This window comes from Bacillus sp. UNC41MFS5 (assembly GCF_000686805.1).
On the sequence record NZ_KK366019.1, the window covers coordinates 178,141 to 293,483 of the forward strand.

Here is a 115,343-nt window from a genome sequence, read left to right on the forward strand (position 1 = left end):
GTGAGTCCGACCATTCAACCGCAAGAGGAAATTAGGAAACGGATTGATTTCTTAAAAAATTACCTGCTAAAAACAAAGGCTAAGGGCTATGTACTAGGAATAAGCGGGGGACAGGACTCTACCCTTGCTGGCCGACTCGCCCAACTAGCGGTGGAAGAGCTGCGTAATGAAGGGTCCGATGCTTTGTTTATCGCTGTTCGTCTCCCATATGGCGTCCAGCAGGATGAGGAAGACGCTAAACGCTCATTAGCCTTTATTCGCGCCGACCGTGAGACGGTCTTTAACGTTAAATCAGCAGTAGATGAAGTCCAAAAAGAATATGACACCAGCTACCAAGGGGCACAGTTAAGCGATTATCAAAAAGGAAATGTCAAGGCGAGAATGAGAATGATAGCTCAATATGCAATCGGCGGCATGGAAGGTCTGCTTGTGATAGGAACAGACCATGCAGCGGAAGCAGTAACAGGTTTCTATACGAAATACGGTGATGGCGGGGCGGATATTCTTCCGCTGAGCGGCTTATCAAAGCGGCAGGGGAAAGTCCTATTAAAAGAACTTGGTGCCGATGAACGATTATATTTAAAAACACCTACTGCAGACCTACTGGATCAAAAGCCTGGTCAGGCTGATGAAACAGAGTTAGGAATTACTTATGATGAACTCGATGATTATTTGGAAGGGAAATCCGTTTCAAAAGAGGTCGCTGAAAAAATAGAAAAGCGCTACCTAATGACAGAACATAAACGCCAACTTCCCACAACGATGTTCGATGAGTGGTGGAAATAATTTAAAGACAGGAGACTGCTAAATCAGCAGTCTCTTTTTATATTCGAAAAATTTATGAGATGTCCGACTAATTCACCACTTTAATACTTTATTAGAATAAAATTTCCATTGACACAATCCTGTACCGGTTCTATATTTATAAAGCAAATTATTATTTATTCAACAAAATACTAAAAACATTATTTTAAAATAAATAACATGGATTGGAGAGAGGGATTACACCATGGGGAACGCTAATAAATTAGGATTTTGGGTATTAACCGCTCTTGTTGTCGGAAACATGGTCGGGTCAGGGATATTTATGCTGCCAAGCTCGCTTTCTGAAGCAGCGAGTCCTGCTGGTGTCATTTCAGCATGGCTTGTAACAGGACTTGGTGTATTAATGACCGCTCTTGTATTTGGTAACCTTGCGATAAGAAAACCAAATATAACTGGCGGTCCACAAATTTATGCTAAGGAACTGTTTAAACCAGGATCACATGCTTCAACTTTATCTGGTTTTATGTCATCTTGGGGTTACTGGATTGGTAATCTCGCAGGGAATGTTGCGATGATTACAACCTTTGCTGGTTATTTATCAACCTTTTTCCCAATTCTAACAAGTCAAGCAGACTGGTTTACAATTGGCGGCTTTACACTTAAGGTCGGTAATGGATTAACTTTTCTTGTCTGTTCCCTACTGCTTTGGGGAACTCACTTCATCATCCTGCGAGGAATGGAAAGTGCCGGAAAGATGAATTTTGTGGCAACAGCCGCTAAAGTTGCCGGATTTATTCTGTTTATTCTTGTCGGGTTATTTGCGTTTGAAAAAAGCAATATTCTTCCGTTAATGGCTGTTAGAATGGACGAGGCCGGCCACTCGGTAGGAATGATGAGTCAAGTGAACAGTGCTGCAGTAAATACATTATGGGCATTTATTGGGGTGGAATCTGCCGTTGTGTTTGCTTCTCGTGTTCGAAAGCAAACCGATGTGAAACGCGCGACCATCCTTGGATTATTTATTGCCCTTGGCATTTACATTGGTATTAGCACCTTGACGATGGGAATGTTAGATCAAAACACGCTTATCCATTCTGATAAGCCGCTAATTGATGCGATTTCATCCTTTTTAGGGCCAATTGCCGGGAAAGTTTTAGCAGGGATTGGGTTGATTAGCTTATTTGGTTCAACAATTGGATGGTTAATGCTAAGTGCGGAAGTCCCTTATCAAGCGGCAAAGCAGGGATTATTCATTCCTGCATTTAAAAAAGAAAACAAAAAAGGTCTGCCATTGTTTTCAATGGTTGTCTCTAATGGTTTAGGTCAACTGTTTATCTTTTCAACGGTTTCCAAATCCATTTCAGATGCCTTTGGATTTGTCATTATCATTGCAACATTATCTTACTTGGTACCTTACTTTATCTCCTCCGTCTATCAGTTGAAACTAGTTGTAACCGGGGAGACCTATAAAGGGGATCGTTCAAGAATTACAGACGGAATAATTGCCTTACTTTCCACTATTTATTCTGTATGGGTGATTATCGCTGGAACAGCAGATATTAAAACATTTACCTATGGAATGATTTTACTGGCGAGCGGCATCCTCTTTTATGGTCCACTGTTTAGAAGAAAAAAGGAAGTAATGGCCGAACGCAAAAAAGCTTTATCAGCATAATATTTATTTAACCTATCAGAACGCCTCTGATAGGTTTTATTTTGTAAATTAAGGGTAAAATAATGATAATTTCGATAAGAACAATCAAAATTAGGGGGTTATATCAGTGAAAAAACTTACCATCATTTTTGCAATTTTATTGAGCTTTATGTTTGTACTGTCAGCTTGCGGCAAGGATAATGCCGATAAAGATACGAACAAAACTGACAACAAGACTTCTGAAAAAGCAGATAATGATTTATTGAAAAAGGTAAAAGATGACGGAACAATATTAATAGGTACAGAAGGTACATATCCACCATTCACTTTCCATGATACAAGTGGCAATCTAACCGGATTTGACGTGGAACTTGCAACAGAGGTAGCTAAACGTATTGGGGTAAAACCTGAATTTAAAGAAACACAGTGGGATGCGATGTTTGCAGGATTAGATGCCAAGCGTTTTGACATGATTGCTAACGAAGTTGGGATTCGTCCAGACCGTCAGGAAAAGTATGATTTCTCTGATCCATATATTACGTCTGCAGGGGTCTTGATTGCTCATAAGGATAACGATAAAGTGAAATCATTTGAAGATATTAAAGGATTAAATGCAGCTCAATCGTTGACAAGTAACTACGGTGATATGGCTAAAAAATATGGGGCTAAACTAGTAGGAGTGGATGGTTTCCAGCAAGCAGTGGAGCTCCTTGCCCAAAAACGTGTGGATGTGACAATTAACGATAAGCTTTCATTTTTAGACTATAAAAAACAAAAGCCAGATGCACCAATCAAGGTTGTGGCAACTGCTAATGATGCCTCTTCAAGCGGGTTCATGTTTAGAAAGAAAAGCGACACACTCGTTGACGAGGTAAATAAGGCGCTAAAAGAAATAATTGACGATGGCACCTACAAAAAAATCTCTGAGAAATGGTTTGGTGAAGATGTACTTAAATAGTATTTTTGCTGACCCAGAAAGAATGGACAGGTTAATTGAGATTGCAAAGACTTCCCTCCAGCCGCTGCTGGAGGGTGCTGTTATGAATACCATTCCATTAACCATTATTTCATTTATTATTGGGATTATTTTGGCTGTGTTAACCGCACTTGCCCGAATTTCTCACGTAAAACTATTTCAAGGAATTGCCAGGGTATATGTTTCAGCCATTCGCGGCACACCATTACTTGTTCAGTTATTCATTATTTTTTATGGACTTCCTAATATAGGAGTTACCTTGAATCCATTTATATCCGCAGTCATTGGTTTTTCCCTAAGCGTTGGGGCATATGCTTCAGAAATCATTCGGGCAGCGATTATCTCCATTCCTAAGGGACAATGGGAAGCAGCGTATTCAATTGGTATGACCTACAACCAGGCATTGAAAAGAATCATCCTGCCGCAGGCAACAAGAGTATCTATACCGCCATTATCGAATTCATTTATTAGTCTTGTAAAAGACACTTCTCTTGCATCCGTTGTCCTTGTAACAGAGATGTTTCGCCGGGCTCAAGAAATTGCTTCAACTACCTATGAATTTTTATTGATATATGTAGAAGCAGCGCTATTTTATTGGGTTATTTGCTTTTTTCTTTCGATCTTGCAAGGATATTTGGAAAAGAGAATGGACCGGTATACGTCTTAATGAGGGAGTTATACGATGATTTCAATTAAAGGATTATATAAGCAATTTGGTCAATTAGAGGTCTTAAAAGGAATTGACCTTCTCGTTGAAAAAGGAAAAGTGGTTGTTGTCATCGGTCCATCCGGTTCAGGTAAGACCACGATGTTGCGTTGTTTAAATGTACTCGAAACGCCGAATCAAGGAGTCATTTCCATTGAGGGACAAAACTTGGACTTCTCGAAAAATGTACCGAAAAAACAAATCTCTTCGTTCCGGCGCTTAACCGGAATGGTTTTTCAAAGCTATAATCTATTCCCGCATAAAACTGCTCTTCAAAACGTTATGGAAGGGCCGATCATTGTCAAAGGGGAGAGTAAGGAGGAAGCACGGAAAAAAGCCCAGGCACTCCTTGAAAAAGTTGGACTAGGTGATAAGCAGGATTACTTTCCCGCTCAGCTTTCAGGCGGTCAGCAGCAACGTGTGGGTATTGCCCGGGCACTTGCCATGGAACCGGAAGTGATGCTCTTTGATGAGCCTACTTCTGCACTTGACCCCGAACTTGTCGGTGAGGTGTTAAAAGTCATGAAAGACCTGGCTAGGGAAGGCATGACAATGATTGTGGTGACCCATGAAATGCGCTTTGCCCGTGAAGCGGCTGATGAAGTTATTTTTATGGATCAAGGTGTGATTGTCGAGAGGAACAAGCCAGAAGAAATCTTTACTAAACCGAAAGAAGAACGAACGAGGAAGTTCTTGAATATGATTCAATAAGGTGTTGTAGCTAAATGCTATGGCACTTTTTTATTTTGAGGACAATGATCTTTTTAGCTTAGCAGGAATTTCGACAAGTGCTATCGAAATAATTAATAAAATAGGTAAATTTTAGTAAAAAATGAAACTTTTTCATTATCCAACCGTATTTTAGGTAGATACATAGGAAGGGATGGATGCATATGGATGAGGAGTGGTGTTACGTAAAATAAGAATTTTATTTGAATATGAAGGATGGGTGCGCATGGAACCTTTCAGCATTCCTTTAGAAACGATTTATTTATATGGGTTAATAATCTCGGGAGTAGTCACAGTTTTATATGTTTTGTTTGCCGATGTTTTTCATTTTCAGGGGGCTGGAGATGGACTTCATTTTTTTAATCCCGTCCTAATCTTTGCATTTGTAACCATTCTGTCAGCAAGCGGTTATCTGTTTGAACGGCTCTCATCTTTTCACTATTTACTTATTTTAGGCATATCTGCCGTGATTGCCTTCATTGTTGTGACGTTATTAAATGTCTTTGTGCTCATCCCGCTTTCGTCTGCCGAGGAATCACTAGTCTATAAAGAATCAGACTTGCGAGGCCGAGTTGGGACGGTCATCACGACTATTCCTGCTGACGGTTTTGGGGAAGTGATGATTGACAGTACAAGCGGGAGGATTGCCAAGCCAGCATCGAGTTTTGATGGAGACCTCATCGAGAGTGGGTCAAAAGTGCTGATTGTGCAGGTAGAAAAGGGCGTCCTGCAAGTGACGGTTCATCATCAACTAGAAAGTTTTTTATAGGGAGGTTTTAAGAGATGGAATTCAATTTTATTTGGATAATCATTGGAATTGTTGTGGTTATTATCTTAGCTTTAATCGGCGTTTTCATCACAAAATACAGAACGGCAGGACCGGATGAGGCCTTGATCGTGACAGGCAGTTTCCTTGGCAATGGAAATGTCCATGTTGACGAGTCCGGGAATAAAGTGAAAATCATCCGCGGCGGCGGTACGTTTATTTTGCCAGTTTTCCAACAGGCAAAGCCGCTTAGCTTACTATCTAGTAAACTAGAAGTAACGACTCCAGAGGTGTATACCGAGCAAGGTGTACCTGTTATGGCTGATGGAGTTGCGATTATTAAAATCGGCGGGTCGATTAGTGAAATTGCCACAGCAGCGGAACAGTTCTTAGGAAAACCAAAAGAAGACCGTGAAAATGAAGCAAGGGAAGTACTAGAAGGACATCTCCGCTCGATTTTAGGTTCGATGACCGTAGAAGAAATCTATAAAAACCGTGATAAATTCTCCCAAGAGGTCCAAAGGGTTGCCTCACAGGATCTCGCCAAAATGGGCTTGGTCATTGTGTCATTTACGATTAAAGACGTCCGAGATAAAAATGGTTACCTCGATTCACTCGGTAAACCGCGAATTGCCCAAGTGAAAAGAGACGCAGATATCGCAACAGCGGAAGCAGAAAAAGAAACACGTATTAAAAAAGCAGAGGCAGCGAAAGAAGCAAAACGGAATGAATTAGAGCGAGCCACCGAAATTGCCGAGGCGGAAAAAGTCAATCAATTAAAAGTGGCTGAGTTTAGACGTGAACAAGATATTGCCAGAGCACGTGCTGACCAAGCCTACGATCTGGAAACAGCTAGGTCCAAACAAGATGTTATGGAACAAGAAATGCAAATTAAAATTATTGAAAGACAAAAACAAATTGAATTAGAAGAAAAAGAAATTCAACGTCGCGAACGGCAATATGATTCGGAAGTGAAGAAAAAGGCAGACGCTGACCGTTACTCCGTCGAACAGTCGGCCGCTGCAAATAAAGCCAAGGAAATAGCCGCAGCTGAGGCCAATAAATATCGAATCGAAGCAATGGCAAAAGCAGAAGCCGAACGGATTCGTTTGGATGGTTTAGCCAAAGCAGAAGCGGAAAAAGCACAAGGGGCGACCGAAGCAGAAATTATTCGCCTCAAAGGTTTAGCTGAAGCCGAGGCGAAAGAAAAAATTGCCGAAGCTTTCGAACAATTCGGTCAAGCGGCTATCCTAGACATGATTATTAAAATGCTGCCAGAATATGCAAAGCAAGTGGCAAGCCCGCTGTCCAATATTGATAAAATTACGGTTGTCGATACGGGCGGATCTGGTGAAAATGGCGGAGCAAACAAAATTACTGGCTATGCAACCAATTTGATGGCGAGTCTTCAGGAGTCACTTAAAGCCTCGAGCGGGATCGACGTGAAAGAATTGATTGAAAACTATTCAGGAAAAGGAAATGTAAGGAAGAGCATTGAAGAATTAACTGATGAATTTAAGAAAAAAGCTGAATAATTATTTCAAAAAACCTTATCAAAATGATGATAAGGTTTTTTTGATGATTTGTTCATATAATTGATTAAATATATTACTAGAATCCGCTAGGTCTATTTACTTAAATTTCGAATTCCGAAACTTTCGTTTTCTGAAGAATTTTTCCGACAACACGAAAAAAAGGTCGAAAGGCATATATTATAACTATTTTTATGGGTTTATATTCCTGTTAAAAATTCTATTTTTACATTTATTAGGTACAATGATGTGCTTGATATAAGTATTTTTTACTAAATTGTGACTATTTACAATTTTCGCGCTAATCTGATAAACTAGCAAAGCATCGCTCTTAAGGAGAACGATGTAACTATATAAAATAGGGGGTTTAAGATTTGAAGAAGAAAACCACTTTAAAGGTCTTATCCAGCCTTGCTGCTAGTACAATGGTAGCTACTACCATGTTCGCAGGCGCATTTGCTGGAAGCACGATCGCACCAAAACCGGTATCGGCAGCAACAACAGTCGCATCAGCTCCAATCGATTTGAATATTGTTGATATCGATCGACTAGGTGCAGCGTTGCAAAAAAGAGGACTTATTGCGAAGAATGCATCTAAAGCAGAGATTACAAAAGCAGCAAAAGCCTACATAAAGAAAAAGCAGGGTGAAAAGCCAGGTAAAACTGACAAAGCTCTAACAAAAGAGCAGCAAGCTTTTGACCAAAAAGCAAAAGATTTTGTTACAAAGCAAAAGGACAAGCTTACCCAGCAGTTGGACAAAGGTCACGAAAACTTTAAAAAAGGTAAACCAACGGGTGCAGTAAAAGTAGACTCTGCGAAACAAGCATCCTATGATGGCGAAGTTCGTGAAGATAAAGTACTTGTACTTTTAGTAGAGTATGCTGACTTAGAACACAATAAAGTAGAACAAGAAGAAGGCTATATGTATGCTGATGACTTCAATAAAGAGCATTATGAGAAGATGTTGTTTGGAGATGAAGATTTCACTCTCTTCAACGGCGAAAAGATCAAAACATTTAAACAATTTTATGAAGAGCAATCTGGCGGCAGTTACACTGTTGACGGTACTGTAACTGATTGGTTGAAAGTGCCAGGAAAAGCTGCTGAGTACGGCAGTGACAGTGAAAGTGGTCATGATAATGCTCCAGGAACAAAAGGTGCGCGCGGTCTTGTTAAAGATGCATTAAATGCAGCGGTTGCTAAGGGAATCAATTTAGCTGATTATGACAAATTTGATCTTTACGATTTTGATGGCGACGGCGATCAAAATGAGCCAGACGGCTTGGTTGACCACTTAATGGTTCTTCATGCTGGAGCTGGCCAAGAAGCTGGCGGCGGAGTTGTTGGAGATGATGCTATTTGGTCACACCGCTGGACATTAAATGGTGTGTATCCAGTAGCTAATACGACAGCTGCGGTAAATTACTGGGGCGGAAAAATGGCTGCTTATGACTATACTATTGAGCCTGAAGACGGCGCAGTTGGCGTATTCGCACACGAATTTGGTCATGACTTAGGTGCTCCGGATGAGTATGACACTCAATACACAGGCAATGGTGATTCGATAGCACAATGGTCGGTCATGAGCGGCGGAAGCTGGAGCGGTCATATTGCTGGTACACAGCCACCAAGCTTCTCACCACAAGTGAAGGAATTCTACCAAAAAACAATCGGCGGGAACTGGGCAAATATTACGGAAGTAAACTATGAAGATATCGATAAAAATGGTCTTGCTGCGGTCATTGACCAGAGCGTTACAAAATCTAAGAACCCTGGTATTGTAAAAGTAAACCTTCCTAAGAAAAAGGTTCCAGGTATTGCTCCTGAGTTTGGTGCAAAATACTACTATAGTACAAAAGGCGATGACCTTGATACTGTACTAGAAACTCCTGTCTTTGACTTAACAAAAGCTTCATCTGCTAAATTTGATTACAAACAATTTTATAAAGTTGAAGCTGGCTATGACTACCTATATGTAACGGCTGTTACTGAGGATGGCCAGAGTGTAAAACTAGATACTATTGGTGATCAAAATACTGAAGGCGGTTACGAGACTTCTCAAGGCAACTGGGAAGATAAATCCCTTGACTTAAGCCAATTTGCTGGCAAGAAAGTAAAACTAGTATTTAATTATGTAACAGATGGCGGACTTGCACCAGACGGTTTCGCACTTGACAACTTACAATTAACGGTTGATGGACAAGTTGCATTCTCTGATGATGCAGAAGGAACTTCAGGTGTATCATTAAACGGTTTCGAAGTATCTGACGGCTGGATTAACAAACCCCATTACTACTACCTAGAGTGGAGAAACTATGCAGGATCTGATACTGCTCTACAATTCTCGCGCGGATCAAAATATAATACTGGTTTAGTAGTTTGGTATGGTGACGATACATTTACAGATAACTGGGGCGGTGAGCACCCTGGTGAAGGTTTCCTAAGTGTAGTTGACTCTCATCCTGAAGCGCTTGTTTTTAAACTAAATGGTGTTGACTCTATCGCTCAAACAACTCGCTACCAAGTAGCAGATGCAGCGTTCTCATTAGACAAGTCACCTGCATGGTATGCTGATTCACCAACTCGTGGAATCTATGATTATAAAGGCCTTTCAGGCGTAACAACTTTTGATTCCACAAAAACTTACATGAACACTGCAATTCCTGATGCTGGTGTTAAAGTTCCAGCACAGTACCCAATCAAGTTCCAAGTCATTGGCGAAGCAAACGACAACTCTGCTGGTGCAGTATGGATTCATAAGTAAAACAGATAAAAGACACCGGGCCTGCCTGGTGTCTTTTATCTGTTATAAAGTAATCTCAAATGAAGTCCCCATATTCGGGTTGCTCGTTACCTTTATCGTACCTCCATGTGCCTCAACTAGTTGTTTAACAATCGCCAGTCCCAGTCCTGTTCCGCCAAGAGCACGTGTCCTAGATTTATCTACGCGATAAAAGCGATCAAAAATTCGCGGTAAATCCTCTTCAGGGATTCCCCTTCCTTCATCTTGAATCTTAATATAAACCTTTCCGCTGCTGTTGCTAACTTCAACCCGGATAGTGGTATGCGGTTCAGAATACTTTCGGGCATTATCAACGAGATTGAGAATGACCTGCTCGAATCGTATGGGATCAAGGGACAGATAAAGGGAATCTGAGCATTCAAGCACAAGTTCCATATGATGTTCTTTAAGAGCAGGAGTTACTTTTTCAAGGATGCTTTGAAGATAAGGACGTAAAAGAACCTCTTCCTTCTCAATCGAAAAAGAATTTTCATCCATTTTTGCGAGATTGAATAACTCCTTCACTAATTTCGATAGCTTGCCAGTTTCCTCAACAATAATTCCTAAATACTTATCTCTGTCCTCATTAATCGTTTCTGGCCGGCGGGCAATGTCCGCATATCCCTTAATATAGGTTAGCGGCGTGCGGAGTTCGTGCGAGATGCTGGCGAGAAATTCATTTCGGTCATTTTTTAAAATTTCTAAATCGCTTGCTAACACTTTAATTGATTCCCCAAGTTCACCGATTTCGTCCTTGCCAATCTTCGGTAAAGACACGGAAAAATCGCCTTTGCTGATTCGTTTGGTGGCTTCACTCATTTGAATCAGAGGGTGGGTGACGTATCTTGTTAAAGTGAAAATGATAATAATCATGAACATTAGAGAAAGTAGACCAGCAATCAGGAAATGCTGGTTTAGTCCGGAAATTAATTCTTTGATTTTTTGGGTGTTTTGAAACATATAGACATATCCGGTAATCGTATTGTCAACCATGACTGGACTGATTGAGGCGATATAGGCTGCATGTTTCCAATCATCTTCTAGAATTAACCCCGCGTGCGGAACTTGTTTTTGCTTAGTACTCATAATCTTTTTCATAGCATCTGTTACTCGATTGGAAGACATATAAATGGATCCATCCGGTTTGGTTAAAATCACCTGTGTATCCGTCCGCGCCTCCATCATGGCAATGTGCCGGATCGTTTCATCCTGAAAAGAAGCCTCAAGGATTTCCCGGTGATTATTTCCACGTGTCTGAAGAGAAGTTAACTCCTCATGCACCCGGGAATGAATGATATTATTATGCAAAAAAACCATCGAAATGCCTTCTAATATAAAAATCGCTAGAAAAAAAAGAACGCCAATCTTAATTGATATTTTATTCATAAAAACGACACCTCACTCCTAAGCATACTATATCGTTCGCCGGATAAGAGCACCATATTGTTTCTAATTTCTTAAAATGTATTTTGTTATAAAGCCGGTTTCCACTAAAAAATCAATGGAGAAGTCAATAAAAGCGGATTATAAAGCCCATTTGCGCTAAAAAATCAATGGAGGGGTCAATAAGAGCGGTTTATAAAGCCCGTTTCGCATTTATAAATCACTGCACGGGTCGATAAGAATATGAGCTCCCAATTGAAAAATGAAATCTACCATGATAATTAACATACCGAATAAAAAAAGGGGGCGTCCCACCGTTGGGACGCCCGAACTATATAAAAAAGAGAGGTTAAATTTGGGATGAGTAAGATGGCTTTGGACCATATACTTCATCAAAGAGGTGACCACTACAAACTTGGGAGTCCTTCTAGTGAACACCTCTTCCTTACTACACCCCCATCTTACCCGGAAAGATTGAAGATGTTATGAAGAACTTGTGGTGAATTTGTGAAGTTACAAACATCACAGACCTGAAATGATATATTTAATATGTGGGGAGTGATAAAAGTGAAAATATTATTAGTAGACGATGAACGTAGAATTATAGAAGTTCTTGAAGCCTATTTAGTAAGAGAAGGTTATGAAATTCATAGCGCCGATAATGGAATAGATGCGTTGAAAAAAGTAAAAACAGTAACCCCCGACTTAATTATATTAGATTTAATGTTGCCGGATATTTCTGGTGAAGAAGTCTGCCGTCTCGTGCGCAAAGAGTCAGATGTGCCCATTCTCATGTTGACAGCCAAATCAGCAGAGGATGACCGGATCAACGGAATTGTGATGGGGGCCGATGATTATTTAACCAAACCGTTTAGTCCGCGCGAAGTCGTCGTACGCGTGCAAGCGATTTTAAGACGTGTAAAAAAGACAGAGAAAGTGGAACGACTTGAATTCAATGGCAAAAAGCTGGTCATCGACTTAATCAAAAAAGATGTTACCGCAAACGGAGACTCCATTACCTTAACACCAATCGAATACAAACTTTTAACCAATATGGCGGTAAATCCAGGCCGGGTATATAGCCGGATGGACTTACTCGAAAAAATTCAGGATGAGGGCATGTATTATGAAGGCTATGAACGCAGTGTCGATACCCATATCAAAAACCTCCGGAAGAAAATCGAACGGGATTCACGACAGCCAGATTTTATCGTAACGGTTTTCGGTATGGGCTACAAATTTGGAGGGGTATTAGATGCTGCAAACGCTCCGGTCTAAGATACTTTTTTATTTGCTACTCATCTCGATGATTGCGATCATCATTGTGAGCTTTTTTATCCAGTATGGATTTGAGGAGAGTTTTAACAGCTACTTGGATCGAAATCGGGAAAAAAAGATTGATCGAATTATTACGGAAGTTGAAAAGGATTATAAAAAAAATGGCCACTTTACGAGCGATCCGGTATTTGGCCTCTTGCACGAACATGCTATGACAGAACAATTGTATTTTCAACTGTATGACCGGTTAGGCCAATTGCAAATGGATTCATCCAACATCCGAGGCATGCTCAACAGCTTCGGGTTAACCGAACCTGCTCCAAATGGGGAAGAGTGGCATTCCAAGACCTATACACTGAGGGTAGATAATCAGGTCATTGGAAAACTTGTCGCCATCTATCCAAAGGGTTTAATTGATGATGAAAATACGTTTATCCAAACGATTCAATTATACATTTATGCAGCCGTTTGTTTGACGATTGTACTAGCGATTATTTTTAGTATGCTGTTTTCAAAAAAGCTCACCTCAGGGTTACAAAAGTTATCGTTTGCAGCGAATGAACTGCAGAATCATAATCTTGAGATTCGGATTCCATTATCGGGATTGCCAACCGAGGTAAAGGATATTGCGATCTCCTTTAATAATCTGGCGATATCTTTAGCAAAAGAAGAAAACCTGCGAAAGCATTTTACCGGTGATTTGGCCCATGAACTTCGTACTCCGCTTGCGACCTTGAGAAGTCAAATCGAAGCCTTTCAGGACGGGATTTGGGAGCCGACTCCGCAGCGTTTGCAGACCACACATGAAGAGTTGATGCGCTTAGTTAGGCTGGTGAATGAATTAGAAAAACTGCTTGCAGCCGAAAATCCGCAGATGAGACTGGAGAAAATTGAATTAGATGCAGGAAGTGTGCTGGCGGCATTATATGAGATGTTCTTGCCCTTGTTTAAAGAAAAGGGTGTCGATCTTCTGATAATCGAACCTGCCGAGGAAGAATTATTTGAAGCAGACAAGGATCGCTTAATGCAAATCTTATCTAACATCCTCAATAATGCTCTAAAATATACTCCGGAAGGAAAAAATGTTACCCTTTCAGTAAAAACGGAAATGGACGGCTATGTCGGCTTCAGGATCCAAGATGAAGGCTCGGGAATGGCAGAAGATGATATTCCGCATATCTTTGAACGTTTCTATCGCGGGGATAAATCGAGGGATCGTAAAACAGGCGGGGTAGGGATTGGTCTCTCGATCGTCAAAGCTTTAATGGATGCGCATAAAGGTATCATTAAAGTAAAAAGCAGGCTGAATAAAGGAACGAGTGTTACTTTGTGGTTTCCGCAGGAAGATTAGCTCAAAATTATTAGGCCACTGCATCGTGCAGCGGCCTTTTGTGGAATTCCAACTAAAAAAGTAGAAATGATTAGTTAACGGGCAACAGGGTAAAACTTTTTCCATTCGTTTAGGAAGGGAGCAGTGGAGGAATTCGGTTGTTCAAGAACGCGCGGAGTCGCTCCTACTTGTTTCACTTCACCATTAACGATGATCGCCAGCCGATTGGTAAGATAGTTAATCTCCATCAAATCATGGCTGACAAACACGGCGGTGGTTTGAGCAGCTTCGATAATCCCCTTAAAATCCTCCATCAATTTAATTTTCGTCGGAAAGTCTAATGCAGAAAAAGGTTCATCTAGAAACAGAATTTCTGGTTCTACAATCATCGCCCTTGCTAAGTTGACCCGTTGTGCCTCGCCGCCTGATAAATAGAGGGCATTTTTTTTTGCAAGATGACTAACTCCAAACAAGTCCATCCATTGTTCCACTTTTTCTTTAATGATAGATTTAGGGACCTTCCGTAGGGTTAAACCAATCGCAATGTTATGAAAAACCGTTCCGTCTAGTAGTAAGGATTGCTGAAGAGCAATCGAAAATTTTCTCCGTAACTCAAGCGGAGCATTTCCCTTCGGAACGGCTTGCCCGCGGTAAAGAAGGTCGCCACTCGTTTGTTGTTCAAGAAAGGCCAGCATCTTTAGCAATGTACTTTTACCAGCCCCATTTGGTCCCATAATGCCAAGGAATTCTCCCGTTCCAATTTGGAAGTTAGGAATATCAAGAATCGTTTTATTTTGCGCTTGATAGGTGAGATTTTTCAACTCGAGTATCGGACTCATGATATTCGCTTCCTTTGCTGTAAGTAGGTTAATACGGCCGTAATCAATAGGGCAACCGATAATAAAATAAACGATAGTGCTAAGGCGATATCAAAGTTCCCTTTTGAGACCTCCATCACAATTGTTGTCGTTAAAATGCGCGTGTCACCTTGGATATTCCCACCGACCATCATCGCGGCACCAACCTCAGCAATGACCCGGCCAAAGCCAGCCATAACCGCTGCCAATATCGCGATTTTTAATTGTTTGATGAGAATCATTAGGGTTTGCAGTTTTGTAGCGCCCAGTGCTTTAATCTGGAGTAGCATTTTTTCACTGATTTGTTGAAAGGCGGAACAGGTCAAACTTGTGACGATTGGCAAGCTAACCAGTATTTGAGCCATAACAATCGCTGTGGGTGAATAGAGCAGGGTGAGGTTGCCTAATGGACCTGATCGCCACAACAGCATTGTAATCCAAAGGCCGGCAACCACAGGTGGCAGCCCTAAACCAATATTGATGAACAACAATAGAACTTTGCGCCCTCTGAATCTAGTTAATCCAAGGAAAATACCTAGCGGCAATCCGATCAAGGTACTAATCAGAATGGAAATAAGACAAACTTTCAGTGTGAGCCATGTAATAGCCAATACTTCGGGATCACCAGAAAGGATCATGTCTATCGCTTTTTTAAGTCCATCAATGAGTAATTCCATCTCAAGTGCCTCCAGGAGTTGCTTTAGCTGAATAAACAGAAGGACCCTTAAAAAAGGGCCTCCATGTCAACTATTCAGTATATTTTTTGAATAAGGATTGGCCAAATTCTTTCTTACCGAATTCTTCAATCACATCTTGTATTTTTGAATCTACCATAAATTCTACAAACTTTTCAGCATCTTTACTATTAATATTATCATGTTTTTCAGGATTTACTTGCATAACATGATAGATGTTCATTAAATCTTTGCCGCCTTCAACGACGATTTGAAGAGTGTTTAAATTTTTCTCTTGTGCCAGCCATGTAGCGCGGTCTGTTAAGACGTAGCCTTTTTTCTCTGCGGCCACTTGTAAGGTTTGACCCATACCTTGTCCTGTAGAGACATACCAATCTCCAGCTGGTTTAATGTTGTCCATTTCCCAGATACCAAGTTCCTTTTTATGTGTACCAGAATCGTCACCGCGTGAAACGAAAGTGGCTTTTGAATCTGCTAATTTTTTGAAAGCAGCCATAATGTCGTTCCCGCTAACGACAGCTGGATTTTCCTTTGGTCCTACTAAAATAAAATCATTGTACATGACACGTTTATAGTTAATCGCATCGCCTGCATCGACTACTGCTTTTTCCGCTGCTGGAGCATGAACTAGAAGGGCATCTGCTTCCCCTTTTGTCCCCATTTCTAATGCCTGCCCTGTACCCACTGCAATCGTTTTAACTTTTACGTTATTTTTTTTTTCGAACATAGGAATTATTTCGTCAAGTAAGCCGCTGTCCTGTGTGCTTGTAGTTGTTGCAAGAATCATTTCCGTTGGTGCTGCTTTAGGTTCTTCTTTTTTAGCTTTTTCTGCGGAATCTTTTGAGTCAGCATTTCCGCAGGCTGCTAAAACTATTAGCATCATCGCGAATAGGAAGGCAAGATAACGATTTTTTAACATGTGGTTGTTTCCTCCGTTTGACTAGTTTGATAGGTGATTTTGCCTAATTCAGAAATATCGTATCCTTCTAGATCCGTTAAACTGTCTTTGAAACTAGCAGATTGTAAATACTGAATAAGGTTTGTTAAGCTTTGTTTATTTTCAGCGGTAAAGCGGAAAACCAAATCAAAATTTTCTTTAGCGACGGGGATGAAATCAAGTCCTAAATGGCTCGCAGCAGACTGAATTCCAAAGGCTACATCTGCCATTCCTCTGCTAAGATAGGAAGCTGCTGATAAATGATTCCATTCTATCGTGTTATAGCCATTTATTTTACTCGGTTCAATTCCATAATTAGAAAGCTTAGAGTCTAGTAAGAAACGTGTTCCTGCCCCTTTTTGGCGATTTACAAATTGAACATCACTTCTCGTTAGATCCGAAAAATCCTGAATGTTTTTCGGATTGTCCTTCGCGACAATAAAGCCTTGCTGTCTTGCTGCCAATCTAAGCACCAGAATCGATTCATAAACAAACAGTTGATGGATAAAAGGTAAGTTATATTCTTGTGAGTTTGGATCCAAAAGATGAATAGCAGCAATATCACATTGACCCCGGTATAACATTATTAACCCTTCTAGGCTGCCTATGTATGATGGCTGAATTTGCAAGTTTAAGGCAGTAGTTGCTTGTTTCACAAAATGTTCGACAAGAAAGTCGTGACTGCCCGATAATTGAATGAAATGGACAGGATTATCCGTGGTCCCTGTTGGTTCTGTTGGCCCTTTTTTGGCAGGAGTTTTTGTATTGTTTTTAAATCTTTCCAGCTCTGCGTGTTCAATTCTCATTTTGTTGCCGATCTTGAATGCCTGGAGTTCACCTCTTTTTATTAGCTCATAAACCGTATGTTTTGAGATTTGAAAGAGTTGGGCCACCTCATCGGGAGTATAAGCTTTTTCTTCCATAAGTCACCCTCCTTTTTCCAGTTTTTATATTAAAATAAGAATAGCATACCGGATGTGACTTTTGTTGAGTATTGTTAAGTTTCGTTAAGTTTTGTTTGGGATTGTCATGAATTGTTCAATTAAGCATGCAGTTTTCACATTAAATTCATAAATTTCACGGATTGTTCATTCGTGAGCAAGGAAGTTTATTGTACTATAGAAATAGAAGAAAATATTGTGAGGTAAGGAAAGGGGATCTATATGTCGAAGCTTCTATATATTACGGCAAATCCAAAGAATGATATAAAACTTTCAAAAGGGATGCAAATCGGGGAAGTATTTTTGGAGGAGTTCAAAAAGGAACAGCCAGATGTGGAAATTGAACATATGCACCTATACAGCATGGATATCCCAGAGATAGATATGGATTTATTATATGCTCGTGCAAAATTATCATTTATGGGCTATACAAAAGAGCAACTTTCCGAAGATGAGCGGACCAAACTTGAAAAAATGCATGCCCTTGCTGACCGATTTATAGATGCGGATTACTATGTGTTCGTCACCCCAATCTGGAACCTTGGTGCACCGGCTATTTTGAAATCCTTCATGGATTGTTTATTTATTGCCGGGAAAACATTTACTTACTCGGAACATGGGGCAGAAGGCCTCCTTACTGGTAGAAAGGCGATTCACATTCAAACGCGCGGAGGCATTTATTCGATTGGTAAAATGGCCGATTTTGAAATGGGCGATCGTTATTTGAGCAAAGCCCTTGAATTCCTGGGTTTTGATTTAATGGAAACGATATTTGCAGAAGGAATGGATCATTTTCCAAAACAAATTCCTGAAATTATGGAAAAAGCGAAAGAACAAGCAGCAGTTGCGGCCAGAGAAATGGCAAAATTGCCTGTTTCATTATAAAAAAGAGCGACTCGAGTGGATCGAGCCGCTTTTTTTAAAATTTACCTGTAAATTGGAAAAATAGTACAAGTACCCCTAATGCCCAAACATAAATAGCAAATGGTTTTAATGAGTGATTCTTTAAGTACCCGATCATCCATTTAATTGCAACATATCCGAACACGGCAGAGGCGGCAATTCCGACGAGCAATGCCGATAGGGATATTTCTTCCCCGTGACCCTCAAGTAAATCCTTCGTTTGCAAGACAATCGCACCTACAATCGCAGGCGTGGATAATAAGAAGGAAAAATATGCAGCCGTTTCACGGTCTAATTTTCGCCAAAGTGCCGCAACAATCGTCATCCCTGAACGAGAGATTGCTGGCATAATTGCGACGGCCTGAAAAGTACCAATGATGAGGGCATCCTTATAACTAATATCATCCATTTTTTTATATCCATTTTTCACGGAATCAGCAAGCCACAAGAAAATACCCGTAATTAAAAACTCCCAGCCAATAGTCACCCCGGTTTTCGAAATTTCATCGATGTAATCTTTAAACGCAAGTCCAAAGATTACCGCTGGGATTGTCCCGACGATCAACAAAAAGGTTAACTTGCTAAACGGATTTTTAATGATTTTAATAAATTCTTCCTTGTAAAAAACAAAAACAGCCAGCAATGTTCCAACATGAAGCATGGTATCAAGCATAAGCCCGGCTTCCTGAAGTCCGAATAAATTTCTTCCTAAATAAAGATGGCCTGTACTGCTAATCGGTAAGAATTCCGTTAACCCTTGAATAATCCCAAGAATGAATGCTTCTAATTTTGTTAACATAAATACCCTCACAATCTAAAGAAATGATAAGCCTGTACCTTTTATAGATATGCTAAAATTATCTATTTAATGAAATTCACCTCTATTTTAGGATTCAATTACCAATTAGGTCAATGAAAATATCGATGGATTAATCAAAATAAGTGCAATTGGAAGGCGTTCTCCCATAAAATAGAAGTATACTCGTTCGAGAGGAGAAACGCATTTGGAAAATTCACATCTACATTTTAATACGTCGATCGGTGTTCAAAAACCTGAGAATATACGAAATAAAGACCAGGCCTGTCCATTTTGCGAAAGAGATCAACTGACCAACTTCATCGCTGTAGACGAACCGATTATTCTTTTGAAGAATAAATATCCCGTTTTAGAACATACCTTTCAAACGGTATTAATTGAAACGGATGATTGTCATGGTGAATTATCCACCTACTCAAAAGAGCATTTACATAAATTAATGAGGTTCGGAATCAAACATTGGTTAGCCATGGAGGAAACAGGCCGCTATCAATCGGTAATCTTTTTCAAAAACCATGGACCATTGTCCGGAGGAACGCTCTCCCATCCGCATATGCAAATCATCGGACTGGATGAAATTGATTATAAAGAAAAGGTAACCCATGAAATGTTTGAAGGGATTGTAATCGCCGAGGAGGACGGGGTTCGGTTGACCTTGTCGACTAAGCCGCGCGTTGGCTTTTATGAATTCAACATTGAAATGGATGATTCCAGCTACCAGAAACGGTTTTCCGATTACCTGCAAATGGCTGTACATTATATTTTGAACAACTTTCCATTCAAAGCAACGAGTTACAATCTGTTTTTTCATCATATTGAAAATAAAATCTATGCCAAGGTGGTGTCACGATTTGTAACCACCCCGCTCTATATTGGCTACGGAATTCCACAGGTGCCAAGTAATCTTGAATGGATGGCAGGAGAGCTGCAGCGGATTTATTTTAAAGAATAGGACTTTCTTATGTAATTTAATCCATTCACGGTTTAGAAGTTGTGATTTGTTGTTATTAAAAATATAATGAAGGAATGTAGTATTTCTTAGTAAGGTGGAACCTATATGACTTCAAATACGAATAAAACTTCAAAACTTGATTATAATCTTGTTTTTATATTAATATTGCTTTTTCTAGCCAGCTGTTTAGCGATTTATAGTGCCCAGGCGAGTGGGCAGTACAAGGAGAATTTCTTAATAAAGCAGATTTTTTGGTATGCGGTGGGCAGTGGGATTATCACTGGTGTTATGACCCTTGATTCGGACCAATTACGAAAGCTAACCTGGTATGCTTATGGATTTGGACTTCTTATGCTTGGATTTTTAATTGTAGCGCCGGAGAGTATTGCGCCTGTCATTAATGGGGCGAAAAACTGGTTTAAAATACCTGGAGTGGGAACAATCCAGCCTTCCGAGTTTGTAAAAATCTTCATTATTCTGGGACTTGCACGCGTAATCGAAGATCATCACCAAAAGAACCAGATGAAAACGATGCAAACGGATTTCTGGCTTTTAGTGAAGATAGGGATTGTCACCATGATCCCATTAGGACTTATTATCAAGCAGGACTTAGGGACAGCGCTTGTGTTTCTTGCTATTATGCTTGGAATGATTTTTATTTCAGGGATCTCGTGGAAGCTGCTTGCTCCACTATTTTCAGCTGGGATTGCACTTGTCGGGACGATTTTTTATTTTGTTCTATGGAAACCGGATTTACTTGAAAAATACCTTGGGGTAGGCGAATACCAACTTCGAAGGATTTACTCATGGCTTGATCCCTATAGCTACCAAGGCTCTGATGCCTATCAGTTGACCAAATCCCTGCTAGCAATCGGCTCAGGACAGACAGGTGGTAAAGGTTTTGGAAACCGCGAAGTCTATTTACCAGAAAGCCAGACCGACTTTATTTTTAGTGTCGTAGGCGAAGAATATGGTTTTATTGGCGCAAGTGTTTTAATCAGTTTGTTCTTTTTATTGGTTTATCATATAACCAAGGTTGGAATGGAAACAAAGAATAATTTTTATACGTATATTTGTGTCGGGGTCATCAGCATGATTACCTTCCACGTCTTCCAGAATATCGGGATGACCATTGGCGTACTGCCGATTACAGGTATTCCATTACCGTTTATCAGCTACGGTGGTAGTGCGTTGATGGGGAACATGTTCGGGCTCGGCTTAATCTTTTCCATCCGTTATCATTATAAAAAATACATGTTCTCGACATCAGCATAAAGATTTGGAAAAAGAGCGGCGAATGAGTCGTTCTTTTTTTATGCATGAAAGTCTAAAAAACTAAACAAAAAGAGCGAGGCCATGGCAAGCCGCGCTCTTTTCTACTATAAAAAAACTGGGAGGTTTTTTATAAAAAGTACTTATTTCTTAAGTAAGATTTTTTCAAGGTCATCGAGCATGATATTGGCTGCGAGAACGCCGCCGGCAGTGTTCCATGTTGCATCGCTGACTTCATACGCATGACCGCTTTTCACCGCATTTAAATTTTTCCAAAGCGGATCATTTGTCCATTCTTTTGCTGTATCTAAAGCAGCTTGATCCCCTTGTGGAGCATAAGTGAAGTAGAAGAGAAGGTCTCCATCCATTTTAGGAATAACTTCCTTGCCAACTTCTACAGCCAGTAAACCTAGCTTATTATCTGGAGTAAATAGTGCTTCCTGCTGGGCAGCACGTTTAAAGCCTAATTTATCAAAAATCACACCTGAAAAAGAATCTGTGTAGTAAATACGGGATTTACCTGCCATAAAGCGAACAACTGAAACCTGTTGATTAACTTGATCACCGAGTTTACCTTTTAAATCTGCAATGTGTTTATCAAAGTCACTTAAAACTTGGTTGCCCTTTTCTTCAAGGTTCAAGGCTTTTGCATATAACTTAAAGTTTTCCTGCCAATCTCCTCTTAGTGTTTCAGAAAATACGGTCGGTGCAATAGCACTTAGTTGGTCATACACTTGTTCTTGACGTAGTTTGTTTCCAATGATCAAATCAGGTTTTAACGAAGCAATTTTCTCTACATTGACTTCACCTTCAACCCCAACAACCTCAACGCCGTCCATTTCGTTTTTAATATGATCGTACCATGGGTCTCCAAGCCAAGACTGAACAGCACCCACGGGCTTCACACCTAAAGCAAGTAGTGCTTCCGTTCCTTCGTTTGTAAGAATAACGACTTTTTTCGGTGTCCCTTTAATGGTAGTCGATCCCATCGCATGCTCTACTGTATAAGATTTTTCTGCAGTAGTTTTCGTTTTATCACTCGTTTTTTCTTCATTGCTGCCGCACGCCGCTAATAAGAAAAGGGTCATGATAGAGAAAAGAGTAAGTATTGTCTTGATTGCCTTCATTGTTTATGTAGCCCCCTTAGCTAATTGTTAATGATAATCATTTTCAATGACAACTTAATCATAAAATGAGAAGTACCCCTATGTCAACGCTTTAATTGAAAATGATTTTCAAAATCACTAACTTTTTTGTGAACACTAAGATCTTTTAAATGAAAATGATTTTCAAAGTCATTGACAATCATTATCAATTGGAGATAGACTTAAATTAAATAATAAGGTAGAAAGGTTACCATGAAATGCTCTTAAAAAGTACTGCATTAAAATGGATAGGATTACTAATTGCTGTAATGATAATGGTGTTAGCCATGTGTGCCAGCATCATATTAGGGTACACCGATACCAGTTGGGAAACAGCAGTTGATGCATTTACCAACAATAACGGATCCAATGAACATATCATTATTCAAACCGTAAGGCTACCGAGATCGTTAATCGCTTCCGCCGTCGGGGCTAGCTTAGCCATTGCCGGTGTCCTGATGCAAACTTTAACCAAGAATCCACTTGCATCCCCTGGTACATTTGGGATCAATGCCGGCGGCGGGTTTGCGGTTGTCGTTGCGATGACTGTGTTTTCCGTGAATAGTTTACAAGCATTTAGTGTTCTTGCTTTTATCGGTGCTGCTGTTGCAGCCATAAGTGTTTATGCATTCGGTTCATTTGGTCGTGAGGGGTTAACACCTATGAAACTAACATTAGCTGGCGCTGCGATGTCAGCGATGTTTGCCTCTTTTACACAAGGCTTACTAGTGTTAGATGAAGTCATGCTTGATCAGGTATTATTTTGGCTGGCGGGCTCTGTCCAGGGGAGAAAATTAGAGACGCTTGTATCTGTTTTACCTTATATTGGAATAGGTTGGATCGGTGCCGTGTTAATTGCGGGAAAAATGAATATCCTGTCCATGGGGGAAGATGTGGCCAAGGGGCTTGGTTTAAACACCGGACTTCTCAAAATCGCGATTGGAGTCATTGTTATTTTATTAGCAGGCGGGTCCGTCGCTGTCGCCGGTCCAATTGGTTTTGTTGGAATTGTTGTCCCACACATTACCCGATCGATCGTAGGAATCGATCATCGTTGGGTCATCCCATTTTCAGGTGTGTTAGGAGCGATTCTCTTAATCGCTGCTGATATTGCTGCAAGATACATGTTCATGCCGTCTGAGGTGCCTGTTGGAGTTATGACAGCCATCATTGGAACTCCATTCTTTATTTATATCGCAAGAAAGGGGTTCAACGGACGATGAGTAAATATAAAAATTTCCGCCTTTTTAATGGCAGACTGTCCTTTTTAATGGATCGAAAAGCAACCGTAACTTTCACGATTCTTCTCATCGTTGCTTTCCTTGTTTTTGTCGTTAGCACGGGAAGCGGTGAAATGAAAATTAACCCGCTTACTGTTGTAAGTGTATTATTCGGCGGCGGTCCTGAGATGGAAAAGCTCATTATTACATCCTTTCGCCTCCCTAGAATTATTGTCGCTTTAATGGTAGGCATCTCTTTAGCGGTTGCAGGCGGTATTTTACAAGGGATGATTCGCAATCCACTTGCTTCTCCAGATGTCTTAGGGATTACCGGTGGAGCAGCAGCTGCCGTTGTTAGTTTTTTAGCGATGTTTAGTGATAAGAATCATTCCTTAACTGTCAGCATCGCCTGGCTGCCCTTAGCTGCTTTTATCGGTGCAACAGTGGTAGGGTTTTTAGTTTATTTCCTTGCGTGGAAAAATGGGGTGTCACCGATCAGGCTCGTGTTGATTGGGATTGGGATTTCCGCTTTAATGCAAGCAATTACCACCTTAACAATGGTCATGGGTCCGATTTATCAAGCGAGTCAAGCGAATATCTGGATTACCGGAACCGTGTACGGCTCTAATTGGAAAAATGTTGCGATTCTGGTTCCTTGGACGGTTATCTTCGTGATTATTGCTTTGGCATTGGCCCAAACCATAAATATTCAAGAGCTCGGTGATGAGGTGGCGACAGGTTTAGGCGGCAAGGTTCAAAAACAACGTTTTCTCTTATTAATGATTAGTACCGCCTTGATTGGTGGTTCGGTTGCCTTTGCCGGCGGAATCGGCTTTGTGGGCTTAATGGCCCCGCATATGGCGAGAAGGTTAGTCGGTTCCTCGTTTGGAGCATTGCTTCCTGCGAGTGCATTAATTGGTGGCATTCTAGTCATGGTCGCCGATTTAATTGGCAGAACCCTATTTTCACCATTAGAAGTGCCAGCAGGCGTGTTCACCGCTGGGATCGGAGCACCGTACTTTATTTACCTGCTTTTTAAAACGAGAAATTCATAAAAGGAGCTGTCAGATGATGAATGCGATTGAAACGAAGAATTTATCACTTTCCTATGGGGATACACTCATTATTGATGAATTAGATTTGAAGATTCCAAAGGGTGAAATCACCGTGTTTATTGGCGGAAATGGCTGCGGAAAATCAACGCTGCTTCGTTCAATCGCTCGTCTCTTGAAGCCCAAATCTGGTGCTGTTTTGCTTGAAGGGAAAGCGATTGCCAAGCTATCCACGAAGGACATTGCTAAAAAAATGGCGATTTTACCACAGTCGCCTACAGCACCGGAAGGATTAACAGTCCTTCAACTCGTTAAACAAGGGCGCTATCCACACCAAACCTGGTTAAAACAATGGTCAGAGGAAGATGAGAAAAAGGTTCATGACGCGCTAAAGGCTACACGATTAGAGGATTTAAAAGAAAGAACCGTTGATTCGCTTTCAGGCGGGCAAAGACAGCGTGCTTGGATCGCGATGACGCTAGCTCAAGATACGGATATTATCCTCCTTGACGAACCAACGACTTACCTGGATATGACTCACCAAATCGAAATCCTCGATTTGTTGTTTGAACTAAATGAAACGAAAAAACGGACGGTTGTCATGGTGCTTCACGATCTTAATCTAGCTTGCCGTTATGCTCATAATGTCGTTGCTATTAAAGATCAGAAGGTATATGACCAAGGGAAACCAGAATACGTCATCAACCGCAGCCTTGTTAAAAATGTGTTTGGCATGGACTGTGAGGTAACGATGGATCCACTATTTGGGACTCCGCTTTGCATTCCTTATGGAAAGGGCAGATGTATTCTTGAGAAGGCGGTAGCGGTCAATGGATAAATTATTCGTGGACAATCAACTGGAAAAATATAGGTTCCATCTAAGCTTAGAGGACTCTTTCAATGTGGCTGATCTCTTGGATGAAACGTATCTCAAGGATTTTTTGAAAAATTTATCCGCTGCAATTGGAGCCCCTTCGGAAAAAATAGCTGCTTCCATTTTTATCAAACGCTATGCCTTTTTGGCCGTGATGTCGCTCTATACGATGACGGCTTTGAATAAAAAGCTCAATGTATCGTTGGATAATATAAAAATGGAATCAGCAGTACAGGGGAAAGATTGGCTGCCGGGGATTTCTCTAAAGGATGCGACCCTACAGGAGTGGGATGGTAACAACCGCTCGAAATGGCGTGAGAGCGTGTTAAAAGATCTGTTTGCGAATAACATTTATCCGCTCATCTCTCAAATGGAAAAAACCGTCGGAATTTCGAAGTTAATCCTGTGGGAAAATATTGCGGTCTACCTATTTTGGCTCTATGAAACCGAACTAAAAGATCAAAATCTAGTTGCAGAGGATTTCCGCTACTTAATTTTAGAAGCGGAAGGGAAATTGTTTGGCCGCTATAACAAAAATCCTTTGCAAAAGTACTTTGCTGAAAAGACGTATTTGGAAGAATGGAGTACAGAGGTAAGAGTAAGAAAGACCTGTTGTTTTACCTACCAACTGCCTGCAGGTAAGCGCTGCAAAACCTGCCCATGTACCCATATTGCTAAGGACAGAAGGTGTCATGATGGAGAAAACATTTGTGAAGCAGTTCGAAGCTTTGCTTGAAAAGTATAGTGAACTAATGGTGGGGGAATCCACCGAGGAAACAAAGGAGAAGGTAAAAATGTGGGCATTGTACACCCATATTGCCAAGTCGATGCCAGCATTGGCTAAGCATTGGAATGGGCTTTATCCGGATGCGAAAGAAGAAATGAAGCAGATTATTAATGAGATTAAAGTCATGAATGAACAGCATCGTTCCTCTTCTCAAAAATAAATACATACAAAAACCGGAAGCAGCCGATGCCTCCGGTTTTTGCTATTATTGAAGGGTACCGCCAGATGGCAATTGGTTCGTATACCCTTGAAACTGCTGATAGGATTGCTGCAGCTTTTGCTGATCAGCTGCTTCAATCGCGTACCAGCCTTTTTTAAACATCAAATCATAAAGGTCGCGCTGACAGTTTTGTGTTTCGGAGAAGATTTTCATAATGTCCTGATACAAGCCTGCGTGGCTTGCTTCATGCAGGGCCATGCTGTACGAACTGGTCATATATTTTTCTGTTGATAGTAAATCATTAATAAAATCACGGTCATTCATTTGCGGGGTCTTAGGTACTTGTGTTTCAGGGTTTTGTATCTTCTGCTGTTGGTTCATTGATAAGCATCCTCCTTTTTTGTCTTTTGGTTATTGCATATTATTAAGCGGCTGCTGCTGGCTGGCGTGTTGACCTAAGTGACCTAGAATTTGTTGATAGTGGCGCTGATGCATTTGAGCCACTTTTTCGGCTTCTGCTTTTATTTCAGGGTCCTGGCATTGCCCGGCAAAAAAGTGCGCTTTCTTCGCAGAAAGCAGGTTCCAAGACATCATATCTGTTAAATAAAGAGCATCCTTTGTTGACACGACTCCGGGAGGCTGTTGCATGGTTGCTTGTTGATTTTGCATATTCATATTGGGCATATTCATATTTTGTTGCTGCATAATAACCCTCCTAATTCATGTAATCTTTACGACTATATGGTCTCTCAAACAGGCACTTTTATGCAAAAAGAGAAACAGGCTGAAACAATCAGCCTGCATTCCTTAGCGCTTATATTGATTATTCTGGCTGTTTTTTTTATCAAGATGAGCCTCTTCATTGCCTGGCCCGCCATTGCCCTTCACACTTGCCGCACTTACCCCTGCTTTAGAAGGTTCCTTTTTCATTTTCGCCATCGTTATCACCTCAGATAATAGGATGCCCTTTTAGGTGAAAATATTTAAAAATTTATTTTTCAAAAAAAATCCAAAATTCCGCGTTTAATGATTGCACAAATTTTCAAAATATTCTATAGTAAGTAGTAACAAGACTCATTCAAATGTGAATTTTTTTTGACTAAAAAATGAATGAGTATTCATTCAAAGTTTGAAGGGGGAGACAATGTTGAACCAAGTAATTAAAAAAGCAGCTGTCCTAGGATCTGGAGTGATGGGGTCTGGAATTGCTGCCCATCTCGCAAATATCGGCATCCCGACACTATTATTAGATATCGTGCCAAGTGAACTTACCAAGGAAGAAGAAGCAAAAGGGCTGACACTAAAAGATAAACAAGTGCGCAATCGTATTAGTGCAACTTCCATCCAAAAATTATTGAAGCAAAAGCCTGCTCCACTCGCAGTGAAAAAGAATTTAGCTTTAATTGAAGCAGGCAATCTTGAGGATGATCTATTCAAACTGAAGGATGTTGACTGGGTCATTGAAGTGGTCGTTGAAAACCTTAGCGTCAAGAAACAAGTATTTGAAAAGGTTGACCAATATCGGAAACCGGGCAGTATTATTAGCTCCAATACATCAGGAATTTCAGTAGAAGCGATGGTCGAAGGCCGTTCTGAAGATTTCCAAAAGCATTTCCTTGGTACGCATTTTTTTAACCCGCCACGCTATTTGAAATTGCTTGAAGTGATTCCTACTCAATATACGTCTCCAGAAGTCCTTTCATTCATGAAAACTTTCGGTGAGGATGTTTTAGGAAAAGGTGTGGTGGTTGCAAAGGATACACCAAACTTTATTGCGAACCGGATTGGAACTTACGGACTTCTCGTAACTGTTCAGGAAATGCTAAAGGCGGGCCTAAGTGTCGGCGAAGTCGATTCGATCACTGGACCACTGATTGGCCGCGCAAAAAGTGCCACCTTCCGCACACTTGATGTAGTAGGCTTAGATACTTTCTATCATGTCGCTAATAACGTTTATGAAAAGGTCGAAGGCAAAGAAAAGGAAGTATTCGAAATCCCAGCCTTTTTGAAAGCGATGGTGGAAAAAGGCTGGCTTGGCAGCAAATCCGGTCAAGGCTTCTTTTTGAAAAAAGGCAAAGAAATTCTTGAGCTTGATCCAAATACATTAGAATATGGTCCGCGTAAAAAGCTGTCCACCCCTGCGGTTGAGTTGGCAAAGCAGGAAAAAGGGACGGCCAATAAATTGAAAGCGCTTGTATACGCCAATGACCGTGCAGGACAATTCTTATGGAATACGTTGGCACAGTCACTTGTATACTCTGCCCAGCTATTAGGCGAGATTGCTGAAGATATTGTTTCCATCGACCGAGCGATGAAATGGGGCTTTGGCTGGGAAACGGGTCCGTTTGAAACATGGGATGCGATCGGAGTTGAAAAGTCAGTTGCGAAAATGAAGGAAGCCGGCATTGAAGTCCCAGTATGGGTCACAGAAATGCTGGGAAAAGGACATTCATCTTTCTATCTAGAAGAGAACGGCGAATTGTTCTTCTATGATAACGGTCAATATCGTCTGGTCGAATTTAATCAGAAGGCACTCGACCTTAAAAAAATCAAGAACCAAAAAGGTGTCATTAAAAAGAACAGCGGAGCAAGTCTGATTGATATCGGTGATGGTGTTGCGCTGTTAGAATTCCATTCGCCTAACAATGCGATTGGACTTGATATCGTCCAAATGATTAACTATGCCGTTGAAGAAGTGGAGAAGAATTATAAGGGCCTTGTCATCGGGAACCAAGGAAAGAACTTCTGTGTCGGTGCCAATTTGGCGATGATGCTCATGGAAGTACAGGATGACAATATTTATGAACTCGATATGATTGTCCGTCATCTCCACAGTGCCCTGCTGAAAGTTAAATACAGCTCGAAGCCAGTAGTCGCTGCACCATTTGGCATGACGCTTGGAGGCGGGGCAGAGGTTTGCCTGCCAGCTGCACATATTCAAGCTTCAGCCGAAACGTATATGGGTCTGGTTGAAGTTGGTGTCGGCTTACTCCCAGGCGGCGGAGGAAACAAAGAGCTTTATATGAAGCACTTAGAAAACCTGCCAAACGGGGTGCCGTTCGATCTGCAAACGATCGCCAATAAAGTGTTTGAAACGATTGCCACTGCAAAAGTTTCTACATCTGCGGAAGAAGCTCGTGAAAATAATTTCTTAAGTAAGTCGGATGGAATCAGCTTCAATAGTGACCATCTGCTCTATGATGCGAAGCAGGCTGTTCTAGCGTTACATGACAAAGGATATAAGCCAAAGGTTCGCCATAAAGTTCCAGTTGTTGGTGAAACAGGCTATGCGACCTTGTTACTTGGTGCTGAAGCGATGCGCCTATCTGGTTATGTTTCAGAGCATGATTTAAAAATTGCTAAGAAAATTGCCTATGTCATTGCTGGCGGCAGGGTACCGTTTGGTACAGAGGTAGATGAGCAATATTTATTGGATCTCGAACGGCAAGCATTCTTAAGCCTCATCGCGGAGCCAAAATCACAGCAGCGCATGCAGCATATGCTTGTGAAGGGTAAACCGTTAAGAAACTAATGATCCAGGGCTCAACCGTCTTGAGCCCCGCTCGAAAAAATAGATTCATATTTTGAAAGAAAGTGAGGGAACTTACATGAGAGAAGCGGTAATCGTTGCCGGAGCAAGGACCCCAGTCGGAAAAGCAAAGAAAGGGTCGCTTGCCCATGTTCGCCCCGATGATTTAGGGGCATTGGTGGTAAAGGAAACATTAAAGCGTGCAGGAAACTATGAAGGAATTATTGATGATTTAATCATTGGCTGTGCCATGCCTGAGGCTGAGCAAGGCAACAATATGGCCCGCAATATCGGAGCCTTAGCTGGACTTCCATACACCGTTCCTGCAATCACAGTTAACCGTTTCTGTTCTTCAGGACTACAAGCAATCGCTTATGCCGCACAAGGAATCATGCTTGGCCATACCGATACGGCCATCGCTGGCGGTGCGGAATCGATGAGTATGATTCCAATGATGGGTCATGTCGTCCGTCCTAATATTAAACTAGCAGAGTCAGCGCCGCAATATTATATGGGCATGGGTCACACGGCCGAGCAAGTAGCGATGAAATATGGCATTTCCCGTGAGGATCAAGACGCTTTTGCAGTAAGAAGCCATCAAAAAGCCGCGAAAGCAATTGCTGAAGGAAAATTCGTCGATGAAATCGTCCCAGTTGACGTGACAATCCGGACCGTTGGCAATGACAACAAAATCGTTGAAAAAACGATTCAATTTTCAATAGATGAAGGTGTTCGTCCTGATACCAATCTAGAAACCTTAGGTAAACTCCGCCCAGCCTTCTCGGTGTCAGGCACCGTAACGGCTGGTAATGCCTCACAGACGAGTGACGGGGCGGCCGCACTGATGGTGATGGATCGTGAAAAAGCAGAGGCTCTTGGTCTTAAGCCTTTAGCAAAATTCAGATCGTTTGCGGTTGGAGGTGTTCCGCCTGAAATCATGGGTGTCGGTCCCGTTGTAGCGATTCCAAAGGCTGTCAAGTTAGCAGGTCTAGAATTATCAGATATTAATTTGTTCGAATTGAATGAAGCCTTTGCATCGCAATCACTGCAAGTCATTCGTGAACTAGGTCTAAACGAAGAAATTGTCAACGTCAATGGCGGTGCGATTGCCCTAGGACATCCACTTGGATGTACAGGTGCAAAATTAACACTCACATTGATTCACGAATTAAAACGACGCAACCAACAATTTGGTGTGGTAACAATGTGTATTGGCGGCGGAATGGGTGCGGCTGGAGTATTTGAATTACTGTAATTGTCCCATGCATATAAATTTTAGAAAGGGTCTGCTATGCTGCCCCTTTCTAATAAATGATTAGGAGGAATAGGTAATGACAAACCAAACAGAAAAAGTCATTAAAGGCGGAAGCTTTCTAATAGAAGATATTTCATATGAGCGACTATTTACACCCGAGGATTTTACTGAAGAGCATTTGATGATTGCGAAAACGGCAGAAGATTTTGTAGAAAAAGAAGTGGTGCCGCAACTGGAACATTTAGAAAATCATGAGTTTGATCGTACGGTAAAACTCCTTAAAAAAGCAGGAGAGCTTGGCCTTTTAGCGGTAGATGTACCTGAGGAATATGAAGGCTTAGCCTTAGATAAAGTTACCTCCTCTCTTCTGACCGAGAAAATGGCTGGAGGCGGCGGCTTCTCCCTTTCACACGGAGCACACGTCGGAATCGGATCCTTGCCAATCGTGTTATTCGGAAACGAGGACCAAAAGCGCAGATACTTACCTGCTCTTGCCTCAGGTGAAAAACTTGCTGCGTATGCCTTAACAGAACCAGGATCAGGTTCGGATGCACTTGGCGCCAGAACAACAGCGAAATTAAATACAGCAGGTACTCATTATATCCTAAACGGGGAAAAACAGTGGATTACCAATGCTGGCTTTGCTGATGTATTCGTTGTGTATGCCAAAATCAATGGCGAGCAATTTACTGCGTTCATCGTTGATAAAGATCTCCCAGGCGTTTCTACTGGGGCAGAAGAAAAGAAAATGGGCATTAAGAGTTCTTCCACTCGGACGCTTATTTTAGAAGATGTTCCTGTTCCTGTTGAAAACTTACTAGGAGAAATTGGTAAGGGTCATGTAATTGCCTTTAATATCTTAAATATTGGTCGTTATAAGTTGGCGGTTGGAAGTGTCGGTGGTTCTAAAAAAGCATTCGAACTAACCGTTAAATATGCAAATGGCCGTCAGCAATTCAAAACACCGATTTCGCAATTCAATTTAACAAAAGAAAAATTCGGTACGCTAGCCTCTGAAATTTATGCGGCTGAAAGCTCGGTTTACCGTACGATTGGTCTCTACGAAGATAATCAAGGAAAACTGACAACTGAGCAAGAAAAGGACATTAAACTAGTCGCGAATTCGATTGCCGAATATGCGATTGAATGTTCTCTTAATAAATTCTTCGCCAGTGAAGTATTAGCCCATGTAACAGATGAAGGCGTTCAAATTCATGGTGGATACGGCTTCATGCAGGAGTATCCAATTGAAAGAGCGTATCGTGACGCACGGATCCAACGTATTTTTGAAGGAACCAATGAAATTAACCGTTTGCTGGTGCCCGGCACCTTATTGAAAAAAGCCTTTAAGGGTGAGCTTCCATTATTCCAAAAAGCGCTGGCCCTGCAAGAGGAATTAATGATGTTAATGCCAGAAGAGCCTGGTGACGAGCCGCTTGCACAAGAAAAATATCTTGTGAGAAATGCGAAGAAAATCGCTCTATTAGCTGCTGGACTAGCGGCCCAAAAATATGGCAAAGCACTAGAAAAAGAGCAAGAAGTGTTAGCCAATATCGCGGACCTTATTTCAAACGTGTATGCAATGGAATCTGTTGTGTTACGAACTGAGAAAGCGATTGCGAAAACTGGTTTAGATAAGAACAAGCAAAAACTTCTGTATACACAAATCTATTGCCAAGAAGCTTTCAATCAACTTGAAGCGATTGCAAAAGAAACATTAGTCGCAGTTGAACAGGGCGATACTCTTCGGATGATGTTATCGTCACTTCGTAAATTTACACGTCATACCCCGATTAATGTGATAGCGAAAAAACGTGAAGCAGCCGATGTTATCATCGAAGCAGAGCGCTATATCGTATAATGAAAATGGGCTCCCTTTCGATTAGAAAGGGAGCCTAAATTTTTATAGTAAAATAGGAAGGAATTTTGAAAAATTAGTCGAATTTTTTTAAGTGGAACATATTTTTTGCATTAGGATTTTGAAAAACGTTATGATAATATTCAAGTGACGTTTAGAAAAGTCAAAGATTTTTACGGGAAAGGGCGGTGAAATGAATGTCACTGACTTTTTATTGGTATCCGAAATGCGGCACCTGTCGAAACGCGAAGAAATGGCTGGATGCCCATCATCTTTCCTATGAAGAAGTACATATTGTGGAACATCCTCCAAGTCGTGAGGTGTTGCAGGATCTTTATCAAAAAAGCGGACTGGAATTAAAGAAATTCTTTAATACAAGTGGTATGAAATACCGTGAATTAGGTATAAAGGATAAAATGAAGTCTGCAACAGAGGAAGAACTGCTCGGATTACTTGCTTCCGATGGCATGTTAATCAAACGCCCAATTTTAACGGATGGCGAGCGTGTCACCGTAGGCTTTAAAGAAGAAGAGTTTGAAAAAATGTGGCGATAAGCCGGCTCTTCATCACAATGGAAATCGATTTATTTCGATGATAGATTTTTTAGAAAAAACAATGGAGGGATTTAGCGATGAGTACACCAAAAGAATTACGTTATTCAGAAGAACATGAATGGGTAAAGGTTGAAGGAGAAAAAGTCCGCGTTGGGATTACTGCTTTTGCACAGCATGAACTAGGAGATATCGTTTTTGTTGAGCTTCCAGAAGTGGGCGATGAAGTAACTGCCGATGAACCATTTGGTAGTGTAGAATCTGTAAAAACTGTTTCTGAGCTTTATGCACCTGTTAGCGGTAAAGTCGTGGAAGTGAATGAAGATTTAAGCGACAGCCCTGAATTTGTTAACGAATCACCATATGAAAAAGCATGGATGATTGTGATTGAACTATCTGACAGCAGCGAACTTGATAAGCTTATGACTGCTGAACAATATGAAGAAATGATCAAAGAAGACTAATTACTAGGGAAAGGCACCTTGTCAAGGTGCTTTTTCTCTTAAATTCCCACTTTTTCTTCTACTATTTTTGGGAAACTTATAATAAATATATTGAAGAGGGTGGGAGCGTGACATTAAAGCAGCAGAGAATAGACGTAACCGATCGGGTCATTGGCAAAATGAAAAATGGAGAAATGGAATTGTTTCTTGATAATACGCCAATTGGAAAAATGAAACTGACAGATCACATGCAAGTGGAATTAGAGCATCATTTTGAAGTGGAACAGCAGAAGATCTATCAACATGTGACGACAACTGAAGGCTTGGATGCTAAGTATACGGATTGTGATGAGGGCGGCTGGTGCTAGCTGAGTAACTTGAGCCTATAGTCACAGGCCTATTTTTTCAAAAGACAATAATGATAAGGTTAACATAGTCAGAAGAAGGCACACGTAATCAATATTTTAGAATATGTTAACATAAAACAACTTCTAATACAGGTGATGGATGATGAATGATTCGTATGTTGACAAAGTTCTTATTGTCGAAGGAAAGTCGGATAAAAATAAGGTAAAAAAAATCGTGAAGGAACCCGTTGAAATCATATGTACAAATGGGACCATCAGTATTACAAAATTAGATGAGTTGATTGATTTCCTTGAAGATAAGGATGTCTATATTCTTGTCGATGCTGACTTCTCTGGTGAGAAACTTCGCAAGCAATTAAAGCGCGAGTTGCCGCAAGCCGAACATTTATATATTGACCGGATGTATCGAGAGGTAGCGACCGCACCAGTTCACCACTTAGCCACCGTACTATTAGGTGCAAATATTGATGTGCATACTGAATTTTTAGAAATGGGTTAAACGATAAATGAACGAATGGAATCGAAGCGAATTAACTGCCTTTCTTGAAAGGGAGGCAAATGGATTAGTGTATTTCTATACACCAATGTGCGGGACCTGTCAGGTAGCTTCAAAAATGCTCCAGGTCATCGAGGCACTAGTAGAGGTAGATATGGGTAAAATGAACCTAAACTTCTATCCGGACCTTGCTAGGGAATATGAAATTGAAAGTGTTCCTTGCCTGTTATTGGTCGAGGCTGGAGAGGTAAAAGAAACACTCTACGCCTTCCACTCCGTACCTTTTTTACTTGATAAAATAAAACAGTATTTACTATAAGAGCAGATGCACGTGTGCATCTGTTTTTAAGTGTTTTGAAATTATGAACGGTCACTGTGAAGAGTCCAGAGTGCCCGTCGAGGTGAAAAAAGAGCAGCAATGGGCACTGTGAAGAGTGCAGAGTGCCCGTCGAGGCGAAAAAAGAGCAGCAATGGGCACTGTGAAGAGTGCAGAGTGCCCGTCGAGGTGAAAAAAGAGTAGCAATGGGCACTGTGAAGAGTCCAGAGTGCCCGTCGAGGTGAAAAAAGAGTAGCAATGGGCACTGTGAAGAGTGCAGAGTGCCCGTCGAGGTGAAAAAAGAGCATCAATGGTCACTGTGAAGAGTGCAGAGTGCCCGTCGAGGTGAAAAAAGAGTAGCAATGGGCACTGTGAAGAGTGCAGAGTGCCCGTCGAGGTGAAAAAAGAGCATCAATGGTCACTGTGAAGAGTGCAGAGTGCCCGTCGAGGTGAAAAAAGAGTAGCAATGGGCACTGTGAAGAGTCCAGAGTGCCCGTCGAGGCGAAAAAAGAGCAGCAATGGGCACTGTGAAGAGTGCAGAGTGCCTGTCAAGGTGAAAAAAGAGCAGCAACAGGCACTGTGAAGAGTGCAGAGTGCCCGTCGAGGTGAAAAAAGAGCATCAATGGGCACTGTGAAGAGTCCAGAGTGCCCGTCGAGGTGAAAAAAGAGCAGCAATGGGCCTGTGGAGCATTCAGAGTGCCCATCAAGGTGAAAAAAGAGCAGCAACAGGCACTGTGAAGAGTGGCACTATTGTTAAAGATGTAGTCCCTAATCCTCCAAACAAATAAAAGCAAATTCCTTCTTACCCTCAACACTATAATTTTGTTTTAAAATCCTTCTAATTGTTTTTTTAGAATCAACTACACTACACCATTCTTGAACTAAAATGGTGGTAATTTTCAGATCAGGAAACAGCAGTTTAATTTCTTGCACACCTCTTAAAACAGCGAAATCGACCAACTCCTCGCACCCACACTCCTTACAAATAACCTTATAACCTTTAACATACAACAAAAACGAATAACATCTTTTACATGAAAGTCCCTTTCTAAGCTGCCCATATGTATAAGGTGGCACCCTATCATAGGGTAATTCAATTTGATGCAATGAAGCCAATTTTTCGGCTAGCTTCATATGCCGATTATTGAGGTTTGAGGAAAGCATGTTCAGGTTTTTCATTAAGCGATTGAGTTGATTTGGATAAATAATGGGTTCATTAAGGGGGGCTTGATAACTCGTAAATTGGGGATTGATAAAGACTACATAGGACTCAATAGGAATGCGGTGCCCAAGGTTTTCTAACAGCTGGCGGAGTAAGGATTCACTTCGTTGTAATTGGAGGAGGGGATTTTTGTATTCCTTTTTGGGTAGTGCGTAGAATCGGTCACCTTCAAAGTAAAAATCTCCTTCGAAATTTTTTACTTCAAATAGGTTAATCTTTTCTTGGAAAATAATCGTAGAATCTAATTGGAATTTACTATTGTTAGCTTCGAGTAACAGATCGTTTAGAATAAAACTTGGACACTGAAGCTTCTCAGTCAATGCATCAAACATAACCTCACCCTCATACCCCTTCACAAGATTATGATAGCGCTGTTTCTCTTTACTTGTTAATTTCATTCGCAAATTTAAAGATCTTAAAATTTTTATTTCATCCGATTCAATCCGAGGTTTAAAACTCATAACACACACATCCTTTTTATCTAGAATAAATTAATTTTACAGAATTCCTCCCCCTTCAATAGCAACCAGTTATGACTAAATTCCAACACTTTCCAAAAAACACCCTCCATCCGACATATTTCTCAGGAAATTTCTTAACCCTGCTCTTCCAGAGTAGATAATTGTCGACCAATTTAAAGAGGATTTCAAGGCTATGTCCTGTATAGTAAATATAAGAGCGAAGACCGGAGTGGTGGAAATGATAGAGGAATTGAAAACCTTTCAATTAGCAATCAAGCAGCAAGGGCATTTACTGCCGTTACTTGAGCATATTCATACAAGAGTGAATTTAATTTGTGAACAAAATACCTATCAAATCTTCATGAAGGATAGGGAAATTTTCATCCTCCATGATAGCAATGAGACTCAAACAATACCTGAGATTCATGGGAACCTTCATGCCATGAAGCAGCTACTTACAGGGAAGGAAAGGTTACGAGCTCTTGAACGTAACGGCCAACTTAGAATATCTGCCCCAGTACGCACTACATTATTGCTAGAATCTATCTTCTATTTGACAAAAGCTCAAGACGATTATGCGAAAATTACAAATTTTTAATCAAACCTATTGACTCGGAATTAAAATTTAGTTACATTGTTATTAGAATATTTATCCAATTAACACAAAATAATCTATACATTCTTATCGAGAGTGGCGGAGGGACTGGCCCTTTGATGCCCAGCAACCGGTTTACTACATAATAACACGGTGCTAAATCCAGCAGAGCAGTCAGCTCTGGAAGATGAGAAGAGTGAACCCCCTCTTCTCTGAAGTGGGGGTTTTTGTATGGTGAGTTGTAAAAAAAGGAGGAAGCAAGATGAGTGAAAATCAAAAGAAATATCGTTTTGAAACATTAAGTGTCCATGGTGGCTTAACTCCAGATCCGGTAACAGGGGCTCGCGCTGTTCCGATTTACCAAAACAATGCTTATCAATTTAAGAATACTGAGCATGCTGCAAACCTCTTTAGCTTAGCTGAAACTGGATACATATACACTCGAATACACAACCCAACGACCACTGTATTTGAAGAAAGAGTCGCATTATTAGAAGGCGGTGTTGGTGCCCTAGCAGTTGCGAGCGGAATGGCCGCTATTACTCTTGCCATTTTAAATATTGCTGAGGCTGGTGATGAAATTGTTTCGGCTTCCAATCTCTATGGCGGCACCTATAATTTATTTGCAGTGACCCTTCCGAAATATGGAATTAACGTGAAATTTGTTGATCCAGAAAATCCAGAAAACTTCCGCAAAGCGATCACTGCCAAAACAAAAGCCGTTTTTGCAGAAACGATTGGTAATCCAAGCCTGCGCATCCTCGATATTGAAAAAGTAGCTGAAATTGCCCATGAATCAGGTGTTCCACTAATCGTTGACAATACCTTTGCCACTCCATACCTTTGCCGGCCAATTGAACATGGGGCCGATATTGTCATTCATTCTGCTACGAAGTGGTTATTAGGGAACGGAACGACGACGGGGGGTATTATTGTTGATGGCGGTAAATTTGATTGGAATTCTCCAAGATTTCCAGGATTTACAACACCAGATGCAAGCTACCATCATCTGGTCTATGCAGAAGCATTAGGCGCAGTCGCTTATATTATTAAAGCTCGTGTCCAATTGCTGCGTGACCTAGGACCGGCATTAAGTCCGCAAAATTCCTTCCAGTTTGTCCTTGGTCTTGAAACACTGCATGTCCGCATGAAAGAGCATGTCGCGAATACTAAAGAAGTGGTAGAATACTTGTCCAACCACCCTGCCGTAGAATGGGTTTCCTATCCTGGCCATCCATCCCATCCCGATCATGAACTCGCTAAAAAGTATTTACCAAAAGGTGCGGGCTCGATGGTGGTATTCGGAATTAAAGGCGGGAAAGAAGCAGGGGCTAAATTAATTGATTCCATCACACTTTGGGCGCATGTGGCCAATGTAGGTGATGCCAAAAGTTTAATTATTCATCCGGCTAGCACCACTCACCAGCAATTAGATGCCGATGGCCTAATAGCTGCTGGTGTAACGGAGGATTTAATACGCCTATCCATCGGGATCGAGAATGTAGAAGATCTTATTGAAGACCTAGAATCTGGGATTGTTTCGGCAACTGGTTTAACTTCATTAAACGTTAATGCCTAAAACTTATTTTTCCGATATGAAGTTATTTTCATTGACACCCCTTTTTATCCGTGATACGATAACTTTTGTAATATAGTTACTTAAATAAATTAACGTTTTAATTGAATATAGGAATTGATACTCTTATCAAGAGAGGTGGAGGGATGTGCCCGATGAAGCCCGGCAACCGTCAATATTTATTATTGAAACGGTGCCAATTCACACAAAGCGTTTGCTTTGGAAGATGGGAGAAAGGATTATTATTTATGATGCCTTTCTGCCTGCGCAGAAAGGCTTTTTATTTTGATAAAATAGAATCTTTTCGTTAAAAAAGTCAAACCCTATATTTGAATAAATGGTATATTACAAGAAAAATCTTTCAGAATTTTAAGATAAATTGGATAAAAAGCAGGTGATACAATGATTTCTATTAAAAGTGTTCAGAAAATTTTTCCTTCTAAACAAGGGCAGCTACGAGCCGTTGATGATGTAAACCTTGAAATTCAAGAGGGTGAAATTTTCGGGGTAATTGGATACAGCGGCGCTGGTAAAAGTACATTGATCAGAATGTTAAATGGGTTGGAACTGCCAACTAGTGGAACTGTAACAGTTGCTGGCCGAGTGGTTTCAAAAATCAAAGGTGCTGAACTTCGAAAAGCTCGGCAAGAGATCAGTATGATTTTTCAGCACTTTAATCTACTGTGGTCAAGAACCGTAAGTGAAAATATTGCTTTCCCCTTAGAAATTGCAGGGATCAAAGGCCCTGAGCGCCAAAAAAGAGTAAGTGAACTAATTAAATTAGTCGGTCTGGAAGGAAGAGAAAATGCTTATCCTTCCCAGTTAAGCGGCGGGCAAAAGCAACGTGTTGGGATTGCCAGGGCGCTTGCCAATAATCCGAAAGTACTTCTTTGTGATGAAGCTACTTCTGCCCTCGACCCACAAACTACAGATTCTATTTTGGAGTTGTTAGTTGATATTAATAAAAGGCTCGGTCTGACCATTGTTCTCATTACCCATGAAATGCATGTAATCCGCAAGATTTGTCACCGGGTTGCCGTCATGGAAAGTGGAAGGGTCGTCGAACTTGGACAAGTATTAGATGTATTCAAAAATCCACAGCAGTCGATTACGAAACGATTTGTCCAGCAGGTGACCGAACCAGAAGAAACGAAAGAGACAGCAGAACATTTAATTGAACGTTATCGTTCCGGTCAAATTGTTCAATTAACTTTTATCGGGGAATCAGTTGAACAGCCGATCATTACAAATGTAATTCGCCATCATAACGTGACCGTTAATATCTTGCAAGGTAAGATTTCCCAAACCCAAAGCGGATCCTATGGAACCCTATTCATTCATATTGATGGGGACGAAGCAGAGGTCAATCAAGCAGTCGACTTTATTCGTTCACAGCAAGTAGGAGTGGAGGTGGTTACAAGTGAATAGTAAACCGTATTTCGAAGATTTTGATTGGCCGGCGATGTGGGAAGCAACTAGACAAACTCTTTATATGACAGGGATTTCCGTTGTTGCCACATTTATTCTGGGTATCCTGCTAGGATTGTTGTTATTCCTTACTTCAAAAGGAAGCCTGTGGAGTAATAAACCCATTAATGTCGTCATTAGCGGCGTGGTGAATATATTCCGTTCCATTCCATTTATTATTTTAATTGTATTATTAATCCCGTTTACAACGATACTTTTTCGAACCATGATTGGCGAAAATGCCGCATTGCCAGCATTGATTATTGGTGCCGCACCATTTTATGCAAGGATGGTGGAAATTGGCCTCCGGGAAATTGATAAAGGCGTTATTGAGGCAGCAAAGTCAATGGGTGCCACAACTGGTACGATCATTTGGAAGGTTCTTTTACCAGAATCGATGCCAGCGCTGGTCTCTGGAATAACCGTAACCGCGATTGCTCTTGTTGGTTACACAGCAATGGCAGGTGTAATTGGAGCAGGAGGATTAGGAAATCTTGCCTACCTCCAAGGATTTCAACGCAACCAGAACGATGTAACCTTAGTCGCAACCATCATCATTTTAATTATTGTGTTTATCATTCAGTTTATCGGTGATTTTATCACTTCAAAATTAGATAAAAGATAAAGGAGAGGTCAAAATGAAAAAATTATTAAGTTTATTATTAGCCTTATCAATCATGTTTGTTGTCGCAGCTTGTGGCAAGTCAGAGGAAAAATCAGAAGGTACAACAACTGGTAAAGAAGCAGAAACTACAAAATTAGTAGTTGGAGCATCTAACGTTCCCCATGCTGAAATCCTTGAAAAAGCAAAACCACTTTTAAAAGAAAAAGGCATTGACTTAGAAATCAAAACATTCCAAGATTATGTATTACCAAACAAAGCATTAGCGTCAAAAGAACTTGATGCAAACTATTTCCAACACATTCCATACCTAGAATCTCAAAATAAAGAAAATGGTTATGGCTTTGTTAATGCTGGCGGTATCCATATCGAGCCAATTGGTGTTTATTCTAAAAAATACAAAAAGCTAAGTGATCTTCCAAAAGGTGCACACTTAATCATGAGTAACTCTGTAGCTGACCACGGCCGTCTTCTTTCTTTACTTGAAAAAGAAGGAGTTATCAAATTAAAAGAAGGCATTGATAAAACAAAAGCAGAATTGAAAGATGTTGTTGAAAATCCTAAAAACATAAAGTTTGATACAAATTATGAAGCAGCTTTACTGCCAAAAATCTATAACAATGGCGAAGGCGATGCTGTACTTATCAATTCTAACTATGCGATTGATGCTGGCTTAAACCCTGTTAAAGATTCCATTGCCATTGAAGACAAAGAATCACCATATGTAAACGTGATTGCTGTCCGTAAAGGTGATGAAAATAAAGAATCAATTAAAGCATTAGTTGAAGTTCTGCATTCAAAAGAAATTCAAGACTTCATTCTTGAACAATACAAAGGTGCCGTTGTACCGGTTTCTGAGTAATTTATAATTAGGAAGAAAGTCAGTGTGGAAACACTGGCTTTTTCTATGCCGTTGTCTAAAGCGTTATACATTTATACGGTTTCATTGGGTAAAAATAGAAAGACCATTAGAACCGAATTCCATTGGCAAAAAGTAAAAAAATGAGGTATGATTTTACTCGAGTCTATTTTCCTTATATAGGATTAATCAGAATTTTCATTAAAAACACCTTTTCATTCTCATTTGGTACTAGCTTAATGAAAATAGATGCTATGTTTTTACTGTTTTAGAGTTGCTAATACATTTCATTTGTTATAAGATTGGAATGAGAATAAAATGAGAATAGGGTTATCAAATTACCCAATTACATGATACAACACTTTCTCTTTGGAGGTATAGATATGGCTGGATCAACGTTAACGATCAAAGATTTACATGTAGCAATTGATGGGAAAGAAATTTTAAAAGGTGTGAACCTTGAAATAAAGGGTGGAGAAATTCACGCTATCATGGGTCCAAATGGAACGGGTAAATCTACTTTATCTTCTGCCATTATGGGCCATCCAAAATATGAAGTAACAAGCGGATCTATCACTCTAGATGGACAAAATGTTCTTGAAATGGAAGTAGATGAGCGCGCACGAGCTGGACTATTCCTTGCTATGCAATATCCAAGTGAAATCAACGGCGTGACTAATGCCGATTTTTTACGTTCAGCACTGAATAGCCGCCTTGGTGAAGGAAATGAAATTTCATTGATGAAGTTTATCCGTAAAATGGATAAGCAAATGGAATTCCTTGAAATGGACCTTGATATGGCGCAACGTTATTTAAACGAAGGTTTCTCCGGCGGTGAGAAAAAACGTAACGAGATTTTGCAATTAATGATGTTAGAACCAAAAATTGCAATCCTAGATGAAATTGACTCCGGACTTGATATCGATGCCCTAAAAGTAGTATCAAAAGGAATCAATGAAATGCGCGGCGAAGATTTCGGCTGCTTAGTGATTACACACTATCAACGTCTTTTAAACTATATCACTCCAGACCATGTGCATGTAATGATGCAGGGCCGTGTTGTAAAATCAGGCGGACCTGAACTAGCACAACGCTTAGAAGCTGAAGGATATGACTGGATCAAACAAGAACTTGGAATTGAAGATGAAACAGTTGGGCAAGAAGCGTAAGAGAGGGTTAGGAGGATTACAATGACAACAGAAATCAAATTATCATTTGATCAGGAAAATGTTCGCTCTTTTTCAAAAGAAACAAGCGAGCCTGCTTGGTTCGAGGAGCTCCGTCTTAAGGCATTAGCTGATTTTGAGCAGCTTCCAATGCCAAGACCTGATAAAACAAAGATTGATAAATGGAACTTCACTCAGTTCACTCAACATACAGTATCAAGTGCTCCCATCACTTCTCTTGCTGAATTACCAGAAGAAGTAAAAGCATTAATTGACATGGAAGCCGAAAATAAAAATTTATATATTCAACGAAATCAAACTCCGGCTTTTTTATCTTTATCTGAAGAACTAAAAAGCCAAGGTGTTATTTTTACAGATATTTTTACCGCTGCTAAAGAACATGGTGACGTCCTGAAAAAGTATTATCTTACTCAGGCAATCAATGCCGATGAACATCGCTTAACAGCCCTAAATGCGGCCCTAGTTAATGGAGGAGTTTTCGTATACATTCCGAAAAATGTAGTAGTCTCTGAACCCATTCAAGCAGTGTTTGTTCAGGATGATGCCGAGGCGAATTTGTTTAACCATGTAATTGTTGTTGCTGAGGATAATAGTGCGGTGACATATGTTGAAAACTACATTTCCACAGTGGAAACATCTAATGCATTAGTTAATATTTTGACTGAAGTAATTGCGAATGTTAACGCAAGCGTACGTTACGGTGCTGTTGATACTTTGGCTAAGGGTATTACTACGTATGTAAATCGTCGCGGCGTTGCTGGCAGAGATTCTAAAATTGAATGGGCCCTTGGTTTAATGAATGAAGGGAATACCATTTCAGAAAATACAACAAACCTTCTAGGCGATGGTTCGACTGGCGATACAAAAACGGTGGTTGTCGGACGTGGTGATCAAACGCAGAACTTTACCACAAAGGTAGTTCACTTCGGAAAACATACCGTAGGAAATATCTTAAATCATGGTGTTGTGAAGGAAAGTGCTACAACGATTTTTAATGGAATCGGCAAAATTGAGCATGGTGCATCTAAATCGGATGCAGAACAAACATCACGTGTGCTTATGTTAAGCGAAAAAGCACGTGGCGACGCCAACCCAATTCTTTTAATTGATGAAGATGATGTCGTGGCTGGTCACGCAGCATCCGTAGGCCGTGTAGACCCACTTCAACTGTACTACATGATGAGCCGCGGAATTCGTAAAGAAGAAGCAGAGCGCTTAGTCATTCATGGATTCTTGGCACCAGTTGTCAATCAGCTTCCAGTTGAAGGAGTAAAGAAACAATTAACTGAAGTAATTGAAAGGAAAGTACGCTAATGAATATCGGGGATATTCGCGCACAATTTCCAATCTTAAATCAAGAAGTCAATGGGAAGCCATTAGTATACTTGGATAGTTCTGCCACATCTCAAAAACCCATCCAAGTAATCGAGGCGATTGAAAAATATTATCGTGAAATCAATTCCAATGTCCATCGTGGTGTGCATACACTAGGAACAAGAGCAACTGATGCTTACGAAGGTGCCAGGGAAAAGGTTCGTAAGTTTATCAATGCCAAGTCTATTCAAGAAGTGATTTTTACAAGAGGAACAACAACCTCTCTTAATACCGTAGCTGCAAGTTATGCGGGGGCGAATTTAAAAGCAGGCGATGAAATCGTCATTACGTATATGGAGCACCACAGTAATATCATTCCGTGGCAGCAAGTGGCGAGACGGACCGGTGCTCAGTTGAAATACATTCCATTACAAGAAGATGGAACCATTTCACTTGATGACGTTCGTGCAACGATTACTACAAACACGAAAGTCGTTTCTGTTATGCAAGTATCCAACGTCCTTGGCGTCATTAATCCTGTGAAAGAGATTGCGCAAATTGCCCATGAAAACGGAGCAATTATGGTAGTCGACGGGGCGCAAAGCGCGCCGCATATGAAGATTGATGTTCAAGATTTAGATTGTGATTTTCTTGCTTTTTCAGGACATAAAATGTGCGGTCCTACCGGCATTGGTGTACTTTATGGAAAAAAACATCTGCTCGAAAACATGGAACCCATCGAATTCGGCGGCGAAATGATTGATTTCGTGCAATTGTACGAATCAACATGGAAAGAACTGCCGTGGAAGTTCGAAGGCGGTACACCAATCATTGCTGGGGCCATTGGTCTTGGTGCAGCCATCGACTTTTTAAATGAAGTGGGCTTAGACCAGATTGCCGAGCATGAACATAAACTTGCGGCTTATGCTTTAGAAAAAATGGCAACAGTTGAGGGAATGACCATTTATGGTCCACTTGACCCAGCGAAGCGGGCAGGACTAGTCACCTTTAATATCAGTGATGTTCATCCTCATGATGTGGCAACTGTTCTAGATGCAGAAGGAATTGCGGTTCGTGCTGGACATCATTGCGCCCAGCCGCTAATGAGATGGCTAAAAGCCTCTGCAACTGCTCGTGCCAGTTTTTACCTGTATAATACAGAAGATGATATAGATAAACTTGTTGAAGGACTTGTTAAAACAAAGGAGTATTTCAGCGATGTCTTCTAATTTAGATAATCTTTACCGTCGGGTGATAATGGACCATTATAAAAATCCACGTAATCGTGGCGTTTTAGATGATGGCAGTCTGACGATTAATATGAATAACCCTACATGTGGGGACCGGATTCAATTGACCCTTAAAGTGGTTGATGGAATCGTGGTTGACGCAAAGCAAGAAGGCGAAGGCTGTTCTATTTCCATGTCATCCGCTTCAATGATGACTCAGGCGATTAAGGGGAAAACGATTGAAGAAGCGTTAAAGCTATCAACAATCTTTTCTGACATGATGCAAGGCAAAGAGTATGACGAAGATATCGATTTAGGTGATATCGAGGCACTTCAAGGGGTTGCCAAATTCCCGGCCCGCATCAAATGTGCGACATTAGCTTGGAAAGCCATGGAAAAGGGATTGAAAGAAGAGGAAAAAGAATAGGATGAAATAGGGCGTTTTTAGGCCTTATTCGTTTAAGAAATGGAGGAACACGACGATGGCGAAAAAAATGCCGGAAATCGGTGATTATAAATATGGTTTTGCCGATAAAGACGTTTCCATATTCCGATCTAAGCGTGGTTTAACATCTGAAATAGTTGAAGAAATTTCTAAATTGAAGAATGAACCACAATGGATGTTAGACTTCCGTTTGAAGTCGCTTGAGCATTTTTACAAAATGCCAATGCCACAATGGGGCGGCGATTTAAATGCATTAAACTTTGATGAAATTACTTACTATGTAAAACCATCTGAGAAATCTGAGAAGTCCTGGGATGAAGTACCTGAAGAAATCAAGGCTACTTTCGATAAACTAGGGATTCCTGAAGCGGAGCAAAAGTACCTTGCTGGGGTATCTGCTCAGTATGAATCTGAAGTAGTTTATCACAATATGAAGGAAGAACTTGAAGATCTAGGTATCGTCTTTAAAGATACGGATTCAGCCTTAAGGGAAAATGAAGATATTTTCCGCGAACACTGGGCAAAGGTTATCCCGCCAACAGATAACAAGTTTTCAGCCCTTAACTCGGCTGTTTGGTCTGGCGGCTCGTTCATCTATGTACCACCAGGTGTGAAAGTGGATACGCCGTTACAGGCTTATTTCCGAATTAACTCTGAAAATATGGGTCAATTTGAACGTACGTTAATCATTGTTGATGAAGGCGCTCATGTGCATTACGTTGAGGGTTGTACTGCACCAGTCTATACAACCAACTCCCTGCACAGTGCCGTAGTTGAGATTGTGATTAAAAAGGATGCTTACTGCCGTTATACAACGATTCAAAACTGGGCGAACAACGTCTTCAACCTTGTTACTAAGCGTGCTGTATGTGAAGCTAACGCGACAATGGAATGGATTGATGGCAACATCGGTTCGAAATTAACGATGAAGTACCCAGCCGTTATTTTAAAAGGCGAAGGCGCACGTGGAATGACTTTATCGATTGCAATTGCTGGTAAAGGTCAGCACCAAGATGCGGGTGCGAAAATGATTCATTTAGCACCAAATACATCATCAACGATCGTTTCTAAATCCATTTCTAAGCATGGCGGGAAAGTAACCTACCGCGGAATCGTTCACTTCGGTCGTAAGGCAGACGGTGCCCGTTCTAATATCGAATGTGATACTTTAATCATGGATAACAAGTCAACATCAGATACGATTCCATACAATGAGATTTTAAACGATAACATCTCACTTGAGCATGAAGCGAAGGTATCTAAGGTTTCTGAAGAGCAGCTCTTCTACTTGATGAGCCGTGGTATTTCTGAACAGGAAGCAACTGAAATGATCGTTATGGGCTTTATCGAGCCGTTTACGAAAGAATTGCCAATGGAATACGCCGTTGAAATGAACCGATTAATCAAGTTCGAAATGGAAGGTTCTATTGGATAAAAAATAAAAAACCTTTAATATCAAGGGTTTGAGAGGATTTCATACCGTGCCAAATTGGTGTCGTGCCAAATTCGTGCCAAGTTGAAATTATCTTTTAGTGTAGGAGGCGAACTTTTGAAGTTCGTCTTCTTCTATTTTTTCGGTGATATCAAGATATGTATCAGCCGTTGTTTTGATGGTTTTATGCCCCAAGCGATTTGAGACATATTTAAGGCTTGCGCCTGATTCAAGCAGCAGAACCGCATGAGTATGTCTAAAGCCGTGGGTGCCTTTATAATCAACACCAGATTTTTTGCAGTAGCCCTGCATGGTATCACGAATAGTCGAAGGTGTTAAATAATGACCGTGACAATTTTGAAAAATGATACCATCTTCATTTTTGTGAAATCTTTCATTTCCTAAAATTAATTCATTTTGCTTCAATTTGAACTTCTTTAATTCACGGACTAAATCAGGGTCTATTTTGATAGTACGATAGGAAGAAGAATTTTTTAATGTTGTCAATTTTACATTATTATTATCATCACGGCTTGTTTGTTTATCTATGGTTACTTTATCTCCATCAATATCTTCCCATCTTAAAGCTAATGCTTCAGATATCCTTAAACCTGTTTTGCTTAAAAAGTATATAAGTACATAGTACAGCTGATAATCAGGGAATCGCTGATGCTTATATGTTTTCATAAAATCCAATAGCTTGTTTAACTCTTCAAGGCTGAAATATTTCACTTTTTCCTTCTTTATAGCAACAGAATCTTGAACAGGTACTCTTAATTTATCAGCAGGATTTTTTTCAAGCACTTCAAGTTCATGAACCGCATAATGTAATATGCTTTTCAAAACTGAAAGATATTTTAATCTTGAACCAAATGAATATTTTTCTTTTCCATTTTCATCTAGTTCACCGAATGTAGCAATCCATCTTTTTATTTCAGGTCTATGAATTGTCATGATTTTTTTATGCGCAAAAGTAGGCAAAATATGATTCCTTATAATTACTTCAATTTGTGTAAAAGTTGATTCCTTTACATTAGCTTTTTTATGTTCAAGCCAATCTTTCACAACATCTTCAAATAACATATTTCTATCGTTTATTGTTTGCCCATAATATTTTCTTTCTTCAACTTTTGCTGCTTCAATTTCTGCTTCCTTTTTTGTTCTGAATGTGCCAAGGCTGACTAATTTTCCATCCTTGTGAACACGGGCCTGCCATTTTCCACTAGCTAACTTTCTGAAGTTTGCCATCTTTTCTTTACTCCCTTCAATCCTTTAAAACGATTTCGATAACGCTTCTTATTTTTGTTTTTTCTTCTTTAGTCAGTAGCCTGTCCTGAAAAAATATCTGATGATTGGAATCTAATAAAGAATCAAGTTTAAATTGTTCTTGTTCTTCTTGTGGCACTGACTGAGTTTCAATATTTTCACGTTCTTGTGAAATCGTTTCTCGCAATTCTTCTATAAAATCCTCTACTTCCATAGTTCTAGATCCTATATATCCTGCTGCTTCCATTAATTCCTCGTTTGGCACTTCTAAGCTTTTTGAAAGCTTGTGTAATACCTCAATTGAGGGATTATTTCGTTTCCCACTTTCAAGCTGTGAAATATACATTGCAGTAATTCCTACCAATTCCCCAAGTTTATTCATTGAAAGATTTTTTTCTTCTCTTTTCACTTTAAGATATTTTCCAAAACTCATTAATAACTCCTCCTCTTTAATAAGAATATAAGCTAAAAAGTTCAATTTGCAAACTGTCAGTTTGTATAAAACTGTTGGTTTGTGTTTATAATATTTTATATAAACTGACAGTTTATAAAGGGTTTTATGAAATGTTTTTAAAAAATTCACCAAGGAGGAATAAGTAAATGCTTAACATTTCTTTAGACGAAAACGAATTAAAAAAATTATATTTAGAAGAAGTCCGTAAACGTGTGGATGAAATTGGGGAACAAATGATGCTCATTGATACCAAGGAGCTTTGTAAAATGCTTTCGTTAAGCAGACCAACGGTAGAAAAATTATTTATTTACAATCAGGATTTTCCTTCTATGCGAGTGGGTAAGAAGTGGCTATTTCCTCGTAAAGAAGTAGAGGAATATATCAAACGTTGGTCAATCGATGTTAGAAAAAAAGGCGGTAATGTAGAGTGTGATTAAATCTGAAAAAAAGAAAAGGAGAACTTTTATTATGACAGCAATGCTTGACGAAAAGCTATTCGGTTGTCGAAATTAAAGGAAATTCATTTCTTGACAGTTTGAAAGGGGGTGAAATTGCAATGGATTTGAAAACAAGAATCGTTTGTTTCATTAATGATAGACTTTTCATGTTTAAAATAAAGCAGATAGATAAGCAAAGACAGAAAGGAAAATCAACATGAATTACAAAATAGTAAGTTCAGGCAGCAAGGGGGCGAAGGAGGAATACCAATGTACACTTTTAAATGTCATTTTTGCAATGATGAATATTCACTTAACCTTGACGACCACGAATATTATTCGATTGATGAATTAATTGAAATGGCATTACGAGTATCAGCAGTGGAACGGGAAATAGCATGGGTTCAAAAAAATGGATTACTTTATTGTGGTTCTTGCAAGCATAAAGGCGCTAAGATATATGAATTTAAGCTGCCTACACAATATTAATCCATAGTTGGACAAAAGAAAAACCCACAGATTCCCCACTGTGAGTTTTTTTCGAAAGCAGTTTCCCAGACTGCTGTCTAACTCCCTTTTTGTCACCAACTAACCTATTGCCAAGGTGTTAAATAGATACAATAAAGGAGGTCGTATACAATTCTGTCAATATTATATCAAAAATAGACATGATGAAAACTCCTTTACTTGTAATTTCTTTTCCGATGGGAAGAAGAATTGATTGAAGCAAAGGAGCTTTTTGTTTTGGAACCTATCGAACAAGAAAATATAAAAACATCAAATTTTCAACACTATGCGGCTATTCATCATAAAAAGTGCTATGTACAGCCTAAAGAAAAAGATATGGCAATTATCACAAACAATTTTAAAGAAACTGGATGCACTAAAAGATACACTCCACAAGAATTATTACATGCTTTAGGCAATGGACGCTGTGTTATGCTATCCAATTTTGAGATAGACAATCAAAACAATTTCCGTTTTATCTCTACCACCGCTTTTGCGATTGATGTAGACGATGAAGAAAAAGTAACAAATCCCAAGGAAATTTTAAATATGCTTTACCTAAAAGACATTTGTATGGGGTTATTTTACACGTTTAGTCATGGTAAAAAGGGCAAGGGCAATCGTTACCGATTATTTTTCCAGCTTGATCAACCGATTACAAACTTAGAGGATTATATGGCGTTGGTCGAATATGTGATGGAGTATTTGAAACAAAGAGATTTACCGATTGATGAATCGGGAGCGTTAAAATATCCGACTCAGATTATAAGACCTGGAATTTTAGGATATGAGGTAAATGATTTTTCCGTTATGCTGCCAGTTAAGGAATGGCTCCCAGAAGCAAAAGTAGAGGCGAAATTACAAAAAGCAAAAAGAGAAAGAGAACGAAAAGCCAAAGCAGAAAAATTCAAGGATAGATTGTTTAAACCTATAACCTACGAAGAATTGAAAGAAATGTGCAAAGCGATTGGATACATACCGAGCGGTGGAACTAAAGAAAAATGGCTTCAAATTGTCTATGCCTTGAAATATGAAGTGACATTAGGGAATTTGACCGATGAACAGGGGTATGAACTATTTTGTATTGTAAGTGGCAAGGAAGCAAGCGAACGACAATGGAAAAGTATGAAACCCCGTGGTAAAGATAATCCCAAGGACGAAGGGGCAACGGTTGGTAGTATCATCAAACATGCTGAAGCTGCAGGATATAAACGTAAACATGCATACAATTATGCCTTGCAAGAGACCTTTGAAGCCATTCCTACTGAGGTTATAAAGGTAGATGGGCATTTGTCTGTGGATATTCTAAAAGAGCTAATAGGAAGGAAAGAATCCCTTATATTACATAGTCCCACGGGGAGTTGGAAAACCACTTGTTCTATTAATGCTTGTAAGGAATTAGCCTATGGAGCGTATGAAGAAAACCAAAATTTGAGTAATCAAAATTCACGTTGTCCAGATTGGCATTATTATGTATTTTGTTGTCCTACTATTCCGTTAACGGAACAGGTTGCAAAAGATCATAATCTTCCATGTACTAAAGGTGGGATGAAATGGCTTGAAAATAAAATGACTGGTAAAGCTGTATTCGGTTGCCGTGTGTTTGTAGCCACTTATGATAAAGCAGCGGAACTTGTCAGGCATTTGATTGAAGGGATTGATTATGAAGGTAGAAAACCCCACTTTACGCTTGTTGTTGATGAAATTCACAAATTTACCGATGCTTACAATTATCGTTATAAAGTCATAGACAAGATAAAAGGTCTTGCAGATAATGCAGCATCTTTCATTGGGTTGTCTGGAACACCAGAAGATATACTCAAAGACGATTTTGACAAGCTTATCAAGATTGATACAGGGAATGATAGCAGTCCTTGTACGGATTACCGAGTTTTCACGTACGAAAAAATGAAAGATGCAGACATCATGCTTATACCAGTAATCCGAGGGTTGTTGCAGGAAACAAGGGTCTTGTTATTCATCAACAATAAAGATCGGATTAAGAGGATAAGGGACTTACTACGTAAGGAAGGGATAAAAACGCAAATCGTCTCTAGCGACAATAAGCAAAGCCCAACTTACTTGAATATTGTTGAGAATGGAACGATTGCCGAGGATGTAAACGTTGTAATTGCTACATCGGTATTAGCTGATGGGATTAGTATCAAAAATGATCCTAATTGGAGTTGCTTAGTGGTTTGTGATAAAGCATCACAGTTCTTTAATCCTTCCACTGTAAAGCAAATATCCAATCGTTTTAGGGGGCAATATCGATGTTTTGGATTGTATATGATGCAGCCCAATCCGCACTTTATTGAAACAAATCGGTTTAACATAGAGAGTGATTTCCAGTATAGAAAAAGGATTGTAAGCGGTTATGTAGAGGAATTAAATGAGGAATTTAAAGAAGATGGATACAAGGAATTCATCCCTTTCAATGTTGAAAGGGATAATGGGATTTTTTATAGGAGTCAGGATCAACAGGCGATCATTGAATTCAATCCTCTGTTCGTCAGGCATCAATCCATGAAGAGGAAAGAGAAGTATTATGGATTGTTCCGAAATGCGTATATAGAAGAAGTCGGTAAGCAATTAGGCGTTAATTGTACTGGAGTTATCAATGTAAATTTGGAAGTCGAAAAGAACGGATTTGATTTAACTGGATTGCTTCAGAATATGGAAGCCCAACAGGAGCAAGAAAAAAAGGAAAATGCCGAGCTTAGAGAAGCCTTCAGTAGGTACTTTGATAAGTCCGTATATAAGTCCTTCTTGAATGATGAGGAAGAAATGTTGGAAGTTTTCAAAAAACAAGTCCATCCTGAACAGTTTGCAGCTACTAGAAGAAATGTGACCATTGCAGATTATGAAACATGTAAAACGGTTGGAGAGAAAATCAAGAGAAAAGCAGATACCAACAAATATTATAATCATATCAAAGGATTAGCAAATATTGCGGCTTTAGATTTTATTAAGGGAACTACTGTTACGAAAAAGGTGTTTAAGGAGTTGTTGAAAATGACGAATGAAAAATATTCGTCTAATGAATTTAAAGATATTATTCAAAACAAACTGCGTAAAACGTTGAATGTACAAGCTAGTGATGTAAAAGCAGGGTTAGAGTTGTTTCACGAATATCATCCCAGGTCTGCAAAAGCACGATTTACACAAATAAAACCATTAACCGTAAAAATTGTTGCTAATATACATGGTCTTAGTGAAACTGCTGTGAAAAATAGTGTACTTAAATATGTATGGCAACGGAACGGGCACCAACAAAAAATTTTATTACAAGCTATTTTCGAAAAATGGGGAATTGAAAAGTATCAAAATTGAAGTAACAAATGACGTTTATTAAGGCATTTTGTATTAAGTTCTTTATATACAAATTATTTCAATAAACGTCATTCTACTTTAAATGCATACAAAAGTATATAGTATGCATAAAAATCACAAAAATTATGCAAAATAAAATAAACAAAAATGACAAGAAGTGCGGTGAAAAAAGTGAAAAAAGATCTCGAGATTCAAGGACTCATTGACCAAGGCAGGCGGGCATATTATCGCCGATATAGGGAGAAACCAGAAAACAAGGCAAAGGCTCGGAAGTACCAGGACAACTTTTTTCTTAAACGGGGCTTGGAACAATTAAAATCCAAAGGAGATAAAGCAAGTGAAAATAAATAATCTAAATGTTGCAGAACAACGTAAAACTCGATACACTATTCCACCAGAAGAAAACTTGCTTCCATTATTTTTAGGAGCTGAAGATGTCCAGGCTTTAGGCAGATTAAGAAGCCGCTGGAATCTGGTTACTCATGAAGACACGATTAAACGAGCAATAGAAGAAAGGCACATCCTTAAAGAATTGACATTGTCAAAGACGGGCAGGCATGTTAATAAAGGCACTGTGTGGCTTGAAAAAGGTTTAAGGAAAGAAGTAATAAAAGAAGCTGCTGAAGAAGGACATGATGTAGCTGATTATGTTCGGGGTATCCTTTATAGCCTTGATCAAAAATTAATGCTTGATGCTATCGCAGAACGTGAACGCCAAAATAAAATCAGGCATGACAACCGAGTCCTTTCTTTTAGAACATTTGTGCAGCCAGAGATTCGAGAAAAGCTTTATAAGAAATATGGACGTCTTAGTGATCGTGATTTGATGGCAGCGGTCCAACAGGATGCAATGGAATGGCTAGCAACCGTTTAAAATAACCCCCCTAGGTCTTTAATAAAATTAAGTTCATGGGACAATCGGCGCAAAGGGAACCATTTCTAAATACGTAGCACTTCTCAAAAGAAGTTGGAGGTGAAATTTTGTGCAAGATTGCAAACCAGACCAAAGCAAATATGCAACGACTGGGCATCTACAGACCAGAATTTGACCAGACCATTCAAATTTATTCGGGCTTAATCGAGCAATATAATGACCTCTTAAGAGAACTAAAAAAATTGAAATTTAAAGTGATTGAACCAACAACAAGGAACAATGACAGCATGAAAAAAAGTCCTCTCATAGGTGTCTTAGAAACCCTACGAAAGGACATTTTGACTTATTCAAATTGCCTGGGGTTAACTCCTGCTGGGTTTAAAAAGATCACTGATGATATGAAGAATGAAAATAAGAAATTAAGCAAATTGGAAGAGGCACTATGTAATCTTCAGTGAAGGAGGTGTACAAAATGGTTTCATATCGAGTACATCGTTCAGCCGAATATCTGGATCAACGAGAATTACAATTAAAGGGCTTTGAGAAAAAGAAAGGTATCTTGCAAAAACGGTTGCAAAAGTTAAAAGGTCAGGCTTAAAAATCTGTTGTTTTATTTCAAGTGCTTTTTGCTATTTTTAATTGCAAACAAACCCTCCAATCTTTTAGCAGCTACTATATAATGTAGCTGCTCTTTTCATTGAATTAACGTGGCGGTATTAGTTAATAGTTATTCTTATTGGGCTAAAAGTAGCATTATTAGTGTATATTTTGTAAAATTTATCTATGTACAAATCATAGCAGAGACGATATTTAATAATGGAGATTTAGTGGGAGTGCCAGATGAATTTGCTGAATTAGGTAGTAAAGTTGGTGCTATTGATATATCCGAGGTGGACATTTGTTAAGAAGGTATAGTTTAGTTAGGGGGTAATTAATATCATTTCATTTGCTAATGTATCAATAGCAGCTTCATATAGAATAATGAGTCAAACTATGGATTTTAGAGATTTAACCCAACGCCATTTAAATGTTCTTATGGAGCAAATAAAGGCTTTAAATTTTGATATTTCTTCTGTTAAAAGTGCTAAATTAATTGTTCATGAAGCATCGCATTATTTTGATCATCTGGTCACTCTTTCTGGACAGGAAATGCTAGTTAAAATTTATAATGCATTAAATGAATATGAAATTATAAATGAAGCACTAATTAAAAATGAAGCAAAACCTGAAGCACATAATATTATTAATTTTTTAAATACCTTAAAAAACTGGAGTCATAGCAAGTTTGCAATTGAACTGAACAATGGTTGTCATACTACTGACTTTAGCAATTGGTCATACTCTTTTGAGACTACTGGAGATTTAGATATTTTCAATAAGCCAAATGGTGAAGAGCTTTTAACTGTTACCTTTAAGCATCATGGCACACCTTATGCAAGAGTTCCTTTTACGATAGAATCACTATGGGAAACAAATGCAATGTGGGCAGAGATAATCTATCAATTCAATTTAGTTCGTACCATAGAAGAAGGTGCGAGGGCAGTGGAAGCTAATGATATGCAAAAAAAATACGAACAATATCTTTATGACCCTAGGCTATTTGTATATTCAGTAGCAGCTCACCTAATTTCTTCTTTTACTAAATTAGGTGATATACCAAGGGCATTTCACTTAAGTAAGGCACTTTCTAGCATTAGCTTGAATTTACCGTTTCGATACTATCAACAAATAAAAAAGACAAAAGGTACTTTATTTAATGGACTGGTAAACCGTTTAATAAAAAATACAATTCATCTAAATCCAACTTTTATTTTTCTTGCTCTACTAGAGAATATAGTAGAATCAGGTTTAGATATTAACGACCTCTCTAGTGAAGATGGACTAGATATAAACAAAATCCTTGCTATTAATAATCTTCCTGATAAATTAGTTTTAAACGAAGAAATACTTTCTGAAATGAATAAATTATCCCTTAATGTTGACGGTCCACATACAGAACTGTATACATATCATAAGAATATTGGTCTAGAATATTTTAATTTTTCTGGTATTGAGGGAGGTCTAAATCAGCACCCAGTATTCTTGATCGCTATAGCTAGTAAATCACAATCTTGTGTATTTCAAGGATGGGATGAAGAAGCTTTTGAAGAGGGAGAATCTGAAGCATTTAAGAGACAAGAGCTCTTCGAGGAACTCTTTAAGTGGATGATTACTTAATGAAGTATATAAGGGAATTGGTATGATAAAGACCGCTGTAAAGGTGGTCTTTAAATTTATTCACATGCAGAACGTTAGTTCGTATATAATGGTATCAAAGGAGATGATTCAAAATGACAATACGTGACCGTGGTAAAATGAAATGGCAGTCGGCTTCTTTCATACCGCTAGCATTCGAAATGACCAGCGAAATGTTCAAGGATCAATCTCGAACGGCTAAGCCAATATTAGACGAACACCAATCGGAGGAGTTCGACCTGCGTCTAGCATACGCCACAGAATACAACCATGCGGTAGTGCTTACCGTATGGGATGAGGGATTTACTCACAACATTACAGGCCGTGTTCATTACGTCGATCCTATTACGCATGAACTGCGTATTGAAGTAAAGGATGGGAAGTTTGAACGAGTAGGATTTGATAGTGTGGTCGCAGTGAAGATTGCGAATTAGGCAACCATAAAATATAGCGTCAGACCTTGGTGGGTTGGCGTTATTGTTTTTTCTCATTCAACTAACAGGCAGGTTTATTAAAGAAGAATTAACAACTCTAAAAGGGGACCTTAAACAAAGCGGTAGAAGAATTCGATGTGTTTTAAACTACAAATGGGTTATGATGGATTAAAAACATTAAGGAGAAAAAAATGTCTGGGATTGGGAGAAATGAATTGTGCCCCTGTGGGAGCGGGAAAAAATATAAAAAGTGTCATTTAAATACAAGTGGGATATTTGAATTATCGAAGGATTCTTCCTTAAAATGTATATGCGGGAGCGGATTAAATCCTACTGATTGCTGTGGTTCCTTTCTTTCATCAACCAGGAGGATAAAACCCTCTGTACGGCAAAGCGAATTTTCTGTAGATAATTGGTATCAAGATCAATACTCTGGTAAAGTATATTTTGCTTTGTTATCGACTTCAAGAAGAGAATGGAATGCTTTCCAGAACTTCTATATATACGGCATTGAAGTAAATGGGCGTTTTTTTAGACCTAAAACTTTAGATTTCGTTTCCGAATTTCAAACTGAAGAAATCTGTCAATGGAATGTGCGTTGCAACCTTGACTACCAAACGGGAGCTATAATCAAAGTTCGAACCAAAAATAATATTGAAAAAAATAAATTTCATTTTGCTGATTGTACTATTTCCGTTTCGAAGCCACTTAATCAAATCGAAGTGCCAAATGTAAGTATCCTAGACAATCGTTATCTAAGACTGTTTCACCATACTTCGGTTTTTGGTTATGAAGGGATAATAAATAGTAAATCCATATGGTCATCACCTTATGACCTTCAAGGGAGTACGAGAGAGTTAAAGAAAACCCGTTTTACATATTTTACTGACCTACCTGAACTCAAATATGAAAGTGATTTGTTTGCGGTAGCAATGCGTGATAAATCTCAAGCAGCTTTTAGAACCGATGATGAAACACAGTTGTCCTTTGTTGAGATATATAAGCAACCAGTAAACAAACGGGAAAAACGATTAGTTTTTTATCTTGATATTAATTTGATAGCTCCTGTTCCTTCTATTTTCCACAACCAAGCAGGAACTAAATATATAGAATTTTTTCACCCCCATATTTTCAGAATAGGAAGCAATCCTGAAATAACCATTCCAATTGAACAATTTGAAGATGGCTGGAAAATTAATACCGCTTCTATCACTCCTAAAATGATAGATGTTTTTCCTATTGCAAATGGTAACAGCCTCAGTGATCTTTCAAAAATATATCAGGACAGAGATATTGAGCCATAGTTCACTTCTTCTTCAACTAACTGGAGAGGATAGTTGAAGAAGAAAGGTTCGTAACATAAACTAAATATGTACATAAATTTGGAAGGATTGCTAGAAAAGAAACCTACATCTGGTTCAATAATCAAGAGACAGAAGGTATGGTATGAAAGGAAATTAATATGGGTGAAACAATGCAGCGGATTAATCAATTTAGAGATGAGCGCAACTGGCGGCAATTTCATAATGAAAAAGATCTGGCCATTTCCATTTCTTTAGAAGCAAATGAATTATTGGAATTATTTCAATGGAAAACACCAGAGGAATCCAAGAGAAATCCTGAGCGACTTAAAGAAGAACTGGCAGATGTGCTGATTTACTCTTATATGATGGCTGATAATCTAGGATTTGATATTGATGAAATCATCGCCGAAAAATTAATTAAAAATGCCCGAAAATATCCAGTTCCTAAAAGCTTTGGTCAAAAAAAGAAATATAATGAACTGGATGAGGTGGATTAAGCAATGGCTAAGTACAAATGTATAACATTGAAAGTGAAAAATGGAGAATTGGATGGTTTCGATAGACTTCGCCAGCCTGAACAAAATATTCTTAAAAATGGCAATGTCGTTTATATCTATAAAGGGTCGAAGTCGAAAAAGATTTACATTGGACAAACGAAACAATTTACTGTGCGGAATAAGCAACACTACAATGGTAAAGATGAAAGATTTAATAATGCAGATTTTGACCAAGTAATGATTCTTTGTTCAGTCTATTTAGATGGTGGTGCAGCCTTATATGATGTCGAAAGCCAGCTAATAACCTACTTTATGGCAGAGAATTCAAACTCTAGAAAGCAACTGGTTCATTATGACAATGATGACATTACTAATGGAAATAAGGGTATCAGCGTCAATGCCTACCGAGACCAAGAAAGGGTTGCTACAGAAGTCATTTTGCCTTTTTGGGAAAAAGAATTATACCCTAATGGATGGGTAAGCACACCGACTTTAAAGAAGTTGCGCAATGAAGCACTGGTCAAATATAGCCCAATTAAAGTAATAACAGAACAGCAAATGGACATTCTTGATGAGATTGAATCAAATCCTGATATAAGCTTTGTGATTAATGGCGATGCAGGTACTGGCAAAACCGTGCTGCTGACTCATTTGGTCGCTAAGCTGTTGAATGATAAACCTAATCATAGAATAGCAGTCGTTTTGCAGCCTAACTGGATTAAAACGGCAAAGCAAATCTTTAGAGTATATGGAATGAACAACAGTAACCTGACACTTGCTACTTCGACAAAGTTGATTAATGACGATAAAAATTATGATGTTGTAATTGTTGACGAATCTCATAAGCTTTCCAGAAAATTTTCAAAGCAAATGGCATCTTTTAATAGTGTGTATAAAGGAAGATTTGCACAGTATGAGGACCACTTAGAGTGTTTAAAAAAATTAGGTCGTCAAATTGTGTTAATGTATGATGTATTGCAAGCTATTCGCCCTGCCAATATGACACGTGCGCAATTTAAGGAAGCAACCACAGATTTTGAAAAGAGATACTTAACAACGCAATTTAGAATTCAAGCTCCAAAAGGCAAGAACTATACATCAGAGGATTTCGTAAATGGGATAAAATACCTTTTGTATAAGGATACAGGTCTATTAGAACAAGAAGAAACGAATTTTAACCCGAATTTTAACAGAGCGGTTTTTCATGATAATGATGCGGATGCTTATTTTGGATATTTTGAAGCAGAACCTTTAAAGAATTTGATTGATTGGGTAGAAGAAGACAGAAACTTCCACCCTGAACATATAAACCGAGTGCTAGGTGGATTAGTTGAACCTTGGAAGCAGGCTGATGGTAAAAACCCGTTAATCACTCATTGGCATGAAGGGGATATCAAACGAAGATGGAATTCCACTCAAGAAAATTGGATTTTTTCAGAGGATGCCGATGCTGAAGATCAGATTGGCTCTGTCTTCGCAGTTCAGGGAATCGATTTGAATAAAGTCGGTGTTTTAATCGGCAATGATCTGCAAGTCGACTCAAAGGGTAGGTTATTCGGCAATCCAGAGAATTTTCATAATGTAAACGGCAAGTTCTCAAAAGACGATGAAAGCCCTAAAAATGCACAAGAGTTTACCTTATTTGTATTGAATATATACTATATTCTGATGACTAGAGGAATTGACGGGATTCGGTTGGGATTCTGGAAAAATGATGCATTTAAAAAGTATATGAAGGAAATATTGGAGATTAAATAAGTACCTGAAACGGGGTATGCAACTAACCGTGTAATATAATTCAAATTATTGAATGAACAGGGGGTTTTACTTCATAAATAGGAGTAAAGCTTTTTTCTTCTTCAAGTAACGGGTGCTTTAATAGAACAGAAAAAAATTTTAGACCACGAGGAGTGGTCTTTTTTAGTCATAAAAAAAGCAAAGAGCAACCCCTTTGCCTAGAATGACATGAATTTTATACAAGGTCAGTAAAGTCTCTCTTTTTTAGGTTTCAATCGTGCGAGATAGGCAGACCTTAACATTTTATGAAGATCGTCACCTGCTTTTCCTTTTAAAACAGATTTTGCATAAGCTTGGTCAAGAGTCATTCCTTTGGCATTTGCCCTTTTAACAACTTCTGTAATGCTGTTTGTGTAAGCATACTCCTTGATAATCCATTTTTCCAGGGTATCTGCTTGATATTCCTCTACCAAAGTTATGTATTGTTGCAGCCGCTTTATTTCTGCTTCCGCTCTTGGAACAGTAATCAGTTTTGTTCCCATAAATTCACCTCCTTAATAGAGGGATTTCGACAAGTTTCTATTTGTTCCTTTCGACAACTTTATGAACGAATAGCTGCTTAAATAGAACAGATATTGGAAAAGAAACTGATTACAAATTCAACTTTAATAAGGATAATTACTGAAGAAGTTTTTCAAATAATCTTTAATTCTTTGGAGGAAGCAGAAGAATGGTGGAGGTTATATCCAAACTGGTGGAACAATTAAAGCGAATAAGAGAAGCGATAGCGGACCTTATGTTATAAACTCAAACAGGCATCATCGACGCTGTAAAGGAAGAAGAAAAACTGCCTATCAATTTAAATGGATGTACGAAGATGATTATTATTACAAAAAGCCAACTGAAAAGTTGGCTTGTTTCTTGTAATTTTCTCACTGCCTTCAAAGCAGCTTTTTATATCCATCGAAAATCGACTTCCTTAATTGCAGAAAATTCTCTTTTCAATTCTTTTTCAATATGCGGTTTGCTATGTGTTAAAACAAACAGATCCTGCGGGATCTCGATGACAAGTCGCTCATCTTCCATACCAAGGACCGTAATGCGGTCCTTGATTGAAGGACCAACTATTGAAGCCACGATGGCTGAAACCTTTTTTAAATCGACCTCTTCCGCCACCTCGAATTTGGATAAATCGACGGATTGAATAAGGGTTTTTGAGAAATGGTCTTCTTTATCCAAATGTTCCAAGATGAAAGGCTTCGTAGCTGAAATGATGTCACGGCGCAGTTGTTCAGCACTCATGGCGCTAGTGTAACGAATACGTATGAGTGGTATGCCAGATAGTTGGAATATGAGATTTTTCATATTATCCTTGCGTACCACGTCAGGATGGTTATGGTAATCGCTGTCTTTTTCGATGACAATCATCGGGAAATAGCTGAAGCTGTTGACGATGGCGAAATCAACATGTGTCATGAGATAATACTGGAATGTTTCATTATTCACCAAAGGTTTTAGTTTTTCATAATCGATGATGGTCTGTAAACTCATATTCGGGAACACATAGCTTTGCGGAAAGAGGTCGCAGAGCACTCGATATAAATCCAGTTCCGACCCATGAAAAAAGACTTGCTTGTATAATTTGTTACTACTCGCTTTTATGACCTGTGCCTCAAGTTTCGGATCAGCTACTTTCTCAACTAGTTCTGCGATCATCGGATCCATTGAGAACAATGTATTTCCGTCAGAATGTACCATGCCGTGTTGAATCAGTTTGTTGACATGCTGCATAAGGAAGCGGTTCTGATTTTCTTTCCAGCGAAGGACATTCATTATCTGTTCTGGACGGACTTTATCGTCATTCTTGAGCAGTTCATAGATGATAATTAAGATTTTCCTTGTCAGTTTGTCGAGGCCAAAATAGGCGTTTTTCAGCTTCGCTGACCCTTCCGCAGCAGCTTTTTTATTCTTTTCGTCCTCTATTACCTTCACTTCACTGATTTCATTAATTAAATCGTCTACTTCAATGCCGTCTTCTTTTGCATCTTGGAGGATAATAAGGATATCCTCATATTGTTTCACCGCTTTATATACATCAGCAATTAGCCTGTATACCTCTTCATCCTTTTCCTCGATTTCAAAAAGGAAATCGGCTGCTTGCTGATATTTCCTCTCAGACAGATACAACGAGGTAGCAATACGGAAAAAAGAATATTTGGACCAATCCTTTTTCGATAATTCATCGAGAATCCGTTTTTTATTTTTCTCTAAGTATTCGGGTGCCCATTTGTCACGGGGGTAAGAAAGACTACAGGAATGCATGTTCCTGAATGTATCCCAATATTTCTCTGATTCAAAGGCAATTCCTTTCAAAAGATCTATTTTCCATTTCGTCGTGGAACTGCTGGATTTCATTTCATATGAAGAAACAAGGAAACTTTCTAAGAAATTGTCCCTATACAAATTGATAAAAAATAGTATGGTATCCTTGTTTTCCTCGAAACCTGCCAAATTCATTTTTTGCATGATTTTTTTTAATGAACATTGAGAATCCTGCACTTCATCTTTTTCAGTTCCTACCAGTTCAAAATATTCGTTCTTAATGCTCTGGATAAATTGATAGCGAAGGCTGTCCGAGTCCACCATCTCCAACATTTGATCTAAGTAATCACCCGCACGTTTAATTACTTGGGATTCTGGTTCTAGCAGAAAAAAACAACCGATATTATTGGCGATCAAAGAAACGAGGGAATCGAAAAAGTCCCATTTTTGAGCTTCGTCCAATGATGGGATGGCTTCCAAGAGAAATTTTACGAATTCTTCCACTGGATATGACGGAGTAAAATAACTGTCGTCTACTTTCAAATAATCAAGAAAGACAGGAGTCAATTTCTGTAACACAGAGATGGCTTCATCTGATTTTCCCGTTTGAAACATGCTCACGAGAATCGTTGCGATTAACGGTTCATCCGATCTTCCGAACGTATAATCGCCACGGTTAATGTATTCGATGATTTCCTTGCCGCTTATTTTTTCATGCATTGAGTATTTCACATAATAATAGTTGAGTTCCGAAATCAGAAGAATTAAATGCCAATACACATTTTTGTTCTCCATTTTCTTTTCGATTTCAAAGAATTCTTTGCGTTTTTTTTCTGCAAATTCCAATCGTTTCAATCGTTCTTCATCGTCAATCTTTCTTTCGGAAACATATCTATATAAATGATAAAGTGTGTCCAATTCCTTTACCTCACTCATTTTGTTCACCTCATTATAATTACTTCTACCATCATAATATAAATGCTGCATTTCCCATGTTTCCTGTAAGTCATTTTCTAGATCATGCACTTCAAAAAATAAATCTCTAAATCCATGTCCTAAGCCAAGCCATTGCATTTTAAAATGTATCTTTAAGTGTAAATACACGTGCATTGGGCTTTTATAGCCATGCGGTTTTCTCCTCCTCTTTTAAAAGATAAATGAATATTAGCACGGAAACCAAATCTTGAAAATATGTGCTCTGGGCGTGTATAATATTGCAATTTGTGAACAGTTCGACAAGAGGTTTTTGCCCGTTATTATGCAGTTATTTCGATATAACCTTATACACAATGGGCAGTCAACGAGCAGGCATTCGACAAAAGTTTTGTCGAAATATTTTTGTAAAGAAATGAGTAAGAAATAAAAAAATAATAGAAGAATTGGAAGAATTTAAGGCTACACCTAACGAAGAAGAGCTAGCGGATATATTAGAAGTAATTGACGGTATCGTACACGCCTTTAACTTAGATATGGACAAGGTATTAAAGGTAAAAGCTGATAAGTTAGAAAAACGAGGCGGATTTAATGAACGAATTATTTTAGAAAAGGTAATAGAGTAATTAAAAAAGCAGCCAAAAAAGGCTGCTTCCATTTGCAAAACTGAAAAGCTGAAGCTAATCTTACATTGAATCGGTGTTTGTTCAATTGTTTCTTCTCATCATACAAGCTGCTGCTTGGTTTGGCTTCTTGACCATTTATTAATCTTGGCATGGGTTTAATATTTATGAGCAAAACCCTGATTTTATGCTGCTTCAGCCTATGCCAACACCGTGCCAAATTCGTGCCAAGTTGAAATTATAACCCATTTTACGCCATTTTTAAAAATGGCTTTATATCAAGGGTTTGACTAGCTTTTTTATAAATAATTTCGTGCCATTTTGAGCAGATTTAATCAAGTTCGAGATGGAAGGCTCTATTGGGTAACAAATAAATAATCTCGATTTGATTTTATCTTTTAGTGTAGGAGGCGAACTTTTGAAGTTCGTCTTCTTTTATTTTTTCAGTAATATCAAGACAAACAGGTGGACCTAAGCATATGAAATAAAAACTAAAAAAGCATGATAATTCACATACGAGTATTATCATGCTTTAAGTATTTACAAGGCGTTTTTATTTTGGTGAAATGAATATTTTTTAAAGAGCTTTAAGAGAAGATACTACGGTTGGAAGTAGTATCTTTTTTGCGATTTTGAGAGAAGAACTAAACGGTTTTATTCGATAGGAATAGCGAATAAATGAAAATAAATATTCCCTTTTTATAAAAATGATTTACTTATATTCATTTTTCTGATATTATCTGCTTAACGGATAATTCAGAATATTATCTAATTAAAAATTCCGGAAAATGTGGAGCCTTCCGTTATATTTTTCGAAGTTATTTGTAGGCATTCTATTTTAATAACCATTTATGAGGAGGATAAATATGTATAAACCATTTGGAATGATCGCAGCTTTACCTACACCTATGAAGGAGGATAACAGTATTGACTATAAGGGGCTTGAACAAGTAATAGAACATTTGATAGATGGAGGAATGCACTGCCTTCTAGTGGGAGGAAGTACTGGAGAATACTCACTTATGAGCATGGAAGAACGAAAAGCAGTTATTAAATTTGTGTGTGAAACATCAAACGGTAGATTACCTGTAATGGCGGGTACAGGATGTCATCGGACAGAAGATACAATTGCCCTTACGGGCTACGCAGCTGAAGTTGGTGCAGATTGTGCTTTGGTCATTACCCCGTATTATATGACAACTAGCAGACAAGGAATTATTGATCATTATAAGGCAGTGGCAGAAAGCGCTAACATTGGAATTGTCATCTATCATTATCCAGATGCTACAGGTGTTGAACTTGATCCGGAACTAATTAATGAAATAAGTCAAATAGATGGAATTGTTGGTATTAAAAATACTGCTGATGGGATTCATACTTCTAAACTCATTGCATTAACAAAAGACAATCCAAACTTCGCGGTACTTACTGGATTTGAACATTTAATCGTACCTACATTAGCAATAGGGGGACATGGTGCTGTTGGATTAGTCCACAACTTGGTTCCGAAAAAAATAGCGAAATTATATGATTTAATCGTAAATGAAAACAACTTAAAAGAAGCGACTAAATTAAATCAGGAATTGCTAGATTTATATAATGCTATTGAAGAAGAAACAATTCCAGGAACATTAAAGGCAGGCTTGGAAGTACTAGGATTATCAGGTGGACCAAGTAGATTACCGCTAGTACCTGCTTCAGAAAAGTTCAAATCAAAGATTGAAGCGATATTAAATGAATTAGGGGAATTAAAAGTGAAACAACTTTAATTGAATTTGGAAAATCATAAATAAGGGTTGGGAAGAGATCCAATGATGGATGCAATTATACTAAGCGGTGGACTTGTCGGTTTGTCTGCTGCCTATATAATGCTATTGATGAAGAAACTACATCGGGAACAGTAAAGGCAGGCGGCTTGGAAGCACTAGGATTATCAGGAGGACCAAGCAGATTACCACTAGTGCCTGCATCCGAAAAAGTTCAAATCAAAGATTGAAACAGTATTAATTGAACTAGGGGAACTAAGAGTAAAACAACTGTAATTGAATTTGGAAAATTATCAATAAAAAAGGGATGGGAGAAAATCCAATGAAAGATGTAATTATTATAGGTGGTGGACTTGCAGGTTTGTCTGCTGCCTGGCAGCTTAAACACCATGATACTTTACTTTTAGAATCCGATGATCGTATAGGCGGGCGTGTACGATCTGAACGTCGAGGAGATTATTGGTTAAATTGGGGCGGACATCTATATGCTGGACCTGGTTCGGCTACAGATGAATTATTTAAATCTGTAGGAATAACTGCAGCACCTGTACCTGGAATTTTAGCTGCAATGTCTTTGAATGGGAAGTTGCTTAAAGATGGTCCGGTTGAACTGTATCCATTTAGGGCCCCTATGTCATGGAAAGCTAGATTTGCTATGATACGTGCAGGTGCTAAAGTGCGTGCAGCTGTTATCAAATATGGCAAAATGGCAAAAAAACGTCCGGGTGAGGACTATAGAGTTCAGCAACAACGAATTTTAGAATTTATGGATGATCGAACTTTTGCCGAATTTACTGGTAAATTACCACCAGATGCAGATGCCATTTTTAGACCTACCGTTAGCCGTTCGACTGGCAGTCCTGAGACCATGACTGCGGGATCTGGTGTAGGATATTTCCACACTGTATGGAACAAAGATGATGGGTTAGGGAATAACATTGTTGGGGGGCCATCAACGCTTACGAACACGATTGCAACAACATTAGGTGACCGGGTTCAACTAAATGCAAACGTTTTAGAAGTTCTTCAGAAAGAAGACCGTGTTGTCGTACACTATATTCAAGATGGCGTGAAGCATGTGGTGGAAGCACGTTATGCAGTACTCGCGACTCCTGCCACAATTACAAAAAATATAGCGAAAAACATTGACCCAGAAATCGCAGACGCTCTTGGTCAGATTAAATATGGTCCACATGTTAGTGCAGCATTTTTAACAAATGAAACAGGTCCTCAAGTTTGGGATGATGTATATTCTTTTGCTACGCCTAAAAGGTCATTTGACATTATTCTTCATCAATCAAATCTAGTCCGTTCTTGGGAAACTGAGAGGAAACAAGGAAGTAGTTTTATGACATTTTCACCTGGGGAAAGCGGGCGACGGCTAATTGATAAATCTGATGATGAAATTATTCGAATGAAATTGAAGGATTTAAATGAAATATTTCCTGGTTTTAGTGATCATGTAGTGGAAGCTCACGTAATGAAATTTCCATTTGGATCAGCTTATATTTTCCCAGGTCGTGCAGAACTACAGCCAATTTTAACAAAATCTGCTGGTCGATTGTTCTTAGCAGGTGATTATTTAGGCTCCAAATATACTGAAACAGCCATTCAGACGGGACTCACTGCAGCACAAAATATTAATAGCTTCCTGGAATTCAGAGTTCATGAATCTCAAAAAGAGAAGAAATTTAAGGCTGTGTCTGGTGATTAATTACCAAGATTTTATTGAGAGAACTAGTTAAACTCATTGTGAAATTATACTAATCTTTTATAGATTGAAAAGCCCTCATTAAACCTAGTTATTTACAATCAATGATGTGGGTTTATGAGGGAAATCCCAAAACCTTTTAGATGATAGAATACGAAAACTCCTCAGTCTATCTAAAATACAGTCTTACATTATTTAATCTATTACCTTTCTGCAACTTAAGTGAACATAATACAGGAGAGAAGAAATTCCATCAATGACGAAAATGCAAACGTTTACTTTACACTTTTCGGAAGGGATCACTTGAAATAAAAAAATTATTTCAATAACAGGAGGGAAATCATGAATAAAGTCCGTACAATGGAAGAAATGCCCTTAAGTCGATTTCATTTTAAAATGTTTACCTATTCCGCTGGGAGTGCATTCCTCGATGGGTATATTATAGGAATTATTGGGGTAGCCCTTTCTATCATAAAGACTCAATTCGATATGTCTTTAACCATGATGGGACTGCTTGGAACGGCCACTCTTGTGGGTATGTTTTTTGGTGGATTAATAGGAGGGTATCTTACAGACATTATTGGCCGGAAGAAGATGTTTCTCATCGATATGATTGTCATGCTTGTTGTGTCAGTCCTTCAATTTTTTGCCAATGATCCTATACAGTTGGTCATTTTGCGAATTATTTTAGGTATTGCAGTAGGGGCAGATTACCCCATTGCAGGAGCTTTAATGGCGGAATTTTCACCGAAAAAAAATCGTGGTGGCTTACTTGGAGGGATTAATTCACTCTGGTATGTCGGATATGCTAGTTCCTTTTTGGTCGGATACTTTATGCTGTCTATCGGTGATACGAGCTGGAGATGGATGCTTGCAAGCAGTGCGGTCCCAGTATTTCTTTTGCTTATTGCACGTTTAAATATGCCAGAATCCCCTCAATGGCTGGCTACTAAAGGCAGGGAAAAAGAAGCTAACGCTATTATTCAGAAAATATTCGGGGATAATGTGGTCATATCGGCTGCACCATTGTCTAAAGTGAAAACCAGCTTTCTTGATATATTTCGAAATGGTAATGGGAAATGGACCATTTTCGTATCGGTTTTCTGGTCGCTTCAACTTATACCTACTTTTGGAATAGGAACCTATATCCCAGAGATCCTTGCACAATTAGGTTTTGCTAATGGAAAGGTGGAATATCTTGGGTCAGCGATCCTTAATATAATCTATCTTGTTGGCTTGATTCCTTTTCTTTATTAGGTTGAAAAATGGGGAAGAAGACCGACAATTATTTGGCCGTTTTTTATATCTTCCATCTCTTTATTCATACTGGGAGCAACCTCTGGATTAAAAATGTCATTTGTTTTTGTCTTAGCTCTTTTTGTTATCTATGGAATTTTTAATAATGCGATGGGAATGCATGAATGGATCTATCCGAATGAGCTTTTCCCAACCCATATTCGGGGTACGGCAGTGGGATTTGCCACAGCAATAACCCGTGCCGCCTCCGCCACTAGCACGTTTCTCTTCCCAACCATTATGGCGAACTATGGTTTGGCAGTAACATTGTATATTTGTGGGGGGCTGTTTTTCATTGGATTCCTACTCTGTTTATTCATGGCTCCGGAAACAAAGAATATGAGTTTAACGGAATCGAGCTCTATACGGAAAGTCTCGTAATGAGGAAAAACGGTTAAATAGAAAGAGTTAGGGTTTATGGAACAGCAGAAACAATTAAGTTTCTGGGGAAGGAATGACCCGATTAGCGGCAAAGTGATTAATCGGGTTATTCCCTTTATGGAAATATGAGGTGCATAAAATGGAAAAACTGGCGAGCTTAAGAGTTTACATCATTACAATTGCTGGTGCGGTATGTTGGGGGCTTATTGGTTTATTTATTGCTCCGTTGTATGCCCGCGGCTTCACGGCTTGGGACGTAGTTGCTATTCGGGGGATTTTTACCTTTGTTATCTTACTTCTGATAATGACAGTATTTTATCGAGATCAGCTGCGTACCAGATTAAAAGATCATATTTTTTTCGCTTGTGCGGGAATTTTTAGTATCGCTTTATTTAATTTTTTTTATTTTGAAGTTTTTTCTCAATCGAGTTTATCCCTTGCAGTAACACTTTTATATACAGGTCCACTGTTTGTAACCATCCTGTCCCGCCTCTTTTTTAAAGAGCCCTTGACTATTCGTAAAGGCTGGGCACTGGCTCTTGCTATTACAGGTTGTGCATTTGTTGTTGGCCTGCTGCCGCTCGGCCAAGCAGGAATAAATATGAAAACTTTGCTAATGGGGATTCTATCAGGATTTTGTTATGCGTTGTATAGTATTTTTAGTAAACCTGTAACCCAAAGGTATTCTGCTTTGACAATTACAACGTACACATTTCTTTATACGAGTTTATTCATGTTATTGACAAGTGACATAATAAAAAAGACGGATCAATTTCAATATGCCGATGTTTGGATGTCAGCGGTGCTGTTAGCGTTAGTAGGAACAGTTGCAGCTTTTGTTTTGTACACTTCAGGACTAAAGCATTTAGAAGCTAGTAAGGCCTCCATTTTAGCAACGATTGAACCTATCATTGCAGTAGTAACTGGAGTACTTTTTCTAGGGGAACATCTACGGGGATGGCAGGTGTTAGGAATCGGATTGGTTTTATATTCCGCCATTCTTGTCGCAGATGGAAGGTCTAAGGCTAAGAAAAGCGAGAGGAGGAAAGCACAATATGATACTACTAGAGCAGGAAAAAAGTGTATATGACGTTTTAGAGCAACTAAACATTTCCTTTAAAAGGTATGAACATGTACCTGTTTTCACAGTTGAAGAAATTCGTAATTTGGATATCACAATTCCCGGGGGACATACTAAAAATTTATTTTTAAGAAATCGAAAAGGGGATAAACATTTTTTAGTGATTGTATCAGAAGATAAGGATGTAGATTTGAAGAGTTTATCTAAGCTTATTGATAGTACTCCGTTGAGTTTTGGTTCACCGGAAAGACTGAATAAATATTTAAAAGTATATCCTGGAGCAGTCGGCGCTTTCGGATTGATAAATGACACGAATAACGATGTACAGGTTGTATTAGATAGTGATTTACTTGATAAAGACACAATTAACTTTCATCCCAATGTAAACACAGCAACAGTAAACCTTTCAGTTCAAGACTTTAGAAGATACCTTGATTTAATCAATAATTCTGTTTCAATAATATCCTTATAATCCGAACGGGCGCCATTCAGAAGGCGTCCTTTTTGAATTGAGCCTTTTCTCGAATATGAGATATAATGGACTCAAGGTGAATATTGTTGATTGATATTTATAAATTGAAGGTAAAAAGAGGGATATATATGAGTTTAGAAAATCCAAAAACAATAATTAAAAAAATAGTTGATATTAAAGATTCTTTTCCCAAAAAACAAAGAAAGTTATGCGATTATATTCTAAAGAATTATCAGTCAATAGGATTGATAACAATTAAAGAGCTTGCCAATAATGCCGAAGTTGGAATTTCAACTGTGATGCGTACGATAAATGCCTTAGGGTATGAAAATTTTAATGACTTACGAAAAGATATCTACGATGAATCGTTTCCTTCCGAATCAAGGTGGGCATTAAAGAAGTCTATTACAGATACTAATAACGAAGAAGCGAGCGTTTCAACTTTGGTACAAGTTTGGAAAGAATCAGTTGATTTATTAGACAAATCTTTAGATTCCGATTTGATGAAAAATTTCGAAATTGCTATTGATTTCATTGAAAAATCAAGTTTTATCAATGTTTTGGGTACTCGGCCGTACAAAGCAACTGCATTATATTTTGAACAGTTGCTTGGAGAATTCTACTCTAGGATAAGGCAACTAGGCCATGATACGGAAGTGATTTTTGATAGGATTTTACAATTTGAAAAGGATGAAATTTTAGTGGTTTTTGCATTCGAGCCTTACACTAATCGAGTTATCGAAGCAGTTAAGCTGGCGTATGAACTAGGCAATAGCATTATACTGATAACGGACTATATCTCATGTCCAATTATTTCATATGCGTCCGTAACGTTGAAAGTAGAAGTTAGTAAAGAACAATTTTCAGTTGTACCTATTATAGCATTGATAGACGCATTGGTAATTGAACTTGGTAAAAGATCATCAGAAGAATCGATAAAAAAATTGAAAAGACTTGAAAAAACACTTAAAGAAAAGAATGTATTGTTTTCTTATTAACCTATGTATGGAAGACTCCATCGGAACGGTTAATAGTTTTGAAAAAATTACCCGCTTGCCTTGGATGGCAGGCGTTTTTTTTGTAGAAAAGGGTGTAACTATCGGATAGCATCGGATTACTCATGGATAACTCCGGAATACTCTCGGTTGGGGATGCATAATACTCTCGGATAAGGTGAATTTACTCTCGACAGCTACTTTACTGGCGGATGGCGCCACAAAACTGGCGGATGCGCCACAAAACTGGCGGATAACGCCAAATTACTGGCGCCGCCACCCCAACCCCCAACTCCCTTTTCCTCCATTCAAAAATTACCACTATCCAAAAATGGTTATGCTATTATTAATAGTTGGAGGTGAGTTTTTTGATCTATATCGGCGTAACAGGCTGGGGCGATCATGACAGCTTGTATCCAGGTCAGATATCCTCACGGGATAAGTTAAAAGCCTATTCAGGCCATTTTCCAATCGTTGAAGTAGATTCGGCCTTTTATGCGATTCAGCCGAAAAGAAATGCTGAAAAGTGGGTTAATGAAACACCGACTGGCTTCCAGTTTATCGTCAAAGCCTACCAAGGAATGACCGGACATATGCGCGGAGAAATTCCGTTTGAAAATAAACAAGCGATGTTTAGAGCTTTCAAAGAATCGCTCGAGCCATACATAGAAACAAATAAATTGGCAATGACACTCTTTCAATTTCCACCTTGGTTTACCTGTACGAGAGAAAATGTCCAATACTTAAGATGGTGCAAGCAGGAAATGGGGGATATTCCATCTGCATTAGAATTCAGACACCAATCCTGGTTTGCACCCTTGTATCGTCAAAAAACCATTGAGTTTATGACGGAAGGAAAATGGATTCATAGTATTTGCGATGAACCACAATCAGGAGAAGGGTCCATCCCAACGGTATTGCACTCTACCACGCCTGAGAAGGTCCTCGTCCGTTTTCATGGCCGTAATTTCCATGGCTGGCAAAAACGAGTCGGAGTCGATTGGCGCGAGGTTCGTTATCTTTACCGCTATAACCATCAAGAGTTAGAAGAATGGGCAAACTCGATTCAAGAATTAGTTAAAGGCTCGAAAGATATCTATCTCCTTTTTAACAACAATTCTGGCGGAGATGCTGCTGATAATGCAAAGGAAATGATTGATCTTTTGCATCTCGAATACAAGGGGCTTGCTCCACGCCAGTTGGATCTACTATAAAAAGTTAGGAGAAGAAATAACATGGAATGGATTTTAATCGTATTTATTGGTATACTCGGAAGCTCTTTAGGCTCGCTCATTGGTTTAGGAGGCGGGATTGTTATTGTTCCCTCATTACTTTATTTATCAACACTGTCAGCCTTTGGGCATATAACACCTCAGGTGGCGGTGGGAACCTCCCTTTTTACGATGATTTTTACAGGACTTTCCTCCACCTTAGCGTATATGAAACATAAGACCATTGATTATAAGAGCGGCTTGATTTTTCTGATTGGCAGCGGTCCCGGAAGTATCTTGGGGGCATGGGTAACAGAAGGCTTACATATGAAGACCTTCAATATCTTTTTCGGGCTATTTATTATTTTTGTTTCAATTATATTATTACTAAAGGACAAATTAAAGCCACTGCCATATAAGAAGGACCGGGGAATCGTCCGCACGTTTACCGATAATCGAGGGAATATCTCAGAATATGGATATAATCCAGTTATGGCCATTCTGATTGCCTTTGTTGTGGGTTTTATATCGGGGATTTTTGGGGTGGGCGGCGGCTCCTTACTGGTTCCAACAATGATTTTGATTTTCTTTTTTCCACCCCATGTGGCTACGGCTACATCGATGTTTATGATTTTACCAACTTCATTACTGAGCTCGATTACGCACATTACCTTAGGAAATGTTGACTGGATATACGCACTGGCATTAGTTCCAGGGGCATGGATTGGAGCCCAAATAGGGGTTTATTTAAACACTAAGCTTAAGAGTAAAACGATTGTCTTAATTTTACGAACGATTCTCATCATTGTCGGGATTCGTTTAATTTATCAAGGAATTCTTGGGTAGGTACAGAATGGAAACAATACATATTTATCATACAAATGATGTCCACAGTCACATAGAAAATTGGCCGCGAATTAAGCAATTCTTATCTAATAAACATGAAGACCATCAGAAAAAGGATGAGGATGTGTTTCTCTTTGACATAGGTGATTTTATTGACCGCTGGCACCCCTTCACAGAGGCTACCAAAGGAAAGGGAAACATCGACCTTTTAAATGAAAGTCATTATACAGCGGTAACCATCGGCAACAATGAAGGTGTTAACCTTCCCTATGACGACTTAAATACGCTTTATGAACATGCACAGTTTGATGTATTATTAGCTAACCTTTATCAGATAAATGATGGATATCCTACCTGGTTAAAGCCATATAAGATATATCAAACGAAAAAGGGAACTAGGGTAGGTGTCATCGGTCTTACCGCACACTTTACCCATCTATATGGATTATTAGGCTGGAAGGTAACTGAACCAATCAACGAACTAAAGAAATGGCTGGAAACATTAAAAGCCGAATCGGATATAATCATTTTACTTTCCCATCTCGGTCTACCTGAGGATGAATCAATTGCAGCTGAATTTCCTGATATTGATGTCATCTTAGGCTCACACACCCATCACTTTCTTGAAAAAGGAAAGTTTGTAGGTAATACAATCCTTGGTGCTGCAGGGAAGTATGGACATTATGTCGGGCAAGTTACACTCAACCTGAACGAACAAAAAACGATTATAAATAAGGAAGCTCTTCTTTATGACACGAAAGAACTACCTATGGTTCACAATGAGCAGGATCTAATAGATGGATATTTTTCAAAAGGAAAATCCTTATTGAATCAAAAAGTAACCACTTTAAAACCCCCCCTAAAAACCGACCTGTTTCAGGAAACGGAGTTTTCTCGAATGCTTTGCAGCGCGTTAAGGGAATGGTGTCAAACCGATTGTGCGATGATTAATGCGGGACTCCTCTTAGGCTCTTTAGAGGATGATGTAACGGTATACGATTTGCTAAAAATCTGCCCGCATCCTATCAATCCCTGTGTAGTAGAACTGACCGGTATTGAATTAGAAAAGGTATTGCGGGAAACTAAAAACGAAGCGTTATTCCATAGAGAGATAAAAGGTCTTGGATTCAGGGGGACCTTATTAGGGGTATTTGTCTACGACCAAATTAGCTTCCAGGATGAAAACATCCTCGTAAATGGGATGCATTTGGATTATGAACGCAAATACAGTTTGGCTCTTCCGGATATGTTTACGTTTGGTCACTTTTTCAAAGAGGTACTGCCACACAAAGAAAAGAATTATTTCTTACCGGAATTTCTTCGCGATATCTTAAGGTGGAAATTACAAAAGCAATCATAGCTCCTAAACACGCTTTTTCCTCTCTAATCATAATGTGATAGAGAGGAAAGGAGTGTGGGGAATCTGTGGTTGATCTTTTACCCATTAATATAAATGGACATACGTTTATAGCTGTTTCAGTCTTACTTCCGAAAACAACCTTGCTATCGGTCTCGAATGATAAAGGGTATATCATGTGCGGTGCTTTAGACGTGGGGTTGTTAAACGAAAAGCTTAAGGACCGCAAAATAATTGCCGGCCGTGCCGTCGGAGTAAGGACCATCGAACAGCTTCTGAATGCTCCGTTAGAGTCGGTTACTGCGGAGGCAGAGGAACTAGGCATTCACCCTGGAATGATTGGCAGAGACGCATTATTAAAAATGATCTAAAAAGCTTGCTAAAGACAGCAAGCTTTTTTCTATGAATGCGGATGCCCATGACCCAATATTCATTATGAATATTTTTAACCACATTTTTAGGCTAGTTCCTCTTTTTAAAGCATACATATAGCTTGAAGGGGTGATTTTCTTGGCGAAGTTTCGCAGACGGCGACCTAAAAAGGGACCGTTGCCTTTCCGTTATGTCATGCTATTGACGTTTGTCTTTTTTCTATTCTCTACAGCAACTGGATTATGGCTTGTAAATAAGGGGATTGAACCTACCTTAATGCGAATTGCTACCTCGGAAACCCGAAATATTGCTTCATTAGTCATCAATAAGGCGATTACGAAACGGACAACTGATACGGGGGATGACAATGAGGTCATTGTGATTCTGCCTAGTGAGAATGGTAAGGCCTCAAATGTGAAGCTCAATACAGTTTATATAAACCGAGTCTTAGCGGAAACAACCGCACAAATTCAAAAGAACCTGAAAGCAGCCAAAAAAGGTGATCTCTCCTCACTTGAGCAATTAACCGATGTAGAAATAGAAACGCAAAATTCGAATAAGGAAGACGGAATTATTTGGTACGTCCCGCTCGGCCAAGCAACCAATATTTCATTATTAGGAAATATAGGACCGAAAATTCCAGTCAAGTTTCATGCTATTGGAGAAGTGGAACCAGATGTAAAAATTGAAACGAAAGAGGTAGGGATTAACAATACCTGGGTTGATGTTTCGATACATATCGAAGTCTCAGTCCAAATCATTACTCCCTTTGCTACTAAGATCACAAAGCTGACGCAAAGTATCCCTGTTGATGGATCGCTCATCCAAGGGGATGTTCCGCAATTCTATAATGGCAGCGGTGGTATTACCCCATCGATTCAACTTCCTGATAAACAAGCAGACACGAAGAAATCAGATACGAAAAAATAGGACGATCCGCGGTGGAAAGTCCTATTTTTTGCGTGCATTCATCCGCTCCATCCGCTTCCATTTCGCTAAATGTGGGTAAGGATCAAAAGACCATTCGGTGACACCGTTGTCTTTATACATCCCATAATGTAAATGAGGAGGGAATTTTCCTGAGGTTCCCGGCGGTCCGTAACCGGAACTTCCTACACCGCCAATTAGCATGCCCGGCTCAACCACTTGACCGATTTTTAAATCCTTAGCAAAACCGCTTAAATGGGCGAAATAATGATACGTATTATTAATATCGCGAATACCGATTCTCCAGCCGCCAAACTTATTCCAGCCTTTCATTTCAATAATGCCATAGTTTGTTGCCCGAACTGGAACACCGTAATCAGCAAAGATATCGGTGCCTTCGTGTATCCTGCGGCCGCCCCAGCCACGGGCTGACCCCCACGTACTCCGGTAACTGTGATTGCTGCGGATTGGGACAGGGAATACTTGATTATCCAAATCAATCCGGCCGAAATGCCGATATATTTTTGCTTTTCCAGCAATGATACTAACCGTTTTATCGCGATGATAGTAATTCCATAAGCCGATTTTTATATTATCATGATCGACACCGTATGATAGGAGATAATTTGCAAACGCATAAAGGACATCCTCATCCTTTTTAGCACTTGCCTTCCCATCCCCATCCCCATCTACACCTTTTCCATCAAAAAATTGAATCGTGGCTGGGTTTTCTTCCAAAGGATTTGGATTGGTTAATCCAGACCATTCTTCTGGACGAAAATAGATGCCAATCACACTTTCTGGTTTAGGTAAGTCTCTGCGGACCTGGCGGATGCTTCTTTCGTATTGATCAATGGCCGCTAAATAGTACCAAGGAATTTGTGTAACGGTTTCCACCTTCTTATACAGCTTCATTCGTTCTTGGTATGGATTCGGTTCATTTGCCGCGGCATGAACATCCGTAACAGCCAATGAAGTGCTAAAGAATAAAAGAAAGGTTCCTAATAATAGAACAGCCCGCACAAGAATCCTCCTTCCAATTAATGTACAAGGTTAGTTTATGTTTTCTAAACCATTTCATTATGGTTAATAAATGGTAAACTATATTTTTGGCTGATGGAAACGGTTCATTTCGATAATATAGCCCGATATGCTTGTCGTTATTTTTTCAGTATGTTAAAGTGACAATGAGAATCCATTTCTAGCTTCAAGGGGTGTAGCGTTTAATGAGTAAGAAAGAAGATATTTTACGAAAACCGGATTGGTTAAAAATAAAACTAAACACAAATGAGTCCTATACAGGCTTGAAGAAAATGATGCGGGAAAAAAATCTTCACACGGTTTGTGAAGAAGCACGCTGCCCTAATATTCATGAATGCTGGGCAGAAAGACGTACGGCTACCTTCATGATTCTTGGTGATACCTGTACACGTGCATGCCGTTTCTGTGCGGTTAAAACCGGATTACCAACCGAGTTGGATTGGCAAGAACCTGAAAGAGTGGCAGACTCCGTTCAATTGATGAACTTAAAACACGTCGTGGTCACCGCAGTAGCCCGTGATGATCTTAGGGATGGCGGGGCAGCTGTTTTTGCTGAAACAGTCCGCGCGATTCGCCGCAAAAATCCATTTACAAGCATTGAAGTTCTTCCGTCTGATATGGGAGGGAAAGAAGAAAATTTACGTCAGTTAATGGATGCAAAACCTGATATCTTAAATCACAATATCGAGACGGTTAAACGGATGACCCCTAGAGTAAGGGCTAGGGCGAAATACGATCGGTCCCTTGAATTCCTCCGTCGTGCTAAAGAAATGCAGCCGAATATTCCAACAAAGTCGAGCCTTATGGTTGGACTAGGAGAGACAAAGGAAGAAATACTTGAAGTGATGGATGATTTAAGAGCAAATCACGTTGATATTATGACCATAGGTCAATACCTACAGCCAACAAAAAGTCATCTCAAGGTTGAAAAATATTATAGCCCAGATGAATTTAAAGAATTACAGCAAATTGCCTTAAGTAAAGGCTTTAGTCATTGTGAAGCAGGCCCGCTAGTCCGGTCCTCCTATCATGCTGACGAGCAAGTGAACGCAGCAGCGAAACACAAGCAAATGCTTGGGGAAGAAAAAGCACAAGAAGCCTAAAACAAAGAGTTCAGTCAAGTTGACTGAACTCTTCTTTTATTGATTGTTTCTGCCGATATTATCATCCGCAGTTCGTCCATTTTCATCTTCACTGGCATTTATTCGCTGCCCTTGTGGTGATTTTTTCATCTGTGTGATAAGCCCATTGACCAAATTACGGGCATTTCGGCTGGTTGAATCAAGGTTTGCCAAATTTTCTACGTCTCTCCTTAACACTTTATTGTCAGTGACGTAGACATGGTAATACCTTGGAACGACGGACATCGCTGTTTTTTTCACTTGATCAGCAGTCAAATTGCGATCTTTTGAATCAGTATTATAAGCAATTAACACTTCTTGGTCAGTAACAAGTGTGGATACATCATTTACATTGGGAATATCTGCACTTAATTTACTAATAATATTGGCCGCCTGTTCACGGTCTAATGCAGAATAATGGTCATTAGCCGTATTATCGTTCATTAGCGGACTTTTTTGATGACGAACGAAGCCGTAGTTGTTACTAACATTACGGTTTCCACGGCTCGCTCCTTCATTGTAGAGGTCATGCCTTTTATTGTTGACATTAATGGTATTACCGCTTTCTTCATAGACATCTCGGTTGCTCATATCCTTAGTACAGCCTGTTAGAGCCGTTACCGTGCATAATCCCAAGATGATGACTAATTTTTTCAATGTAAACACCTCCTTTTCTTAGAATGGCCAATAAGGTGATTTTTTTTCTTAGTAATTGATGGGGAATCGGTTATAATGGGTAGTAGGAATTAGCTGGCAAATGAGGTGAAATATCTTGATAATAATGAACAACACCGTTTATGAAATCGTCCAAGAACATCGAAATGGATTTAATGAAGAAGCCCTTAAAGCGAGATTTAGTGATATTTTAACAAGATATGATTATGTAGTGGGTGATTGGGGTTATGGACAACTCCGATTAAAGGGTTTTTTCGATGACCAAAACCAAAAAGCTACATTCGATACAAAAATTAGCACACTAAGTGAATATCTGTATGAATACTGTAATTTTGGCTGTGCCTATTTTGTGTTGAAAAAAGTGAAAAAATAAAAGAAGGGCCAAGCTTGCTGGCCCTTCTTTATGTTGATTCACTATATGGCGGCTGCTGATCTTCTTCGAGGTCATCATGGGTTGGATGGGCCCCGTCCATTTGCCGAGGAAGATTTTGATGAAGGGTTTTATTTTCATAATTAAAGGCACTGTACGGCCGTTGCCCTTCTTCCCATGGTGTGCTTTTGTTCTCAACAGGTTCGTCTTGACGAATGGAAGAACCAAAAGGACCTTCTGGAAACTCTTCAGCTGTAAGAAAGTTTCTTTGTTTATCCACATTGGAGAAATCGGTGTAATTTTCATTCTCATTTTCTGTCATGCGTACGCCCCCTTAAGCACTAGTATTTTCAAATGGGGTGTAATTCATGACTAACCATTACACTAATTCCATTAAAAAGGATCTTAATTCCTCCGCATCTTCCTCATTTAACTGAAAAGCGTACTCTAAATATCCTTCCTCTTGCAAATCATCTAAGCCGATAATGGCAAACCGGCTTCCTTGCATATCAAGAACAAGTTGCTTTCCATAATGTCGGTCACTTTGAACAATCGCTAAATCAAAGCGCTGATTTTCACCAACGAAGCTGACAAATCTTGTTTTTGTATCTTCTGTATCATCGTATAAGAAAAAGCGTTCTTTCATTTAAAGGTCTCCTTTAATAAAAATAGATATTTTTAGACATCTTCTATATAGTAACAAATAAAACCAATCAAGGGGAGTAAAGATTTTTACACAATTTTCAAAGTTTTTATCCATCGAAAAACGCGAAGGTTGTCAAATTATGTTACAATAAAGGTGAAATCTCGAAAGTTCTATGCCTGACCGTATGCACTTGCAAAGATATACCATCATAGAGAAATGGAGAAGGTGCTCATATGTATTTTGTTGATCGAGAAAAAATTGAAGAGATATTGAAATTTTTAGAAATGCAAATTCAACTGTTCTTAAGTAAAAAAGAGTGGTCCGATCCACTTGAAAAGGCAGCGCTAGAGCGTGTAAACCATATGATGATTGAGTCTGTTTTGGACGTCGGAAATGCAATGATTGATGGGTTTATTATGCGTGACCCAGGCAGTTACGATGACATCATTGATATTTTAATGGATGAAAGAGTTATCTCGTCTGAAACGGGAAATAGTTTGAAAGTTCTGATTCAATATCGGAAAATGCTTGTCCAATCTTATACAGATGTCAATCATCAAGAACTTCAAGAGACATTTACAAAGCATTTACATGAGTTGGTGAATTTTGCGTCCAATGTTCGCGAATATCTTGCCAACGAGTTAGGACCTGTTTCTGCGTTTAAAAAATAATAAAATATTAAGACCGATAAGCGCGGTCTTTTTTGTTATATATGGAAAAAAACTTTTGGGAGTGAGACATATGAAAAATTACAAAGGTTATTTAATTGATTTAGATGGAACAATGTATAAAGGTTCAGATCGGATTGAAGCCGCATCTGACTTTGTGAAGAAACTCCGGGACCAACAAATACCATATCTTTTTGTTACAAACAATTCCTCAAGGACACCTGCACAGGTTGCTGATAAGCTGACCCAGTTTGACATCCCAGCGGAAGAAAAGCAGGTATTCACTACCAGCCAAGCAACAGCCAATTACATCTATGAACGAAAGAAGGATGCGCGCATTTATGTGATTGGGGAAGAGGGAATTCGAACAGCAATAGAAGAAAAAGGGTTAAAATTTGCCGGGGAAGATGCTGAATTTGTGGTGGTAGGAATTGACCGGGACATCAGCTATGAGAAATTGACGGTAGCTTGTTTGGCCGTTCGTAATGGTGCGACGTTCATTTCTACAAATGGAGATATCGCAATCCCTACAGAAAGAGGATTGGTTCCAGGGAATGGCTCCTTAACATCCGTCATTACTGTTTCTACACAAACTAACCCGATTTTTATTGGCAAACCGGAAGCAATCATCATGGAACAGGCATTAAAGGTACTTGGAACACCGAAAGAAGAGACATTGATGGTCGGAGATTATTATGATACCGATATTTTAGCGGGCATGAATGCGGGGATGGATACATTATTAGTACATACAGGGGTAACGACGAAAGAATTGCTTTCCGGATATGACCGGATGCCAACCTACACTGTTGATTCCTTAGATCAATGGAAAATTTAAAAGCGGAAGCGCCCGTTTAGCGGCGTATGGCCTGGAGCACTTTGACTGAGATAAAGGAAACACGGAGAGCGATAGCGCATTCGTGCTTGACTTATCGCAGGGAAAAGAGCGAAGGACACTAGCCGTTGGGTGCTGGAGCTAGACAGTAATCTAAGTTAAGAAAATTATACTTTCCTTTAACTTAAAAAGGATGGGGGAAACCCATCCTTTTTCTGCTTATTTCTTTTCACTCTCAGCTCTAGCAGCCCGGTGTGCGAGTCGGCTTGATGCGGCAGCTGCAATCGCCCCAACGATATCATCTAAAAAAGTATGGCACTCTCCAGTTGATTTATCATTTAAATGCGCTAATATTCCAGGTTTTAATTTATCGATATACCCGTAATTGGTAAAACCGATCGAACCATATACATTTACAATCGAAAAGGCTAGAATTTCATCGACTCCGTAAAGACTTTCATCTGTTCCGATAATTGATTGGAGCGGCTCCTCAAGCATTCCTTTTTCAGCAAGTACATCCAACTGTATTCCTGTTAAAATTGCGTTCTGAACCTCACGTTTGGAGAGAACGCGTTCCACGTTTGCTAAACAGTCTTCCATTTTCAAGTTCTCATGATATTTTTCCTGCAAAAAGAAAACTAAATCAGCGATATCCTGTACTTTGACGCCTCTTTCATTCAGCCATCTGCGTGCAGTTACTTCGGTTAGATTTACGTTTTTGTCTTCTGCCATTCCTTTGATCACCTTTTCTATGGATTTTCACTATATATATACTGTATTATTCTAACTTATGCAAAAGAATCCTAAAAAAGATCATGGTTAAAACCTTATATTCTCCTTCATTTTTCTAAGCTATTCAGGAACAAGTTTTCTTAAGCTAAAACATATATATGATGTAAGAGAAGGGAAAGAAATGAGGTGGACTAAAAATGCTTCAAAAAATGCTGGAAAATCAATATGGCATTACGGTCGATGAATATGTAAAACTGGATAGGTTTGATGCATTAAGAGGAAATGGCTGGCTCTATTTAATCTCTAAACCAGCGGGCAAGGAAGAAGAAGATATTGCCGAACTTGAGAAAATCGCGGAGCATTTACGAAATTATGGTGATCATAATGTTCCCGCCATTTTGCCTTCTAAAGAAGGGCATTTAATTACGGAATGGGAAAGAAATAAATATTGTGTCCTTGCAAATCGGCAACTAGAAGAACAGAAAAAAGTTAAATTGGGCAGGAAATTGGCAAAATTTCATGAGCGCGGCAGGAGAGTTCCCTTTCAAATAGAGAGGTCTAGCAGGATTGGACAATGGAAGTCCTTATGGGAAAAACGGCTCGAGCAGATGGAAAAGGTGTGGAATGGTCTTCTTTTTCAAACACCTGAAGATGAATTTCAGCGGATGTTTATTGATTCCTTCCCCTATTATCTGGGTTTAACGGAAAACGCTATTCAATATCTAGTGGATACCGAAATTGATGATGAACCACTTGAAACGGATAGCGGCACGGTTTGTCATGAACGTTTTACGCAAAAGACTTGGGGGCCGCTCAATAATTATATGATTAAAAATCCGTTTGACTGGGTATTTGACCATCGCAGCCGGGACATAGGTGAATGGACAAGGGAAAGATATCTTCATAATTCCCAAACCTATGATGTGGAATTAAAGCGCTTTTTTGAAGAGTATCAAAGTATTGCCCCTTTGTCGCCATTTTCCTGGCGATTATTGTATTCACGGTTAATTTTCCCGCTCCATTACTTTGAATGTATAGAAAGTTATTATATTACCACATCAGAACAGGACAAAAAGGTATTAGAAGAAAAGTTAATGAGAATTTTACGTCAGTCCGGTGAATATGAACAATTTTTGGCGGGTTTTTATCAACTTACGGATGCTCCAATTAAGACTTTAAAGCTACCTTTGTTAGAATGGCTTTACTAATCGTATTATGATGACAAAAAAGCGACTGCCGCTATTGGCAATCGCTTTTTTGCTATACTTCATTATTAGAAAACTTGCTCTACTTCAACAATTCCTGGTACTTCTTCTAAAAGTGCTCTTTCGATACCAGCTTTAAGTGTGATGGTTGAACTTGGGCAGCTGCCGCATGCACCTAACAGGCGAAGCTTGACAATGCCTTCTTCAACATCTACTAATTCACAATCTCCGCCGTCGCGAAGAAGAAATGGACGTAATTTATCTAATACTTCTTGAACTTGTTCAAAAATTTCTTGTTCTGCCAAATTAATCGACTCCCTTCCTATACTTATATTATAATGTCATCATCGTGAAAAATCCATTATCAGAAATTAGGAAAACACACATTTATAGACATTATCGTGGTTTTTATCGTAAAAATGAGGTAACCTGAAATAAAAAGGCGGGAATGAATAAATGAATAGCTCTGAAGTAGAAATTGTTGTTTATGGTGCGGAACAATTGTGCCCGAGTTGTGTCAATTTACCATCTTCCAAAGAAACGTTTGAATGGCTGGAAGCAGCGATTGCGAGAAAATTTCCAAACCAACCGTTTAAAATGACCTATGTGGATATCTATCAGCCAATTGGGGAGAATGAAAAAATTACGTTTGCAGAAAAAGTGGTCGAAGAAGATATGTTTTATCCAGTGGTTGTCATCAAAGACAAAATCGTTGGCGAAGGGAACCCACGTTTAAAAACCATTTTCACAGAACTAGAAAAATATGGATATAATGCTATTTAAAAATGAAGAAGCATTCCAGATTGGAATGCTTCTTTGTTTTAATCTAGCTCCAGCGCCTGTTCAAGGCGCTGGAGCATTTTAATATTAACCATTATGAAATTTATACATCCACAGAATACCAGATTTAAGCAAACGGGCGACACGTCCTGTAATGGCGCGGTCTGCCATCATCCCAAACCCGTGCTTTTTCCCAAGAGAACCAAGGATCCCCTTTAATTTTATTTGTGGGAATGATGTTGGAGGCTCTTCACCCTTCCAACGTCTCTTTAATACTTCAACAATTTGTTCCGCCTGACCTTCGGCTAATTGAGCACTAGGAGCATGGGGAAGACTTGCGCAATCACCGAGAATAAAGACATGTTCATCATGCGGTAGATGGTGGAGCGGGGTAATAACAAGTCTTCCCATTCCATCTTTTTCTCCGTCCATATTACGGACAATTTCATTGGCTTGAATTCCTGCTGTCCAAACAATGACATCACAATGGATCGGCTCGTCGTGATTGTATAATAAATTTTCTTCCACTTTGGTAATATTCGAGTTGTTAATAATTTCGACATTGTTTTTTACAAACCAATTTTCTACATATTTGCTTAAACGTTCCGGGAATGCAGAGAGAATATGTTTTCCCCGATCAAATAATTTGATGTTTATATCTTCGCGACTTTCACTCAATTCACTTGCTAGCTCCACACCGCTAAGACCAGCGCCCACGATACCAACAACTGAGCCAGGTCCCAGATTATTTAAGACAGAGTAGGTAAGTCGAGATTTTTCAATAGACTGGATACTGTAGGTAAACTGATTGGCTCCAGGAACATCATGATACTTGTCCTCACAGCCTAGACCAATGATTACCTCATCATAGTCGAGAGGCTCCGCATCCTTTAGTGTGACCTTTTTTTCAGTTGTTTGAATCCCGATTACCTCACCATACACTACTTTTAATCGTGGGTGCTCCGGAAAATCAACTCTTACTTCTTTGTCAGAAATCGTTCCTGCTGCTAATGCATAGTACTCCGTCTTTAAGCAGTGGTAAGGTACACGGTCCACTAGTGTAATCGTCATGTCCTCTGGTAAATGGTTAGGGAGAATTTCATTTAGAATTTTCATCCCGCCGTAGCCGCCACCAAGAATTACAAGGTTTTTCATTTTTATTTCCCCTTTGAATATCCCATTTCATATTTAAAGTTGCCTAAAATGTCATAAAAAAAAGTAGTAAAATAATTCCGTTCCTTTAACACATACGAGTATAGCGGAATTATGTCAAAATAACAACAATTTTCATGATTTTCTTGACATCGATATAGTATACATGGTAATTGACGGAGTGAACGAAATGGAGTAGGATAATTAGTTGTGGAGAGGTGAAAAGCAATGATTCAACCCATCATCGAATTTTGTATAAGCAATCTTGCAAATGGTGCACAAAAGGCACTTGAGAAATTAGAAAAAGATCCTAATTTGGATATTATTGAATATGGATGTCTTGGATATTGCGGTAAATGTGCGACTACGTTATATGCTCTCGTTAATGGAGAAGTAGTCACAGGAAAAACACCTGACGAATTGGTCGATAACATTTATCAATACTTGGAAGATAATCCAATGTTTTAAAATAGGGAGCGCTGCCGCTCCCTTATTTATATATATTTCATATGATAATACGAAGGAACCGTATTATTTGAGTAGTTAACAATACGTGTATATAATAAATTTAAAAGCCTCATATAGGGAGGGTATCACAATGAGTGATAATGTGGTTATTTTAACAGAAGCGGCGTCGCTGCATATTAAAGAAATGATGAAGCATAACGAAGAAGAAGGTGCATTGTTACGTGTCAGCGTAAAAGGCGGTGGATGCAGCGGTTTATCCTATGGGATGGGCTTTGAACGTACAGTAAATGAAGATGATTTGAGACTAGAACAATTTGGAATTCAAATCTTAGTCGATAAAGAGAGTGCAGCGATTTTACAAGGAACCAAGATTGATTATAAAGAATCAATGATGGGCGGCGGCTTTACCATTGAAAATCCGAATGCGATCGCATCATGCGGATGTGGATCATCGTTTAGAACGGCTACTGCTACTGGTACTCCGGAAGAATGCTAGGCGTCATATCAACGTTTTGAGCCGTTTTGAGGTCCGGGATATTAGTCCGGTAATCGAATCGGAAACTAGGGCGCAGGGTTGCGGATAACGTCGAAAATCGGAACAAATACAACCCCAGAATTGAACAAACTTAACCCTAAAAGTAACGAATCAGGGTTGTAAATAACGGCCTTCTTAGCGGTGGGATGTCTAATCAATCATCGTTAGGGAGGCTTTTTATTATGGCGTTACAGAAGCGCGCTAGACGCAAGCCAGTGCGCGAACTGGCAAATATAAGAAGGAATATCCGAATTTAACGTTAGAGCAGGCGCTAGATTTAGTTATGCCGGCAAGAAGGCGGAGGGAGAGGGCTTTAATAATTTGCTCGGAGATTACCGTGTTGGAACGAATGTAAATTGGAGTTTGTGGTCAAACGGGTTATCTGATACCGCAGCAATGGTTAATGGTGTCATCACTTGTACTCCGAACTTTAATTACGGGGAAGTTGGTTTTCGCTTCAATAACGTTCAGAATTATGTAGGTAAAACTTTGATGTTCACATTACGGGTGTCGACAGCGAAAACTGGAGGAAATGATTCCTTAAAAGGAAGAATGTATTTGTACAACGGAAGCACACAGGTAAACGCGAGAAACGGGTCAACGGTGACATTCCGGAAGGACAGTACACGAGACTCACGATGACCCAGACCATCGAATCCGGATACGACAATATCCGTTTCGGTGCGTATGAGACGAATACAGAATTCTTCAAGGTCAGCGTGAAGGATTTGATGGTGATTGATGTTACAACAAATGTAAGTTTCAATCCCGATGCATATGGCGATGGCTGGTGGATCTCTAATCCCCCTCCTGTTGGTTTCGGTTCTTCAAGTAAGTTTAAAGGAAAAGCGGGGTTAGCAATAGGGGATAGTTTGACTTCCGTTTTGAAATGGCAAGAAACTGTTAAGACCACACATCAATTCACGATTGATACACATGCTTTAAATGGTGTTGGATTTATCTCTATGGTGGATGGCGGAACTACAAGTGTCGGAACAATAGCTGCATTAACAGTAGCACAGGTGACAAGTAAGGATTTCATTGTTATATATGGTGGGATGAATGAACGTAATTCAGCTTATGGGGTTAAAGGCGATTTATATCCTGCACAAACTACGATTTGGGGAAGGTTCAGTATGTGGTTAACAAACTGTATGATTTGTTAACCCAAGCGAACAACCTTAAGTGCAAGATTTTGTTTGTCACACCTCATTGTGCAGGCAAGTATGAGTATATTGATGTGGATGGGTATGGGGAATATCCTACATCATCCGGACAATCATTAGAAAAGTTGAGTGATACAATTAAGGCTATTGCTCAATATAATAACATTTCTGTAGTAGACTTGTGGCAGGATTCAGGGATTGGCAAATTCACTTGGTCGATTTATACTGCCAGCCCTACAGCAACAAGAGGGACACCGGCAACCGGTACACCATTTCCGAACAATGCGGATCAACTACATTTAAGTGATTTAGGTTATGCAAAAATAGGTGACATGATTGCGAGTAAAATGAATCTGCTATAACATCGCACTTGGAACCAAGTGTGACACAAGTAGATGAAGTTCATTTTACTGATGCCGGATATAATATCGTAGCCAATCTTGTATATAAAAAGGGCAAAGAATTAGGTTATTGGTGATTTGTCCTGGAAAAAGGGTAAGGTGAGTGGTACAAAAAGCCACTCTTTTTTTTTTCTAAACATTTGTACCTTTCAAAATGCGATGGACATGCATTAAATAATCGTAGTTCCAAAAGATTTCCCCACAATGCAAGCTGCAGATTATGTTGAATCGAGGGCGGTATTTAAGAAATTTGGAGCAATTAGATTATAAGGAAGGGATTAATAAATGGTAACGACTTATGGATGGGCTGATGTTTTTGGTGTTACAGGCGGTGAAGGTGGAAGAACGGTTCTAGTGACTAATGCAACAGACTTTCTTAATTACGCAAAAAGTACAAGCCATTATGTCATTAAGGTAAGCGGAACAATTACACTAGCAGCCGGAATGCATAGTTTACAATCGAACAAGACCATCATCGGTGTTGGAAAAACTGCTAAAATCACAGGCGGTGGATTGTACTTTAACGGAAAGACAAACGTTATCATCAAGAATATTACATTCACAGGAGTAAATGACGACTGTATCGCTCTTTCTAACAGTATTAATTTCTTAATCATGAATAACGATTTTTCAAATGCAGGAGATGGATTATTAGACATCAATCTAGGGTCTAACAATATCACTGTATGCTGGAATAGATTTAGCAGCCATGATCTAACAACACTGGTTGGGCATTCCGATACTCAAACATCGGATAGAGGTAAGTTAAAAGTTACTTATCATCATAATTGGTTTGATAGGGTAGATCAACGACAACCAAGGGTTCGATATGGAGAGGTACACGTATATAACAACTACTATAGAGGGAATAACAGTCTGTATGCGTTAGGTATAGGTGTTGAAGCAAAAATCTATTCGGAAAACAACTATTTTGAAAACATCCCTGCTACCTACTACCTAGACAATGCTTCCCAACCGGGTTATGCGAAAGATACAGGAAGTTACTTTGTAGGTACGGGAAGTTCAACGACTTGGAAACCTAGTGGAGTAACATGGAATCCGAGCAATCATTACACATATTCTTTGGATAATGCAATTGATGTAAAATCAATCGTTATGAGCAAAGCAGGTATTATTTAATAGATACCACCATCCAAACCGTTTATCTTTGGAAGTGATTTTTACTTTACGGGTCAGAATGGAGTGCTAAGAGAAATATCTGAATTAAATAAAAAGTTGATTAGCGTTCCATCATCAAGTACTGCTTCAGGTAAAAAGGTGATTTCGCTGCTGATGCGAATTACTTTTATGTTTGCTACGACACTAATCTTTGGATTCGCATACCTAAAGATTCAACTCATGGTAATGTCATTCTTGGATGATAATGCGCATTACTCAACGATTGGCCGGTCCTTCGTGGGCCGGTCTTTTTTTTCGATTATTGACGCAAACTGACGAAATATACACGCTAGAATATTTTTCCAAATCAAACTATTCCGCTGTAAATTGCAGTAGAATAGTACTAGGATGCGATAGGGGATGAAAACGGAAGGTATTCTCGGACTTATTGGCGGCATTTTCGGATTATTAGGCGGAATGGTAGTTTTTGTATTCATCGGTTTTGTTGATCCATCGATTGCTTGGAAGGGGATGGTCGGCATTTTATGCGGGGGCTGTCGGAATAGTTGGCGCAGTGATGTGTAAAAAGAATGAGCATACTGGCGGTGCTCTGATGATACTTTCTGCGATTGCTGGTACGTATTTTACCGTGTGGGCTTACTTTATCGCTGACGTTTTATTGATTATCGGAGGAGTAATAGCTATAAAGAAAGGCAATAAATTAGTCGATGAAGAGACGCTCGAGCAATAGCCGGTCTTTTTTTTCGTTTCATAATATTAGGTACGTGGTTGAATAATGTCGAAAGTTAGGGTACTATGTAGTTAACGACATCCACCGCTAGGGTACGTCGTACAACACAATCCTATTCGCGAAAAACAACCCATATATAATTGAAGAAACGTTGATATTAGTGCGTTTAATCGACCGTAAACTAGGACGAATAATTTACCATTGACAATCCGAATGCGATCGCATCATGCGGATGTGGGTCATCGTTTAGAACGGCTACTGCTACTGGTACTCCGGAAGAATGCTAAAATAAATAAGAAAGAGCGTCCTATCAAAGGGACGCTTTTTCTTATTTATTAAACATGGAAGAACTGTGTAATGGCTGGATTTTTGCCTTTGGATCAATGAAGGCTTTTGCGTTGTTTACAGCAGTGGGTGCTTCACCAAAACCACAGGCAATTAATTTCACTTTTCCTTCATAGGTACAAATGTCTCCAGCGGCATAAATTCCAGGAATGTTGGTTTCCATTTTCGAATTGACGACAATCGAATTCTTCTCGATGTCTAATCCCCATTCCTTAATTGGTCCAAGTGAAGAAACAAATCCATAGTTACAAATGACTGCGTCGACATCTACTGCAACTTTCTCTTCACCATTAACGGTTTCAAGAACAATCTGTTTAATTCCACTTTCATCACCAACTAATTCAGCAGGAACATATGGTGTTTTCACATCTACTTTTGAATTATATAAGTTTTCTACGCTATGCTCGTGGGCACGGAACTTATCTCTGCGGTGGACAATCGAAACTTGCTCAGCAATAGGCTCAAGCATTAAGGCCCAGTCAACTGCAGAATCGCCGCCGCCAAAAACAACTACTTTTTGATCTGCAAACTGATTTAAATCCTCTATGAAGTAGTAAAGATTTTTACGCTCATATTGAGCAGCACTTTCGAGTTCTAAACGACGTGGTTGGAAGGCACCATTTCCGGCTGTAATAATAATCGTTTTAGAATAATGGATATCTTTGTTCGTTGTTAATTTAAACGTTCCATCTTCTTGTTTCTCTAACTTTTCAACCGATTGCTCTAGTGCAACCGTAGGATTGAATTTGCCCATTTGTTCTTTAAGATTATTTATTAATTCTTGTGCACGGATTTTTGGAAAACCAGCAACATCATAAATATACTTTTCCGGATAAAGTGCTGACAGTTGGCCTCCTAGTTGTGGCAAGCTCTCTATAATTTTCACTGAAGCTTGTCTCATGCCTCCATAAAAAGCAGTAAATAAACCGGTAGGACCCCCGCCAATGATGGTAATGTCATAAACTTCTTGCTTCTCTTGCACTCCGCATCCCCCCAACCCTGTAGTAACAGACTCCACTCCTTATAATATCATAAATTAAAAAATTCTCCCATAATTATGGGCAATATTCACAACTTAGGCAATTTTTAAAATATTGTTTATTAGTCTAATCAATCCCATTCAATTATCTCCAAAACTTAGATAAAAATTTATGAAAATCACTTGATAATCGTGTGAAAGTAGCATAAGATGTATTGAGGATAGATTGTTAATTTTTTGTGACATAAAAAGCACGATTTTATGTCAAGTAGTAAAATATAGCATTCTTAGTAATTACCTTGCTTGACCTATATGGATACCAGGAAACTCGTTTTTTTTGGCCTTATTCGTGAATTATATCACATACATTTTTTTATTATATAAAATAAAAATGGTCGAAGCAGTGGAAACTAAGAAAAAACGGATATTTAAAAAAATTAAAGGGTGGAAGTGATCACTTTGAGAAAGCCTAAAATTGTTATTCTCGGTGCTGGTTACGGTGGACTAATGACAACAGTTCGCTTACAGAAGTTAATCGGCGTGAATGAAGCTGACATTGTTTTAGTAAATAAAAATGACTATCATTATGAAACCACATGGCTGCATGAGGCTTCTGCAGGCACATTGCATCATGACCGTGTACGTTATGATATCCGTGATGTAATTGACCGCAGTAAAGTGGATTTTGTTCAAGATACTGTCGTAGAAATTAATAAAGATGACAAGAAGGTTATTTTGGAAAAAGGGGAAGTCAACTATGACTACCTCGTTATTGCCCTTGGTGGTGAACCAGAAACATTTGGGATCAAAGGATTAAAAGAATATGCTTTTGGAATCTCAAATGTAAACTCCTCTCGTCAATTGCGTGAACATATTGAATACCAATTTGCGACATACAATATGGAAGAAGTGAAAAACGACAATCGTTTGACTATTGTTGTCGGTGGTGCTGGCTTTACGGGAATTGAATTCCTTGGGGAATTAACAAATAGAATTCCGGAATTATGTCATGAGTATGATGTGGATTCACATAAAGTAAAAATTATTTGTGTCGAGGCTGCTCCAACAGTACTTCCAGGTTTTGACCCTGAACTAGTGAATTATGCAGTGGCACAATTAGAACGAAAAGGTGTTGAATTCTTAATCGGAACAGCGATTAAGGAATGTACGGAAGAAGGCATCTTTGTCGCTAAAGGTGAAGAGGAACCACGTGAAATCAAGGCGGGTACTGTAGTGTGGGCCGCAGGAATTCGCGGGAATTCTATTGTTGAAAAATCAGGCTTTGAAGCAATGAGAGGCCGGGTCAAAGTTCAGCCAGATCTTCGCGTTCCAGGTTTCGATGATACTTTCATGATCGGTGACAGTTCATTGATGATTAATGAAGAAATCAACCGTCCATATCCACCGACTGCACAGATTGCCATGCAGCAAGGGGAAGTTTGTGCCCGTAATATCGCGGCTTTAGTTCGTAATAAATCGGAGCTAGAAACCTTCACGTTCGATAATAAAGGGACCGTTTGCTCCCTAGGCGAAGATGATGCGATCGGTATGGTTTTTGGTAAAAAACTAACTGGTGCAAAAGCATCATTCATGAAAAAAGTAGTCGATAATCGCTCACTTTACATGATTGGCGGCGCCGGACTTGTATTGAAAAAAGGAAAATTTAACGTATTCTAAAAAATTGTTTCCAAAGGGACAGAGAAATCTGTCCCTTTTTGATATGATTAAAATAATGAATCGTTTGAGGGGGAGTTTGGTGAGTAATCGTGAAAAACGGGGGAAGGTATGGTTAGCTGTTGCAGGGGTTGTAAGGTCAAATGAGGGGAAATGGCTCGTTGTAAAGAAACGATATGGCGGCTTGAAGGGCCAATGGTCGCTGCCTGCAGGCTTTGTTGAAATGGGAGAAACAGCGGATGAAGCTGTTATTAGGGAAGTATTAGAAGAAACTGGTATCCGGTGTCGGGTGAAGGGACTTATTGGCCTAAGAACTGGTGTGATAAAAGGGGAAATAAGCGATAATTTACTCCATTTTCTACTTGAACCGGTAAATGAACAGGTAGTGAGTCATCAGGATAACGAACTATTTGAGGCGAGATTTATGGCACCAGAAGAACTACTTCACGAAAAAGATGCATCCATCATACTCCAATATTTAATTAGAAATGATATTACCTTCTCGAAACAAGCTATTGATGATTTAAACCCAGGAGACCAGTTTGGATATACAGCTTATAAATTATTTTTGTAATTTTTAGATAATTTAAGTTACAACAAGTAATTGTAAGAAAACTTGACATGTATCCGCTTTCTCGATTAAATTTGCCAGATTTCCGTCCTTTCTTTTTTAGGAAATCCTTGATATATTATCAGAAAATTAAGTTAATTATTAAGGAGATGACTTAGAATGACAGTAAAGATCGTGGATTCAAAAACGTGTGATTATTGTTCAGGGAAAGGCTATTTTCAATTAGTTCTAGGGGGATCGGAAACTTGTAGCTGCTGCGAAGGAACTGGCAAGAAAAAAGAATAAAATTTATCGTATCGATTAATATGCTTCTTCGAATCTTTTTCGAAGGGCTTTTTTCTTGTATTTTTATTGACTCCTTTTTCGACATTCAGTACACTAAATGTTGATGTATAAGGGGGAATCTCGGATGCAAATGAGCATTGTTGTCTTAATCATATCGATTTTACTTTTCTTTGTTTTATTTTTTGGAATTGGGTTTATTCTCAATATGCTGCTTCGCATGTCATGGGTTATGGCTGTAGTTTATCCTATTGTGGCCATTTTTATTGTAGATAAAGTGAGTTTTAGTGAGTATTTTACAAATAGTAAAATGGCATTTAGTGAATTGGGCCACAGGTTTACTTCATTAGCCACTGCTGATATTCTCATTTTAATTAGTGGACTTGCTGGTGCGATTGCGGCTGGTTTCACGATCAAACTATTACGAAAAAATGGATACCAAATGTTTTAAGACTCTTACCAAGGGGAAAAGACGAACTTTTCCCCCTTGGTAAGAGTCTTTTTTTATGATTTCTATAATACATGCAAAATTTCCCTTTTCCTTTTTTGAATATTTTCCTTCAGCTTGGGAATGAATATTTTGGGAGGAGTGAAAATTTTGATGAATAAAATGATACATTGGAGTAGGCGTTTAGCCATGGTTTGTCTCTTCTTAATGGCAGTCTTTGCGACCTTCCAATCAATCTCTGGAGTAAATGCACAAATGTTTTTAAACCAATTTGCGTCTATTCTTGCGTCGACTGAACCCGTTTCAGGAACCCAAAGGTCCTTGGAAAACGAAATTGATTGGTCAAAATATCCTAAACAAACAGTTACCGCCACTGGGTATACAGCAGGAGTAGAATCAACAGGAAAAAGTGTAGGCCACCCTGAATATGGGATAACTTACTCCGGTGTAAAAGTAAAACGTGATTTGTTTTCTACGATTGCAGCAGACCTAAACGTATTTCCCATTGGAACCATTCTCTTTATCCCTGGCTATGGATATGGTGTAGTTGCCGATAAAGGCGGGGCTATCAAAGGGAATGAACTAGACCTTTATTATGAAACAGTTGAGGATGTTTATAATAAGTGGGGGAAAAAGAAACTCGATATTTATGTGGTACAAAAAGGTAATGGGAAACTAACAGAGCAAACACTTAAGTCATTAAATGAAGATAAATCGATGCAAGTCTTCCGCGGACAGTATATTAGTTCTGAGAAGAGATAAAGGCAGGCTGATGGCCTGTTTTTTACTTTTTAAAATAATTAGTTGCTCGAAATAAATAAGGTTATTCGCTATAATTAAAAACGAATAATGTGGAGGTGAAGTAATTTGTTTTATGTAAAAAAAGAACTTGAACTATCAACAGTGCACGAAGGTTTAGTAATTGGCCTCTTTGATAAACCAGAAAAATTCTCAGGAGTCTTAGCATTGCTCGATGATGCATTCAATGGCCAATTAAGAGAGCTTGTAAAATCAAGTGACATTTCAGCAAAGTTTAAAAGTATTAATAAAGTACATAGTTTAGGGAAAATCGGCTCAAAACGAATTTGGTTTGTTGGCCTGGGGAAGGAAAAGGAATTTACCTTTGATAAACTAAAATCTGCGTTTGGAAGGATCTTTAAGGAAGTGAAGGCAAATAGACTTGAAGAAGCAGCCGTTTATTTAGATTCCTTTACGACTGAACAAGTTGATGGTTTAGACGCTGCCCATGCACTGAGCGAAGCATTTGCCCTCTCAACTTATCAATTTGAAGGGTACAAGCATAAATCGAACGAACCGGAGAAAAAGCTGGATCATCTAACGATTTATTGTGACAGCATTGATGAAGAAGAAGTCCAAGCCTCGTTAACGGTAGGACATGCGTTTGGTAAAGGAACGAATTCAGCACGAACACTCGTTAACATCCCTGGCAATATGCTAACAGCAACAGATATGGCTAATTATGCACAGGAACTTGCAAGTAAATATGCTTTCGAGTTGGAAATCCTGGATAAAGCTGAAATAGAGAAGCTTGGAATGGGAGCGTTCCTTGCCGTGAACCAGGGTTCAACAGAGCCTCCTAAAATGATTGTCCTAAAATATCAAGGAAAAGATGAGTGGAAAGATGTTATCGGCTTAGTTGGAAAAGGCATAACCTTTGATACGGGCGGGTACTCCATTAAAACGAAATCAGGGATCGTTGGGATGAAAACTGACATGGGCGGAGCAGCAGCAGTCCTTGGTGCAATGGAAATCATCGGTGAGATTCAGCCCGAGCAAAACGTGGTCGCTGTTATTCCTTCTACGGATAATATGATTAGCGGCAATGCCTTCAAGCCTGATGACGTGATTACATCGATGAGCGGTAAGACCATCGAGGTTTTAAATACTGATGCCGAAGGACGGCTTGTTCTAGCAGATGCGGTAACCTATGCAAAACAGCATGGTGCAGGCTATCTTGTAGATGTCGCAACTTTAACAGGTGGAGTAATAACAGCACTTGGTCTCCATACGACGGGGGCAATGACTAATCATGGTCCATTATATAATCAAGTCTTGGAAGCTTCCCTGGAAGCTGGCGAGCAAATGTGGCAGCTGCCATTGTTTGAAACGGAGATTGAACGGGTAAGAAACAGTAAAGTCGCCGATTTAAATAATTCCCCCGGCAGTGAAGGTCATGCGTTGGTTGCTGGGGCTTTTATCGGTGAATTTGCCGAAGGTACACCATGGGTGCACTTAGATATCGCCGGGACAGCCACCACCGCAAAATCCCATGATTTAGGACCTGCAGGTGCAACCGGAGTGATGACCCGGACACTTGCCTTATTTGTAGAACGGTTTGAACCCATCGAGAAATAGTGATTTGAAAAATCCTTCGAGATATTCGGAGGATTTTTTGTGGTATTGGAGCGCATCAGTCCATACGCCGCTAACCGGGCGCTTCCGCCTTTTGTTTTTGCCCACTCAAAACTCCTTCCATTCGCATATGAAATAGTGTAGGCAAGTATAGAACAAAAGGAGGTATGGTTATATGTACCCTTATCGAAGTCCCTACCCAGTACAAGATCAAAGGTTTATAGGTTTTGGATTGCCGTTGGCAATAGGAGGGCTTAGCTTTTTAGGAGGTTTAATTGGAGGCGGACTAGGTGCTTCATTTGCAACACGTCCATTTTACGGAGGATTCGGTTACCCTGGATATCCTGCATTTGGACCTCCCGGTTTCGGACCTCCCGGTTTCGGAGCCCCCGGTTTTGGAGCACCAGGTTTCGGAGCCCCGTATTACTATTAATGAATGAGAAACAGCTCTAGTGGGGGCTGTTTTTTCTATAAAAGAATTAATTGCAAAAAAGGAAAATTAGTAAATAAAGCGAATAGATTAAATAGACATCACTACATATTGGAGGAATAAATATGATTGAAAACACGTTATTGAAATCTCTGGGAATTGAAATTACCCTTTTAGAAGAAGGAAAGGTCATTGCAACAATGCCTGTAGATGAGCGGACTCGCCAGCCATTTGGATTACTGCACGGTGGTGCATCTGTTGCTTTGGCTGAAACGGTTGCCAGTGTAGGAGCATATGAATTGGTAGATAAAGAAACGGAGGCTGTCGCGGGTCTAGAGATTAATGCCAATCATGTTCGGCCAAAAACAGACGGTGAGGTAACAGCAATTGCAACTGTCCTATATCAAGGGAAATCAACACAAGTATGGGATATTAAAATTATCGACGAGCAAGACCGCATGATTTGCGTGTCAAGATGTACGATGGCTGTCATTAAGTTAAAAAAATAATCGTGAAAATATATGTTTAAAGTAGAATGGAAATCTGGGCATTCTTTTTAACAGTATTATTGATTAAAAATTTAAAAAATTAACTTTAGTTTCGTGTTATAATAAATTAAAAAATAGAAAAAAAGCACAATTTTTTGTACATGTTTCTTTATATAATGTAGTAAGAGTAAACGTAAAGGTGGTGAAATTGATGCGGGCAAGGCGGCAACATTTATTTATCGATTTTGAGTTTACAATGCCTGAACGGAATGTTCGCATGAAGGATTTTTATGCGGAAATTATCGAAGTTGGAATTGTTGCAGTCGTTGATGAACAAGTAACAGAACAGTTTTCATCCTTTGTTACTCCACTTAAATTCCCAAAACTAACTGAACGCTGTAAATCCTTTTTACATATTTCTCAGCAGCAGGTAGACAAGGGTTTATCTATTTTTGAACTTGTTAAAAAATTGGAGGAGTTCAATAAGCATAATTATGAAACAACCATTGTTACTTGGGGAAATATGGATATGAAGGTACTTCGTCATAATTGTTTAAAGGCAGGGGTTGCTTTTCCACTAAAAGCTGCGGAACTGGATCTTTCCATGGAATATAAACGATTCTTTGGTGATCAAAATCAAACGGGACTTTGGAAGGCGGTTCAGGAATACGGGAAAGAAGGGACAGGCAAACATCATCGTGCACTCGATGATGCGATGACTACCTTTAATATATTCAAACTCGTTGAAAAGGATAAACGATATCTAGAAAAACCAGAACCAACGACAATTGGGGATCGGATTGATTTCTCAAAGTTATTAAATGAATTCGCATAAAAGGCCAAATCATTCAAACTGATTTGGCCTTTAGCATTTTTATATTTAATAATCCTTTTCGAGAGATTCCAATGCTCTAAGACTCATTTCAGCCCATTCTGATGGTTTTTCTGCTAATTCCTGTTTCATTTTGGCTAACGCCTCTTTTAACGACTCCTTATAATCTGGAACCTCATTCTCAAAGGGCTTAACCATTTTGAGGGGAATATTCGCTTGCTCTCGATAGCTGAGTGCTTTTCTCTCATGAAAAAAAAGTACATCTGCGTCTTTAGGGCTATGTAAATCTCCTTGCATAGGATGTTTAAGCACAGCAAGAACTCGTACTAAATAATGCTGCGGGCGTACCTCTGTTATTTCTCCGATATATTTCCCTGTTTTATAAATGGCTGTTACAATCTTACCAATTTGTAATTCCGACACAAAAAACACCCCCTTCACTTTTCCTCTTTTATTTTAATATGAAACATAGTAAATTAAAAACAATGTGTAGAATAATTTTATTTCGGTTAAAGTGAAAAAATTGGAGGAATGATATATGAGGAAGAATCTGCATTTCTTACTAACATTATTTACAATTGTTCTAGTTTTGGCAGCATGTGGGACAAGCACAAAGAAAGAAGAGGCAACAACCCAAAAGACCACGCCAACAACGGAACAGAAGGAAGGGGACAAAACTGTGTCAAATGCCGTCTATCCTCAGCTTTCAACAGAGGTGCTCGATAATGAACAACTCATTGAAATGGAGACGTCCATGGGAAACATAAAAATTAAATTGTTTCCTAAGTATGCTCCGAAAGCAGTTGAAAACTTTGTAAAACATGGTAAAGAAGGTTACTATGATGGACTAATTTTTCATAGGGTTATTAAAGATTTCATGATCCAGGGCGGTGACCCGAATGGTAACGGTACAGGTGGGGAGAGCATTTACGGACAGCCTTTTGAAGATGAATTCTCAAAAAACCTTTATAATCTCCGCGGTGCTTTATCAATGGCTAATTCAGGCAGCAACACAAACGGAAGTCAGTTTTTTATTGTGCAAAGCTCGTCATTGGATCCAGCCATGAAAGAACAAATGGAAAAAGCAGGCTATCCGAAAGAAATTATTGAAGCATATGATAAAAACGGTGGTACACCATGGCTTGATCATCGTCATACGGTTTTTGGCCAAGTGGTTGAGGGAATGGATATCGTGGATAAAATTGCTAACACGCCTGTTGGTGCTCAGGATAAACCTGAAAAAGATGTGATCATTAAGAAAATCCAGGTGTTAGAAGAGTAGCGATTAATCGTAGATTGAGAAAGTGGTATGAAATGTTTTTTGTTGCTATAATAAATTATTAGAGCAGTTCCTTTAGAGAAAGGGAGAAGAAAAATGTTTCATCCATCGGTACTTTCATTGTTTTTATACTTTCCGGAAGATAAATCGGAATATATACCTGCTGCGATCACCTTAGTGATTTTCATAATTGGAGCCTTTCTAACGATGCGCGTCATCATTTTGGTCTCCAAACGCGAGGCTAAAAAGGCAAAAGAATTAGAAGAACAATTGAAAAATCAAGAGCACTCTCCAAGGAACAGTTAACCCAATACTGTTCCTTTTTGATTGGATAAAGGAACGGGGGATTGTTCATACTAAAGGCAAATTGTCTAGTGTGGGGGTATACATATGAAGAAAAGCTGGATGATCATTCCACTGCTCATTCTAACAGGATGTACGGAAAAGAATATCAGAAAGATTGATGTGGAGATGTATAATGCAGTCGGGGATTCCCTTGGCAAAGTAAAGGTAGCCGAGCAAGCTAGCGGCGTAAAATTATCAGTAGATTTAAAAGGCCTGCCAGCAGGGGAGCATGCGATTCATATCCATGACAAGGGAAAGTGCAAAGCTCCAGATTTTAAATCAGCAGGAAACCATTTTAATCCCGATAAAAAGGAACATGGACTTCTTCATCCAAAAGGTGCACATGCAGGCGATCTGCCTAATTTAATCGTTGGAGATGATGGGTCTGTAAAAGTAGATTTAAATGCACCCAATGTCACCTTAAAAGATGGAAAGAAATCGTTGTTTACAAAAGATGGTACTACAATCGTCATTGATGAAGGAAAAGATGATGGTATGACACAACCTTCAGGAGATTCTGGAAAACGGATTGCCTGTGGTGAAATTACAAAAGATAAAAAAGCGGGTCAATAGAAGGACAGAATGAGAAATAATATTATTTGGAGGGCTATCAGTTAAGTGTGATAGCCTTTAACATTGAATTTTTTCTTGTAAATAGGTAGAAATCTAAAGCTTTTCCTAAAAGTGGACATACACTAGCATGGAGACTGTTTAGGAGGCGATTATATTGGAAAAAAGACAATTCTTTGGCGGATTTCCGGGACAACCTGGATCCCAACAAATGGGTTACCCGCAAATGGGGGGCTATCCGCAAATGGGAGGCTATCCGCAAATGGGAGGCTATCCGCAAATGGGAGGCTATCCGCAAATGGGAGGTTACCCGCAAATGGGAGGCTATCCGCAAATGGGAGGTCACCCGCAAATGGGAGGCTACCCGCAAATGGGAGGTCACCCGCAAATGGGAGGTCACCCACAAATGGGCGGCCAGCAAACAGGAATTCCTCAAGGCATGGGAGGTTTTCCGCAAATGATGGGCGGCCAGCAAACAGGATTTCCTCAAGGCATGGGAGGTTTTCCACAAATGATGGGCGGCCAGCAAACAGGATTTCCTCAAGGCATGAGTGGATTCCCGCAAATGATGGGTGGACAACAGCAAACTGGACAAAAACCGCCAACTAAACCTACTTCTTTTGGACAGCGTAAAGAAAAGAAGTAATTAATTACCCTAAAGTTAGAAATAAACTGTTCCTCAATTAAGGAGGAGCAGTTTTCTGTTTTCTTGCTTTATTTTCCTTTTTTTCAGACAATGAGTTTATCAATATATATTGGAGTGACCACAAACATGGAGAACAAACTGTATTATCAAGATTCATACATACGAACTTTCAAAGCAAAAGTGGTAAAACAAGAACAAGACCCAACAGGCAGCTGGTATCTTGTATTAAATCAAACGGCCTTTTATCCAACCGGCGGTGGGCAGCCGCACGACCTTGGAACACTTGCTGATAAAAAGATATTAAACGTGGAAGAAATCGATGGAGAAATTCGTCATTACATGGATGGGCCATTAGATGAGATAGGAAAGGAAGTCAAGGGGAATATCGATTGGGAAAGACGCTTGGATTATATGCAGCAACATGCCGGGCAGCATCTATTATCTGCGGCATTTGATCACTTATTTGGATACAAAACAATCGGGTTTCATTTAGGTGCAGAAATACTCACCATCGATTTAGAGACGGAGCATCTTAGCCAGCACCAAGTACAGGAAGCTGAGGCGCTTGCAAATCAGGTCATACTAGAAAACAGACCGATTGAGACGAAATGGGTTACAGAAGAAGAATTGTCTCAATATAATCTGCGAAAAGAGACCAAAGTGAAAGAGGATATCCGCCTGGTTATTATTCCTGATTTTGATGATAACGGGTGCGGTGGGACACATCCAAGAGCGACTGGTGAGGTTCGAGCGGTAAAAGTATTGGATTGGGAACGACAAAAGAAGAAGGTGCGGGTCCAATTTGTTTGTGGGAACCGATTAGTTACCCAGCTTGGACAAAAACAAAGGGTGCTCCTAGAATTAACTAAAATCCTCAATGCCCCTGAAAAGGAGATGGAACAGGCAGTTCTTCGTCTCCTTGAAACGAACAAAACATTAGAAAAAGAGCTTGAACAAACTCAGGGAAGTCTCCTCCATTTTGAGGCGAAGGACTTACTTGGAAAAAGAAGTCATAGTGAGAAGCTCTTCGTCAGTGAAGTATTTCAAAATCGCTCCATTCAAGAATTGCAGAATTTAGCACGAATCATAACTACTGAAGAAGAAACAGCTATTGTTTACTTTGTATCGGAAAATGATAAGCGATTGCAGGTAGTTTGTGCACGTGGACAAGCTAGAACGGAAAGTATGAAAAAAGTAATCGCTAATGCCCTCCCGCTAATTGACGGAAAGGGTGGAGGGAATGATTCGTTTGCTCAGGGTGGTGGCGAGGCGAAAATCTCGGGAGAGCAAATGCTTCAGTATATTTTGGAAATAAAAGGATAGTTGGTTGGTTAAATGGTCGGCTTCAATATTTTTACACCGCACTCTTTAAGAAGTATACTGGAGTCACACTAGGGCAAAATACAAGTGCTCAAGTTAAGCTAAAATTTGGGAGTTAAAAACAATGAGAAAAGAACTGCAAACAAATTTACAATATGTGGATCTATTAAATGAGTGGAATCCCTTCAACTTAAATAATGGAGGATATGACACAGAAATCGCTGATACCATCCAGGCCATCCATGAACTAGATGATTGTATTGAGTTGGCCAAAAGAATACAAAGCATTTATGATTTTTCCTTTGAAAAAATGATTCCGTTGGAAGAGTGCTTGAAAATATCCAAAGAATTATTAGTCATTAAAGCAAAGGATGCTTGTTCCATTTAAGGCTTCAAGGCAAAAAAAAAGGACATACCATGATGGATGTCCACTTCAAAAAGGGGGGAATACTAGAAAGCCTTATGATATAAGGTTATCCAGTATTCCCTTTTTTATACATTTGCGAAAGAAAAAACTTTGCTGTTATTCATATTATTGTTTTATTAATTCTGTAGCAGGAAGATCTAAAACAGTTGATAACTTTAATAAGGTTTGTGTGCTTGGAATTTGTTCCCCAGATTCGTATTTCTCAATTGTGTGAATTCCAACTCTTACTTTTTGTGCCAGCTCTTCCTGAGACATATGGAGCATTTCGCGGGCATTTTTAATGGTTTGACCGATGGTATTCAAACTGGTTCACCTTCCCTTTAATAATAGATTTCCTCACTATTAGTTTATCACGTTTGGTAAATATTTCTTTCCGCATCCTTGAACATTATGTTAAGAATTTTCGACAATCCCAATAAGGTAAGCTTTAATTGCAGTTTATTTTTCAATCTTTTTTGATTTAAGGCGTTCTTTGTGGTATAATATTATAATGCGTATATATAGGATAAAATAATTAATTACTTAGGAGTGTTTTCATGTCAGAAAAGATCGAAACTGGAAGTATTTTAACAGGTAAAGTAACAGGAATTCAACCATATGGAGCGTTTGTTGCGCTTGACGATAATACTCAAGGCCTTGTCCATATTTCTGAAATTACACATGGTTACGTGAAAGATATTAATGACCACCTTAAAGTAGGGGACGAAATTAAGGTGAAAGTATTATCAGTGGATGAAGGCGCAGGCAAAATTGGTCTTTCTATCCGTGCTACGGAAGAAGCTCCTGTTGAACAGGCTGCTCCAAAAGCAAAGAAACCTCGTAAACGTCCAGTTGCTGCGATTATTCCAGAAGTGGAAGGCCAGCAAGGATTTAACACATTAAAAGATAAACTGCAAGATTGGATTGACCAGTCACAACGTGAAGATTTAATAAAAAAATAAATTCAAGAAAAGCCTAGACCCAATGCTATGATTAGCATGGTGCTAGGCTTTTTTTACATAAAAAGAGCTTTTTCATTGATAAAGTTTTAATGGGGTGTTCATTCTTTTTTCATGCTCGGCTACAATAGTACTATATGTACATAATATTACAATGAAACGGGGGTTTATTATGACAGCAAATGTAAATACGAATGAATTAATTGCTAAAACAGTGAAATATGGAGCTAATAACTATCATCCGCTCCCAATTGTCATTACAAAGGCAGAAGGTGTTTGGGTAGAGGACCCAGAAGGCAATAAATATATGGATATGCTTAGTGCCTATTCAGCTGTGAACCAAGGGCATCGTCACCCAAAAATTATTCAAGCGTTAAAGGATCAGGCCGATAAGGTTACATTAACTTCCCGTGCATTTCACAATGACCAACTTGGTCCTTGGTATGAAAAAGTATGTCAATTAACCAAAAAAGAGATGGTGCTGCCCATGAATACCGGGGCGGAAGCAGTGGAGACAGCTGTAAAAACGGCACGACGCTGGAGCTATGATGTAAAAGGTGTGGCTGAGAACCAAGCGGAAATTATTGCTTGTATAGGGAATTTTCACGGCAGAACCATGACGGCTGTTTCCCTCTCATCCGATGACGAGTATAAACGCGGGTTTGGACCCATGCTCCCAGGGATCAAGCTAATCCCTTATGGTGACTTAGAGGCATTAAAAGCTGCGATTACGCCTAATACAGCGGCATTCTTAATTGAACCGATTCAGGGAGAGGCTGGGATTGTCATTCCGCCTGAAGGCTTTATGAAGGCTGCCTATGATTTATGTAACGAAAACAATATTTTGTTTATTGCTGATGAAATTCAAGCTGGTTTGGCCCGGACAGGTAAAATGTTTGCCTGTGAGTGGGAAGGGATCGAACCTGATATGTATATTCTTGGTAAAGCACTGGGCGGCGGTGTGTTCCCAATTTCATGTGTTGTCGCTGACAAAGATATTTTAGGGGTATTTAACCCGGGATCACACGGCTCTACCTTCGGGGGAAATCCCATGGCATGTGCGGTATCAATTGCGGCTCTGGATGTGCTTGTGGATGAAAAACTTGCTGAAAAATCGTTAGAACTTGGCGAGTATTTTCTTAACAAATTAAAAGAAATAAAAAATCCAATCATAAAAGATATTCGCGGCCGTGGCTTATTTATCGGTGTAGAACTATCTCAGCCGGCACGCAAATATTGTGAGCAATTAAAAGAGCAAGGACTATTGTGTAAGGAAACCCATGACACGGTGATTCGCTTTGCACCGCCGCTGATCATTAGTAAAGATGAATTGAATTGGGCTTTGGAGAGGATTAACAACGTACTTGGATAAAAGGTAAAAAATACTAGGGGTGCAAAAATGGGGATATATGATGTAACAAATAGTGGCGGTGATAAGGATATAGAGACATTAGACCTGCTCACATCAACACAGATTGTTATTCATGATGCATTAAAAAAGATGGGCTACAACGAGGAAATGTTCGAATTATTGAAAGAACCATTAAGAATGTCAGATGTTAGAATTCCCGTTCGGATGGACGATGGTTCTACCAAAATATTTAACGGGTTTAGGGCCCAGCATAATGATGCAATTGGACCGACCATGGGTGGGATTCGCTTTCACCCTAAGGTCACAGCAAATGAAGTGAAGGCATTATCAATGTGGATGAGTTTGAAGTGTGGAATCGCTGACTTACCATTTGGCGGGGGAAAAGGAGCGATTCTTTGTAACCCGCGGACGATGTCCTTCGGTGAACTTGAACGATTAAGCCGTGGATACGTTCGTGCAATCAGCCAAATTGTTGGTCCAACGAAGGATATCCCCGCACCCGATATGTACACTAATTCTCAGATTATGGCATGGATGATGGATGAATACAGTCGTCTTCGCCAATTTGATTCTTCTGGTTTTATTACCGGCAAACCCCTTGTACTTGGAGGCTCTGAGGGCCGGGAAAAGGCAGGAGCAAAGGGCGTAACCATTTGTATTGAGGAGGCAGCCAAGAAACGCGGTATTCGCATTAAGGGATCCCGTGTCATTGTTCAAGGGTTTGGGAATGCAGGCAGTTATGTGGCAAAGTTTATGCATGAAGCAGGAGCGATTGTAGTTGGGATTTCTGATGTTTATGGAGCACTTTATAATCCTGATGGATTGAATATTAATTACTTGTTGGATCGTCGGGACAGCTTTGGTACAATTAGTACTCTTTTCGAATGGACCATCACCAATAAAGAACTGCTAGAGAAGGAATGTGATGTATTAGTACCAGCAGCAATATCTAATCAGATTACCGCTGAAAATGCATACAACATCAAGGCTAAAATTGTCGTAGAAGCTGCAAACGGGCCGACCTCGCTTGAAGCAACCAATATTCTTACTGAACGTGGAATATTGCTTGTACCAGATGTTTTGGCTGGAGCAGGTGGTGTTACCGTCTCCTATTTTGAATGGGTTCAAAATAAGCAAGGTTTTTATTGGAGTGAAGAGGAAGTAGAAGAGAAATTACGCCATAAACTGGTCAAATCGTTCGAGGATATTTATCAACTTGCCCAAACAAGCAATGTGGATATGCGCTTGGCGGCGTATATGATCGGCGTAAGAAAAATGGCAGATGCCTCCTTGTATAGGGGATGGGTATAAAAAACTTCCTTGCATCATGGATGGTGCGAGGAAGTTTTTTTTGCAAAAAGAATCATAATAACTAATAATGAAAAAGGAAAAGGAAGGTGTATGATGATGGAAAATTTTACTTTTTTAAATCCAACGAAATTGATTTTTGGAAAAGGTGAATTGGAGCAATTAAGAACAGAAGTACCTCGTTACGGTAAAAAGGTTTTGCTCGTCTATGGTGGGGGCAGTATTAAACAGAGCGGCTTGTATGAAAATGTGATAAATTTATTAACAGAAATCGGAGTGGAGGTTTTTGAACTCCCTGGAGTGGAACCAAACCCACGGATTACCACCGCTCGAAAAGGGGTAGAAATTTGTAAACAAGAGGGAATTGAATTCTTGCTGGCGGTCGGGGGCGGAAGTGTCATTGATTGTTCCAAACTTATTGCTGCCGGTGCGAAATATGAGGGGGATGCTTGGGATCTTGTCATTAAAAAGGCAATTGCACAAGATGCACTTCCATTTGGGACGGTGTTAACGCTCGCAGCAACGGGCTCAGAAATGAATTCAGGTTCGGTCATTACAAATTGGGAAACAAATGAAAAGTATGGCTGGGGAAGTGCAGTTACCTATCCAAAATTCTCGATCTTAGACCCCGTTAACACGTTTACGGTGCCAAGGAATCAAACCATTTATGGCATAGTTGATATGATGTCACATGTGCTTGAACATTATTTTCATTTAGAAGAAAATACAGATTTTCAAGACCGCATGTGTGAATCTTTATTGATTACTGTGATGGAAACGGCGCCTAAGTTGCTTGCGGACCTAGAAAATTACCAGCACAGGGCAACCATTCTTTACAGTGGCACGATGGCTCTCAATGGAATTTTAAATATGGGCTATCGCGGTGATTGGGCTACACATAATCTAGAGCACGCTGTATCGGCCGTATATGACATTCCGCATGGCGGCGGTCTGGCGATCCTGTTCCCACATTGGATGAGGCATAATCTAGCGGTGAAGCCTGAACGCTTTAAGCAACTTGCCGTTCGGGTGTTTGGGGTAAATGAAGCAGACAAGAGTGCAGAACAAATAGGACTCGAAGGAATTCAAAAATTACGTGAGTTCTGGAATAGTATTGAAGCACCATCAAGGTTAGTTGATTATGATATTGATGATTCCAAACTAGACTTAATGGCAGACAGAGCAATGGAAAACGGTGAGTTTGGGAATTTTAAAAAGTTAAACCGTGAGGATGTTTTAGCTATTTATCGTGCATCACTATAAAATAACGATTGGTAAGAAATTTGTCGAAATTGGGTGCGCTTTCAAAAAGGGACCTGCCTTGATAATCATCGCATCATTCGTTAAAGTGATTATGTAAATAAAATTATGGAGGATCATGCATGACACACGTTCGTTTTGATTACTCAAAAGCTTTAACCTTTTTTGGAGAACATGAACTTACATATTTACGTGATGCCGTAAAAGTTGCTCATCATTCACTACATGAGCAAACCGGTGCAGGTAATGACTTTCTAGGGTGGATTGACCTCCCGACCAACTATGATAAAGAAGAGTTTTCACGCATTCAAAAATCAGCTGAGAAAATCAAAGCTGATTCTGATGTTCTCCTTGTTATTGGAATTGGAGGATCTTATCTTGGGGCAAGAGCAGCGATTGAAATGCTCCAGCATAGCTTCTATAACGTCCTTCCAAAAGATAAGCGAAAAACACCTCAAGTGATTTTTGTTGGAAATAATATCAGCTCCACTTATATGAGAGATTTGATGGATCTCCTTGACGGAAAAGATTTCTCTATTAATGTCATTTCCAAATCAGGAACTACAACTGAACCAGCGATTGCTTTCCGCATTTTCCGTAAGCTTCTCGAGGAAAAATACGGTCAAGATGAGGCGCGCAAACGGATTTATGCCACAACGGATAAAGCAAGAGGAGCTCTAAAGACCTTAGCAACAGAAGAAGGTTATGAAACGTTCGTAATCGCTGATGACATTGGCGGACGTTATTCTGTTCTAACAGCCGTTGGTTTGCTTCCAATCGCAGTAAGCGGGGCAAACATCGAGAAAATCATGGAAGGTGCTGCAGTGGCACAAACAGACTTCGGTCATTCCGAACTCGAAGATAATGCCGCTTACCAATATGCTGCCGTTAGAAATGTGCTGTACAATAAAGGCAAAACCATTGAAATGCTGATCAATTATGAGCCAGGCTTGCAATATTTTTCAGAGTGGTGGAAACAGTTATTTGGTGAAAGTGAAGGAAAAGATCAAAAAGGGATTTATCCTTCCTCAGCCAATTTTTCAACCGATCTCCACTCACTTGGACAATATGTTCAAGAAGGGCGTCGTGATTTGTTTGAAACAATCATTAAAGTGGAAACACCTCGTCACGAGCTGAAAATTGAAGCGGAAGAAAATGATTTAGATGGCTTGAATTACCTTGCTGGTCAAACAGTAGACTTTGTCAATAATAAGGCATTTCAAGGCACGATGCTTGCCCATACCGATGGCGGCGTGCCGAACTTAATTGTGACAATTCCAGCCATGGATGAGTATACATTAGGGTACCTTGTCTATTTCTTTGAAAAAGCTTGTGCCATGAGCGGCTACTTACTTGGAGTAAATCCTTTCGATCAGCCAGGTGTTGAAGCTTACAAAGTAAATATGTTTGCCCTTTTAGGTAAACCAGGATACGAAGAGAAAAAAGCAGAATTAGAAAAACGTTTATAAATTATAGAAAAGAGAACTGATAAATACATTCAGTTCTCTTTTTTTTAGGCTGTGTTAAAGGTTAATTTGTTTTTGGCACTCTGTTGATTGGAATGGAAGGCACGAAGACTCCTGCGGGAGTACGGGGCAGGGGAGACCCCGCAGGAGCGCAGCGACGAGGAGGCTCGCCGGCACGCCCGCGGAAAGCGAAGTGCCTGGAACGGAAATCAACAGACAAGTTTAACACAGCCATTTATTAAAATGATTTGATTTGGAGAAACTAATTGTATCGAAAATTAGGGGGTAAATGTTGATGATTGAGTTACCATCAAAGGTGGAAGGAAAACAGTTTGACTTATATGAACTAGAACAAAAATTAAAACCAATCGGCTATTCGATTGGCGGAAACTGGGATTATGACCATGGTGCTTTTGACTATAAGCTCGATGATGAGGATGGCTATCAATTCGTGCGACTGCCATTTCAAGCCGTTGATGGGCAACTAGATGATAACAATTGTACAGTTAGGCTTGGAAGACCATTCCTCTTGTCCCATAAATATGAAGCAGGGCTTGATGACGAAGGGAGCACAGGAACCTTCTCAGGTACCTTAAATCAATTTCAAGAACCTGTCGATAAGGATGCGAGCATTCCAGAGAAGTATAGAGATTCTGGAACAGCATTGGTACAGGAATTGGAAATGCTTCTCCTTCAGGATTAACCTATTTGAAAATTAATAATTGGTCATTTTCTTCAATAGGCAAGGAGTGGGATGGATTCAGTAATGTTTCCTCCCCTCTTTGAATGCCAATCAGGAGAAATCCCTTTTTCAATAATAAAAGACATACATCGCTAAAGGGCTTACCAATTTCAGGTTCTTCAACTGGGTATGAAGACAATCTGCTTTCCTGTAACTCATGGACAACGTTTGACAACAGTCCATCCCCATTCGAGTGCAGACTATTTACCATAAAGACGCTTGTCAATTTATTTGATTGAATGACTTCATCAGCACCGGCTCGATAGGCATTAATTACTTGCTCTCTCGTTAAAATTTCAACGATACATTTAACTTGTGCACATATTCCTTTAATAGTAAGCAGGGTAAGAATGCTATTCATATCCGCTTGCAGTTCATCATTTCCTCGATCTGCAGTAATTAACACCTTCTCCGCATTCTTGATATCACTTTTGACGATAGTTTCATCTACATGACCTTTCCCTTGAATAAAGTGCACAAATCTTGATTTTACTGGGTTTGCTTCAAGCGTTTCGTCAATTAATACTATCATTTGTTGATATTTTGCGGTGGTAAGCTTACTAATTAACTCTTTCGATCGTTCATTCCAGCCAATAATGATGATATGTCCCTCACCTTTATAAGGAATTCTCCCTTCAGACAGGGCATCTTGTTTTGTGACGGCAGCTGCGGCCAATGTTCCAAAATAGGAAGAAACAAAGGCAACACCGAATAGGATTAGGATTAATGCGGTTAGTCTGCCTAAGAAGGAGTGTGGGACATAATCGCCATACCCTACCGTTGATGCAGTAATAATGGCCCACCAGATGCCATCAAAAATAGTGGGGAAAGTGGTTGGTTCTAAAAAGTGAATAGATATTCCAAATGAGAGAAACACAAGCAGTGCCATTAATAGAATTCGCACGAGGAGCGGCAAACGTAAGAAACTGATATACACTCTGTTCGGCATGATCGTCACCTCTTTCTTGTGTCTTTAGCTCCCCCACTTTGAGTAGGTGCTGAACCAGTTATTTTTATTATTAACGAAAGGCTACACAAAAAAACCTTCCGATAATCCGGAAGGTTTTTTTGTCCATATTCCTCTAAGATGGGAACTAACACTTTTATTGTGAATCTTCTATGCGATAGCTTAACATGATATAGGCATATTTTGATTTTTTATAGAGTTCTTCTTCCGTAAGATTTGGAAGACTGGAATCCTTGAAACTTTCCTCTTGATCCGTTTCTTCCCGAATTGCCTTCATCATTCGTCCATGAGATGTTTCCCACTCTTTTCCGGTCAACGTCGGTAAACTAATCATTAAATTTACTTGCTTTTCAAAGTCCGGCTTGCCTTTTTTTAGCTCCGATTCAAGCAATTTTAAACCAGGTTGAAGTAGTTTCATGATTTCTTCCATGACGGTCCCGTGATGTTCTTTGAGCAAGGATTCAGCTAACTCAAACCGAAGCCCGGCAGTTTCAGTCCGTTTATAGTATTTTTCGATTAAATTTCCATGCTGGCGCGTTTCCACCAACTCTAAAAGTCCAGCTTCTTCTAGTTTTTTCACATGGTAATACAGACGCGATTGTTTTTCATTCAGTTCTTCTGCCATTTTGCCTACGGTAACAGGTTCTTTGGCAATGTCTAAAATACTACGCTTTCTTACATCGAGCATCATTTTAGCAATTTCAATATCATCAATCTTTTTCACAATACGTTCCTCCAGAGTTAATTAGCTGCTACAGGCTGCTTTGATTCATTTTCAAGTTTCGTGCTGTTGTGGTCTGATAGACTCCGATAACCCTTCAGCAATGGCATTAATAGGGCAACGATGGTAAGTAGAGTTCCAGAAATGGCAGTCCCATATAAAACACCAATTTCTTTTGATAACCAGCCTCCAACTAATATTCCAATCATAGAAGCAGCGCTAGCTGTAATTCCTAATAATGAGGAGCCTCTCCCCCTAAAGGCTGCAGGCGTTACTTTTAAAAATAAACTGTTTAGCGGAACATTTAAGAAGGCGTTTAGGATTCCTACCATTATACTCCAAATATAGACAGGTAGGATGCCATAAAGAATATGAAAACTATACAAAGGGATGATTAGGATCATCCAAAGTCCAATCGCTGCAGTCCCTGTGAGGAATATCGTACTTGGCTTAACCTTCTTCATAGCAAAAGGTGCGGCTAAACTAGCCCCGACAATCATACCAATTGCCGTTGCAGCTTCAATAAAGCCAAAGTGAAAGGCTGAAACTTTAAATTCATTGGTTAAAACGGCGATAAGATTTGTGTTGAGGATCCCGCAAACTAGAGTAATTGGAACCAGGAGAATTAATAAAAATCGTAATGCTGGCATTCCAATGACTTCTTTTACACCTGATTGAATGGAATTGAAATAGGATTCGGTAGAAACATCTTTTGCAACCTTAATTTTACCGAGGTTCCGCAGCGAGAGGATGAAAAATGCAGAGAAGGCAAAGGTCACAGCATCAATGGCAAAAATGACCTTATAATTATTCGCCATCATTAATAAAGCACCGACAGAAGGAGCGATGATATCCATTGCGGCTCTAGTAGATTGCGAGAGGGAAATGGCAGGCTGGATATTGTCTTCACCAACAAGGTCTGGTATCGAGGATGAGCGGGCCGGGTCGAAAAGGGCAGAACCTAGGCCTTGAAAGGTAATTAAAATAATTAAGGCAGTAGCGGAATGATGGAAGGGAATCATCAAGCCGACTATGAACATTCGGTAAAAATCAGCTCCGACCATTAACCATTTTCGATTATATTTATCGGCAAGCGGGCCAAAAAAAATCCCGAAAAAGGCAGTTGGAAGAAGTTGAGCAAATATGACTAAACCAATCGTTAGGGGATCCTTTGTTAAAGTAGCAACCAAGTAAACAATCGCAATACGTGTGAACCCATCACCTAGATGGGAGATGACTTGCCCTAACCAAAAGTGGAAAAAGTCACGGTTACGAAGAATCTTAAACATGGGTATCGACCTCCTAAAAATTAATTTTATCGTTAAAAATAATTTTAATGATTAAATTAATTTTAACAGAGGGTTTCAATAATGTAAATAATGGAAATTGTCTATTTTTGACGATACAAAATCTTTAGATACCAATGGTCAAGAGTGATAATTAGCCATTCTAAAAACCTCTATTAAAAAATAAATGAGAGAATATATTTCCTGTAAATGCAAAATTTATAACGGAATTGCCCATTTTTAAGTCTTGATCTAAGAGGTGAAGAAAGTGCTAATTAAAACTAAAAAAGAGCAAAGATTCATCCTCTTTGCTTTGCTTGTTATAGCGGTCTATCTTTCTCCACTTTTTCTTCTACAGGAAAATGCGCATATAAGAGTCCATGATAATCTGGATTCGAACCTTGCTTGGTATAAGGTTTTAGCGAGAAGTGGAGAAATGTTCGGCACAGTTAATGCGACCATTCCTCAAATAATAAATGGGCGATTATCAAGAAATGCCTTTGGAACCGAATACAGTATCATTGTCTGGCTCTACGCCCTTTTCCCAACGATGATCGCGTATGGATTAAGCCAAGCCCTGACAAGAATAGTAGCTTTTTTTGGAATGTATTGGCTCTTAAAAAAACACTTTTTACCTGGTGAAAAGTGGCTGTTTTTACAAATTACAACCGCGCTCTCCTTTGCTCTTACTCCGTTTTGGCCGTCAGGGATGCTGAGTACAATGGGGATGCCGCTTGCACTTTGGGCATTCCTTAACATTCGCAACGGTGAGGGGGTTTGGAAGGAATATTTGGTGCTCGCCCTATTACCTTTTTATGCAAGTATTGTTTTAGGATTTTTCTTTTTCTTAACGGCTATGGGGATCTTATGGTTAACGGATTGTTTTAGAGGGAAAGGATGGAACCCGCTCTTTTTCATCGCAATAGTTTATATGACAGTGATTTTTATGTTGGTTGAATATCGGCTCATTTTTTCATTTCTAGTAATTGATGAACCGAATAGTCGGGATGAAAATATTTATGCAGACCTGCCTTTTTGGAGATCGTTAAGACTTGTTTTAAAAAATTATCTGCTTGGCCACACCCATGTGATGACGGTTCATACTCTATTTGTTTTACCCCCAACCTTTATTGCGCTTTTTCTTGTCTACTTGAAAAAGCTTTGGAAGCAGGAAAAGCTTTTTGTATTTTTATTCATTTTAAATATTTTGTTATCGATTGGGTATGCCTTTTGGTTTTATGAAGGATGGATGCCTTTGGTGAGGCGGTTCCATTTTCTGGGTACATTTAATTTCGCCCGGTATCACTTTTTACGACCGATGGTGATCTATGCAGGCTTTGCTCTTGCATTAAAAGTCCTTTCGCTTCAAGGAAAGGATTGGGCAAGAACGGCTAAGTGGTATCTCGTCCTGCAGATTCTCTTATTGGGGCTGTTTAATGATGAAGTCATTTATCGAAAAAAGCCCACTGTCAAAGAATTTTTTGCTGTGGAATTGTTTC

Annotated in this window: 126 protein-coding genes, 2 pseudogenes and 2 riboswitches (2 of these 130 only partly in view); of the genes and pseudogenes, 100 read left to right on the plus strand and 28 right to left on the minus strand. The window is 39.3% G+C overall.

Annotated elements, in window-relative coordinates:
- The 8 genes from nadE to BR30_RS0127470 all read left to right on the plus strand — a co-directional run.
- Window positions 1-786 carry the 3' portion of an ammonia-dependent NAD(+) synthetase gene (nadE, locus tag BR30_RS0127435; protein ID WP_026567825.1) on the plus strand. It extends 36 nt beyond the left edge of the window, so 786 of the gene's 822 nt are visible here — the last part of the coding sequence; its start codon lies off the left edge, out of view; the stop codon is at window positions 784-786.
- Window positions 787-1,009: 223 nt separating this feature from the next.
- On the plus strand, window positions 1,010-2,440 hold the full coding sequence (locus tag BR30_RS0127440) for an amino acid permease (protein WP_026567826.1): 1,431 nt from the start codon (window positions 1,010-1,012) through the stop codon (window positions 2,438-2,440).
- Between the two features lie 106 nt (window positions 2,441-2,546).
- The gene (locus BR30_RS0127445) at window positions 2,547-3,377 is read left to right on the plus strand and encodes an amino acid ABC transporter substrate-binding protein (RefSeq protein WP_026567827.1); all 831 of its coding nucleotides are present in this window, start codon (window positions 2,547-2,549) and stop codon (window positions 3,375-3,377) included.
- Window positions 3,364-4,062 carry an amino acid ABC transporter permease gene (locus BR30_RS0127450; RefSeq protein WP_026567828.1) on the plus strand — a complete coding sequence of 233 codons (699 nt, stop codon included), beginning with the start codon at window positions 3,364-3,366 and terminating at the stop codon, window positions 4,060-4,062. Before BR30_RS0127445 ends, BR30_RS0127450 begins: the two co-directional genes overlap by 14 nt.
- Window positions 4,063-4,077: 15 nt before the next feature.
- Entirely contained in the window at window positions 4,078-4,812 is a 735-nt protein-coding gene (locus BR30_RS0127455) for an amino acid ABC transporter ATP-binding protein (RefSeq protein ID WP_026567829.1), read from the plus strand.
- Between the two features lie 244 nt (window positions 4,813-5,056).
- Window positions 5,057-5,599, plus strand: coding sequence for an NfeD family protein (locus BR30_RS0127460; RefSeq protein WP_026567830.1), 543 nt, complete (start codon window positions 5,057-5,059; stop codon window positions 5,597-5,599).
- A gap of 14 nt (window positions 5,600-5,613) precedes the next feature.
- Window positions 5,614-7,131: a flotillin family protein gene (locus tag BR30_RS0127465; protein ID WP_026567831.1), complete on the plus strand. Its 1,518-nt coding sequence runs from the start codon at window positions 5,614-5,616 to the stop codon at window positions 7,129-7,131.
- A 371-nt stretch (window positions 7,132-7,502) separates the two neighbouring features.
- The gene (locus tag BR30_RS0127470) at window positions 7,503-9,893 is read left to right on the plus strand and encodes an immune inhibitor A domain-containing protein (protein ID WP_026567832.1); all 2,391 of its coding nucleotides are present in this window, start codon (window positions 7,503-7,505) and stop codon (window positions 9,891-9,893) included.
- A gap of 42 nt (window positions 9,894-9,935) precedes the next feature.
- Here the strand turns inward: BR30_RS0127470 and BR30_RS0127475 are convergent, their stop codons facing one another.
- On the minus strand, window positions 9,936-11,297 hold the full coding sequence (locus BR30_RS0127475) for a sensor histidine kinase (protein WP_026567833.1): 1,362 nt from the start codon (window positions 11,295-11,297) through the stop codon (window positions 9,936-9,938).
- 546 nt (window positions 11,298-11,843) lie between these two features.
- On the opposite strand from BR30_RS0127475, the gene BR30_RS0127480 reads away from it, so the two are divergent.
- Window positions 11,844-12,572: a response regulator transcription factor gene (locus BR30_RS0127480; RefSeq protein ID WP_035446266.1), complete on the plus strand. Its 729-nt coding sequence runs from the start codon at window positions 11,844-11,846 to the stop codon at window positions 12,570-12,572.
- Window positions 12,550-13,923 carry a sensor histidine kinase gene (locus tag BR30_RS0127485; protein ID WP_026567835.1) on the plus strand — a complete coding sequence of 458 codons (1,374 nt, stop codon included), beginning with the start codon at window positions 12,550-12,552 and terminating at the stop codon, window positions 13,921-13,923. The genes BR30_RS0127480 and BR30_RS0127485 overlap by 23 nt, the downstream gene beginning before the upstream one ends.
- Before the next feature lie 74 nt (window positions 13,924-13,997).
- Here the strand turns inward: BR30_RS0127485 and BR30_RS0127490 are convergent, their stop codons facing one another.
- The 4 genes from BR30_RS0127490 to BR30_RS0127505 form a co-directional block, all read right to left on the minus strand.
- Complete coding sequence (locus tag BR30_RS0127490) at window positions 13,998-14,741, minus strand: ABC transporter ATP-binding protein (protein WP_026567836.1); 744 nt, start codon at window positions 14,739-14,741, stop codon at window positions 13,998-14,000.
- Window positions 14,738-15,436 carry an ABC transporter permease gene (locus BR30_RS0127495; protein ID WP_026567837.1) on the minus strand — a complete coding sequence of 233 codons (699 nt, stop codon included), beginning with the start codon at window positions 15,434-15,436 and terminating at the stop codon, window positions 14,738-14,740. Before BR30_RS0127495 ends, BR30_RS0127490 begins: the two co-directional genes overlap by 4 nt.
- Before the next feature lie 70 nt (window positions 15,437-15,506).
- Window positions 15,507-16,373 carry an ABC transporter substrate-binding protein gene (locus tag BR30_RS0127500; protein WP_026567838.1) on the minus strand — a complete coding sequence of 289 codons (867 nt, stop codon included), beginning with the start codon at window positions 16,371-16,373 and terminating at the stop codon, window positions 15,507-15,509.
- Window positions 16,367-17,314 carry a substrate-binding domain-containing protein gene (locus BR30_RS0127505; RefSeq protein ID WP_026567839.1) on the minus strand — a complete coding sequence of 316 codons (948 nt, stop codon included), beginning with the start codon at window positions 17,312-17,314 and terminating at the stop codon, window positions 16,367-16,369. Before BR30_RS0127505 ends, BR30_RS0127500 begins: the two co-directional genes overlap by 7 nt.
- A 240-nt stretch (window positions 17,315-17,554) precedes the next feature.
- Between BR30_RS0127505 and BR30_RS0127510 the strand changes: the two genes are divergently transcribed.
- Entirely contained in the window at window positions 17,555-18,217 is a 663-nt protein-coding gene (locus BR30_RS0127510) for an FMN-dependent NADH-azoreductase (protein WP_026567840.1), read from the plus strand.
- A gap of 34 nt (window positions 18,218-18,251) precedes the next feature.
- On the opposite strand, the gene BR30_RS0127515 is transcribed toward BR30_RS0127510, so the two are convergent.
- Entirely contained in the window at window positions 18,252-19,034 is a 783-nt protein-coding gene (locus BR30_RS0127515; RefSeq protein WP_026567841.1) for an undecaprenyl-diphosphate phosphatase, read from the minus strand.
- Between the two features lie 205 nt (window positions 19,035-19,239).
- Between BR30_RS0127515 and BR30_RS0127520 the strand changes: the two genes are divergently transcribed.
- Both BR30_RS0127520 and BR30_RS0127525 read left to right on the plus strand, forming a co-directional pair.
- Window positions 19,240-20,004, plus strand: coding sequence for a DUF4931 domain-containing protein (locus BR30_RS0127520; RefSeq protein WP_026567842.1), 765 nt, complete (start codon window positions 19,240-19,242; stop codon window positions 20,002-20,004).
- Between the two features lie 105 nt (window positions 20,005-20,109).
- Window positions 20,110-21,279, plus strand: coding sequence for an FtsW/RodA/SpoVE family cell cycle protein (locus BR30_RS0127525; RefSeq protein WP_026567843.1), 1,170 nt, complete (start codon window positions 20,110-20,112; stop codon window positions 21,277-21,279).
- A 140-nt stretch (window positions 21,280-21,419) separates the two neighbouring features.
- Here the strand turns inward: BR30_RS0127525 and BR30_RS0127530 are convergent, their stop codons facing one another.
- On the minus strand, window positions 21,420-22,403 hold the full coding sequence (locus tag BR30_RS0127530; RefSeq protein WP_026567844.1) for an ABC transporter substrate-binding protein: 984 nt from the start codon (window positions 22,401-22,403) through the stop codon (window positions 21,420-21,422).
- Between the two features lie 236 nt (window positions 22,404-22,639).
- Here BR30_RS0127530 and BR30_RS0127535 point away from each other — a divergent pair, with 236 nt between their 5' ends.
- The 5 genes from BR30_RS0127535 to BR30_RS0127555 are packed head-to-tail and all read left to right on the plus strand — an operon-like array spanning window position 22,640 to window position 26,514.
- Window positions 22,640-23,644, plus strand: coding sequence for a FecCD family ABC transporter permease (locus tag BR30_RS0127535; protein WP_026567845.1), 1,005 nt, complete (start codon window positions 22,640-22,642; stop codon window positions 23,642-23,644).
- Complete coding sequence (locus BR30_RS0127540) at window positions 23,641-24,696, plus strand: FecCD family ABC transporter permease (RefSeq protein ID WP_026567846.1); 1,056 nt, start codon at window positions 23,641-23,643, stop codon at window positions 24,694-24,696. Before BR30_RS0127535 ends, BR30_RS0127540 begins: the two co-directional genes overlap by 4 nt.
- Before the next feature lie 16 nt (window positions 24,697-24,712).
- Window positions 24,713-25,531, plus strand: a complete 819-nt coding sequence (locus BR30_RS0127545; RefSeq protein WP_026567847.1) for an ABC transporter ATP-binding protein — start codon at window positions 24,713-24,715, stop codon at window positions 25,529-25,531.
- Window positions 25,524-26,303: a siderophore-iron reductase FhuF gene (gene fhuF / locus BR30_RS34725; protein ID WP_051633814.1), complete on the plus strand. Its 780-nt coding sequence runs from the start codon at window positions 25,524-25,526 to the stop codon at window positions 26,301-26,303. The genes BR30_RS0127545 and fhuF overlap by 8 nt, the downstream gene beginning before the upstream one ends.
- Window positions 26,263-26,514 carry a DUF2573 family protein gene (locus BR30_RS0127555; RefSeq protein ID WP_026567848.1) on the plus strand — a complete coding sequence of 84 codons (252 nt, stop codon included), beginning with the start codon at window positions 26,263-26,265 and terminating at the stop codon, window positions 26,512-26,514. Before fhuF ends, BR30_RS0127555 begins: the two co-directional genes overlap by 41 nt.
- 45 nt (window positions 26,515-26,559) lie before the next feature.
- Here the strand turns inward: BR30_RS0127555 and BR30_RS0127560 are convergent, their stop codons facing one another.
- From BR30_RS0127560 to BR30_RS36270, 3 genes are all read right to left on the minus strand, one after another.
- On the minus strand, window positions 26,560-26,895 hold the full coding sequence (locus BR30_RS0127560) for a spore coat protein (protein WP_026567849.1): 336 nt from the start codon (window positions 26,893-26,895) through the stop codon (window positions 26,560-26,562).
- A 30-nt stretch (window positions 26,896-26,925) separates the two neighbouring features.
- Complete coding sequence (locus BR30_RS0127565; protein WP_026567850.1) at window positions 26,926-27,219, minus strand: hypothetical protein; 294 nt, start codon at window positions 27,217-27,219, stop codon at window positions 26,926-26,928.
- 102 nt (window positions 27,220-27,321) lie between these two features.
- Window positions 27,322-27,453, minus strand: a complete 132-nt coding sequence (locus BR30_RS36270; protein ID WP_081825604.1) for a YuzL family protein — start codon at window positions 27,451-27,453, stop codon at window positions 27,322-27,324.
- A 205-nt stretch (window positions 27,454-27,658) separates the two neighbouring features.
- Between BR30_RS36270 and BR30_RS0127575 the strand changes: the two genes are divergently transcribed.
- The 8 genes from BR30_RS0127575 (at window position 27,659) to BR30_RS0127610 (ending at window position 35,333) form a co-directional block, all read left to right on the plus strand.
- Complete coding sequence (locus BR30_RS0127575; RefSeq protein WP_035446269.1) at window positions 27,659-30,046, plus strand: 3-hydroxyacyl-CoA dehydrogenase/enoyl-CoA hydratase family protein; 2,388 nt, start codon at window positions 27,659-27,661, stop codon at window positions 30,044-30,046.
- Between the two features lie 76 nt (window positions 30,047-30,122).
- Window positions 30,123-31,298 carry an acetyl-CoA C-acetyltransferase gene (locus BR30_RS0127580; RefSeq protein ID WP_026567852.1) on the plus strand — a complete coding sequence of 392 codons (1,176 nt, stop codon included), beginning with the start codon at window positions 30,123-30,125 and terminating at the stop codon, window positions 31,296-31,298.
- A 76-nt stretch (window positions 31,299-31,374) separates the two neighbouring features.
- A complete protein-coding gene (locus BR30_RS0127585) occupies window positions 31,375-33,159 on the plus strand; it encodes an acyl-CoA dehydrogenase family protein (RefSeq protein ID WP_026567853.1) in 1,785 nt (594 codons plus the stop codon).
- A gap of 194 nt (window positions 33,160-33,353) precedes the next feature.
- The gene (locus tag BR30_RS0127590; RefSeq protein WP_026567854.1) at window positions 33,354-33,710 is read left to right on the plus strand and encodes an arsenate reductase family protein; all 357 of its coding nucleotides are present in this window, start codon (window positions 33,354-33,356) and stop codon (window positions 33,708-33,710) included.
- A 77-nt stretch (window positions 33,711-33,787) separates the two neighbouring features.
- Window positions 33,788-34,171, plus strand: a complete 384-nt coding sequence (gcvH, locus tag BR30_RS0127595; RefSeq protein WP_026567855.1) for a glycine cleavage system protein GcvH — start codon at window positions 33,788-33,790, stop codon at window positions 34,169-34,171.
- A 107-nt stretch (window positions 34,172-34,278) separates the two neighbouring features.
- A complete protein-coding gene (locus tag BR30_RS0127600) occupies window positions 34,279-34,518 on the plus strand; it encodes a YusG family protein (RefSeq protein WP_026567856.1) in 240 nt (79 codons plus the stop codon).
- Window positions 34,519-34,660: 142 nt separating this feature from the next.
- The gene (locus BR30_RS0127605) at window positions 34,661-35,017 is read left to right on the plus strand and encodes a toprim domain-containing protein (protein ID WP_026567857.1); all 357 of its coding nucleotides are present in this window, start codon (window positions 34,661-34,663) and stop codon (window positions 35,015-35,017) included.
- Window positions 35,018-35,024: 7 nt separating this feature from the next.
- Window positions 35,025-35,333, plus strand: coding sequence for a thioredoxin family protein (locus BR30_RS0127610; protein WP_026567858.1), 309 nt, complete (start codon window positions 35,025-35,027; stop codon window positions 35,331-35,333).
- 765 nt (window positions 35,334-36,098) lie between these two features.
- Here the strand turns inward: BR30_RS0127610 and BR30_RS0127615 are convergent.
- Window positions 36,099-37,013: a nuclease-related domain-containing protein gene (locus BR30_RS0127615; RefSeq protein WP_026567859.1), complete on the minus strand. Its 915-nt coding sequence runs from the start codon at window positions 37,011-37,013 to the stop codon at window positions 36,099-36,101.
- A gap of 193 nt (window positions 37,014-37,206) precedes the next feature.
- Here BR30_RS0127615 and BR30_RS0127620 point away from each other — a divergent pair, with 193 nt between their 5' ends.
- The 10 genes from BR30_RS0127620 (at window position 37,207) to sufB (ending at window position 47,742) form a co-directional block, all read left to right on the plus strand.
- A complete protein-coding gene (locus BR30_RS0127620; protein ID WP_026567860.1) occupies window positions 37,207-37,611 on the plus strand; it encodes a hypothetical protein in 405 nt (134 codons plus the stop codon).
- 81 nt (window positions 37,612-37,692) lie between these two features.
- Window positions 37,693-37,802: riboswitch (SAM riboswitch) on the plus strand.
- Between the two features lie 68 nt (window positions 37,803-37,870).
- Window positions 37,871-39,187 (plus strand): O-acetylhomoserine aminocarboxypropyltransferase/cysteine synthase family protein, encoded by a 1,317-nt coding sequence (locus BR30_RS0127625; RefSeq protein WP_026567861.1) that lies wholly within the window; start codon window positions 37,871-37,873, stop codon window positions 39,185-39,187.
- Between the two features lie 120 nt (window positions 39,188-39,307).
- Window positions 39,308-39,417: riboswitch (SAM riboswitch) on the plus strand.
- 169 nt (window positions 39,418-39,586) lie between these two features.
- Window positions 39,587-40,612 carry a methionine ABC transporter ATP-binding protein gene (locus BR30_RS0127635; RefSeq protein WP_026567862.1) on the plus strand — a complete coding sequence of 342 codons (1,026 nt, stop codon included), beginning with the start codon at window positions 39,587-39,589 and terminating at the stop codon, window positions 40,610-40,612.
- A gap of 34 nt (window positions 40,613-40,646) precedes the next feature.
- Window positions 40,647-41,276, plus strand: a complete 630-nt coding sequence (locus BR30_RS0127640) for a methionine ABC transporter permease (RefSeq protein WP_051633834.1) — start codon at window positions 40,647-40,649, stop codon at window positions 41,274-41,276.
- Between the two features lie 13 nt (window positions 41,277-41,289).
- Window positions 41,290-42,135, plus strand: a complete 846-nt coding sequence (gene metQ, locus BR30_RS0127645) for a methionine ABC transporter substrate-binding lipoprotein MetQ (protein WP_026567864.1) — start codon at window positions 41,290-41,292, stop codon at window positions 42,133-42,135.
- 380 nt (window positions 42,136-42,515) lie between these two features.
- A complete protein-coding gene (sufC, locus tag BR30_RS0127650) occupies window positions 42,516-43,301 on the plus strand; it encodes a Fe-S cluster assembly ATPase SufC (protein WP_026567865.1) in 786 nt (261 codons plus the stop codon).
- A gap of 21 nt (window positions 43,302-43,322) precedes the next feature.
- Window positions 43,323-44,633 carry a Fe-S cluster assembly protein SufD gene (gene sufD / locus BR30_RS0127655; protein WP_026567866.1) on the plus strand — a complete coding sequence of 437 codons (1,311 nt, stop codon included), beginning with the start codon at window positions 43,323-43,325 and terminating at the stop codon, window positions 44,631-44,633.
- Entirely contained in the window at window positions 44,633-45,862 is a 1,230-nt protein-coding gene (locus BR30_RS0127660; protein WP_026567867.1) for a cysteine desulfurase, read from the plus strand. The genes sufD and BR30_RS0127660 overlap by 1 nt, the downstream gene beginning before the upstream one ends.
- Window positions 45,852-46,289, plus strand: a complete 438-nt coding sequence (gene sufU, locus BR30_RS0127665) for a Fe-S cluster assembly sulfur transfer protein SufU (RefSeq protein WP_026567868.1) — start codon at window positions 45,852-45,854, stop codon at window positions 46,287-46,289. Before BR30_RS0127660 ends, sufU begins: the two co-directional genes overlap by 11 nt.
- 55 nt (window positions 46,290-46,344) lie before the next feature.
- The gene (gene sufB / locus BR30_RS0127670; protein ID WP_026567869.1) at window positions 46,345-47,742 is read left to right on the plus strand and encodes a Fe-S cluster assembly protein SufB; all 1,398 of its coding nucleotides are present in this window, start codon (window positions 46,345-46,347) and stop codon (window positions 47,740-47,742) included.
- 87 nt (window positions 47,743-47,829) lie between these two features.
- Here the strand turns inward: sufB and BR30_RS0127675 are convergent, their stop codons facing one another.
- Entirely contained in the window at window positions 47,830-48,987 is a 1,158-nt protein-coding gene (locus BR30_RS0127675; RefSeq protein ID WP_026567870.1) for a tyrosine-type recombinase/integrase, read from the minus strand.
- 16 nt (window positions 48,988-49,003) lie between these two features.
- Window positions 49,004-49,438 carry a helix-turn-helix domain-containing protein gene (locus BR30_RS36275; RefSeq protein ID WP_081825605.1) on the minus strand — a complete coding sequence of 145 codons (435 nt, stop codon included), beginning with the start codon at window positions 49,436-49,438 and terminating at the stop codon, window positions 49,004-49,006.
- Window positions 49,439-49,605: 167 nt separating this feature from the next.
- Here BR30_RS36275 and BR30_RS0127685 point away from each other — a divergent pair, with 167 nt between their 5' ends.
- From BR30_RS0127685 to BR30_RS0127745, 13 genes are all read left to right on the plus strand, one after another.
- The gene (locus BR30_RS0127685) at window positions 49,606-49,896 is read left to right on the plus strand and encodes a helix-turn-helix domain-containing protein (protein ID WP_026567871.1); all 291 of its coding nucleotides are present in this window, start codon (window positions 49,606-49,608) and stop codon (window positions 49,894-49,896) included.
- 270 nt (window positions 49,897-50,166) lie between these two features.
- Window positions 50,167-50,385, plus strand: a complete 219-nt coding sequence (locus BR30_RS0127695) for a hypothetical protein (protein WP_026567872.1) — start codon at window positions 50,167-50,169, stop codon at window positions 50,383-50,385.
- Window positions 50,386-50,640: 255 nt separating this feature from the next.
- Window positions 50,641-53,736 (plus strand): DEAD/DEAH box helicase family protein, encoded by a 3,096-nt coding sequence (locus tag BR30_RS0127700; protein ID WP_155928881.1) that lies wholly within the window; start codon window positions 50,641-50,643, stop codon window positions 53,734-53,736.
- A gap of 147 nt (window positions 53,737-53,883) precedes the next feature.
- The gene (locus BR30_RS0127705; protein WP_155928883.1) at window positions 53,884-54,087 is read left to right on the plus strand and encodes a hypothetical protein; all 204 of its coding nucleotides are present in this window, start codon (window positions 53,884-53,886) and stop codon (window positions 54,085-54,087) included.
- Window positions 54,074-54,610, plus strand: coding sequence for a hypothetical protein (locus BR30_RS0127710; RefSeq protein ID WP_026567875.1), 537 nt, complete (start codon window positions 54,074-54,076; stop codon window positions 54,608-54,610). Before BR30_RS0127705 ends, BR30_RS0127710 begins: the two co-directional genes overlap by 14 nt.
- Before the next feature lie 107 nt (window positions 54,611-54,717).
- Complete coding sequence (locus tag BR30_RS34735) at window positions 54,718-55,068, plus strand: P27 family phage terminase small subunit (RefSeq protein WP_051633815.1); 351 nt, start codon at window positions 54,718-54,720, stop codon at window positions 55,066-55,068.
- Between the two features lie 14 nt (window positions 55,069-55,082).
- The gene (locus tag BR30_RS38585) at window positions 55,083-55,208 is read left to right on the plus strand and encodes a hypothetical protein (protein ID WP_269320657.1); all 126 of its coding nucleotides are present in this window, start codon (window positions 55,083-55,085) and stop codon (window positions 55,206-55,208) included.
- A 109-nt stretch (window positions 55,209-55,317) separates the two neighbouring features.
- On the plus strand, window positions 55,318-55,515 hold the full coding sequence (locus BR30_RS38230) for a hypothetical protein (RefSeq protein ID WP_155928885.1): 198 nt from the start codon (window positions 55,318-55,320) through the stop codon (window positions 55,513-55,515).
- A 76-nt stretch (window positions 55,516-55,591) separates the two neighbouring features.
- Window positions 55,592-56,827 carry a hypothetical protein gene (locus BR30_RS0127725; protein WP_155928887.1) on the plus strand — a complete coding sequence of 412 codons (1,236 nt, stop codon included), beginning with the start codon at window positions 55,592-55,594 and terminating at the stop codon, window positions 56,825-56,827.
- 113 nt (window positions 56,828-56,940) lie between these two features.
- The gene (locus tag BR30_RS0127730; protein WP_026567877.1) at window positions 56,941-57,279 is read left to right on the plus strand and encodes a YolD-like family protein; all 339 of its coding nucleotides are present in this window, start codon (window positions 56,941-56,943) and stop codon (window positions 57,277-57,279) included.
- Between the two features lie 191 nt (window positions 57,280-57,470).
- Entirely contained in the window at window positions 57,471-58,583 is a 1,113-nt protein-coding gene (locus BR30_RS37500; RefSeq protein ID WP_026567878.1) for a YecA family protein, read from the plus strand.
- Between the two features lie 158 nt (window positions 58,584-58,741).
- Window positions 58,742-59,080, plus strand: coding sequence for a nucleotide pyrophosphohydrolase (locus BR30_RS0127740; RefSeq protein WP_026567879.1), 339 nt, complete (start codon window positions 58,742-58,744; stop codon window positions 59,078-59,080).
- Between the two features lie 3 nt (window positions 59,081-59,083).
- Window positions 59,084-60,838 (plus strand): DUF2075 domain-containing protein, encoded by a 1,755-nt coding sequence (locus BR30_RS0127745; protein ID WP_026567880.1) that lies wholly within the window; start codon window positions 59,084-59,086, stop codon window positions 60,836-60,838.
- A gap of 224 nt (window positions 60,839-61,062) precedes the next feature.
- Here the strand turns inward: BR30_RS0127745 and BR30_RS0127750 are convergent, their stop codons facing one another.
- The gene (locus tag BR30_RS0127750) at window positions 61,063-61,359 is read right to left on the minus strand and encodes a hypothetical protein (RefSeq protein ID WP_026567881.1); all 297 of its coding nucleotides are present in this window, start codon (window positions 61,357-61,359) and stop codon (window positions 61,063-61,065) included.
- Between the two features lie 412 nt (window positions 61,360-61,771).
- A complete protein-coding gene (locus tag BR30_RS0127755; protein WP_026567882.1) occupies window positions 61,772-64,249 on the minus strand; it encodes a DUF2726 domain-containing protein in 2,478 nt (825 codons plus the stop codon).
- Between the two features lie 269 nt (window positions 64,250-64,518).
- Between BR30_RS0127755 and BR30_RS34740 the strand changes: the two genes are divergently transcribed.
- From BR30_RS34740 to yunB, 12 genes and pseudogenes are all read left to right on the plus strand, one after another.
- On the plus strand, window positions 64,519-64,698 hold the full coding sequence (locus tag BR30_RS34740) for a nucleoside triphosphate pyrophosphohydrolase family protein (protein ID WP_231507833.1): 180 nt from the start codon (window positions 64,519-64,521) through the stop codon (window positions 64,696-64,698).
- Between the two features lie 863 nt (window positions 64,699-65,561).
- Window positions 65,562-66,464, plus strand: a complete 903-nt coding sequence (gene dapA, locus BR30_RS0127765) for a 4-hydroxy-tetrahydrodipicolinate synthase (RefSeq protein WP_026567883.1) — start codon at window positions 65,562-65,564, stop codon at window positions 66,462-66,464.
- A gap of 319 nt (window positions 66,465-66,783) precedes the next feature.
- Window positions 66,784-68,175: a protoporphyrinogen/coproporphyrinogen oxidase gene (locus BR30_RS0127775; protein ID WP_026567884.1), complete on the plus strand. Its 1,392-nt coding sequence runs from the start codon at window positions 66,784-66,786 to the stop codon at window positions 68,173-68,175.
- A gap of 393 nt (window positions 68,176-68,568) precedes the next feature.
- A pseudogene (locus BR30_RS34745) lies at window positions 68,569-69,849 on the plus strand (MFS transporter).
- Window positions 69,850-69,988: 139 nt separating this feature from the next.
- Entirely contained in the window at window positions 69,989-70,939 is a 951-nt protein-coding gene (locus BR30_RS0127785; protein ID WP_026567885.1) for a DMT family transporter, read from the plus strand.
- Window positions 70,905-71,402, plus strand: a complete 498-nt coding sequence (locus tag BR30_RS0127790; protein WP_035446274.1) for a prolyl-tRNA synthetase associated domain-containing protein — start codon at window positions 70,905-70,907, stop codon at window positions 71,400-71,402. Before BR30_RS0127785 ends, BR30_RS0127790 begins: the two co-directional genes overlap by 35 nt.
- A 128-nt stretch (window positions 71,403-71,530) precedes the next feature.
- The gene (locus tag BR30_RS0127795) at window positions 71,531-72,400 is read left to right on the plus strand and encodes a MurR/RpiR family transcriptional regulator (RefSeq protein ID WP_026567887.1); all 870 of its coding nucleotides are present in this window, start codon (window positions 71,531-71,533) and stop codon (window positions 72,398-72,400) included.
- A 365-nt stretch (window positions 72,401-72,765) separates the two neighbouring features.
- Window positions 72,766-73,611 (plus strand): DUF72 domain-containing protein, encoded by an 846-nt coding sequence (locus BR30_RS0127800; RefSeq protein ID WP_026567888.1) that lies wholly within the window; start codon window positions 72,766-72,768, stop codon window positions 73,609-73,611.
- A gap of 21 nt (window positions 73,612-73,632) precedes the next feature.
- Complete coding sequence (locus tag BR30_RS0127805) at window positions 73,633-74,454, plus strand: sulfite exporter TauE/SafE family protein (RefSeq protein WP_026567889.1); 822 nt, start codon at window positions 73,633-73,635, stop codon at window positions 74,452-74,454.
- Between the two features lie 7 nt (window positions 74,455-74,461).
- Window positions 74,462-75,814: a bifunctional metallophosphatase/5'-nucleotidase gene (locus BR30_RS0127810; RefSeq protein ID WP_026567890.1), complete on the plus strand. Its 1,353-nt coding sequence runs from the start codon at window positions 74,462-74,464 to the stop codon at window positions 75,812-75,814.
- Window positions 75,815-75,879: 65 nt separating this feature from the next.
- Window positions 75,880-76,182: a YunC family protein gene (locus tag BR30_RS0127815; protein WP_026567891.1), complete on the plus strand. Its 303-nt coding sequence runs from the start codon at window positions 75,880-75,882 to the stop codon at window positions 76,180-76,182.
- A gap of 139 nt (window positions 76,183-76,321) precedes the next feature.
- A complete protein-coding gene (gene yunB, locus BR30_RS0127820) occupies window positions 76,322-77,113 on the plus strand; it encodes a sporulation protein YunB (RefSeq protein ID WP_026567892.1) in 792 nt (263 codons plus the stop codon).
- A gap of 21 nt (window positions 77,114-77,134) precedes the next feature.
- Here yunB and BR30_RS0127825 read toward each other — a convergent pair whose 3' ends face one another.
- Window positions 77,135-78,082 (minus strand): M23 family metallopeptidase, encoded by a 948-nt coding sequence (locus BR30_RS0127825; RefSeq protein WP_051633835.1) that lies wholly within the window; start codon window positions 78,080-78,082, stop codon window positions 77,135-77,137.
- Between the two features lie 254 nt (window positions 78,083-78,336).
- Between BR30_RS0127825 and lipA the strand changes: the two genes are divergently transcribed.
- On the plus strand, window positions 78,337-79,254 hold the full coding sequence (gene lipA / locus BR30_RS0127830) for a lipoyl synthase (protein WP_026567894.1): 918 nt from the start codon (window positions 78,337-78,339) through the stop codon (window positions 79,252-79,254).
- Between the two features lie 36 nt (window positions 79,255-79,290).
- Here the strand turns inward: lipA and BR30_RS0127835 are convergent, their stop codons facing one another.
- Entirely contained in the window at window positions 79,291-79,938 is a 648-nt protein-coding gene (locus BR30_RS0127835) for a YhcN/YlaJ family sporulation lipoprotein (RefSeq protein WP_231507834.1), read from the minus strand.
- Between the two features lie 115 nt (window positions 79,939-80,053).
- Between BR30_RS0127835 and BR30_RS0127840 the strand changes: the two genes are divergently transcribed.
- The gene (locus tag BR30_RS0127840; protein WP_442853006.1) at window positions 80,054-80,320 is read left to right on the plus strand and encodes a YutD family protein; all 267 of its coding nucleotides are present in this window, start codon (window positions 80,054-80,056) and stop codon (window positions 80,318-80,320) included.
- A gap of 28 nt (window positions 80,321-80,348) precedes the next feature.
- Here BR30_RS0127840 and BR30_RS0127845 read toward each other — a convergent pair whose 3' ends face one another.
- Complete coding sequence (locus BR30_RS0127845; RefSeq protein ID WP_026567897.1) at window positions 80,349-80,639, minus strand: hypothetical protein; 291 nt, start codon at window positions 80,637-80,639, stop codon at window positions 80,349-80,351.
- Between the two features lie 57 nt (window positions 80,640-80,696).
- Complete coding sequence (locus tag BR30_RS0127850; protein WP_026567898.1) at window positions 80,697-80,963, minus strand: DUF3055 domain-containing protein; 267 nt, start codon at window positions 80,961-80,963, stop codon at window positions 80,697-80,699.
- Window positions 80,964-81,196: 233 nt separating this feature from the next.
- Here BR30_RS0127850 and BR30_RS0127855 point away from each other — a divergent pair, with 233 nt between their 5' ends.
- On the plus strand, window positions 81,197-81,634 hold the full coding sequence (locus BR30_RS0127855) for a DUF86 domain-containing protein (RefSeq protein WP_026567899.1): 438 nt from the start codon (window positions 81,197-81,199) through the stop codon (window positions 81,632-81,634).
- A gap of 70 nt (window positions 81,635-81,704) precedes the next feature.
- Window positions 81,705-82,469 carry a TIGR01457 family HAD-type hydrolase gene (locus BR30_RS0127860; RefSeq protein ID WP_026567900.1) on the plus strand — a complete coding sequence of 255 codons (765 nt, stop codon included), beginning with the start codon at window positions 81,705-81,707 and terminating at the stop codon, window positions 82,467-82,469.
- A 216-nt stretch (window positions 82,470-82,685) separates the two neighbouring features.
- On the opposite strand, the gene BR30_RS0127865 is transcribed toward BR30_RS0127860, so the two are convergent.
- A complete protein-coding gene (locus tag BR30_RS0127865) occupies window positions 82,686-83,198 on the minus strand; it encodes a phosphatidylglycerophosphatase A family protein (protein ID WP_026567901.1) in 513 nt (170 codons plus the stop codon).
- 197 nt (window positions 83,199-83,395) lie between these two features.
- Here BR30_RS0127865 and yutH point away from each other — a divergent pair, with 197 nt between their 5' ends.
- The gene (gene yutH, locus BR30_RS0127870; protein WP_026567902.1) at window positions 83,396-84,406 is read left to right on the plus strand and encodes a spore coat putative kinase YutH; all 1,011 of its coding nucleotides are present in this window, start codon (window positions 83,396-83,398) and stop codon (window positions 84,404-84,406) included.
- Window positions 84,407-84,471: 65 nt separating this feature from the next.
- Here yutH and BR30_RS0127875 read toward each other — a convergent pair whose 3' ends face one another.
- A complete protein-coding gene (locus BR30_RS0127875) occupies window positions 84,472-84,735 on the minus strand; it encodes a NifU family protein (RefSeq protein ID WP_231507843.1) in 264 nt (87 codons plus the stop codon).
- A gap of 124 nt (window positions 84,736-84,859) precedes the next feature.
- Between BR30_RS0127875 and BR30_RS0127880 the strand changes: the two genes are divergently transcribed.
- Entirely contained in the window at window positions 84,860-85,186 is a 327-nt protein-coding gene (locus BR30_RS0127880; RefSeq protein ID WP_026567904.1) for a YuzD family protein, read from the plus strand.
- Between the two features lie 84 nt (window positions 85,187-85,270).
- Here the strand turns inward: BR30_RS0127880 and BR30_RS0127885 are convergent, their stop codons facing one another.
- Window positions 85,271-86,338, minus strand: coding sequence for an NAD(P)/FAD-dependent oxidoreductase (locus tag BR30_RS0127885; RefSeq protein ID WP_026567905.1), 1,068 nt, complete (start codon window positions 86,336-86,338; stop codon window positions 85,271-85,273).
- A gap of 225 nt (window positions 86,339-86,563) precedes the next feature.
- Here BR30_RS0127885 and BR30_RS0127890 point away from each other — a divergent pair, with 225 nt between their 5' ends.
- From BR30_RS0127890 to BR30_RS36280, 10 genes and pseudogenes are all read left to right on the plus strand, one after another.
- Window positions 86,564-86,803, plus strand: a complete 240-nt coding sequence (locus BR30_RS0127890; RefSeq protein ID WP_026567906.1) for a YuzB family protein — start codon at window positions 86,564-86,566, stop codon at window positions 86,801-86,803.
- Between the two features lie 130 nt (window positions 86,804-86,933).
- Entirely contained in the window at window positions 86,934-87,299 is a 366-nt protein-coding gene (locus BR30_RS0127895) for a HesB/IscA family protein (RefSeq protein ID WP_026567907.1), read from the plus strand.
- A 360-nt stretch (window positions 87,300-87,659) separates the two neighbouring features.
- Window positions 87,660-87,980: a hypothetical protein gene (locus tag BR30_RS0127900; RefSeq protein WP_026567908.1), complete on the plus strand. Its 321-nt coding sequence runs from the start codon at window positions 87,660-87,662 to the stop codon at window positions 87,978-87,980.
- Window positions 87,977-88,504 (plus strand): hypothetical protein, encoded by a 528-nt coding sequence (locus tag BR30_RS0127905; protein WP_026567909.1) that lies wholly within the window; start codon window positions 87,977-87,979, stop codon window positions 88,502-88,504. The genes BR30_RS0127900 and BR30_RS0127905 overlap by 4 nt, the downstream gene beginning before the upstream one ends.
- Entirely contained in the window at window positions 88,477-88,866 is a 390-nt protein-coding gene (locus tag BR30_RS0127910) for an SGNH/GDSL hydrolase family protein (protein ID WP_197032424.1), read from the plus strand. Before BR30_RS0127905 ends, BR30_RS0127910 begins: the two co-directional genes overlap by 28 nt.
- 324 nt (window positions 88,867-89,190) lie before the next feature.
- Window positions 89,191-90,045, plus strand: coding sequence for a pectate lyase family protein (locus BR30_RS34750; protein ID WP_051633816.1), 855 nt, complete (start codon window positions 89,191-89,193; stop codon window positions 90,043-90,045).
- Window positions 90,046-90,108: 63 nt separating this feature from the next.
- Complete coding sequence (locus tag BR30_RS37010) at window positions 90,109-90,360, plus strand: hypothetical protein (protein WP_155928890.1); 252 nt, start codon at window positions 90,109-90,111, stop codon at window positions 90,358-90,360.
- An 84-nt stretch (window positions 90,361-90,444) separates the two neighbouring features.
- A complete protein-coding gene (locus tag BR30_RS37015) occupies window positions 90,445-90,609 on the plus strand; it encodes a hypothetical protein (RefSeq protein ID WP_155928892.1) in 165 nt (54 codons plus the stop codon).
- On the plus strand, window positions 90,602-90,775 hold the full coding sequence (locus BR30_RS37020) for a hypothetical protein (protein WP_197032425.1): 174 nt from the start codon (window positions 90,602-90,604) through the stop codon (window positions 90,773-90,775). Before BR30_RS37015 ends, BR30_RS37020 begins: the two co-directional genes overlap by 8 nt.
- Before the next feature lie 194 nt (window positions 90,776-90,969).
- A pseudogene (locus BR30_RS36280) lies at window positions 90,970-91,062 on the plus strand (iron-sulfur cluster assembly accessory protein); the annotation flags it as partial.
- Window positions 91,063-91,103: 41 nt separating this feature from the next.
- Here the strand turns inward: BR30_RS36280 and BR30_RS0127930 are convergent.
- Window positions 91,104-92,102, minus strand: a complete 999-nt coding sequence (locus tag BR30_RS0127930; RefSeq protein WP_026567911.1) for an NAD(P)/FAD-dependent oxidoreductase — start codon at window positions 92,100-92,102, stop codon at window positions 91,104-91,106.
- A 456-nt stretch (window positions 92,103-92,558) separates the two neighbouring features.
- Here BR30_RS0127930 and BR30_RS0127940 point away from each other — a divergent pair, with 456 nt between their 5' ends.
- From BR30_RS0127940 to kapD, 9 genes are all read left to right on the plus strand, one after another.
- Complete coding sequence (locus tag BR30_RS0127940; protein ID WP_026567912.1) at window positions 92,559-93,776, plus strand: NAD(P)/FAD-dependent oxidoreductase; 1,218 nt, start codon at window positions 92,559-92,561, stop codon at window positions 93,774-93,776.
- 55 nt (window positions 93,777-93,831) lie between these two features.
- Entirely contained in the window at window positions 93,832-94,347 is a 516-nt protein-coding gene (locus BR30_RS0127945) for an NUDIX domain-containing protein (protein WP_051633836.1), read from the plus strand.
- Window positions 94,348-94,503: 156 nt separating this feature from the next.
- Window positions 94,504-94,629, plus strand: a complete 126-nt coding sequence (locus BR30_RS37505) for a YuiA family protein (RefSeq protein WP_186328847.1) — start codon at window positions 94,504-94,506, stop codon at window positions 94,627-94,629.
- A gap of 124 nt (window positions 94,630-94,753) precedes the next feature.
- On the plus strand, window positions 94,754-95,077 hold the full coding sequence (locus BR30_RS0127955) for a YuiB family protein (RefSeq protein ID WP_026567914.1): 324 nt from the start codon (window positions 94,754-94,756) through the stop codon (window positions 95,075-95,077).
- A 150-nt stretch (window positions 95,078-95,227) separates the two neighbouring features.
- A complete protein-coding gene (locus BR30_RS0127960) occupies window positions 95,228-95,836 on the plus strand; it encodes a 3D domain-containing protein (protein ID WP_026567915.1) in 609 nt (202 codons plus the stop codon).
- 105 nt (window positions 95,837-95,941) lie between these two features.
- Window positions 95,942-97,450, plus strand: a complete 1,509-nt coding sequence (locus BR30_RS0127965; protein WP_026567916.1) for a leucyl aminopeptidase — start codon at window positions 95,942-95,944, stop codon at window positions 97,448-97,450.
- Between the two features lie 172 nt (window positions 97,451-97,622).
- The gene (locus BR30_RS0127970) at window positions 97,623-97,880 is read left to right on the plus strand and encodes a hypothetical protein (RefSeq protein WP_026567917.1); all 258 of its coding nucleotides are present in this window, start codon (window positions 97,623-97,625) and stop codon (window positions 97,878-97,880) included.
- 122 nt (window positions 97,881-98,002) lie between these two features.
- The gene (locus tag BR30_RS0127975) at window positions 98,003-98,386 is read left to right on the plus strand and encodes a hotdog fold thioesterase (protein WP_035446277.1); all 384 of its coding nucleotides are present in this window, start codon (window positions 98,003-98,005) and stop codon (window positions 98,384-98,386) included.
- Between the two features lie 190 nt (window positions 98,387-98,576).
- On the plus strand, window positions 98,577-99,200 hold the full coding sequence (gene kapD / locus BR30_RS0127980) for a 3'-5' exonuclease KapD (RefSeq protein WP_026567919.1): 624 nt from the start codon (window positions 98,577-98,579) through the stop codon (window positions 99,198-99,200).
- 45 nt (window positions 99,201-99,245) lie between these two features.
- Here kapD and BR30_RS0127985 read toward each other — a convergent pair whose 3' ends face one another.
- Window positions 99,246-99,620: a kinase-associated lipoprotein KapB gene (locus BR30_RS0127985; protein ID WP_026567920.1), complete on the minus strand. Its 375-nt coding sequence runs from the start codon at window positions 99,618-99,620 to the stop codon at window positions 99,246-99,248.
- Between the two features lie 115 nt (window positions 99,621-99,735).
- Between BR30_RS0127985 and BR30_RS0127990 the strand changes: the two genes are divergently transcribed.
- From BR30_RS0127990 to BR30_RS0128015, 6 genes are all read left to right on the plus strand, one after another.
- Complete coding sequence (locus BR30_RS0127990) at window positions 99,736-100,479, plus strand: peptidylprolyl isomerase (RefSeq protein ID WP_026567921.1); 744 nt, start codon at window positions 99,736-99,738, stop codon at window positions 100,477-100,479.
- Between the two features lie 93 nt (window positions 100,480-100,572).
- Window positions 100,573-100,782 (plus strand): hypothetical protein, encoded by a 210-nt coding sequence (locus tag BR30_RS0127995; protein WP_026567922.1) that lies wholly within the window; start codon window positions 100,573-100,575, stop codon window positions 100,780-100,782.
- Window positions 100,783-100,866: 84 nt separating this feature from the next.
- On the plus strand, window positions 100,867-101,394 hold the full coding sequence (locus tag BR30_RS0128000; RefSeq protein ID WP_026567923.1) for a superoxide dismutase family protein: 528 nt from the start codon (window positions 100,867-100,869) through the stop codon (window positions 101,392-101,394).
- A gap of 154 nt (window positions 101,395-101,548) precedes the next feature.
- On the plus strand, window positions 101,549-102,037 hold the full coding sequence (locus BR30_RS0128005; RefSeq protein WP_026567924.1) for a hypothetical protein: 489 nt from the start codon (window positions 101,549-101,551) through the stop codon (window positions 102,035-102,037).
- A 126-nt stretch (window positions 102,038-102,163) separates the two neighbouring features.
- Window positions 102,164-103,360, plus strand: coding sequence for a serine-tRNA(Ala) deacylase AlaX (locus BR30_RS0128010; protein WP_026567925.1), 1,197 nt, complete (start codon window positions 102,164-102,166; stop codon window positions 103,358-103,360).
- Window positions 103,361-103,481: 121 nt separating this feature from the next.
- Window positions 103,482-103,745, plus strand: a complete 264-nt coding sequence (locus tag BR30_RS0128015) for a DUF1871 family protein (protein WP_026567926.1) — start codon at window positions 103,482-103,484, stop codon at window positions 103,743-103,745.
- A gap of 144 nt (window positions 103,746-103,889) precedes the next feature.
- On the opposite strand, the gene BR30_RS0128020 is transcribed toward BR30_RS0128015, so the two are convergent.
- On the minus strand, window positions 103,890-104,087 hold the full coding sequence (locus BR30_RS0128020; protein ID WP_026567927.1) for a helix-turn-helix domain-containing protein: 198 nt from the start codon (window positions 104,085-104,087) through the stop codon (window positions 103,890-103,892).
- A gap of 233 nt (window positions 104,088-104,320) precedes the next feature.
- On the opposite strand from BR30_RS0128020, the gene yugI reads away from it, so the two are divergent.
- The 7 genes from yugI (at window position 104,321) to BR30_RS0128050 (ending at window position 110,831) form a co-directional block, all read left to right on the plus strand.
- Window positions 104,321-104,725 carry a S1 domain-containing post-transcriptional regulator GSP13 gene (gene yugI, locus BR30_RS0128025; protein WP_026567928.1) on the plus strand — a complete coding sequence of 135 codons (405 nt, stop codon included), beginning with the start codon at window positions 104,321-104,323 and terminating at the stop codon, window positions 104,723-104,725.
- A gap of 169 nt (window positions 104,726-104,894) precedes the next feature.
- On the plus strand, window positions 104,895-106,094 hold the full coding sequence (locus BR30_RS0128030) for an ornithine--oxo-acid transaminase (RefSeq protein ID WP_026567929.1): 1,200 nt from the start codon (window positions 104,895-104,897) through the stop codon (window positions 106,092-106,094).
- Between the two features lie 27 nt (window positions 106,095-106,121).
- Window positions 106,122-107,405 carry a Glu/Leu/Phe/Val family dehydrogenase gene (locus tag BR30_RS0128035; protein ID WP_051633817.1) on the plus strand — a complete coding sequence of 428 codons (1,284 nt, stop codon included), beginning with the start codon at window positions 106,122-106,124 and terminating at the stop codon, window positions 107,403-107,405.
- Between the two features lie 96 nt (window positions 107,406-107,501).
- Window positions 107,502-108,665 carry an iron-containing alcohol dehydrogenase gene (locus tag BR30_RS0128040; RefSeq protein ID WP_026567931.1) on the plus strand — a complete coding sequence of 388 codons (1,164 nt, stop codon included), beginning with the start codon at window positions 107,502-107,504 and terminating at the stop codon, window positions 108,663-108,665.
- Window positions 108,666-108,784: 119 nt separating this feature from the next.
- Window positions 108,785-110,131 (plus strand): glucose-6-phosphate isomerase, encoded by a 1,347-nt coding sequence (locus tag BR30_RS0128045; RefSeq protein ID WP_026567932.1) that lies wholly within the window; start codon window positions 108,785-108,787, stop codon window positions 110,129-110,131.
- A gap of 83 nt (window positions 110,132-110,214) precedes the next feature.
- On the plus strand, window positions 110,215-110,370 hold the full coding sequence (locus tag BR30_RS38235; protein WP_231507849.1) for a hypothetical protein: 156 nt from the start codon (window positions 110,215-110,217) through the stop codon (window positions 110,368-110,370).
- A gap of 53 nt (window positions 110,371-110,423) precedes the next feature.
- On the plus strand, window positions 110,424-110,831 hold the full coding sequence (locus tag BR30_RS0128050; RefSeq protein WP_026567933.1) for a YugN-like family protein: 408 nt from the start codon (window positions 110,424-110,426) through the stop codon (window positions 110,829-110,831).
- 1 nt (window position 110,832) lies between these two features.
- Here the strand turns inward: BR30_RS0128050 and BR30_RS0128055 are convergent, their stop codons facing one another.
- The 3 genes from BR30_RS0128055 to BR30_RS0128065 form a co-directional block, all read right to left on the minus strand.
- Complete coding sequence (locus tag BR30_RS0128055) at window positions 110,833-111,819, minus strand: potassium channel family protein (protein WP_026567934.1); 987 nt, start codon at window positions 111,817-111,819, stop codon at window positions 110,833-110,835.
- A gap of 154 nt (window positions 111,820-111,973) precedes the next feature.
- Window positions 111,974-112,561, minus strand: coding sequence for a winged helix-turn-helix domain-containing protein (locus BR30_RS35490; RefSeq protein ID WP_051633818.1), 588 nt, complete (start codon window positions 112,559-112,561; stop codon window positions 111,974-111,976).
- A 17-nt stretch (window positions 112,562-112,578) separates the two neighbouring features.
- Window positions 112,579-113,847: an MFS transporter gene (locus tag BR30_RS0128065; RefSeq protein WP_035446278.1), complete on the minus strand. Its 1,269-nt coding sequence runs from the start codon at window positions 113,845-113,847 to the stop codon at window positions 112,579-112,581.
- A 265-nt stretch (window positions 113,848-114,112) separates the two neighbouring features.
- Between BR30_RS0128065 and BR30_RS0128070 the strand changes: the two genes are divergently transcribed.
- Window positions 114,113-115,343 carry the 5' portion of a DUF6044 family protein gene (locus BR30_RS0128070; protein WP_026567937.1) on the plus strand. 446 nt of this gene lie beyond the right edge of the window, so only the first 1,231 of its 1,677 coding nucleotides appear in the window; its start codon is at window positions 114,113-114,115; its stop codon lies off the right edge, out of view.

Bases quoted from the DNA above. Each gene is read 5' to 3' on its own strand.
- BR30_RS0127850 (WP_026567898.1), bottom strand. From the start codon at position 80,963: ATGAAAGAACGCTTTTTCTTATACGATGATACAGAAGATACAAAAACA.
- kapD (WP_026567919.1), top strand. From the start codon at position 98,577: ATGCGGGCAAGGCGGCAACATTTATTTATCGATTTTGAGTTTACAATG.
- BR30_RS0127485 (WP_026567835.1), top strand. From the start codon at position 12,550: ATGCTGCAAACGCTCCGGTCTAAGATACTTTTTTATTTGCTACTCATC.
- BR30_RS0127790 (WP_035446274.1), top strand. From the start codon at position 70,905: ATGATACTACTAGAGCAGGAAAAAAGTGTATATGACGTTTTAGAGCAA.
- BR30_RS0127565 (WP_026567850.1), bottom strand. From the start codon at position 27,219: ATGCAGCAACAAAATATGAATATGCCCAATATGAATATGCAAAATCAA.
- BR30_RS0128035 (WP_051633817.1), top strand. From the start codon at position 106,122: ATGGGGATATATGATGTAACAAATAGTGGCGGTGATAAGGATATAGAG.
- BR30_RS0127590 (WP_026567854.1), top strand. From the start codon at position 33,354: ATGTCACTGACTTTTTATTGGTATCCGAAATGCGGCACCTGTCGAAAC.
- BR30_RS37500 (WP_026567878.1), top strand. From the start codon at position 57,471: ATGTCTGGGATTGGGAGAAATGAATTGTGCCCCTGTGGGAGCGGGAAA.
- BR30_RS0128045 (WP_026567932.1), top strand. From the start codon at position 108,785: ATGACACACGTTCGTTTTGATTACTCAAAAGCTTTAACCTTTTTTGGA.
- BR30_RS0127620 (WP_026567860.1), top strand. From the start codon at position 37,207: ATGTCCTGTATAGTAAATATAAGAGCGAAGACCGGAGTGGTGGAAATG.
- BR30_RS0127480 (WP_035446266.1), top strand. From the start codon at position 11,844: ATGTGGGGAGTGATAAAAGTGAAAATATTATTAGTAGACGATGAACGT.
- BR30_RS37015 (WP_155928892.1), top strand. From the start codon at position 90,445: ATGAAAACGGAAGGTATTCTCGGACTTATTGGCGGCATTTTCGGATTA.
- BR30_RS0127580 (WP_026567852.1), top strand. From the start codon at position 30,123: ATGAGAGAAGCGGTAATCGTTGCCGGAGCAAGGACCCCAGTCGGAAAA.
- BR30_RS0127860 (WP_026567900.1), top strand. From the start codon at position 81,705: ATGAAAAATTACAAAGGTTATTTAATTGATTTAGATGGAACAATGTAT.
- BR30_RS0127575 (WP_035446269.1), top strand. From the start codon at position 27,659: ATGTTGAACCAAGTAATTAAAAAAGCAGCTGTCCTAGGATCTGGAGTG.
- BR30_RS0128000 (WP_026567923.1), top strand. From the start codon at position 100,867: ATGAAGAAAAGCTGGATGATCATTCCACTGCTCATTCTAACAGGATGT.
- BR30_RS0128030 (WP_026567929.1), top strand. From the start codon at position 104,895: ATGACAGCAAATGTAAATACGAATGAATTAATTGCTAAAACAGTGAAA.
- BR30_RS0127455 (WP_026567829.1), top strand. From the start codon at position 4,078: ATGATTTCAATTAAAGGATTATATAAGCAATTTGGTCAATTAGAGGTC.
- BR30_RS0127585 (WP_026567853.1), top strand. From the start codon at position 31,375: ATGACAAACCAAACAGAAAAAGTCATTAAAGGCGGAAGCTTTCTAATA.
- BR30_RS0127775 (WP_026567884.1), top strand. From the start codon at position 66,784: ATGAAAGATGTAATTATTATAGGTGGTGGACTTGCAGGTTTGTCTGCT.
- BR30_RS0127905 (WP_026567909.1), top strand. From the start codon at position 87,977: ATGACCCAGACCATCGAATCCGGATACGACAATATCCGTTTCGGTGCG.
- BR30_RS0128065 (WP_035446278.1), bottom strand. From the start codon at position 113,847: ATGTTTAAGATTCTTCGTAACCGTGACTTTTTCCACTTTTGGTTAGGG.
- sufU (WP_026567868.1), top strand. From the start codon at position 45,852: ATGTCTTCTAATTTAGATAATCTTTACCGTCGGGTGATAATGGACCAT.
- BR30_RS0127525 (WP_026567843.1), top strand. From the start codon at position 20,110: ATGACTTCAAATACGAATAAAACTTCAAAACTTGATTATAATCTTGTT.
- BR30_RS0127740 (WP_026567879.1), top strand. From the start codon at position 58,742: ATGGGTGAAACAATGCAGCGGATTAATCAATTTAGAGATGAGCGCAAC.
- BR30_RS0127515 (WP_026567841.1), bottom strand. From the start codon at position 19,034: ATGTTAACAAAATTAGAAGCATTCATTCTTGGGATTATTCAAGGGTTA.
- BR30_RS0127990 (WP_026567921.1), top strand. From the start codon at position 99,736: ATGAGGAAGAATCTGCATTTCTTACTAACATTATTTACAATTGTTCTA.
- BR30_RS38585 (WP_269320657.1), top strand. From the start codon at position 55,083: ATGGTTTCATATCGAGTACATCGTTCAGCCGAATATCTGGATCAACGA.
- BR30_RS0127725 (WP_155928887.1), top strand. From the start codon at position 55,592: ATGAGTCAAACTATGGATTTTAGAGATTTAACCCAACGCCATTTAAAT.
- BR30_RS0128055 (WP_026567934.1), bottom strand. From the start codon at position 111,819: ATGCCGAACAGAGTGTATATCAGTTTCTTACGTTTGCCGCTCCTCGTG.
- BR30_RS0127490 (WP_026567836.1), bottom strand. From the start codon at position 14,741: ATGAGTCCGATACTCGAGTTGAAAAATCTCACCTATCAAGCGCAAAAT.
- sufD (WP_026567866.1), top strand. From the start codon at position 43,323: ATGACAACAGAAATCAAATTATCATTTGATCAGGAAAATGTTCGCTCT.
- BR30_RS36270 (WP_081825604.1), bottom strand. From the start codon at position 27,453: ATGGCGAAAATGAAAAAGGAACCTTCTAAAGCAGGGGTAAGTGCGGCA.
- BR30_RS0127845 (WP_026567897.1), bottom strand. From the start codon at position 80,639: ATGACAGAAAATGAGAATGAAAATTACACCGATTTCTCCAATGTGGAT.
- BR30_RS0127495 (WP_026567837.1), bottom strand. From the start codon at position 15,436: ATGGAATTACTCATTGATGGACTTAAAAAAGCGATAGACATGATCCTT.
- BR30_RS0127750 (WP_026567881.1), bottom strand. From the start codon at position 61,359: ATGGGAACAAAACTGATTACTGTTCCAAGAGCGGAAGCAGAAATAAAG.
- BR30_RS0127945 (WP_051633836.1), top strand. From the start codon at position 93,832: ATGAATCGTTTGAGGGGGAGTTTGGTGAGTAATCGTGAAAAACGGGGG.
- BR30_RS0127505 (WP_026567839.1), bottom strand. From the start codon at position 17,314: ATGGAAGAAAAAGCTTATACTCCCGATGAGGTGGCCCAACTCTTTCAA.
- dapA (WP_026567883.1), top strand. From the start codon at position 65,562: ATGTATAAACCATTTGGAATGATCGCAGCTTTACCTACACCTATGAAG.
- BR30_RS0127545 (WP_026567847.1), top strand. From the start codon at position 24,713: ATGAATGCGATTGAAACGAAGAATTTATCACTTTCCTATGGGGATACA.
- BR30_RS0127500 (WP_026567838.1), bottom strand. From the start codon at position 16,373: ATGTTAAAAAATCGTTATCTTGCCTTCCTATTCGCGATGATGCTAATA.
- BR30_RS0127605 (WP_026567857.1), top strand. From the start codon at position 34,661: ATGAATGATTCGTATGTTGACAAAGTTCTTATTGTCGAAGGAAAGTCG.
- BR30_RS0128050 (WP_026567933.1), top strand. From the start codon at position 110,424: ATGATTGAGTTACCATCAAAGGTGGAAGGAAAACAGTTTGACTTATAT.
- BR30_RS0127755 (WP_026567882.1), bottom strand. From the start codon at position 64,249: ATGCACGTGTATTTACACTTAAAGATACATTTTAAAATGCAATGGCTT.
- BR30_RS0127685 (WP_026567871.1), top strand. From the start codon at position 49,606: ATGCTTAACATTTCTTTAGACGAAAACGAATTAAAAAAATTATATTTA.
- sufC (WP_026567865.1), top strand. From the start codon at position 42,516: ATGGCTGGATCAACGTTAACGATCAAAGATTTACATGTAGCAATTGAT.
- BR30_RS0127855 (WP_026567899.1), top strand. From the start codon at position 81,197: ATGTATTTTGTTGATCGAGAAAAAATTGAAGAGATATTGAAATTTTTA.
- metQ (WP_026567864.1), top strand. From the start codon at position 41,290: ATGAAAAAATTATTAAGTTTATTATTAGCCTTATCAATCATGTTTGTT.
- BR30_RS0127530 (WP_026567844.1), bottom strand. From the start codon at position 22,403: ATGAAGGCAATCAAGACAATACTTACTCTTTTCTCTATCATGACCCTT.
- BR30_RS0127785 (WP_026567885.1), top strand. From the start codon at position 69,989: ATGGAAAAACTGGCGAGCTTAAGAGTTTACATCATTACAATTGCTGGT.
- BR30_RS0127510 (WP_026567840.1), top strand. From the start codon at position 17,555: ATGTCGAAGCTTCTATATATTACGGCAAATCCAAAGAATGATATAAAA.
- BR30_RS0127705 (WP_155928883.1), top strand. From the start codon at position 53,884: ATGACAAGAAGTGCGGTGAAAAAAGTGAAAAAAGATCTCGAGATTCAA.
- BR30_RS0127955 (WP_026567914.1), top strand. From the start codon at position 94,754: ATGCAAATGAGCATTGTTGTCTTAATCATATCGATTTTACTTTTCTTT.
- BR30_RS36275 (WP_081825605.1), bottom strand. From the start codon at position 49,438: ATGAGTTTTGGAAAATATCTTAAAGTGAAAAGAGAAGAAAAAAATCTT.
- yutH (WP_026567902.1), top strand. From the start codon at position 83,396: ATGCTTCAAAAAATGCTGGAAAATCAATATGGCATTACGGTCGATGAA.
- lipA (WP_026567894.1), top strand. From the start codon at position 78,337: ATGAGTAAGAAAGAAGATATTTTACGAAAACCGGATTGGTTAAAAATA.
- fhuF (WP_051633814.1), top strand. From the start codon at position 25,524: ATGGATAAATTATTCGTGGACAATCAACTGGAAAAATATAGGTTCCAT.
- BR30_RS0127960 (WP_026567915.1), top strand. From the start codon at position 95,228: ATGAATAAAATGATACATTGGAGTAGGCGTTTAGCCATGGTTTGTCTC.
- BR30_RS0127975 (WP_035446277.1), top strand. From the start codon at position 98,003: ATGATTGAAAACACGTTATTGAAATCTCTGGGAATTGAAATTACCCTT.
- BR30_RS0127625 (WP_026567861.1), top strand. From the start codon at position 37,871: ATGAGTGAAAATCAAAAGAAATATCGTTTTGAAACATTAAGTGTCCAT.
- BR30_RS0127535 (WP_026567845.1), top strand. From the start codon at position 22,640: ATGCTCTTAAAAAGTACTGCATTAAAATGGATAGGATTACTAATTGCT.
- BR30_RS0127995 (WP_026567922.1), top strand. From the start codon at position 100,573: ATGTTTCATCCATCGGTACTTTCATTGTTTTTATACTTTCCGGAAGAT.
- BR30_RS0127465 (WP_026567831.1), top strand. From the start codon at position 5,614: ATGGAATTCAATTTTATTTGGATAATCATTGGAATTGTTGTGGTTATT.
- BR30_RS0127695 (WP_026567872.1), top strand. From the start codon at position 50,167: ATGTACACTTTTAAATGTCATTTTTGCAATGATGAATATTCACTTAAC.
- BR30_RS0127730 (WP_026567877.1), top strand. From the start codon at position 56,941: ATGACAATACGTGACCGTGGTAAAATGAAATGGCAGTCGGCTTCTTTC.
- BR30_RS0127970 (WP_026567917.1), top strand. From the start codon at position 97,623: ATGTACCCTTATCGAAGTCCCTACCCAGTACAAGATCAAAGGTTTATA.
- BR30_RS0127880 (WP_026567904.1), top strand. From the start codon at position 84,860: ATGAATAGCTCTGAAGTAGAAATTGTTGTTTATGGTGCGGAACAATTG.
- BR30_RS37505 (WP_186328847.1), top strand. From the start codon at position 94,504: ATGACAGTAAAGATCGTGGATTCAAAAACGTGTGATTATTGTTCAGGG.
- BR30_RS0127795 (WP_026567887.1), top strand. From the start codon at position 71,531: ATGAGTTTAGAAAATCCAAAAACAATAATTAAAAAAATAGTTGATATT.
- BR30_RS34750 (WP_051633816.1), top strand. From the start codon at position 89,191: ATGGTAACGACTTATGGATGGGCTGATGTTTTTGGTGTTACAGGCGGT.
- BR30_RS0127840 (WP_442853006.1), top strand. From the start codon at position 80,054: ATGAACAACACCGTTTATGAAATCGTCCAAGAACATCGAAATGGATTT.
- BR30_RS0128015 (WP_026567926.1), top strand. From the start codon at position 103,482: ATGAGAAAAGAACTGCAAACAAATTTACAATATGTGGATCTATTAAAT.
- BR30_RS0127615 (WP_026567859.1), bottom strand. From the start codon at position 37,013: ATGAGTTTTAAACCTCGGATTGAATCGGATGAAATAAAAATTTTAAGA.
- BR30_RS0127660 (WP_026567867.1), top strand. From the start codon at position 44,633: ATGAATATCGGGGATATTCGCGCACAATTTCCAATCTTAAATCAAGAA.
- BR30_RS0127540 (WP_026567846.1), top strand. From the start codon at position 23,641: ATGAGTAAATATAAAAATTTCCGCCTTTTTAATGGCAGACTGTCCTTT.
- BR30_RS0127640 (WP_051633834.1), top strand. From the start codon at position 40,647: ATGTGGGAAGCAACTAGACAAACTCTTTATATGACAGGGATTTCCGTT.
- BR30_RS0127440 (WP_026567826.1), top strand. From the start codon at position 1,010: ATGGGGAACGCTAATAAATTAGGATTTTGGGTATTAACCGCTCTTGTT.
- BR30_RS0127555 (WP_026567848.1), top strand. From the start codon at position 26,263: ATGGAGAAAACATTTGTGAAGCAGTTCGAAGCTTTGCTTGAAAAGTAT.
- BR30_RS0127885 (WP_026567905.1), bottom strand. From the start codon at position 86,338: ATGAAAAACCTTGTAATTCTTGGTGGCGGCTACGGCGGGATGAAAATT.
- BR30_RS0127745 (WP_026567880.1), top strand. From the start codon at position 59,084: ATGGCTAAGTACAAATGTATAACATTGAAAGTGAAAAATGGAGAATTG.
- BR30_RS0127460 (WP_026567830.1), top strand. From the start codon at position 5,057: ATGGAACCTTTCAGCATTCCTTTAGAAACGATTTATTTATATGGGTTA.
- BR30_RS37020 (WP_197032425.1), top strand. From the start codon at position 90,602: ATGTGTAAAAAGAATGAGCATACTGGCGGTGCTCTGATGATACTTTCT.
- BR30_RS0127805 (WP_026567889.1), top strand. From the start codon at position 73,633: ATGGAATGGATTTTAATCGTATTTATTGGTATACTCGGAAGCTCTTTA.
- sufB (WP_026567869.1), top strand. From the start codon at position 46,345: ATGGCGAAAAAAATGCCGGAAATCGGTGATTATAAATATGGTTTTGCC.
- BR30_RS0127675 (WP_026567870.1), bottom strand. From the start codon at position 48,987: ATGGCAAACTTCAGAAAGTTAGCTAGTGGAAAATGGCAGGCCCGTGTT.
- BR30_RS0127810 (WP_026567890.1), top strand. From the start codon at position 74,462: ATGGAAACAATACATATTTATCATACAAATGATGTCCACAGTCACATA.
- BR30_RS0128010 (WP_026567925.1), top strand. From the start codon at position 102,164: ATGGAGAACAAACTGTATTATCAAGATTCATACATACGAACTTTCAAA.
- BR30_RS0128040 (WP_026567931.1), top strand. From the start codon at position 107,502: ATGGAAAATTTTACTTTTTTAAATCCAACGAAATTGATTTTTGGAAAA.
- BR30_RS0127865 (WP_026567901.1), bottom strand. From the start codon at position 83,198: ATGGCAGAAGACAAAAACGTAAATCTAACCGAAGTAACTGCACGCAGA.
- gcvH (WP_026567855.1), top strand. From the start codon at position 33,788: ATGAGTACACCAAAAGAATTACGTTATTCAGAAGAACATGAATGGGTA.
- BR30_RS0127890 (WP_026567906.1), top strand. From the start codon at position 86,564: ATGATTCAACCCATCATCGAATTTTGTATAAGCAATCTTGCAAATGGT.
- BR30_RS0127635 (WP_026567862.1), top strand. From the start codon at position 39,587: ATGATTTCTATTAAAAGTGTTCAGAAAATTTTTCCTTCTAAACAAGGG.
- yugI (WP_026567928.1), top strand. From the start codon at position 104,321: ATGTCAGAAAAGATCGAAACTGGAAGTATTTTAACAGGTAAAGTAACA.
- BR30_RS0127475 (WP_026567833.1), bottom strand. From the start codon at position 11,297: ATGAATAAAATATCAATTAAGATTGGCGTTCTTTTTTTTCTAGCGATT.
- BR30_RS0127895 (WP_026567907.1), top strand. From the start codon at position 86,934: ATGAGTGATAATGTGGTTATTTTAACAGAAGCGGCGTCGCTGCATATT.
- BR30_RS0127560 (WP_026567849.1), bottom strand. From the start codon at position 26,895: ATGAACCAACAGCAGAAGATACAAAACCCTGAAACACAAGTACCTAAG.
- BR30_RS0127610 (WP_026567858.1), top strand. From the start codon at position 35,025: ATGAACGAATGGAATCGAAGCGAATTAACTGCCTTTCTTGAAAGGGAG.
- BR30_RS0127450 (WP_026567828.1), top strand. From the start codon at position 3,364: ATGTACTTAAATAGTATTTTTGCTGACCCAGAAAGAATGGACAGGTTA.